Here is a 101,988-nt window from a genome sequence, read left to right as displayed (position 1 = left end):
TGCCCGGCGAGGCGCTACGTCCGGGGCCGCCGGACGGGCCCGATCGTGCCGACCGCGGTCCGTCATGTGCGCGGGGGCCGGTGGGAGTCGGGCCCCTCGTCCGGTACGACGGGGTGCCGGGCCGTGTCCTGGTCATCCGGTCCGGTCACCGGATGCGACGCCGTGTCCCGGTCCTCCGGTCCCGGGCGGCGGCCCGCCGCAGCGGGCCCCGTGTACAGGTCCGGCTCGGGCTCCGGCAACGTACTCGTCTGCACGGAGGGCCCCGGCTCCTGCGTGGGCGGCCACGTATCCGGATTCTCCGAGCCGGGCGCCGCATACGGCTGGTCACGGCCCCCGCGGGCAGGCCGGCGCCCACCGTGCCGCCCCGACATCACCACCGCACCCAGCAGCAACAGCACCCCGCCGCCCACCGCGTTCGCCACCCCCCACTGCAGCCCGGAACCGTCGCCCGCGACGGTCAGACTGCCCACCGACTCCCCCTGGCGCACCATCCACAGCACGGTGAACCCGAGCACCAACACACCCGCGGACGCCACCAGCAGACGCGACCGCAGCACCACACCGACCACCGTCAGCAGGGCGGCGAAGAGAAAGGCCAGGAAGATCGAGCCCAGCGTTCCGGGCCGGCTGCCGGTGAAACCCGTGAACAGCTCGTCGATCCGGTAATGACGCCCCAGACGGCCGTCGTACCAGTCACGGAAGGGGCTCAGCACGGCGGCCGCCGCTCCTGCGAGAGCCAGGACCGAGCCGAGGACGTTGCGGACCATCATCGGCCTCCTGCCTGTGCGCGGACCGGCGTCACGGATCTGCACCGCTCTCGGCCTCGACGCTACGCCCGGCCCCTGACCCCCGCACCTTGCGCTAGCGTGTCGCGCGGTCGTTCGACAGCAGCAACAGCACATTGGGCAGCAACAGCACGGACAACAGCACGGACAACAACACAAGGGGGGCTGCATCGATGATGCGGCAGCACATAAAGCTTTCCGCGGTACTGGTCGTGGTGGTACTCGCACTCACCGGCTTCTCGACCTCCAGCCACGGCGGCCGGAGCGGCAAGAGCAAGAGCGGGGGGTCGAGCAGCAGCGGCGGCGGCTGCTCCAACTCCAAGAAGAGCAACGGCAGCTACCACGACAGCGACTACGACGACAACGACTACGACTCGTCGAGCAGCTCCTCCGGCAACACCGGCTACGAGACGCCGACCCCGAGCGCCACCGCTTCGGACGCGCCCCAGGCGTACGTCTTCCGCTGCGCCCAGCCCCGCAAGGGCAAGCGCAAGGCCGTCACCACCTCCACCGTCCGGCTCACGGCGAACGCCGTCGGCTCGCACACCTACGAAGTCGATGTGACCTTCCTCGACGCCCGGGGCAACACCGTCGACACCGGTGAGGCGAGCGTGGACGTCGAGGGTGGCGAGACCAAGACCGTCTCCGTGCGGATGGACAGCCCGCGCAAGGTCTCCCGGGTGAAGAAGTGCCGGGTCGAGGCCGAGCTGAGCTACTGACCTCACCGCATCCGGAAGTCGGTGCCGCCCCGCCCCCGGAACAACTCGGCCTGCCGCTCCGGCGGCAGGTTCCCGAGTGCGATCAGGTGCGGGGCGTGGGCCATGGCCTGCGCCCTGGCCGCCTCCTTCGCGGACCACACCGCCCGTACGGTCCCCTGCACCGCCCGGGTCGGGTACGAGGCGATCGCTCCCGCCGCCCGCAGCGCCGCCGCCACCGCGCCGCCGGGTGCCGTCACCTCACTGACCAGCCCGGTCTCGTACGCCCGGCGGGCCGTGACTCGTTCGGCCGTACCCATCAGGGACATCCGGGCCACCTCGCCGAACGGCATCCGCTGCGCCATGGAGATCGCCTCGTACGCGCTGACCATGCCGTATGTCGTGTGCGGGTCGAAGAACGTCGCCTCCTCGGACGCGATGACGAACTCCGCCTCGCCCAGCAGATAGAACGCCCCGCCACAGGCCATCCCCTCCACGGCCGCGATCACCGGCTTCCACAGGTCGTTCGCCTTCGGCCCGATCGCGATCAGCGGATCGTCGATCGTGTACGGGGACGAGGGCTGCGGCACCTCCACGCCCCGGTCGATCCCCGTGCAGAAGGCCCGGCCGCCCGCACCGGTGACGACCACGGCCCGCACCCCGTCGTCGAAGCGGAACGCCCGCCAGGCGGCGGTCAGTTCGGCGGCGGTCGCCAGGTCGATCGCATTGAGCTTCCCGGGCCGGTCGAGGGTGACGAGCGCGACCCCGGTCTCCTTGTCCGTCTCCGTCCGCAGCGCCATCACCGATCACCTCTCCAGCAGCCAACGCACCAGGGTCACCCCGGAACCGGCCGGACAGAACACCGCCCGCACCGGCGCCCCGATCCGCAGTCGCCCCGGATCGACCGAGTCCAGCGGCGCGTCCGGACCGCTCACCACATTCCCGACCAGCCGGATGCCCGGGGCATCGGCCAGCTCGACCACGACGGCGTTGTACGGGGCCTGCGCGGCGTACGCGGGCAGCAGCGGCGGATGCGGCAGCACGTACGACCAGATACGGCCGCGTCCGCTCATCGGCCGCCACTCGCTCTCGAAGGACTGGCAGTGCGGGCAGCACGGCCGGGGCGGGAAGCGGAGCCTTCCGCACTCCGGGGCGGCACACGCCTGGACGCGGAGTTCGCCGCGGGCCGCGTACTCCCAGAAGGGGGCGCCGTCCTCGTCCACGACGGGCAGCAGCAGAGCATCCATCCCGGTCAACTCCTCAGCAGTACGGCAGATGTGGGCACGCCCTCACCGGCGGTGACCAGACAGGTCCCGGCGTCCGGGACCTGTGCGGTGGAGACGCCGCGCAACTGCTTCACGCCCTCGTTGATGAGGTTGAAGCCATGCACATATGCCTCACTGAGCCCGCCGCCCCCGGTGTTGATGGGCAGCCGCCCGCCGCTCTCCAGCGCCCCGCCCTCGGTGAACGCCGCGCCCTCGCCGCGCCCGCAGAAGCCGTAGCCCTCCAGGGAGAGCGGAATGAGCGGGGTGAACGCGTCGTAGATCTGCGCGACATCCACGTCGTCCGGGCCGAAGTCGGCCTGCTTCCACAGCTGCCGGGCGGCCGTCCAGGCAGGTCCGGTGAGCGGGTCGTCGTTCCAGTAATTGACCATGCCGTGGTGCTGGGCGGGCAGCCCCTGGGCGACGGAGTGGATGTAGACGGGCTTCTGCCGGCAGTCGCGGGCCCGCTCCGCCGAGACGATGACGCAGGCCAGCGCCCCGTCGGTCTCAAGACAGTTGTCGAAGAGGCAGAGCGGCTCACTGATCCAGCGCGAGGTCATATACATGTCGCGGGTCAGCGGCCGCTCGTACATCACCGCGTCCGGGTTCTGGTTGGCGCGGTTGCGGCAGGCGAGAGCGACGTTGAAGAGGTGGTCGCGGGTCGCCCCGTACTCGTGCATGTACCTCCGCGCCAGCATCCCGATCTCGTCGGCCGGCCGCAGCAGGCCGTACGGCCGGGTCCACTGGGCGGGGGTGGGCAGTTGCACGGCGGTGTTCCGCCAGGGCCGGGGCCCCGACCCCCTCTTCCGAGACCTCCAGGCGACACCGACGCTCGCCTGCCCGGTCGCCACGGCGGCGGCGAGATGCGCGATCGTCGCGCACGAGCCCCCGCCCCCGTAACCCACCTTGCTGAAGAAGGTGACATCGCCCGCCCCGATGGCCTTGGCGACCTCGACCTCGTCGGTCTCCTCCATCGTGTACGAGGCGAAGGCATCCACCTCCGAGGCGGCGATGCCCGCGTCGTCGAGCGCCGCGACGATGGCCCGGCAGGCCAATGTCCTCTCGGATTCGGGCAGTTGCTTCGCGAAGGCCGTCTGCCCTATGCCGGCTATCGCTGTCACGTCCTTGAGTGCCGCCACCGCCACCTCCGAGACCGTCATGACTGCTGACAGCGGCTGAGGCTACAGCTAATCTGACGGATAGTCAGCTACTGCGTCAGGGAGGGTGAGCGATGCGCGGCGACGAGGAGTGGGGCAGCATCCCGAGGCTGATACGGGCGGCGGCGTGGCGGTACGGGGACCGGGAGGCGGTCGTCGAGGGCCGGACCCGGATCTCGTACGCCGAACTCGGCGACCGCGTCGAACGGGCCGCCGCCGCGTGCATGGCCTCGGGCGTGGAGCCGGGAGACCGGGTCGCGGTCTGGGCCCCGAACACCCTGGACTGGATCGTCTCGGCACTTGGCGCGGTCACGGCGGGGGCGGTCCTCGTCCCCCTCAACACCCGCTTCAAGGGAACCGAGGCGGCGTACATCCTGGAACGCAGCCGGGCGAAACTGCTCTTCGTCACCGGCACCTTCCTCGGTACGTCGTACGTGGCGTCCCTGCGCCGGGCCGACGTGCAACTCCCGCACCTGGAACGGGTGGTGGTGCTGGCGGACAGCGCCCCCGACGACTACGTCACCTGGAAGGACTTCCTGGCGGCGGGGGAGGGGGTGTCCGGAGCGGAGGTGCGGTCCCGCGCCGACGCGATCGCCTCCTCGGCCCCCTCCGACATCATCTACACCTCGGGCACCACGGGCCGGCCCAAGGGCGCCGTCATCACCCACGCCCAGACCCTGCGCTGCTACGCGATCTGGAGCGAACTGGCCGATCTGCGCGAGGGCGACCGCTATCTGATCGTGAACCCCTTCTTCCACACCTTCGGCTACAAGGCGGGCATCATCGCGTGCCTGATGCGGGGCGCGACGATGGTTCCGCAACCGGTGTTCAACGTGGACACGGCCCTGGCCAACATCGCCGCCGAACGCATCTCGGTCCTGCCCGGCCCGCCCACCCTCCACCAGTCCCTCCTGGACCACCCGGCCCGGGGCACCCACGACCTCTCCGCCCTCCGCCTGGTGGTGACAGGCGCGGCGGTGGTCCCCCTGCGACTGGTGGAACGCCTGCGCACGGAGCTCGGCATAGCGACGGTCCTCACCGCGTACGGCCTCTCCGAGGCGAGCGGCATCGTCACCATGTGCCGCCGCGGCGACCCGGTGGAGACGATCGCCTCGACATCGGGCCGGGCGATCGACGACACGGAGATCCGTGTCCTGGCCGCCCCCGGCACGCCCGGCGAGGTCCTGGTCCGCGGGTTCAACGTGATGCAGGGCTACTTCGAGGACCCGGAGACCACGGCTGCCACGATCACCGCCGACGGCTGGCTCCGCACGGGCGACGTGGGCGTCCTCGACGAGGACGGCAACCTCCGGATCACCGACCGGATCAAGGACATGTTCATCGTCGGCGGCTTCAACGCGTACCCCGCCGAGATCGAACAGCTCCTCGGCCTGCACCCGGACGTGGCCGACGTGGCGGTGATCGGCATCCCGGACCCCCGACTGGGCGAGGTGGGCAAGGCCTACGCGGTACGCAGACCGGGTGCGACGGTGACGGCCGACGACCTGATCGCCTGGTCGAGGCGCGAGATGGCGAACTACAAGGTCCCGAGAGCGGTGGAGTTCGTGACCGAGCTGCCGCGCAATGCGAGCGGCAAGGTGGTGAAGGGGGAGCTGCGGGGCCAGAGGTAGAGGGGAGGGCTCAGAGCGACGGCCAGGCTGTCACCTGGATGATGTACACACATTGGTGGCGGATGACGGTCAGGTACAGAAACATCCCGCCGGGCACGTATGCCGTCTGCACTCCGTCGCCCGCACCCTGGAACGTCGTGCCGTCGAGGTGCAGGGCGGAGGCGGCCCGGACGAGTTCGTCGGCGCGATGCTCGACTTCGGCAACGAAGACCGGTGGGGGTGGGGTGTCGCCGCCGACAACGTAGGCCTCGCTGGGGTCGTACTCCCAGCGCCGGTCACTCATGGTCGAGCGACTCCCTGGCGGAGGCGTAGAGACCATGGACCACATCCATGGCTTTGCGCCATGAAGGATCGCCCTTGTCGAGGGTCTGAACTGTGTACTCGGCCGAGTGGAGGCGGGTGGCGAGCGACGGGAAGCGCGCGATCTCCACGGTGACCGCCCAGCTCTCCAGGAACTGGAGGATCGGCCCCAGGCTGCCGGTCTGCGCAGCCAGTGCAATCGCCTCGTCCTTCTGCTGCTCCAGTTCGCCCAGCCGATGCGGTGCCACCTGGGCGATGGCTACCCGGAGAGCGGCAGGAGTGCGTTGAGGGCGAGGGATGAGCGACTCGGAGGGGCCGATGTGCTGTGCGGTCATCCTGATCCTTCCTGGGGCATCACGACCACGGTACGGGAGAACGCGCGGGCGATGCATACCGTTCGCCGGACGGGGTGACCCGAGCTGCGTCACGGACCCGGCCCCATAGGTATGGTGATCGGTATGGCAACCAAGAAGTACACGGTCACGCTGCCGGAGGAACTCGCGGAGGGGATCCGCAGCGAGGTGGGTCCGGGGGCGTTCAGTGCGTATGTCACCCATGCCGTAGAGCGTCAGCGTGAGCATGACCGGCTGGGGGAGCTGGTGGCGTGGATGCAGGAGAAGGGCGGGCCTCCCACCGAGGAGGAGCAGGCGGCTGCGGCGTCGGAGCTGCGCGACATCGAGCGGTGGTTCGAGGAGCGGAAGTCCGACGAGCACGGTGGGGCGCCGGCTGCTTGATGACCGGTCTCTGTTTCGTGCTGGACAGCGAGGGTCTGTCGAGGGCGGTGCGTCGCGAGCGGGCCATGACGGCCATGCTCACGAAGGCCCATCAGGCAGGCGTCCGGGTCATGACCAGTTCCACGACCCTCATCGAGGCGTATCACAGCAGGATCCGGCGCTCGGAATGGAACTGGGCGATGTCCCGGATCGTTGTCGAGCCCGTGACCAGGGAGGTCGCGGACGAGGCGATCGGGCTGCTGGCGGACACCGGCCTGCACGGCCACAAGTACGCCACCGACGCGGCGCTCGCTGTGATCGCGGGGCGGCAACGGGGGCGGGTGATGGTGTTTACCTCGGACGAGGACGACATGCGGAAGCTGTGTCGGCCGGAGGTGCAGGTCAGGGGGGTGTGGGAGGTATGACAGAGGGGCCCGAGCCGTGTGGCTGGACCCCTCGCCGCAGACATACAGCGGCCGCGACGGCTCCCCCTCCGCGCCGCCGCGGCCGCTCCCCCGTACCCCGTCAATTGCAGCTTTAGTTGATGGGCTCGCTGGTCGCGTGGGTGTCCAGGGGCTTGATGTCGCCGCCTGTGGCGTGGGTGTCCGTGAGCTTGATGTCGCCGCCGGTGGCGTGGGTGTCCAGGGTCGTTACCGCTTCGGTTTCCGCGCCGGTGGCGTGCGTGTCCTGCGGCTTGACGATCGGGTCGATCTTCTTCGCTTCACCCATGGTGGTCATCTCCGTTGTGGCTGGCATGCTGCTTGGAGGGGCCCGCCCGGCTGTTCCCCCGTGGACTGCCGGACGGGCCTCTGTCAGGGCCGCTCACCTTAGTGGTGTGGCCGCTCGTCGCCCCGTCTGCCCCCCGACGCGACGGATCGACAGGCATGAGCTTGCCGTCCGGCGATAAACGAACGATGAACGCCGTGAGGGGGCGGGCTGCTACGCCTGCTCTGCGTTCACGCGCATGAGGAGCCGGCGAACATCGGCCGCCTCGTCGGAGCCGAGTTCCTCGTATATCGCCAGGGCTTCGCGCCAGCAGACCAAAGCCCGTCCCGACTGTCCGATTCCGCCGAGGGCGTGTCCGAGAACGGTAAGCACATTGCCCCGGCGCCATTCTCCGCCGATCCCGCGCAGGACGGTCAGCGCCATCTCTGCCTTGGAAGCAGCCTGAGCCGGACTGTCTCCCGCGAGGTCTGCTTCGGCAAGGCGAAAGAGCGTCATGCCTTCCCAGAGCCGCTGGCGGCTGTCGCGGAAGATTTCCAGAGCCTCCAGGAAACTGTTGGTCGCCTCTGCAAGTTCCCCGCTCCGGGTCAGCGCAATCCCCAGGGCGTATCTGGCGTTTGCTCCCCGCAGCGAGTGCCCCATGCTGTCGTAGATGTCGATTCCCTTCCGGGCAAGTGCGACAGCACTCGCCGTACGTCCCATGGCGAGGTGGACGCGCGACAGGTTGCACAGCGACGAGGCTTCTCCTGGGAGGTTCTCGCCGAGGCGGAAGTCTTCGATGGCCTGAGTCAGGTGCTTCTCGCCGTCCTCGTGGCGACTCTGGTAGATGGCAATGACCCCGCGGTGATTGGCTGCCCAGCAGTTGGGGAGCGGGTCTTGAGTGTCATGTGACAACTCCAGTACGTGGCTGGCCTCTTGGTCAGCTTGATCGAACCGGCCCGCGACGAGATGGGCGTTGCTCAATGTGACGAGAGCGCGCCGCTCGGCGCGGATATCGCCGCATGCGCGTGCGGCATCCAGCATGAGCGCGGCAGCTGTTTCGTACTGCTTGGAGTTGGCTCCCGACTCAGCCAGGTCCAATGCGGCCCATAGAAGGTCGATCGCTCGGCGGAGCGCGTCGGGACCGGAGGACTGGCATACGCAGGCCAACAATGTGCCTGCTTCTGCGTAGAGCCAGTCCTGTGCGTCGTGCCGGTTGGTGAACCGCAGCCCCGTGTGACGCGTGGGCTCCAGGTGATCCACCAGCCGATCCCCCGGCCGCTCCAGCGCGTAGACCCCCGCCGCCGTGGCCAGATAGAAGTCCAGCAGCCGCGACAGCGCAAACTCCCGCTCCTCCGGCGGCTGTTCGTCCCGTTCCGCGCAGGAACGCGCGTAGAGGCGTACCAGGTCGTGGTAGCGGTAGCGGCCCGGTGCCGCCGACTCCACGAGGCTGGTGTCGACCAGGGCCTCCAGCAGATCTTCCGCCGTGTGTACGTCCAGGTCGAGCAGGGCTGCTGCCGCCGCCAGGGAGATGTCGGGGCCGTCGGCCAGGCCCAGGAGGCGGAAGGCGCGGGCCTGGGCGGGTTCCAGTTGGCCGTAGCCGAGTTCGAAGGTGGCCTTCACCGCGAGGTCGCCGGCCTGGAGTTCGTCCAGGCGGCGGCGTTCGTCGGCGAGTTTGGCGGCCAGGACGGAGACCGTCCAGGTGCGGCGTGAGGCCAGGCGCGAGGCTGCGATGCGGATGGCCAGGGGGAGGAAGCCACAGGCGGCGACCACGTCGAGGGCGGCCTCGCGCTCGGAGTGGATGCGCTCCTCGCCCACGATGCGGGTGAAGAGCTGGAGCGCCTCGTCCGGGGACATCACGTCCAGGTCGACCAGGTGCGCGCCGGCCAGGTCGACCATGCGGACGCGGCTGGTGACCAGGGCCGCGCAGCCTGCGGTGCCGGGGAGGAGGGGACGGATCTGGGCCGCGTCATGGGCGTTGTCGAGGAGGATCAGTATGCGGCGGCCGTCGAGCGTGGAGCGGTAGAGCGCGGCGCGTTCGTCCAGGGAGTCGGGGATCGCCGAGTCCGCCGTGCCGAGGGCGCGCAGGAAGGCGCCGAGGACCGTCTCCGGTTCGGCGGCGCGTGCGCCGGCGCCCTGGAGGTCCACGTACAGCTGGCCGTCCGGGAAGTGCTGGCGCGCCTGGTGGGCGACGTGCACGGCGAGGGTCGTCTTGCCGACGCCGCCGATGCCGGCCAGTGCCGAGACGGCCATGACCGAACCCTCGGCGGTCGCCAGCCGGTCGCCCAGTTCGCGGACGAAGGAGGCGCGGCCCGTGAAGTCGGGAACGGTGGCCGGCAGTTGGGCGGGGCGCACCGGTGCGGGGGCCGGGGCCGGTTCGTCGGCCGGGCGGGCCAGTTCCTCGTCGGCCTGCAGGATGCGCTGCTGGAGCTGGGAGAGCTCGGGGCGCGGGTCGACGCCCAGTTCGTCGGCGAGCAGCCGACGGGTGTCGGCGTACACCGCGAGCGCCTCGGCCTGGCGGCCGCTGCGGTACAGGGCGACCATGAGGAGTTCGCGCAGCCGTTCACGCAGCGGGTGTGCGGCGGTGAGCGCGGTCAGTTCGGAGACCGCCTCCGCGTGGCAGCCGACCTCCAGGTCCAGGTCGAGGCGGGTCTCGGTGAGCTGGAGCCGCCATTCCTCCAGACGGGTGCGCTGATTCTCGGCGTACGGTCCGGGCACGGAGGCCAGGGCCTCGCCGTCCCACAGGCCGAGCGCCTTGTTGAAGAGGGCGCGGGCCTGGGTCCGGTCGCCGCCGGCCCGGGCCTTCTCCGCCTCGGCCGCCAGTTCCTGAGCCATGGTCAGGTCGACGGCGTCGTGCCTGGTCCGGATCGCGTATCCGCCGGCGTCGCTGACCAGCGTCTGCGGGTCGAGGAACTTGCGGAGCCGGGAGGCGTACGTGCGTACGGCGGCGAGCGCCTGCGAGGGCGGGTCCTCGCCCCAGATGGCGTCGATGAGTTCGGAGGCAGTGGCCGTGCGGCCGCCGCGCAGAAGCAGCGCGGTCAGCAGGGCGCGCTGCTGAGGCGAACCGGACGGCAGCGCCTCTCCGCCCCGCCATGCCCGTACCGGGCCGAGCACGGAAAAGCGCAGATCGGTGCCGTCGGCCGACCGCTGCCCAGGAGCGCGCTGCTCCGGAACATGCATGCGCGGCCCGTTGTCACGGTCCATTGCTGCCCCCTGCCCTGCTCGCCCCGCCGGTCCTGCCGATCGTGCTGGTGCTGTCTGTTTTGGATTGCCCGCCCATGTGCCGGTCCGGTGCGGGTGGATCCGGATTGCTCGGTACCGCTGGTATCGCGCTCAACAGTCTGCCTTGTTATGGGCGGACACGTCAGCAGTGGGTGTCTCTCTGCACAAGCCCTCGACAACGATTGCGGGACGGGGGCCGGTACAGATAGCTGACGGTTCGTCAGGTTAACGCTACCGTGGTAGACATGGAGACCTTCCCGAAGATCATCTCGGTGGACGACCACACGGTGGAGCCCGCTCATGTCTGGCGGGACCGGCTCCCGTCCAAGTACCTTGACCGAGGCCCGCGTATCGTCCGCGCACCGCTCAAGGAAATGACCTTCATGGGTGGCAAGTTCGCGCCTGTGATGGGTGCGAAGGGTGACGACGGGCCGATCGGCGACTGGTGGGTGTACGAGGATCTGCACCGCCCGCTCACCCGGCTCGACACCGCGGTCGGCTACGACCGGGACGAGATCAGGCTTGAGGTCATCACGTACGAGCAGATGCGCCCGGGTTCGTTCTCGGTCCCCGACCGGCTCGCCGACATGGACGTCAACCACGTCCAGTCCGCCCTCTGCTTCCCCACCTTCCCCCGTTTCTGCGGTCAGACCTTCACCGAAGCGAAGGATCGCGAGCTGGGGCTGCTCGGGGTGCGGGCGTACAACGACTGGATGGTGGAGGAGTGGTGCGGGCCCGAGGCGCGGGGCCGGCTCATCCCGCTCACCCTGATCCCGCTCTGGGACGCGCAGTTGGCCGCGGACGAGGTCCGGCGGAACGCGGCGCGCGGTGTGCGCGCGGTGGCGTTCTCCGAAATACCTCCGCATCTCGGGCTGCCGTCGATTCATACGGACGAGTGGGATCCGTTCCTGCGGGCCTGTGACGAGACGGGGACGGTGATCGCGATGCATATCGGCTCGTCCTCGAAGATGCCGTCCACCTCGGCGGACGCCCCGCCAGCCGTCGGTTCCACCATCACCTTCGCCAACTGCTGCTTCTCGATGGTCGACTGGCTGATGAGCGGCAAGTTCGAGCGGTTCCCGAACCTGCGGATCATGTACGCGGAGGGCCAGATCGGCTGGATTCCGTACATCCTGGAACGCGCCGACGTGGTCTGGGAGGAGAACCGGGCCTGGGGTGGCGTCGCCGACAAGGTCCACCGTCCGCCGTCGGAGCTGTTCGCCGAGCATGTCTACGGCTGCTTCTTCGACGATGCCTTCGGGCTGAAGAACCTCGACTCGATCGGCGTCGGGAACGTCCTGTACGAGACGGACTACCCGCACTCCGACTCCACCTGGCCCAAGTCGCGCGAGGTCGGCGAGGCGCAGATGGGGCATCTGGACGCCGATGTCGTGGACCGGATCGTGCGCCGCAACGCGATCGACCTGCTGGGGCTGACGGACGACGGGCTGTGGGCGGGGCCCGGAGGGCGGTAGGGGGTGCCAAGGAACGTGACACCCGGGGTGCGGGGTGTCACGTTCTTTTCGGCCTGTGGACGTCCGAGGGGGATCAGGCCCTGGTGACCGGCTCCTGGAGTTCCGTCACCCACTTGTCCCGGTCCTCGGGGCACTCCAGGCTGATCTCGCGGGCATATCCCGCGGACCGGTAGCCGTTGGCGTCGATCCAGCGGGCCAGGGTCTGGGCCGTCGGCAGTACGCCGTCCATCGAACCCCGGTGGACAATGGTCGCCGCCTCGAACGGGGGCAGTTCGACCACCGTGATCCCGGTGTCGCCGAGCGGGCCCACCGGGGCGGAGACCGTCACCCCGGCGTGGACGACGACCGCGCCGCCACCCTCCGGAGCATCCTCGTAGTGTGCGATCCCGGGGCCGCTCGGGCTGACGCCCACTGTGCCCAGCAGCGGGAAGAGCCGGTCGTACAGCGGGCCGATCACCGGAGTGATGTCCTTTGGTTCGTAGCCCGCCGCGGTGCCGGTCAGCTCGGCCACCCGTACCGCGGCAACACTCTTGACCACCACATCGTCCGCAGACATGCGTCCCTCGCTCTCGATCGACCGGAGCCTCGCCTCGACCTGCGCCAGCCGTGCGGCCGCAGCCGCCATGGCCTCCTCCAGCTCCGCCCGCCGCAGCCGCAGCATCCCGCGCAGCTCCTCCGATCCCACCTGCTCGTCGAGGATGGCCTGCACCTGCTGGAGCGTGAAGCCGAGATCCTTGAGGGCGATGATGCGGTTGAGGCGTGCGAGCTGGGCGGCCCCGTAGAAGCGGTAGCCGGTGGCGGGGTCGGTGCGGTCGGGGTGCAGGAGCCCGATGGCGTCGTAGTGGCGCAGCATCCGGGCCGACACCCGTCCGTACCGGGCGAAGTCTCCGATGGTGAACATGATGTCTCCGACTGCACTGCTTCACACGGTGTCAAGGTCAAGCATCGCAGCGCCCCGATGCCGCCGAGAAGGGAAGAGGCGGGAGGAAAGGCAGGAGCCCCGTTCCCCCGCCGAAGCGGAGGAGCGGGGCTCCTTGGGTACTACTAGCCGGCCGCGATCGGCCGACCCGGGCAACTAGGCCGGGGTGACGTTCTCAGCCTGCGGACCCTTGGGTCCCTGAGTGACGTCGAAGTTCACGACCTGGTTCTCCTCGAGGGAGCGGAACCCGGACGCGTTGATCGCGGAGTAGTGGACGAAGACATCCGGGCCGCCGCCGTCCTGGGCGATGAAGCCGAAGCCCTTTTCAGCGTTGAACCACTTGACGGTTCCGGTAGCCATAAGCCCTCCTTGGGCCAAAGGGTTGCCCTGCTCCAGAACCTGCAAAGAAGTCTGAAAACTACAAAAGCCTGCGGGTTACATGCTCCGCAGGCTCTGTACTGCAAGGGAAACCAAACTGCAACTTGCGTCGAGCCTAGCACGCAGTGTGTACGGAAGGGTAGAGGGAAAGATCACTTCACTCGGATGTTTGATAGCTGTGCCGATGAGCTGACGAAGTGGGTGTCCCGGAGGGTGTTGTGGAGGTGCGTTCAGGGGGTACGGGGAAGGCTTTGGCGCGCTCCCCGTATCGGTATCGGTGCGCCCCGGGAGTGGGATCGGGTGACGCCCCGCGCACCCGGTGCCGTCCGGGCGGCGCCACGGGTCTAGCCTCGCGATGTGGACAATTCAACCGTCTCAACCGTCGCAGGCGACGACCGTCGCAGCCGGCCGCGCGTCGGCCACATCCAGTTCCTGAACTGCCTCCCCCTGTACTGGGGACTGGCGAGAACCGGAACCCTGCTCGACCTGGAGCTCTCGAAGGACACCCCGGAGAAGCTCAGTGAGCAGCTGATCAGGGGCGATCTGGACATCGGCCCCGTCACGCTGGTGGAGTTCCTCCGCAACGCCGACGACCTGGTCGCCTTCCCGGACATCGCGGTGGGCTGCGACGGGTCCGTCATGTCGTGCGTGATCGTGTCGCAGGTGCCGCTGGACCAGCTGGACCGGGCCCGGGTGGCGCTCGGTTCGACCTCGCGCACCTCCGTGCGGCTGGCCCAACTGCTCCTCGCCGAGCGGTACGGGGTCAACCCGGACTACTACACCTGCCCGCCGGACCTCGGCGTGATGATGCAGGAGGCGGACGCCGCCGTGCTGATCGGCGACGCCGCGCTGCGCGCCAACCTGCACGACGCGCCCCGGCTCGGTCTCCAGGTCCACGACCTGGGCCAGATGTGGAAGGACTGGACCGGGCTGCCGTTCGTCTTCGCGGTCTGGGCGGCCCGCAAGGACTATCTGGCGGCCGAGCCCCACCACGTGAGCAAGGTGCACGAGGCCTTCCTGGCCTCGCGGGACGTCTCCCTGGAGGAAGTCACCAAGGTCGCGGAGCAGGCGGCGCGCTGGGAGGCCTTCGACGCGGAGGTGCTGGAGCGGTACTTCACGACCCTGGACTTCCGCTTCGGCCCGGACCAGCTGGCGGGTGTACAGGAGTTCGCGCGCCGGGTCGGTCCGACGACCGGCTTCCCGGCGGACGTGAAGGTCGAGCTGCTCGGCGGCTGACCGGGCGGCGGGGCGGGGCGGGACGCCGGACGCGCGCCGAGTACGCCGTGCGCGGGAATGGCTGGGGGTATAGGGGAATCCTGTACCTCTGCGGCGGATATCTCTTCCCGCCCCGCTCTCCCCTTCTCCCGGCACGGCTATCGATTCGGGTTAATACGCGTCGAATAGTCGATTCCCGGATGGTGTCCGGGGAGAGTCCCGGTCGTGTACCGGAATCGCTCGGGTGAACGACGCATTCACGCCTTTTGTTGTGTCGAAAGCCGTTGTTCGTTCCCTTGGGGGTGAAATCGGCGGATGGTTTCCTCTGTGACCCGATGACCTTCGCCCCCTAGGCTTCGGTCGGAGGTCCGGCCGGTCCACAGGGGGAGTCCATATGCAGCCGCTGGAAGCCGGCGAACCGCTGACCATCGGTGCCTACCGACTGCTCGGCAGGCTCGGTGCGGGCGGCATGGGCCGGGTCTATCTGGGGCGCAGCGCGGGCGGACGTACCGTCGCGGTCAAGGTCGTGCACCCCCACTTCGCTCTCGACGAGCAGTTCCGGGCCCGCTTCCGGCGGGAGGTGGACGCGGCGCGGCGGATCGGTGCGCAGTGGACGGCGCCCGTCCTGGACGCCGACCCGGACGCCCCCATTCCATGGGTCGCCACCGGCTATGTGGCCGGGCCCCCGCTGTCCACCGCGGTCGCCGAGCACGGGCCGCTGCCCGAGCACGCGGTGCGGACGCTGGGTGCCGGACTCGGGGAGGCGCTGGCCGCGGTGCACGAGCAGGGCCTCATCCACCGCGATGTGAAGCCGTCCAACGTGCTGCTCGCCCTCGACGGCCCCCGGTTGATCGACTTCGGGATCGCCCACGCCGTCGGTGCCACTGCCTCGCTCACCTCCACCGGAGTCTCCGTCGGCTCGCCGGGCTACATGGCACCGGAGCAGATCCGGGGCGTGGACATCTCGGGCGCGGCCGATGTCTTCTCGCTCGGCGCTGTGCTCGCCTACGCGGCGACCGGTACCGCCCCCTTCCTCGGCGACTCCTCGGCCGTACTGCTCTACAAGGTGGTGCACGAGGAGCCCGAGCTGGGGGAGCTGGAGGGGGAGTTGCGGGACGTCGTCGCCGGGTGTCTGGAGAAGTACCCGGAGGACCGGCCGACCCCCACGGAGCTGGCCCGGCAGCTGGCGCCGGGCGGGGCTGCGTCGCTGGTGGCGGCGGGCTGGCTGCCGGGTCCTCTGGTGCGCGAGGTCAGCCGGGCGGCGGTCGCACTGCTGGACCTGGAACCGCAGGACGCGCCGGTGCAGTCGGGGCCGGTGCCGTTCAGCAGTGCGGCGTGGGGCGCGAACGGCGCCAATGGCGGGGGTGGTGCGGGCGGTGGGTTCGGTCCGCCGATCGAGCCGTTCCCGACGCATGAACCGACTCGGCCGCCCCGGCCGAACGGGCCGCCCTCGTGGCCGGCGACCGCCGGTATGGCCGAGTCCGCCGGGACGTCGCGGCCGACCGGGGCGTCCGGGCTGCCCGGGCAACGTACGCCCGACCCCCGTTTCTCCGTCACCGTCAGCGTGGACTCCGCCCCGGCCCGCCCCGATGCGAACCGCGGCCGGAGGCTGAGCTGCACCGTCGCCCTCGCCGTGGCGGGCGCCCTCGCCGCCGTGACCGTGGGCAGTGCGTACATCTTCGATCTGATGCCGGGAGGCGATGGCAGCGACGCCGCCGAGAACGGCGGTGTCGGCCACACCCCGCCGGCCGCCACGTCCTCCGGGCGGCCGTCGCAGCCCTCCGACTCGGGTACGGGCGGCCCGGAGCAGATCAGCGAGCTCCCGAAGGCGTTCATCGGCACTTGGAAGGGCCCGGTAACCGAGAAGGCCTCCGGGCAGCCGCACGGCACGCTCACCGCCGTGTTCACCGCAGGGAAGAAGGGCACGGACGTGGTCCGTATGACCACGGAGGTCAGCGCTCTCGGACTGACCGTCCGCTGCAACAGCGTCGCCACCCTCTCCTCCGGCACCGACAAGGAACTGACGCTTCGGGAACGCGCCGATCCGGAGCGCCCCGGCGACCCGACCCTCTGCACCTCCACCACCACCGACGTCCACTTCACACGTGCCACCGACGGCACCCTCCGCTTCCGGTCCGAGGAGAGCGGCGCGGGCCGTCCGTACGGCACGCTCACCCGGTCCGGCAGCTGACCCCGGCAGGGGCTGGCGTAGGCTGAACCGGTCCGTAGATCCCTTGAAAAACCGCCGAAAGGTGACAGCCCGGTGACCGAGAAGGCCGACCTTCAGCCCATCCTCGACCGAGCCGCCGAGGGCGGTCGGATCACTCCGGAGGAGGCCCTCGACCTCTACCGGTCGGCACCGCTGCACGCACTGGGTGCGGCCGCCGATGCCGTACGCCGACGCCGTTACGCCGGTACGGAGCACATCGCGACGTACATCATCGAGCGCAACATCAACTACACGAACGTGTGTGTCACGGCCTGCAAGTTCTGCGCCTTCTACGCCGCGCCCAAGGACACTGCCAAGGGCTGGTCCCGCGACCTGGACGACATCCTGCGCCGCTGCGCGGAGACCGTCGAACTCGGCGGTACGCAGATCATGTTCCAGGGCGGGCACCACCCGGACTACGGCGTCGAGTACTACGAGGAGCACTTCTCCGCCATCAAGAAGGCGTTTCCGCAGCTCGTCATCCACTCGCTCGGCGCCTCCGAGGTCGAGCACATGGCCCGGATCTCCAAGGTCTCCGTCGAGGAGGCCATCCAGCGCATCCACGCCGCCGGTCTCGACTCCTTCGCGGGAGCGGGCGCCGAGCTGCTGCCGGCCAGGCCGCGCAAGGCGATCGCCCCGCTCAAGGAGTCCGGTGAGCGCTGGCTGGAGATCATGGAGGCCGCGCACCGCCTCGGTGTCGAGTCCACCTCCACCATACTGATGGGCACCGGCGAGACCAACGCCGAGCGCATCGAGCACCTGCGGATGATCCGCGACGTACAGGACCGGACGGGTGGCTTCCGCGCGTTCATCCCGTACACGTACCAGCCGGAGAACAACCACCTGAAGGGCCAGACGCAGGCGACGCTCTTCGAGTACCTGCGGATGATCGCCATCGCCCGGATCTTCCTCGACAACGTCGCGCACATCCAGGGCTCCTGGCTGACCACAGGCAAGGAGGTCGGCCAGTTGTCGCTGCACTACGGCGCCGACGACCTCGGCTCGATCATGCTGGAGGAGAACGTCGTCTCCTCGGCCGGTGCCAAGCACCGCTCCAACCGGCTGGAGATCATCGACCTGATCCGCAAGGCGGGCCGTGTACCGGCGCAGCGCGCCACGACGTACGAGCACCTCGTCGTCCACGACGACCCGGCGAACGACCCGGTCGACGAGCGCGTCGTCTCGCACATCTCGTCCACTGCGATCGAGGGCGGCACGGCGCATCCGGAGCTGAAGCTCCTGAACGCCAACTGAGGCCGCTTTGCTGACGGTTCATGCCGCCGACGCGGTGCAAGGCGCCCCGGACGGGGCGGACTCCGTGGCCGTGGACGGCGGTGTGGTCGTCGCCATCGGTACGTACGGGGAGCTGACCGCCGCCCGCCCGCAGGCCCGGATCCGGCGGTGGTCCGGGCTGATCACCCCGGGGCTGCTGAACGCGGGAGCACCGGCGCTGCTGGAGGCCGCCTACCATCCGGATCCGCGCGAGGCGGACGAGCTCGGCGGCGACCCGCTCACCGGTGACGCGCTCACCGCACTCGGCATGGACGACGCCCGCTGGGGCGCGAGTGCCCGGCGCGGGCTGCAACGGATGCTGCGGCACGGCACGACCGCCGTCCGGGGCCCCTTCACCCGCGCCGCCGTGCGCACCGCTGTCGCCCGCTCGGGACTGCGCGTCCATCCCCCGGGACCGGCACCCGAACCGGTCTCCCTCGACCCGTTGGCGTCCCTGCCGGAGCCGGCCGACGCGTTCGCGGTGACGCTGGCCGTCGGCGGGCCCGCGGATCTGGCGGTGTTCGGCGTACGGGACCTGGCGGCGCCGCGCACCGAGGGCGCCGGGAGCTGCACGGCGACGGTGCTCGGCGGACGGCTGGTCTTCCGCCGCAGCTGAGGTCTGTCCGGTGTTCCGGGGGCGGATCCGTCACGGTACCGGCGGGCCGCCCAGGTAGTGGCCCTTGGCGTCGTACGGCCAGGGGTTGGAGACGCACCCCTTCAGTCCGTAGATCTGCTGCATCATCGCGGGGGCGGGGCGGCCCTTGCCCGGGCAGGTCTCGTGGCCGTTGCCCAGCCAGTGTCCGACCTCGTGGTTGATGATGAGGGCCCGGTAGTCGGCGAGGGGGCCGTGGAATTCGGGTGATCCCTGCTGCCAGCGCTTGAGGTTGACCATGACGTCGGCGCCGACCCGGCAGTTGACCTCGCCGTGGGTGTCCAGGCCGCTCCGCCCGCAGATGGCGTCGGTGGTCCTGGGGGTGGCGATACGGATGACCAGTCCCGCCGGACCGTGGGTCACCTGGCGGAAAGTGTGCTCGCCATGGTGCGACCAGCCCCGTGGCGCAGTCAGGACGCGGGCGATCTCGGCGGCGGCACGGTCGGGGTCGACGCCCGAACCGTCCTCCACCTCGACCCGGTAGGCGTTGCCCTTGCCGGTGTCCGAGGCGCCTGCGCGGGCGACGGTGAACGTGCCGATGTCCGACGAGGTCCCGGAGGCGGACGGTGCGGCCGTCCTCCCCTCGGCGTCGGTGCTCCACCGGGGCCCCACCACGGCGGCGGCACAGATCAGCGCCGCCGGGACGACAGCAGCGACGAACAGCCGTTTCCGCCCGCGTTCCGGCCGCAGCCGCCGACGCGCCCCCTGTGCGGACATCTGGGCTCCCCCCTGGTTCCCGGTGGCTCTGCGTTCTGTGTTCCCTTCTGTACTGACTGCCGGTGGACCCAATTGGTTCAGTCCACCCGGGGCCGACTCGCGACCGGCGCGAAGCACCGCAGACCGGGCTGCTTGAATGGGTGGGTGACCCGAGCCTCCCTGGACAAGCAGCCGCACGAAGTCGCCACGATGTTCGACGACGTGGCGGCGAACTACGACCTCACCAACGATGTGCTGTCGCTCGGCCAGGCCCGGCTGTGGCGCAAGGAGGTCGCGAAGGCGGTGCACGCCCGGCCCGCGGAGAAGGTCCTCGACCTGGCCGCGGGCACGGCGACGTCCTCGCTGCCCTTCGCCGCGACGGGCGCGTACGTCGTGCCCTGCGACTTCTCCCTCGGCATGCTGCAGGAGGGCAAGAAGCGCAACTCCTGGCTCCCCTTCACCGCGGGCGACGCCACCAGGCTGCCGTTCCGCGACGAGACCTTCGACGCGGTGACGATCTCCTTCGGGCTGCGCAACGTCCAGGACACGGATGCGGCGCTGCGCGAGCTGTACCGGGTGACGAAGCCGGGCGGCCGGGTGGTGATCTGCGAGTTCTCGCAGCCGACCTGGACGCCGTTCCGCACGGTGTACACCGAGTACCTGATGCGGGCGCTGCCGCCGGTCGCGCGCGCGGTGTCGTCCAACCCCGACGCGTACGTCTATCTCGCCGAATCCATCCGCGCCTGGCCCGACCAGGCCGGGCTTGCGGCGAAGCTCCAGCGGGCCGGCTGGTCGAAGGTCGCCTGGCGCAATCTCACCGGTGGTGTGGTGGCGCTGCACCGGGGCGTACGTCCTTGAAGTAACGCTCTGGTGACTCCCGTTGACGGGAACCGGACGGTGGGGAAGATGTGTCCGTTGATACGCCACACGTCTTCCCCGCCCCCGTCCCTGCCGCCGGAGCTCTCATGCCGTCGTACTGCCCCTTCTGTGGAACACCGGCCCCGGACGAGGCGCGCTTCTGCATGAAGTGCGGGCGCGAACGGCCGACCGTGGAAGCGGCGCCGGCCGTCCCGCCGACGATGCCTGACGCGCCGCCACGGCCACCGCAGCTCCTGCCGCACCAGCCCGCACCGCACGAGCCGCCCCAGCCTCCGCCGCCCGGCTATGCGCCGATGCCGGCCGCCCCGCCGCTGCCGGGGCCCGCCGGGCCGTCACCCTTCGGCGCGTTCCTCGGCCGGGCCTTCCGCGGCGACTGGGTGGGTTCGGCGAAGGCGGCGGCCTGGCCCACCGGGCTGATCCTCGCCCTCGCCGTGGCGCTCGCCATCCCCTCGTACGGCCAGGGTGACGACGTCGTCGTCGGCTGGAGCGACCGGCTGCGGATCGCGCTGGCGATGCTGCTCCAGGCGTTCGGCGGCGGCTTCGAGGTGCGGTCCACCAGTCCGGGCGGCGGCCTGGACGGCGACGGCTTCGACGGCAGCGGGTACGACTTCGGAGGCGGCGTTTCGCAGGGCGGCGCCACGCTCTCCGTGGTCCCGCTCACGGTCACCGTGCTGTGGGTGGGTGCGCTGTTCCTGGGCGCCCGGTCGGCCCGCAGACAGGGCGGTGGCATGGAGGCGGCGGTACGGATCGGCCTGGTGGCCACCGCCGCCGTCCTGGTCATCGGGCTGTTCGCCCAGCCCGATGTCGCGGGTGTCTCGATCTCGTCCACACCGCTGCTCGCCGCGCTCGGGGCGCTGGTGATCTCGTTGCTGGTCACCGGCGGCGTACTGCAGCGCGACGCGTCGGCCCACTGGCTGGCCGCGCGGCCGGTCGCGCACACCGTGGTCCGGGCGGCGGGGACGGCGGTACGGGCGCTCGGCGTCGTACTGCTGCTCTGCACCCTGATCGGCTTCATCGCGTACGCCAATGCTGACGGTGTGGACGGCGAAGCCATGCTGATCGCGCTGCCGTTGCTGCCGAACATCGGTCTGATGGTGCTCGGGCTGAGCTGGGGCACCCCGGTCGAGTACGACATGCGGGGGCAGGTGAGCTACCTCGGCTCCAACCTGGAGCACGGCGGCTTCGGGCTGTCCGAACTGGGCAAGGAACTGAACGGCTGGGCGGTGGCCGGAGCGCTGGTGACCGGTGTCGTCTGCGCGCTGACGGTGGGGATCTCGGCCGCGCGGCGCTCGGCGGACCGGCGCGAACAGGCCACCGTGGGTGGGCTGTTCCTGGCGATGTTCCTGGTGCTGTGCGGGTTCAGCGGGGTGTCCACACAACTGTCGGGCGGCGTCGGGGACGTGGGCGGCCAGGGCACGGCGGAGCTCGCACCGAGCGTGCCGGACGCGCTGCTGTTCGGGCTGTTGTGGGTGGGCGGCGCGGTGTTCGCGGCGCCGCATCTGCTGCGGCTGCTGGGGCGGCGGACACCGATGCCGACGCAGCCCGGCGTGGCGCCGACAGCGCCGACTGTCCCGATGACCCCGGCCCCTTACGACCCGCACACCGTCCAACTCGCAGCCGCACCGGCACTCGCACCGGCACCGGCACTCGCACCCGCACCCGTCCCCGCGCCACCCACGCCTCCGGCCGGCGCCCGTAAGCGCACCGCCCTCATCTGGACCGGCACCCTCGTCGCGGCGCTCCTCGTCGGCGGCGGCGCGAGTGCCGGCGTACTGGCCCTGACGGACCGGGGATCCGACGGCACGGCCAAGGACGACAAGCCCGCCGCGTCCCCGAGCAGCCGGGCCCCGGCAGCCGACCCGTCGCAGGAGCAGGCCTCCTCCGACAGCCCGGCCCCGTCCGACAGCCCGATCCCGTCCGGGAGTTCCTCCGCCCCCACCGTCCCAGAGGGCTACCGGCTCGTCTCCGACACCGCGGGCTTCTCCTTCGCCGTCCCCACGCTCTGGGACCGGCAGAGCGAGAAGAACCACCAGATCACCTACGCGGGCTCCACCGGCCGGGCCGAACTCAAGGTCGGCGTCATCCGCAACGCCCCGTACAGCTCGTACGAGAACTTCCAGACGCTGGAGCGGACCGCCGACGCCAACCAGAAGAACTACCGACGGCTGCAGCTGTCGGCCAACACGTTCCAGGGACTGCAGGGCGCGATCTGGGAGTACACGTACGAGGACCGGGACAGCGGCGAGACGATCCACGCGATCGACCAGAGCTACATCGCGGACGACGGCACCGAGTACGCCATCTACACGACCGAGCGCGACACCGACTGGCCGCAGACGCGGCAGATCTTCGACACGGCCCTGGCCACCTGGATGCTCAACGACATCGACTGATCCGGCTCGTCACGCATTCAGCGCCAGCCGGAAGCACTGCACCACCTGTCCCGCCCGCTCAGCCGTGAAGCTCTCCGCCCGCTCCATCCCCAGCCGCCGGGCCACGGCGATCGACCGTTCGTTGCGCGCGTCGATCGTCGCCACCACCCGCTCCACCCCGGCCGCGCGCAGCCGGTCCAGAGTGAGGCGCGCGGCGGCGGTGGCGTAACCCCGGCCCCAGGCCGGCCGGGCCAGTCGCCAGCCGATCTCGATCTCGCCCACCGGGCCGTACGCGGTCTGCGGCCAGGGCTGGGCGCCGGTGAAACCGGCGACCTCGCCGTCCTCACCGAGCACGGTCCACAGGCAGTAGCCGAGTTCGGCGTCGTGTCTGCGCTGGCGGGCGGTCCACTCCTCGTACAGCGAAAGCTCCGCCGACGTACCGCCGAAGAACTCCATCACCTCGGGGTCGTCGAACGCCCGGTGCCAGGAGAGGGCGTCCTCGTCCGTGGGGACACGCAGCTGTACGGAGGGGGCGACGGGGGGCACGGTCGACATCGGGGAGCCCTTCGGAAGGTTGATCAGCAGGCCCCCATAGACTGCACGGGACATGTGCCGCGCGGCACGCGATTTCGAGTCTTCGGGAGATCCGACCGTGACCGAGCCCCTCTCCGAACACAGCGCGGATGTGATCGTCGTCGGGGCAGGCCCAGCCGGCTCCACGACCGCGTACTACCTCGCCAAGGCCGGACTCGACGTTCTCCTGCTGGAGAAGACCGCCTTCCCGCGCGAGAAGGTGTGCGGCGACGGCCTCACCCCGCGCGCCACCAAGCAGCTCGTCTCCATGGGCATCGACATCTCCGAAGAGGCCGGCTGGCTGCGCAACAAGGGTCTGCGCATCATCGGCGGCGGCGTCCGCCTCCAGCTGGACTGGCCGGATCTCGCCTCGTACCCGGACTACGGACTGGTCCGCAAGCGCGACGACTTCGACGAGCAGCTGGCCCGCCAGGCGCAGAAGGCGGGCGCGCGGCTTCACGAGCGCTGCAATGTCGGCGCCCCGATCGTCGACGACCGCACCGGCCGCATCACCGGCGTCAACGCCAAGCTCGGCGAGGAGAAGACCCCGGTCACCTTCCACGCCCCGCTCGTCGTCGCCGCCGACGGCAACTCCACCCGGCTGTCGCTCGCCATGGGCCTGCACCGCCGCGAGGACCGCCCGATGGGCGTGGCCGTGCGTACGTACTTCACCTCGCCCCGCCACGACGACGACTACCTGGAGTCCTGGCTGGAGCTGTGGGACCGCCGAGGCCCCCAGGACCGGCTCCTGCCCGGCTACGGCTGGATCTTCGGCATGGGCGACGGCACGTCCAACGTCGGCCTCGGCATCCTCAACTCCTCCTCCGCCTTCAAGGAGCTGGACTGGCGCGAGGTCCTCAAGGCGTGGTGCGCGTCCATGCCGCAGGACTGGGGCTACACCCCGGAGAACATGACGATGCCGATCCGCGGCGCCGCCCTCCCGATGGCCTTCAACCGCCAGCCGCACTACACCAAGGGCCTGCTGCTCGTCGGTGACGCGGGCGGCATGGTCAACCCGTTCAACGGCGAAGGCATCGCGTACGCCATGGAGTCGGGCCAGATCGCCGCGGACGTCATCGTCCAGGCCCACGCCCGCGCGACCCCGGCCCAACGCGAACTGGCGCTGAACAACTACCCGAAGGTGCTCAAGGAGACCTACGGCGGCTACTACACGATGGGTCGCGCCTTCGTGAAGCTGATCGGCAACCCGAAGGTCATGAAGATCGCCGCCCAGCGCGGTCTGACGCACCCGCTGCTGATGAAGTTCACGCTGAAGATGCTCGCCAACCTGACCGACCCGACGGGCGGCGACGCGATGGACCGGATCATCAACGGGCTGTCGAAGGTGGCCCCGAAGGCCTGAGCCGCCCCCCGGACCGGCCACGGCCGCTCAGTCGGTGAGCGCGGCCGTGGCCGGTCCTCTTGATGTACGCATGCCCACAAAGGAGCAGCGACCGGCTGCCGGTCGGCTGCGGCACGGGAAGACATCGCGGGTGGTGCACCGCGGTGGTACTGGGGGTGCCGGCCAGGAACGGTCCGGTGGCCGCCGCGGCCCCGATCGCCCCTGCCCCGGCCAGGAACCTCGCCCGGCTGATTCCTCCACTGCGCTCGTCGCGATGCACTCCGACTCCCCGGTTGGTCGGCGGTTCACGTGTCGCCGCCAGTCTGCCGAGCGGGTGCGGGGGCGGGCGTCCCCCGAAAGCCTGCGGGTGCGCGACCAAGGGATGAACCGGGCGCAGGGAGCGGCTGCTCAGGTCGCGGCGCCCGGTGAGCAGAGCACCGCGGTCACCTGGTCGGCACCCGGCGTTCCTCGTCGGCCTCGGTGCGCCTTCCGCCGGTGGCGACCACGCGGCCCCTGGGCCTGCGCGGCAGCAGGCGGCGGGTGAGGCCGGATTCGTAGCGGGGCTGGAGCAGCAGGATCAGGCCCACCACGCAGACGAACGCGACACCGAACAGCATCCAGGACTTGGCGCCCCGCGCCGAGTAGGCCACGATCCCGAACGAGAACAGCGCCGACCAGAAGTACATGAGCAGCACGGCCCGGCGGTGCGAGTGGCCGAGCTGGAGCAGGCGGTGGTGGAGGTGGCCCTTGTCGGCGGCGAAGGGGGACATTCCGTTCCACGTACGCCTGATGACGGCGAGCAGGAGATCCGCGACGGGCAGCGCGATGACGGACAGCGGCAGCATCAGCGGAATGTAGACCGGCACCATCGCGGCCGACCCGGACCTGCCGTCCAGCGACTGGTTGAGGAGGCTCGGGTCGACCTCGCCCGTCACCGAGACCGCGCACCCGGCGATGAGCAGGCCGAGCAGCATCGAGCCCGAGTCGCCCATGAAGATCCGGGCCGGATGCGAGTTGTGGATCAGGAAGCCCAGGCACATGCCCGCCAGGATCGCGGAGATCAGCGTGGTGGACGCGGCGGCCTCGATCCCGTAGCCGTACCAGAGCCGGTACGCGTACAGGAAGAACGCCGTCGCCGCGATGCCCACCGTGCCCGCGGCCAGCCCGTCGAGCCCGTCGACGAAGTTGACCGCGTTGATGGAGACGACGATCAGCCCCACGGTCAGCAGCGTGCCCTGCCAGTCGGAGAGGTAGATCCCGTCGGTGCCCGGCACTGGGAGCCAGAGGATCGTGAGCCCCTGGAAGGCCATCACTCCGGCGGCGAGCACCTGGCCGCCGAGCTTGACCAGCGAGTCGACGCCCCATTTGTCGTCCAGGACGCCCAGGAGCCAGATGAGCGCGGCGCCGGACAGCAGTGCCCGCGGCGTCGAGCTCTGGGTGAAGATGTCTTCCAGATGCGGCAGGTGGGAAGCGACCAGCAGCCCGGCCACCAGCCCGCCGAACATGGCCACGCCGCCCAGGCGCGGGGTGGGTTCGCGATGGACGTCGCGCGCCCGGATCTCGGGCATCGCGTCGACGGAGATCGCGAACTTCCGTACGGGGCCGGTCAGGAGGTGGGTCACGGCCGCCGTGATGAACAGCATGAGCAAGTAGTCCCGCACGGGCGGCCTCACATTCCGGCCCAGCGGGCCGATACCTGAGCCCGATCGATGCCCTCGCTGCGCCCAGGCGAGCCTAACTCATACGGATTTCTGTGCGACGGGGAGCGGGGCGGGACGGTGGTGGGTGCGGGCGTCGAGCGATACGTACGTCAGCGGGCGGACGTGCCATTCGATGTGCCGGCCGCCGCGCAGCATGAGCGTGAACCCGCAGGGTTCGCCGCGGTGGAGCGCCCCCAGGGCCTGCACCCAGCCGCCCTGGTCCGATCCGGACGCCGAGCCCCCCGACCCGCACTCAGGGCGCGAGGCCGTCATCCGCTGCCCTGCCGGGAGAGAACCCGGGCATCTTCATGGTGCACAGCCAACTGAACGGGCACGGTGCGAGCGCCTTGTACGGCAACGGCCTTCGGGGCGTTCTTCTCCCGTACGACGAGCAGCCCTGCCAGCACCAGCAGCACCCAGAGCACCGGACCGAGCGGGTTGCCGGGGGAAATGAACCCCTGTGCGGCAAGTCCGAGGAGGCCGCCGGCGGAAAGCATGGCCGCGAGAAGGACCTTGCCGAGGCTCATGTCCGATGCCGCACCGGAACGGCGACGGAATTCGAACCGGCCGAAAATTCTGGTGAAGCACACCAGGAAAACTCCCGAAACACCGACCCACAGCGGTGCCACCGCGAACCACACCGGGCTGCCGGGCTTCGGTGTCGCGAAGCCGAGTCCGACAATTGCGATTCCCGCCGTCATCACGAGCGCGGGCATGTGCCAGAGGTACAGGGTCATGAATCGGGTTCCGCACCACTGCAGAAAGGATGTGACCAGTGGACGTCCGGCGAACCGCGTCATGGCCGGCTTGAGCGTCAGCCAGAGTCCGAGCTGACCGATCGTCAGCGACATCATCACCGCGGTCGGAGGGCTCATGTTGGAGACCGGGGCCCCGGGCATTCCGATCATGGATGCCGGGTAGGGCCCGAAGAACACAGCGGCCGCGGTGAGTCCGAAGCCGACAGCGGCCAGACCCGCCGATGTCCACCTGCTCGGCATGCGCAGACCGCCGTCGGCGTAGTGGAAGCCGAACTGGTGGGCTGCCAACCAGACGAACAGGGCGTTCAGGAAACCGATCGCGGGGCTGACCTCGAAGCGCAGCACATCGACGACCAGGGCACAGACGGCGAGTACGCCGATCACACGCCATCCGTACCGGCGGTACCACCTGAACATCACCGGCGTGAGCGCGACCACGAGCACGTAGACGGCGAGGAACCAGAGCAGTTGCCCGGCTGTCCTGCCCGCCAGCAGCACGGGTTGCTGAGGCACCCCCGCGCCGATCAACGCGTGGGGCAGCAGCAGCCACACGGCTGCCAGGGGTATGACCGGCACCAGGAGACGCGCAATTCTGCTCCGGAGCCAGGTGTGCACCGATTTCGCCGATCGGAACGAGAAGAAATTGGCGGCTCCGCCGGCGAAGAACACCATGGGCATGACCTGCGTCAGCCATGTGACAATCCACCAGCCAGGACTTGCGAGAGCATTACCGGTGCTCAAATGCCCATTCTCATAAGCCAGTACGGGCATGAGCCAGTGCTGAGAAATCACGGCCAGCACGCATAGTGCTCTGATGACGTCTATGAATGGATCGCGACCGCGACCGGGCGAATGAGCGTGCGTTTGCTGCATGCAATCATCGTGCAGTCAGCAGGCGAGATGGACAGTGAAGCGGTCCACCGAATTCATTGGGGTGCCAGCACTGCGTGCCATGGTGGGGTTCTCCCCACCATGGCCGCGATCGCCAGGTCGGGCCGGCCGAGGCCGGTGTCGCATTCTCCATGCCCGGGGCGGCAGCCGGCCCTACGCTGGTGCGGTCCGACCGGGCAATTCCGTCAAATGGAGGATCATATGCGCGCACGCCTCGCCGCCGTCGTCGGAACGGTCGTCCTGGGCGCCGGCATGCTGGTCAACGCACCCAGCGCCCACGCGGCCGACCCTGTCACCGAGTTCGACGTAACTGTCGGGAACACCTACACCAGAGGCACGATCACCTGGCACAACCGGTCAGTCACCGTGGCAGGCGAACAGAAGTCGGTTTCCTCGTCGAACTGCCGGGGAACCACCGCTTTCACCCTCGATGCCAACAACAAGCAGTTGGGCCTCAACTACACCTCCCGAACTTGCGGCGCCAGTGAGACGTTCACCCCGTTCGTCGTGCCGGCGGACGTTCCTGGCGGAGCCGCAGTCGTGCGGATCTGCCTCGACGACGGCGCGCTCCCGGCGACCTACTTCAGCTGCAAGCGTTACGGGCGCCCGTCGAGTTGACCCGGGTCCTGAAGGACGAGGCTTGGGGGGACCGTCCGACCAACTGTTGGGCGGGTTCCTCCGTCCGGGCGCCCCTTGGAGGTCATCTCGATCGGTGAGCCCCCGCGACGCCGAGGCGCCCGGAGCATGGCCCCGCCACGACCACCATGAGAGCCGCGACCGCGCCGCCGAGCAGCATGACCGCCGACACGGACAGGTGGTCGAGGACGGCTCCGCCCGCCAGGGCGCCGAGGGCGAAGGTCGCCTGGAAGGACGCGGTGAACAGGACGGACGCCGCTTCGGGCGCATCGGGCGCGGCCTTGGCGAACCAGGTCTGCGAGCAGACCGGTACCGCACCGTAGGCGACCCCCCAGACGACCAGCAGCGCGACGGCTCCGGCCTCCCACCTGCCAAGGACCGGGAGCAGTGTGGTCGCGGCGGCGATCATTCCCGCGGCGAGGCAGATCGCGGTGCGCGGACGGCGCGACACAAGTGAGCCGCCGACGAAGTTGCCGATGATGCCGGCGGTGCCGTAGACGAGCAGGAACACCGTGATCAGCGCCGGGTCGGCGCGGGTGACCTGTTCCAGAAAGGGGGTTACGTAGGTATACGTGGAGAAGTGGGACAGGACGATGAAGAAGGTGAGGAGCAGTGCGAACCGGGTGCCGGTCCGGCCGAGCACGGTACGGAGCACGCTCACGCGAGTGACCTGCGTCGGGGGCAGGGCCGGAATCACCAGGAGCATCAGGGCCAGTACGCCCACGGCCAGCACCCCCATGACCACGAATGCGGTCCGCCAGCCGGCCAGGCCGCCGATGAACGTACCGGCGGGGACACCGAGCACAGAGCCCAGCGGGACCGCCGAGAAGATCACCGCTGTTGCCCGGCCGGCCGATGCCGGGGGGACCAGCCGCCCGGCCAGTCCGGCCCCGATGGACCAGAAGCCGCCGATGGTGATCCCGAGCATCACCCGGGAGACCAGGACGAGGCGGTAGTCCGTCGCGGCGGCGGTGAGAAAGTCGGCCAGGGCCAGCAGGAGCATGAAGGCGCAGAGCATCGCACGCCGGTCGGCGCGGGCCGTCGCCACGGTGACCAAGGGGGCCGAGACCGCTGCGAGGAGTCCGGGCATGGTCATCATCAGGCCCGCCGTGCCGTCCGAGACGGCGAAGTCGGACCCGATCGACGTCAGCAGACCGATGGGCAGGATCTCGGTGGTGACGATCGAGAAGATGCCCAGCATCACGGAGACGACGGCGAGCCGGCCGCGCAAGGGGGCGGGGGGTGGGGAGGTGGCTTGTTCGAAGGGAGTGGTGGCCGCGGTGGTCATGGCGGGCGCCGTCCTGTGCTCGGTGACGAATGGGCTGTTCAACCCAGTTCACAAGCGGCGGCGGACGGTGTCCGGCAGGTTCGCGACGTCAACGACGCCGGCCGGGGGTGATGTCGCATTTCAGCGGGTCCGGGGCGGTTCGGGGCGGTCCGGGGCGGGCCGGGGCCGGAAACGGCGAAGGGCCGTCGCTCCCGAGCGGGGGAGTGATGGCCCTTCGCCGCGCGCCGAGAAGGCGCTTGTGAATCCGTGAACTCGCCGGACCCGGTGGACTCGGCGGGTTCCGCGGAATCAGAGAACGCGGACCGCGCCCGACGGCGGGTCGTAGGAGAGCGGACGCTGCACCACACCGGTGCTGGAGTTCTGCGCGCCGACGAACTGGCCGCCGCCCACGTAGACCCCGACGTGGTACGCGCTGCCCGCGCCGCCCCAGTAAAGGATGTCGCCCGGCTGGAGGTTGCTCAGGGAGACCTGGGTGCCCGCGGTGGACTGGGCCTGCGAGACACGCGGCAGGTCGACGCCGACCGAACGGAACGCGGCCTGGACGAGGCCGGAGCAGTCCCACGAGTTGGGGCCGGTGCCGCCGGACACGTACGCGTCGCCGACCTGGGCCTTCACGAAGGCGATGACGGACGCGGCGGAGCCGGTCGCGCTCGACGAGGAGGAAGAGGAGGCCGAGGCCGCGGCGGTGCCGGCGGAGGAGCCGGAGGACGCGCCGAGGGTCGTACGGGCGGCGGAGCGGGAAGCGCGCTCGGCGGCCTCCGCCTTGGCCTTGGCGGCCGCCTCCGCCTTCTTCTTGGCCTCTGCCTTGCGGACTGCCTCGGCCTTGGCCTTCTTGGCGGTCTTGGCCGCGGTGGCGGCTGCGGCGTCCTCCTGGGCCTGCGTCTGCAGGTCCTGGGCGACCTGCTGCGTGGCCTGGGCGGACGCGGCGACGGTGGTGGAGAGCCCGGCGGTGATGGTGGGCATCTCGATGGTCTGGGTCACCGGCTCGGCCTGGGCCGGACCGGCAGCGCCTGCGACCGCGATGGTGCTGAGGACGCCACCGGCAACTCCGGCCCGCAGCGCCGTCTTCGGCGCGTTTCGGCGGGGCTTCCGGTGGCTGGGTATGTGAGCGGTGTGGGACATGGGTACTAGCGCTATCAGGGCCCCGGGGCTCCCATCAAGAAACGTGTGTTGCGACACAGTTACGTCCGGAATCTGTGAATCCGCTTTCCGGCGGCCCTTATTGACGCCGTAACGGGCAAACCGGGCATGCTTGATTACCGCTGTGATCACGGGCTTTCGGTAATACGCCCTAATTGCCCGTCGCTTACCATCCGTTCACACCGATGGCCAAGCCCGCTTTTGTTGAAGCCTGAATGGAGTGACGCAGGTCACAGTGTGACTGTGGTGTGGGGGGGTGTGGGTGCGCCGGGCATCCGAGGCGGCGTCGGATCCCGGGCGGCCGTCCATTCATCCGGAAGATCGTGAATGTGTGCACGCGTCCACTTCGCTCCCCCGAGACCCCTCGCGCGGGTGAGCCCAGAGTGGGGCAGACCCCCTTATCACTCTCGGGCCGTCCATTGCCAATTTGCCCGAGCGGGTATCTGATTGTTAGTGCAACACCTTTCTGACCAGCAAAGACAACATCGGATGTCACGTCTCGTGATCGCTCGGCCGCTTTGCGTACGAAGATCACCGCTCAGGCGGCTTCGTGACCCTTCGCCGGGTGGTGGAGATCACAAACTCGTTGTCGTACCCCGTGTCGCAGATCACAGGACGGCGGGCATAGGATGCGGGGCAGTCGGGCTTGTGAACTGCCTCACATGTGCACGATCTTGGTGGGGTGGCGAGCCGAATCGCCCGATGCGGTCCAACGGTCAAGGACGACTGGAAGGAGCGAGGAGCGTGAATGCCTACGCGCCCATCCTCGTGCTCGGCGCCCTCGGGGCAGGGTTTGCGATCTTCTCCGTGGTCATGGCCACGCTTATCGGCCCGAAGCGGTACAACCGAGCAAAGCTCGAAGCGTACGAGTGCGGTATCGAACCCACCCCCACTCCAGCCGGAGGCGGCCGCTTCCCCATCAAGTACTACCTGACGGCGATGCTCTTCATCGTCTTCGACATCGAGATCGTCTTCCTCTATCCCTGGGCGGTCACCTTCGACGCCCTGGGGATCTTCGGGCTCGTGGAGATGCTGCTCTTCGTGCTCACCGTCTTCGTCGCCTACGCGTATGTATGGCGTCGCGGCGGCCTGGAATGGGACTGAGGGGCTGAGGGGCACACCATGGGACTCGAAGAGAAGCTGCCCAGCGGCTTCGTGCTGACCACTGTCGAGCAGGCCGCCGGCTGGGTACGGAAGTCCTCCGTCTTCCCTGCCACCTTCGGCCTCGCCTGCTGCGCCATCGAGATGATGACGACCGGAGCCGGGCGCTACGACCTGGCCCGTTTCGGGATGGAGGTCTTCCGCGGATCGCCGCGACAGGCGGATCTGATGATCGTGGCGGGGCGGGTCAGCCAGAAGATGGCGCCCGTCCTGCGGCAGGTCTATGACCAGATGCCGAACCCCAAGTGGGTTATCTCCATGGGGGTTTGTGCATCATCGGGCGGGATGTTCAACAATTACGCCATTGTTCAGGGTGTTGATCACATTGTCCCGGTTGATATCTATTTGCCGGGCTGCCCGCCGCGGCCCGAGATGCTGATGGACGCGATCCTCAAGCTCCACCAGAAGATCCAGAGCTCCAAGCTCGGGGTCAACGCGGAGGAGGCCGCCCGCGAGGCGGAGGACGCGGCGCTCAAGGCACTGCCCCTGATCGAGATGAAGGGGCTCCTGCGGTGAGTGAGAACCAGAACCACGACGAGCAGAGCAACAACGGCGTGCCCGCACCGCGCGACGAGACCGGCGAGGTCATCGGCGTACGGAAGGGCATGTTCGGCGCCAACAACGGCGGCGACACCTCCGGCTACGGCGGCCTCGTCCGCACGGTGACGTTGCCGGGAGCCACGTCCCGCCCGTACGGCGGCTGGTTCGACGAGGTGGCCGACGAGCTCGAAGGGGCCCTGGAGGAGCAGGACCTGCTTCCCGGGAACGCCATCGAGAAGACCGTCGTCGACCGCGGCGAACTCACCTTCCACATCGCCCGGGAGCACCTCGTCCGGGTCGCCCAGACCCTGCGCGACGACCCGGCGCTGCGCTTCGAGCTCTGTACGGGGGTGAGCGGCGTCCACTACCTCGGCGACAAGGGCCGGGAGCTGCACGCCGTCTACCACCTGCGCTCGATCACGCACGGCCGGCTGATCCGCCTGGAGGTGTCGGCCCCGGACAGCGATCCGCACATCCCGTCCCTCGTCGAGGTCTACCCGACCAACGACTGGCACGAGCGTGAGGCATACGACTTCTTCGGGCTCATCTTCGACGGGCACCCGGCCCTCACCCGGATCATGATGCCGGACGACTGGCAGGGCTTCCCGCAGCGCAAGGACTATCCGCTCGGTGGCATCGCCGTCGAGTACAAGGGCGCCCAGATCCCGGCTCCGGACCAGCGGAGGTCGTACTCCTGATGACTACTCCCCATGCAACGCCCAGGGCCACGACCGAGGGGACTGTATATACAGTCACCGGCGGCGACTGGGACGAGGTCGTCGAGTCGGCGGTCAAGTCCGACGACGAGCGCATCATCGTCAACATGGGCCCCCAGCACCCGTCCACGCACGGGGTGCTGCGGCTGATCCTGGAGATCGACGGCGAGACCGTCACCGAGGCCCGCTGCGGCATCGGCTACCTCCACACCGGCATCGAGAAGAATCTCGAATTCCGGAACTGGACCCAGGGCACCACCTTCGTGACGCGCATGGATTACCTGACGCCGTTCTTCAACGAGGCGGCGTACTGCCTGGGCGTCGAGAAGCTCCTGGGCATCGAGGACCAGATCCCCGACCGGGCCAGCATCCTGCGCGTGCTCCTGATGGAGCTCAACCGGATCTCCTCGCACCTGGTGTGCATCGCCACCGGCGGCATGGAACTCGGCGCCACCACGATCATGATCTACGGCTTCCGTGATCGTGAACTCGTCCTCGATCTCTTCGAGCTGATCACCGGCCTGCGGATGAACCACGCGTTCATCCGGCCCGGCGGACTCGCCCAGGACCTGCCGCCCGGCGCGATCGACCAGCTCCGCGAGTTCGTGAAGACCATGAAGAAGAACCTGCCGGAGTACGACAAGCTCGCCACCGGCAACCCGATCTTCAAGGCCCGTATGCAGGACGTCGGCTATCTCGACCTGACCGGCTGCATGGCACTCGGCGCCACCGGCCCGATCCTGCGCTCCGCCGGACTCCCGCACGACCTGCGCAAGACGGACCCCTACTGCGGATACGAGAACTACGAGTTCGACGTCCCCACCGCCGACAGCTGCGACGCCTACGGCCGCTTCCTCATCCGGCTCGAGGAGATGCGCCAGTCGCTGCGGATCGTCGAGCAGTGCATCGACCGGCTCGCCCCCGGACCGGTGATGGTCGCCGACAAGAAGATCGCCTGGCCGGCGCAGCTCGCGCTCGGTCCGGACGGGCTCGGCAACTCGCTCGACCACATCAAGAAGATCATGGGCACCTCCATGGAGGCCCTGATCCACCACTTCAAGCTGGTGACCGAGGGCTTCCGCGTCCCGGCCGGACAGACGTACACCGCCGTCGAGTCGCCCAAGGGCGAGCTCGGCGTCCATGTCGTCTCGGACGGCGGCACCCGCCCCTACCGGGTCCACTTCCGCGACCCGTCCTTCACCAATCTGCAGGCCATGGCGGCGATGTGCGAGGGCGGCCAGGTCGCCGACGTCATCGTCGCCGTCGCGTCCATCGACCCCGTGATGGGAGGCGTCGACCGGTGACCGAAACACGTCAGGAAGTCAGTCTGGGGATGCCGCAGCTCCCCGCCCCCGCCTACCCGGCCGAGGTGCGCGCCAGGCTCGAAGCGGACGCGAAGGAGGTGATCGCCCGCTACCCCGGCAGCCGCTCCGCGCTGCTTCCGCTGCTGCACCTGGTGCAGTCCGAGGAGGGCTACGTCACCCGCACGGGCATGGCGTTCTGCGCCGAGCTGCTCGGCCTCACCACCGCCGAGGTCACCGCGGTCGCCACCTTCTACACGATGTACCGGCGCAAGCCGAGCGGTGACTACCAGGTCGGTGTCTGCACCAACACGCTGTGCGCGGTGATGGGCGGCGACGCCATCTTCGACCGGCTCAAGGAGCACCTGGGCGTCGGCAACGACGGGCCCGACATGACAACCGAGGACGGCAAGGTCACCCTCGAACACATCGAGTGCAACGCGGCCTGCGACTTCGCTCCCGTGGTGATGGTCAACTGGGAGTTCTTCGACAACCAGACGCCCGAGAGCGCGACGCGCCTGGTCGACGACCTGATCGCCGGGCGCACCGTCGAACCCACCCGTGGCGCGCCCCTTTGCTCGTACAAGGAGACGTCCCGGATTCTCGCCGGCTTCCCCGATGAGCGCCCCGGCGCCGTCGAGGCGTCCGGCGGCGCGGGCCCCGCCTCGCTGATCGGCCTCCGGCTCGCCAGGGGCGAGGACCCGCACCCGAGGGTCGTCGCCCCGCGGGGCGAGTCCGGGCACGCCGATGCCCCGCAGGACCCGGAGCACCCGTCCGGCCCGGCAGGCGAGGAGGGAGAGTGATGACGTTGGCAACCGAAATCAACGACAACGGCAGCGGGGGCAGCCCCGAGAAGCTGCTCGTCCCCGTCCTCTCCGCCTTCTGGGACCAGCCGGAATCCTGGACCCTGGAGACCTACCGGCGTCACGAGGGGTACGAGGGTCTGCGCAAGGCCCTCGCCATGTCGCCGGACGACCTCATCGCGTACGTCAAGGACTCCGGTCTGCGCGGCCGCGGCGGCGCGGGCTTCCCCACCGGCATGAAGTGGCAGTTCATCCCGCAGGGCGACGGCAAACCGCACTATCTGGTGGTCAACGCCGACGAGTCGGAGCCCGGGACCTGCAAGGACATCCCGCTCCTCTTCGCCAACCCGCACAGCCTCATCGAGGGGATCGTGATCGCCTGCTACGCGATCCGTTCCTCGCATGCGTTCATCTATCTGCGCGGTGAAGTCGTCCCCGTACTGCGGCGGTTGCACGAGGCCGTGCGCGAGGCGTACGAGGCGGGCTTCCTCGGGACGAACATCCTGGGCTCGGGACTCGACCTGGAACTCACCGTGCACGCGGGCGCGGGCGCATACATCTGCGGTGAGGAGACCGCACTGCTCGACTCGCTCGAAGGGCGACGCGGCCAGCCCCGGCTGCGACCTCCCTTCCCCGCGGTCGCCGGTCTGTACGCCTGCCCCACTGTGGTGAACAACGTCGAGTCCATCGCCTCGGTTCCCGCGATCCTGAACCGGGGCAAGGACTGGTTCAAGTCGATGGGCAGCGAGAAGTCCCCGGGCTTCACGCTGTATTCGCTCAGCGGGCATGTTGCGAGCCCCGGCCAGTACGAGGCCCCGCTCGGCATCACGCTGCGCCAGCTGCTCGACATGAGCGGCGGCATGCGCCCCGGCCACCGGCTGAAGTTCTGGACCCCGGGCGGCTCCTCGACCCCGATGTTCACCGATGAGCACCTCGATGTGCCGCTCGACTACGAGGGCGTCGGCGCCGCCGGTTCCATGCTCGGCACCAAGGCGCTCCAGTGCTTCGACGAGACGACCTGCGTGGTGCGGGCCGTCACCCGCTGGACCGAGTTCTACGCCCATGAGTCCTGCGGGAAGTGCACACCGTGCCGCGAAGGCACCTACTGGCTGGTCCAGTTGCTCCGCGACATCGAGGCGGGCAAGGGACAGATGGCCGACCTCGACAAGCTGAACGACATCGCCGACAACATCAACGGCAAGTCCTTCTGCGCCCTCGGCGACGGCGCCGCCTCGCCGATCTTCTCCTCGCTGAAGTACTTCCGCGAGGAGTACGAGCAGCACATCACGGGCAAGGGCTGCCCCTTCGATCCCGCCAGGTCGACCGCCTGGGCCGACGACAAGAACGCTCACCAGGGGGTGAACGCATGACAGTCACCACGAGTGCGCCCTCCGGGGGCGGCGAGGCGGCCCTTCCGCCCGAGGACCTCGTCACGCTGACGATCGACGGCATCGAGATCAGCGTGCCCAAGGGCACCCTGGTCATCCGGGCCGCCGAACTCCTCGGCATCGAGATCCCGCGCTTCTGCGACCACCCGCTCCTCGACCCGGCCGGCGCCTGCCGGCAGTGCATCGTCGAGGTCGAGGGTCAGCGCAAGCCGATGGCGTCCTGCACCATCACCTGCACCGACGGCATGGTGGTGAGGTCGCAGCTCACCTCGCCCGTTGCCGAGAAGGCGCAGAAGGGTGTGATGGAGCTGCTGCTCATCAACCACCCGCTGGACTGCCCGGTCTGCGACAAGGGCGGTGAGTGCCCGCTGCAGAACCAGGCGATGTCGCACGGCGGCGCCGACTCGCGCTTCGACGGCAAGAAGCGCACGTTCGAGAAGCCCGTCCCGATCTCCACCCAGGTGCTGCTGGACCGTGAGCGGTGTGTGCTCTGCGCGCGCTGCACCCGGTTCTCCAACCAGGTGGCGGGCGACCCGATGATCGAGCTCCTGGAGCGCGGTGCGCTCCAGCAGGTCGGCACGGGCGAGGGAGACCCCTTCGAGTCGTACTTCTCCGGGAACACCATCCAGATCTGCCCGGTCGGAGCGCTGACCTCGGCGGCGTACCGGTTCCGCTCCCGGCCCTTCGACCTGGTGTCGTCCCCGTCGGTGTGCGAGCACTGCGCGGGCGGCTGCGCGACCCGTACCGACCACCGGCGCGGCAAGGTCATGCGGCGGCTGGCCGCCAACGACCCCGAGGTCAACGAGGAGTGGGTCTGCGACAAGGGCCGCTTCGGCTTCCGTTACGCGCAACAGCCAGGCCGGCTCACCACTCCGCTGGTACGCAACGCGGACGGCGTCCTGGAACCGGCGAGCTGGCCCGAGGCGCTGGACGCCGCGGCCGCCGGACTCGCCGCCGCACGCGGCAGGACGGGTGTCCTCACGGGCGGCCGGCTGACCGTCGAGGACGCGTACGCGTACAGCAAGTTCGCCCGGGTCGCGCTGGACACGAACGACGTCGACTTCCGGGCCCGGGTGCACAGCAGCGAGGAGGCCGACTTCCTGGCCGCCCGCGTGGCCGGGCGCGGCCGGGACCTGGACGGCACAGGTGTCACGTACACCTCGCTGGAGAAGGCCCCGACGGTGCTGCTGGTCGGGTTCGAGTCGGAGGAGGAGGCGCCCGGCGTCTTCCTGCGGCTGCGCAAGGCGAACCGTAAGCACGGACAGCGCACGTTCGCCGTCGCCTCGCACGCCACGCGCGGCCTCACGAAGGCGGGCGGCACACTGCTTCCCGCCGCCCCCGGCACCGAGACCGAGTGGCTGGACGCGATCGCGGGCGGCGTCGGACTCGACGGCGACGGAGCCGAGGCGGCCGAGGCGCTGCGCGGCGGGGGCACCGTGATCGTGGTCGGTGAGCGGCTGGCGGCCGTGCCGGGCGGGCTCACCGCCGCGGTACGGACAGCCACCGCGACCGGGGCCACGCTGGTGTGGATTCCGCGCCGGGCCGGCGAGCGCGGTGCGGTGGAGGCGGGCGCGCTTCCGTCGCTGCTGCCCGGCGGCCGTCCGGCGACCGACCCGAGGGCCAGGGACGAGGTGGCGGCCGTCTGGGGCGTTGCCGAGCTCCCGTCCCGCTTCGGCCGTGACACCGGCCAGATCGTGGAGGCCGCGGCCACCGGTGAACTGGGCGCGCTGGTCGTCGCCGGGGTCGAGACCGTGGACCTGCCGGACCCGGCACGGGCCCTGGAGGCTCTGGACCAGGTCGGCTTCCTGGTCTCGCTGGAGCTGCGGCCCAGCGAGGTGACCGAGCGGGCCGATGTGGTCTTCCCGGTCGCCGCGGTGGCCGAGAAGTCCGGCACCTTCCTCAACTGGGAAGGCAGGGCGCGGATGTTCGAGGCGGCGCTGAAGCCCGAGCAGATGACGCGGACGCTCGCGCCGACCGATGCGCGGGTGCTGCACATGCTGGCCGATGCGCTGGCCCACGCCGGGGGCGCTGGTGGCGCCAGTCACTTCGCGCTGCCGGATCTGAAGTCCGTACGCCGTGAGCTGGACCGGCTCGGCGGCTGGACCGGTACGCACGCCACCGACCCGAACGAGCCGGCACAGCCTCTGCCCAGGCCCGGCGACGGCGAGGCGGTCCTCGCGGGCCACCGGATGCTGCTCGACCTGGGCCGGCTCCAGGAGGGCGACGACGCACTGGCCGGCACCCGGCACGCCTCGGTCGCCCGGCTCTCCGCCGTCACCGCGGCCGAGACGGGCGTGAAGGACGGCGATCTGCTGGCCGTCACCGGCCCGGCGGGCAGCGTCGAACTCCCGTTGAAGGTCACCGACATGCCGGACCGGGTGGTCTGGGTGCCGCTGAACTCCGTCGGGCAGGGTATCCCGGCCGACACCGGCGCCCAGCCCGGCGGCCCGGTCCGGATCGGCCCCGCCGCACCGGGCACTCCCGACGTAACACCGGAGGTGGGGGCGTGACTGCCTTCGCTCAACTGGCCGCGGCACCGCACAGTGCCGTACTCGCCGCCGAGGATCTGTCGATGTTCGGCTCCGACCCGTGGTGGCTCGTCGTCATCAAGGCGGTGTTCTGCTTCGCGTTCCTGATGGTGACCGTGCTCTTCTCCATCGTGTGGGAGCGCAAGGTCGTCGCCTGGATGCAGCTGCGCATCGGCCCCAACCGGCACGGCCCCTGGGGCATGCTCCAGTCGCTCGCCGACGGCATCAAGCTGATGCTGAAGGAAGACGTCGTCGTCAAGCGCGCCGACAAGGTCGTGTACGTGCTCGCGCCGATCGTCGCCGCCATCCCCGCGTTCATGGCGATCGCGGTGATTCCGTTCGGCCCGTCCGACAACGAGGTCTCGATCTTCGGGCACCGTACGGCGATGCAGCTCACCGACCTGCCGATCGCGATGCTCTACATCCTCGCGGTCGCCTCGGTCGGGATCTACGGCATCGTGCTGGCGGGCTGGTCGTCCGGATCGACGTACCCGCTCCTCGGCGGTCTGCGCTCGTGCGCACAGATGATCAGTTACGAGATCGCGATGGGCGCCGCGTTCGCCTCGGTCTTCCTCTACTCCGGGTCGATGTCGACCTCGAAGATCGTGGAGGCGCAGCAGGACCGCTGGTTCATCATCCTGCTGCCGGTCTCCTTCATCATCTACATCGTCACGATGGTCGGTGAGACCAACCGGGCCCCGTTCGACATGCCGGAGTCCGAGGGCGACCTGGTCGGCGGCTTCAACACCGAGTACTCATCGATCAAGTTCGCAATGTTCATGCTCGCCGAGTACGTCAACATGGTCACCGTCTCCGCGGTCTCCACCACTCTGTTCCTGGGCGGCTGGCGGGCCCCGTGGCCGATCAGCACCTTCTGGGAGGGCGCGAACCACGGCTGGTGGCCGATGCTCTGGTTCGTCATCAAGGTCCAGCTGCTGCTGTTCTTCTTCATCTGGCTGCGCGGCACGCTGCCCCGGGTCCGCTACGACCAGCTGATGAAGCTCGGCTGGAAGGTCCTGATCCCGGTCTCCGTGGTCTGGCTGATGCTGGTCGCGACGGTACGGGCGCTGCGCAACGAGGGGTACGACTTCTCGAAGATCGTGCTGTACGTGGCCGGGGCCGTGATCGCGATCCTGCTGATCTCCTTCGTCGCCGACATCTTCCGCGACAAGAAGGGGCGCGCCGCCGAGGCGGACGCGGGACCGGAGCCGGAGTTCGACCCGATGGCGGGCGGATTCCCGGTGCCGCCGCTGCCCGGACAGACCCTGCCGCCGGTGCCGCGCCGCAGGCCGCGCAGCGAGCGGGAGCTCGTTGTCAGTGGTGGGTCGGACACTGAGAGTGACGGAAATTCGAGTGACGGAAAGGAGGCTGACGGTGTCTGAGTCATCAGAGCCCTCGGGGGAGAAGTTCCAGAACCCTGTCGCCGGCTTCGGCGTGACCTTCAAGGCCATGTTCAAGAAGCGGCTGACCGAGCAGTATCCGGAAACGCAGAAGGTGACGGCGCCGCGCTTCCACGGCCGGCATCAGCTCAACCGTCACCCGGACGGTCTGGAGAAGTGCGTCGGCTGCGAGCTGTGCGCCTGGGCCTGTCCGGCGGACGCGATCTATGTGGAGGGCGCGGACAACACCGACGAGGAGCGCTACTCCCCGGGTGAGCGCTACGGCCGCGTCTACCAGATCAACTACGCGCGCTGCATTCTCTGCGGACTGTGCATCGAGGCATGCCCGACCCGGGCGCTGACGATGACCAATGAGTTCGAGCTCGCCAACACCACCCGCGAGAGCCTCATCTACACCAAGGACGAGCTGCTCGCGGGCCTGGAGGAGGGCATGGTCGACAGTCCGCACGCGATCTACCCCGGGATGGACGAGCAGGACTACTACCGGGGGCTGGTCACCGAGGCCGCTCCCGGTACGGAGCGCCAGGCCGCGGTCTCCAAGGGCGAGTCCGAGCAGGACAACGGACGCGGCTCGGCGCAGGAGGTGGGCGCATGACCGGCCTGGCCGCAGCGGCCTCCCAGACCTCGACCGGTGAGGCCTTCCAGTTCTGGGTGCTCGGCACCGTCGCCGTGATCGGCGCGCTGTCCACCGTACTGATGAAAAAGGCCGTGCACAGTGCTCTGAGCCTCGCCGGGACCATGATCGTCCTGGCGGTGTTCTACCTCGCCAACGGTGCCTACTTCCTGGGCGTCGTCCAGATCATCGTCTACACCGGCGCGATCATGATGCTGTTCCTCTTCGTGGTCATGCTCGTAGGTGTCACGGCGGCCGACTCGCTGAAGGAGACCCTCAAGGGCCAGCGCTGGCTGGCCGCGGGCTGCGGGATCGGCTTCGGCGTCCTGCTGATCGCGGGCATCGGCAACGCCTCGCTGAACAGCTTCAACGGGCTCGGCACCGCCAACGCCGCGCACGGCGGAAACGTCGAGGGGCTGGCCAGCCTCATCTTCACCAAGTACGTCTTCGCCTTCGAGATCACCGGCGCCCTGCTGATCACGGCGACGGTCGGCGCGATGGTGCTCACCCACCGGGAGCGCACCGAACGGGCCAAGACCCAGCGGGAGATGTCCGAGGAGCGCGTACGCGGCAAGCAACTGCCGCCGCTGCCCGCCCCCGGTGTCTACGCCCGGCACAACGCCGTCGACATCCCGGGTCTGCTCCCGGACGGCACACCGTCCGAGCTCACCGTCATGCAGACGCTGCGCAATCGCGGGCAGATCCGCGATGTGTCGAACGAGTCGCTGGACCAGCTCAAGGCGCTGGAGCAGCGCTCCGAGGAGCGGCTCGGCCGTGACAACGAAGATGAGGAGGTCGCCAAGTGAATCCGGTCAACTACCTCTATCTCGCCGCCCTGTTGTTCACCATCGGTGCGGCCGGGGTGCTGATCAGGCGGAACGCGATCGTGGTGTTCATGTGCGTGGAGCTGATGCTCAACGCCTGCAACCTCGCGTTCGTGACCTTCTCCCGGATGCACGGCAATCTCGACGGGCAGATCATCGCCTTCTTCACGATGGTCGTCGCCGCCGCCGAGGTCGTGGTCGGGCTCGCGATCATCGTGTCGGTGTTCCGTTCCCGCCACTCGGCCTCGGTCGACGACGCCAGCCTGATGAAGCTGTAAGGGGACGTTGAATCGTGGAGAACCTGATTGCGCTGCTCGTCGCGGCGCCTCTGCTCGGAGCTGCGGTCCTGCTCTGCGGCGGCCGACGGCTGGACCGTGCCGGACACTGGGTCGGCACCCTGCTCGCCGCCGTGTCGTTCGTCATCGGTGTCGTGCTCTTCCTCGACATGCTGGGGAAGGGCGCGGAGGACCGGGCGCTGCACCAGAAGCTGTTCAGCTGGATTCCGGTCGAGGGCTTCCAGGCCGATGTGGCCTTCCAGCTCGACCAGTTGTCGATGACGTTCGTGCTGCTGATCACCGGTGTGGGCACGCTGATCCACATCTACTCGATCGGCTACATGGCGCACGACGAGCGCCGGCGCCGCTTCTTCGGCTATCTGAACCTCTTCCTCGCGGCGATGCTGATCCTGGTCATCGCCGACAACTACCTGCTGCTGTACGTAGGGTGGGAGGGCGTCGGTCTGGCGTCGTACCTGCTGATCGGCTTCTGGCAGCACAAGCCCAGCGCGGCGACGGCCGCCAAGAAGGCATTCCTGGTCAACCGGGTCGGCGACATGGGCCTGTCGATCGCGATCATGCTGATGTTCACCACATTCGGCACCTTCGCCTTCGGGCCCGTCCTGGGGGCGACCGGTCAGACGAGCGAGGGCAAGCTGACGGCGATCGGCCTGATGCTGCTGCTCGCGGCCTGCGGCAAGTCGGCCCAGGTGCCGCTGCAGTCCTGGCTCGGTGACGCGATGGAGGGCCCGACCCCGGTCTCGGCCCTCATCCACGCCGCGACCATGGTGACCGCGGGTGTCTACCTCATCGTCCGGTCCGGCGCGATCTTCAACGCGGCGCCGGACGCACAGCTGGCCGTCGTGGTCGTCGGCGCGGTCACGCTGCTCTTCGGTGCGATCGTCGGTTGTGCGAAGGACGACATCAAGAAGGCCCTCGCCGGGTCGACGATGTCGCAGATCGGCTACATGATCCTGGCCGCCGGGCTCGGTCCGATCGGCTACGTCTTCGCGATCATGCACCTGGTGACGCACGGCTTCTTCAAGGCCGGGCTCTTCCTCGGCGCCGGTTCGGTCATGCACGGCATGAACGACGAGGTCGACATGCGGAAGTTCGGCGGCCTCAGGAAGTACATGCCGGTCACCTTCATCACCTTCGGCCTCGGCTATCTGGCGATCATCGGGTTCCCCGGTCTGTCCGGCTTCTTCTCCAAGGACAAGATCATCGAGGCGGCCTTCGCCAAGGGCGGCACCGAGGGCTGGATCCTCGGCTCGGTAGCCCTGCTGGGCGCCGCGATCACCGCGTTCTACATGACGCGCGTGATGCTGCTGACATTCTTCGGCGAGAAGCGCTGGCAGCCCGACGCGGAGGGTCATGAGCCGCATCCGCACGAGTCCCCGAAGTCGATGACCATCCCCATGATCATCCTGGCGTTCGGGTCGGTCTTCGCCGGAGGCTTCTTCTCCATCGGTGACCGCTTCCTGAACTGGCTGGAGCCGGTCACCAAACACAGCCACGGAGACTCCCCGGTCGGCGCCACGACCGTCACCGCCGCCACCATGGTGGTGCTCGTCATCGGCGTCGCCATCGCCTGGGCGATGTACGGGCGCCGGCCGGTACCGGTCGTCGCCCCGCGCGGCTCGCTGCTCACCCGGGCCGCCCGCCGCGATCTCCTCCAGGACGACTTCAACCATGTGGTCCTGGTCCGCGGCGGCGAGCACCTCACCCGCTCCCTGGTGTACGTCGACCACACCCTGGTCGACGGCGTCGTCAACGGCACGGCTGCCTCGATGGGTGGGCTCTCCGGCCGGCTGCGCAAGCTGCAGAACGGCTACGCCCGCTCCTACGCGGTCTCGATGTTCGGCGGTACGGCGGTCGTCATCGCCGCGACCCTGCTGATGAGGGCGGTCTGATCACATGTCCTTTCCCCTCCTGACAGCGACGGCGGCGCTCCCGGCGATCGGTGCGATCGCCACCGCCGCCGTCCCGGCCGCCCGGCGCACCACCGCCAAATGGGTGGCGCTGCTCTTCTCACTGGCCACGCTCGTACTGGCGGGCATCGCGCTCGCCCGCTTCGAGCCCGGCGGCGCCCGCTACCAGCTCACCGAATCGCACGCCTGGATCAAGGACTTCGGCGTCCGGTACGAACTGGGCGTGGACGGCATCGGGCTGGCGCTCATGGCGCTCACCGCCCTGCTGATCCCCTTCGTCATCCTGGCCGGCTGGCACGACGCCGACCCCCTGGAGACCAAGTCCTCGCGCTGGCGGCCGACTCAGGGCTTCTTCGCCCTGATCCTGATGGTCGAAGCGATGGTGATCCTCTCCTTCGAGGCCACCGACGTCTTCCTCTTCTACATCCTCTTCGAAGCCATGCTCATCCCGATGTACTTCCTCATCGGCGGCTTCGGGGACCGGGCACACGCCGGCAGCGACGAGAACGCGGCGGCGCAACGCTCCTACGCCGCCGTCAAGTTCCTCCTCTACAACCTGGTCGGCGGCCTCATCATGCTGGCCGCCGTGATCGGCCTGTACGTGGTCGCGGGGACGTTCTCGCTCTCCGAGATCGCCGAGGCCCGGGCGAGCGGCTCGCTCTCCATGGCGACCGGCACGGAGCGCTGGCTCTTCCTCGGGTTCTTCTTCGCCTTCGCGGTGAAGGCCCCGCTGTGGCCGCTGCACACCTGGCTGCCCAACGCCATGGGTGAGGCGACCTCCCCGGTCGCCGTTCTGATCACCGCGGTCGTGGACAAGGTCGGCACATTCGCGATGCTCCGCTTCTGCCTCCAGCTCTTCCCGGAGGCCAGCAAGTGGGCGACGCCGGTGATCGTCGTCCTGGCGCTGATCAGCATCGTGTACGGGGCGCTGCTCGCCGTCGGCCAGCGCGACATCAAGCGGCTGATCGCCTATGCGTCGATCTCGCACTTCGGCTTCATCATCCTGGGCATCTTCGCGATGACCAGCCAGGGCCAGTCGGGCGCCACGCTCTACATGGTCAACCACGGGATCTCGACCGCCGCGCTGATGCTGGTGGCGGGCTTCCTGATCACCCGGCGCGGTTCACGGCTCATCGCCGACTACGGCGGGGTGCAGAAGGTGGCGCCGGTCCTGGCCGGCACCTTCCTGATCGGCGGTCTGGCCACCCTTTCGCTGCCCGGGCTCGCCCCGTTCGTCAGCGAGTTCCTGGTCCTCGTCGGCGCGTTCAGCGCGTATCCGGCGGCGGGCATCATCGCCACGACCGGCATCGTGCTCGCCGCGCTGTACGTCCTCGTCCTCTACCAGCGGACGATGACCGGCCCGGTGAAGGCCGAAGTCCAGGGCATGGCGGACCTCAAGGTCCGAGAGCTGGCGGTGGCCCTCCCGCTGATCGCGCTGCTGCTCTTCCTGGGTGTCTATCCGAAGCCGCTGACGGAGATCGTCAACCCGGCGGTGCAGCACACCATGTCGGACGTCCAGAAGAAGGACCCCCAGCCTGAGGTGGAGGCCGCCAAGTGAGCGCAACAGCTGTCCACAGCCTGTGGACAATGGCGGGCGGGGTGACATCGGCCGCCCCGGCCGAGAAGTTCAAGGCACCGGTCATCGAGTACGCCCAGCTGGCCCCGGTCCTCATTGTGATCGGTGTCGCCGTCGTGGGCGTACTCGTCGAGGCCTTCGTGCCGCGCCGGGCCCGCTACTACACGCAGGTCTTCCTGACGGTCGTCGCCCTCGCCGCCGCGTTCGCCGCGGTCATCGGCCTGGCGGCCGGGGGGTACGGCACGACGAAGGCGCACATCGCCGCGATGGGCGCCATCGCGATCGACGGGCCGACACTCTTCCTGCAGGGCACCATCCTGCTGACCTCACTGGTCGCCGTCTTCACCTTCGCCGAGCGGCGGCTCGACCCCGCCGCGCACGGCAACCACGTCGACTCGTTCGCCGCACAGGCCGCGTCGGTCCCCGGCAGTGACAGTGAGAAGGCCGCAGTCAGGGCCGGATTCACCACCACCGAGGTCTTCCCGCTGGTTCTCTTCTCGGTGGCCGGCATGCTGGTCTTCCCGGCGGCCAACGATCTGCTGACGCTCTTCGTGGCCCTGGAGGTCTTCTCCCTCCCGCTCTACCTCCTGTGCGCCGTCGCCCGCCGCAAGCGGCTGATGTCGCAGGAGGCCGCGGTGAAGTACTTCCTGCTCGGCGCCTTCTCGTCGGCGTTCCTGCTCTTCGGGATCGCCCTGCTGTACGGGTACGCGGGCTCCGTCTCGTACGCCACCATCGCGAACGTGGTCGACGGCTCCGTCACCCAGATCGACCCGGCGCTCGCCGACACCATGGGCAACGACGCGCTGCTCCTGATCGGCGGGGCGATGATCCTGACCGGTCTGCTCTTCAAGGTCGGCGCCGTCCCGTTCCACATGTGGACGCCGGACGTCTACCAGGGCGCCCCGACCCCGGTCACCGGGTTCATGGCCGCGGCCACCAAGGTCGCCGCCTTCGGTGCGCTGCTGCGTCTGCTCTACGTGGTGCTGCCGGGCCTCGCCTGGGACTGGCGCCCTGTCATGTGGGCCGTCGCGATCGTCACGATGCTGGGCGGTGCGATCGTCGCCATCACCCAGACCGACATCAAGCGGCTGCTCGCATACTCCTCGATCGCACACGCCGGCTTCATCCTCGCCGGTGTCATCGCGACCACCCCGGACGGCATCTCGTCGGTCCTCTTCTACCTGGGCGCGTACTCCTTCGTGACGGTCGGCGCGTTCGCCGTCGTCACCCTGGTGCGCGACGCGGGCGGCGAGGCGACGCATCTGTCGAAGTGGGCCGGGCTCGGCCGGCGCTCGCCGCTGGTCGCCGCGGTCTTCGCGGTGTTCCTGCTGGCCTTCGCCGGTATCCCGCTCACCTCAGGGTTCTCCGGAAAGTTCGCCGTCTTCAAGGCTGCGGCGGACGGCGGTGCGGGCGGCCTGGTCGTGGTCGGTGTGATCTCGTCGGCGATCGCCGCGTTCTTCTACATCCGGGTCATCGTGCTGATGTTCTTCAGCGAGCCGAAGGCGGACGGCCCGACGGTCGCCGTCCCGTCCCCGCTGACGATGACGACGATCGGGGTCGGGGTCGCGGTCACGCTGGTGCTGGGCCTGGCCCCGCAGTACTTCCTGGACCTGGCGAGCCAGGCGGGAGTGTTCGTGAGGTAGCACACACGCACACAGCTGGGACAACGCCGGACGGGCCCGAGAAGTCAAGCCCGTCCGGCGTTGTCGTAGGCGGCGCCTATCGTGGCAGGGGACGGCGGCAGGACAGAACGGCACGACTTCGGGGGACAGGGCAATGGGCGCGACGGGCGGGACCATGGATGTGACCGAGAACGACGCGCGGCAGACGCTGCACAGGGTGTTCGGGTACGAGGCGTTCCGCGGCGAGCAGGAAGCGATCGTCGATCATGTGGTGGCGGGCGGGGACGCCGTCGTGCTCATGCCGACCGGTGGCGGAAAGTCCCTCTGCTACCAGATCCCCGCCCTGGTCAGAGCCGGTACAGGCATCGTCATCTCACCCCTGATCGCCCTGATGCAGGACCAGGTGGACGCGCTGCGGGCGCTCGGTGTGCGGGCCGGCTTCATCAACTCCACGCAGGATTTCGACGAGCGCCGCTCGATGGAGGCCCAGTTCGTCGCCGGCGAGCTCGACCTGCTCTATCTGGCCCCGGAGCGGCTCCGCCTGGACACCACGCTCGGCCTGCTCTCCCGTGGCGAGATCTCCGTCTTCGCGATCGACGAGGCGCACTGCGTGGCCCAGTGGGGCCACGACTTCCGCCCGGACTATCTGGCCCTCTCCGTCCTCGGCGAGCGCTGGCCCGACGTACCGCGCATCGCCCTGACGGCCACCGCGACCAACGCCACGCACCAGGAGATCACGCAGCGCCTGGGCATGCCCGACGCGAAGCACTTCGTCGCCAGCTTCGACCGGCCCAACATCCAGTACCGGATCGTGCCGAAGGCCGACCCGAAGAAGCAGCTGCTCTCCTTCCTGAAGGAGGAGCACGCCGGGGACGCGGGCATCGTCTACTGCCTGTCACGCAACTCGACCGAGAAGACCGCCGAGTATCTCTGCCGCAACGGCATCGAGGCCGTCCCGTACCACGCCGGTCTGGACGCGGGCACACGCGCCGTCCACCAGTCCCGCTTCCTGCGTGAGGAGGGCCTGGTCGTCGTCGCGACCATCGCCTTCGGCATGGGCATCGACAAGCCGGACGTACGCTTCGTCGCCCACCTGGACCTGCCGAAATCGGTCGAGGGCTACTACCAGGAGACCGGCCGCGCCGGGCGTGACGGGCTGTCGTCCACGGCCTGGATGGCGTACGGACTCCAGGACGTGGTCCAGCAGCGCAAGCTCATCCAGGGCGGCGAGGGCGACGAGGCGTTCCGCCGTCGCGCGGCCTCCCACCTCGACTCGATGCTGGCCCTGTGCGAGACGGTCCAGTGCCGCCGCGCCCAGCTCCTGACGTACTTCGGCCAGGAGCCCACCGCGGCGACCTGCGGCAACTGCGACACCTGCCTCACCCCGCCCGAGACCTGGGACGGCACGGTGGTCGCGCAGAAGCTGTTGTCGACCGTCGTGCGGCTGAAGCGGGAGCGAGGGCAGAAGTTCGGTGCGGGCCAGATCATCGACATCCTGCTCGGCCGCAAGACGGCGAAGGTCATCCAGTTCGATCATGACCAGCTATCGGTCTTCGGTATCGGCGAGGAGCTGGCCGAGGCCGAATGGCGCGGAGTGGTACGGCAGTTGCTCGCCCAGGGGCTGATCGCGGTCGAGGGCGAGTACGGCACGCTGGTGCTGACTCAGGAGAGCGGCTCGGTGCTCGGCCGGGAGCGCGAGGTGCTGCTGCGCAAGGAGGCGCCGAAGCCCGCGTCGCGCTCTACGAAGGGCGAACGCAAGGCGAAGTCCCAGGCGGCCGCCGTCGAGCTGGCGCCCGGGGCTGTCCCGGTGTTTGAAGCGCTGCGGGCCTGGCGCGGCGCCCAGGCGAAGGAACAGGGCGTCCCGGCGTACGTCATCTTTCACGACGCGACGCTGCGCGAGATCGCCACGGTGCGGCCGGACTCGGTGGCAGGGCTGGGCGGCATCAGCGGCCTGGGCGAGAAGAAGCTGGCGACGTACGGGGAGGGGGTGCTGGAGGTGCTCGCGTCGTTCGGAGAGGCGGAGGCGGAGGCGGCGGCACCGGAAGCCGGATCGGTCCCGGCACCGGGCCCCGTACTGGGCCCGGCTGCTGCCCCCGCGCCGGTGTCCTTCGGCGACGACTCGGAGTTCGGCTGGGACGAGGAGCCGCCGGAGTACGAGTGAGTGCCGGGTCCGGCGGCGGTCGCCGGTCTACTCCGGGGCCGCCGCCCGGCGCCGCGAGACGATCGCGGTGAGATCGAGATCGACGGGGAAGGGGACGGAGACCTTCATCCGGTCGTGGAAGATGCCGGTGGAGGTGTAGGCGCCGGTCGATGGCTCCAGCTCGAAGACGTAGACCACCGCCCGGCCGTCCTGGTTCTCCACCCGCCAGTAGTGGGGGATCCGCGCCCGCGCGTACTTCACGGGCTTGGTTTCCCGGTCCCGGGTCAGGGATTCTTCGGACACGACCTCGACCGCCAACAGCACCGTCTCGGCGGGGAACCGTGTCTGCCGCAGACTCTCGACCGCGTCCGCCCGCACGACGACCACATCGGGTTCGGGCCGGTTCTGCCAGTCGACATCGATGGTGAATTCGCGAAAGACTTCCAAGTCGAGCGGTGCGAGTGACTGCAGTTGCCACTTGAGATAGTCGATCGCACGCTCGTGGAATACGGTCTGCGGACTCACGAAAACAAGGCTCCCGTCGATCAGCTCCGTGTGCGGAGGCAGATTCGGGAGTGTGTCCAGGTCATCGGCGGTCCAGCCGCCCACGGGCGGAACCGCCCACCTCGGCTTGTTGGCCTCGGGGCCGACGCTCATCAGTGCTCCCATGTGCGGAAGTCTCGCGGGTCTGTCCAGCGTATCCGCCGGGAACCGGTTCCGAATCGCGCGAACAGGTGAACCAATCGAGCGCCATTGACGGCCGCGCTCCGGCAGGGGCGCGGCCGTCGACGGGCAGGTGTCATGCGGACGGCACGATCCGTCCCGTGACCTCGCCGAGGCCGACCCGTGTGCCGTCCGGGCCCGGTGCCCAGGCCGTCATCGTCACCGTGTCGCCGTCCTCCAGGAACGTCCGCTTGCCGTCCGGGAGGTCCAGCGGGTCGCGGCCGTTCCAGGTCAGCTCCAGGAGCGAGCCGCGCTGTCCGGGCTCGGCGCCGCTGACCGTGCCGGAGCCGTACAGATCACCGGTGCGCAGCGACGCGCCGTTCACCGTCATCTGGGCCAGCATCTGGGCCGCCGTCCAGTACATGGTGGCGAACGGCGGTTCGGCGACCGGCTGTCCGTTGATCGCGACGGAGATCCGCAGATCGAGGCCGCCGGCCTCCTCCTCGCCCGCGTCCTCCAGGTAGGGGAGCAACGGGAAGTCGCGGGCCGGGGGTGCGATCCGGGCCGCCTCCAGGGCTTCGAGCGGGGTCACCCATGCGGATACGGACGTGGCGAAGGACTTGCCGAGGAACGGGCCGAGCGGGACGTACTCCCAGGCCTGGATGTCCCGTGCCGACCAGTCGTTGAGCAGCGAGAGTCCGAAGACATGGTCGCGGAAGTCGCCGAGCGGGACCGGACGGCCCTGCTCGGAGCCGACTCCGACGACGAAGCCGACCTCGGCCTCGATGTCGAGCTTGATGGAAGGACCGAAGACGGGGGCCGCGTCGGCGGGCGTCTTGCGCTGGCCGGACGGGCGCACCACATCCGTGCCGGAGACGACGACGGTGCCGGACCTGCCGTGGTAGCCGATCGGGAGGTGCTTCCAGTTGGGCGTCAGCGCGTCACCGTTCGGCCGGAAGATCTTTCCGACGTTGGTGGCGTGGTTCTCGCTCGCGTAGAAGTCGACGTAGTCCGCGACCTCGTACGGCAGATGGAGCGTCACGGACTCGACCGGGTGCAGCAGCGGTTCGATGTCCGCGCGGTGTGCCGGGACCGTCAGCCACGCGGTCAGCGCCCGTCGGACGTCCCGCCAGGCGGTGCGGCCGGCGGCCAGCAGCGCGGTCAGGTCCGGCTGGGCGAGAAGCTGCGCGTAGGGCGATCCGAGTGCGTGCGCCGCCGCTCCGGCGTCCAGTACGTGGCTGCCGATGCGGACGCCGACCCGGCGGTCCTCGGGGTGGTCGGGGGTGGAGAACACACCGTACGGAAGGTTGTGCGGACCGAAGGGGTCGCCCTCGGCCAGATCGAGCGGGCTGCTCTGCTCGGGCATGTGTTGCTGCCTCGCTTTCCAGGTCGCTTGGGGGACACGTTACGTCGGTGTTGCTACCCCGCGGGAGTGTCCCAACTGCTCCTGATGCCCGGAAAGTTCCGCCGTGCCCCCTGCTGTACAGGGGGCACGGCGGTGGGTTCACCCGGCCGTGCGCGGGATCCGCTTCTCCCAGGTCCGGTGGAAGACGACCTCGCCGCCGTCCTTGCACAGCACTTCGTCGGACGTGATGAAGTCGGTGTCGTCCGCACTGATTTCGGACCGGGTCTCGATCCGTACGTCCCACGCCATGTCCGGCCGGTGCAGCCGGATCGACCAGTCGGAGCGGGTGCGTGCGGAGAGCGGGTCGTTCTCCTGGATCGTGTACGTCTCCACGGCGTCCTCGGTGAATTCCAGGCCGTCCGGGTAGACGCGGGTGCCGCCGTAGCGCGGGTCGACCTCCAGCCGCCATTCGCCCTTGGCGACATCGCGGACCACCAGGCGCTCGGGGCGCTGTTCGTCGAGCATCACCGGGTGGACGACGCCGAGCGGCTCCGACTGCTCCGGCTCCTCGAACCGGATCGCGGGGTCCTCGGTGTGCCGGCGCACCGGCAGTTCGACGAAGCTGCCGTCGGCGTCCAGGGTGAAGCCGACCGACTCGGCCTGCGGCCAGATCCATGGCCAGTACGAGGAGGAGACCGCGAGCCTGATCCGGTGGCCGGGCGGGAAGGTGTGCCCGATGCCGTTCAGGTCGAAGGTCACGTCCTCGGTCCCGCCCACCGGCCAGTCGTCCGCACGGTCGCGGCCGTGCCGTGCGGAGAGGTTGAGCGCGCCGCGGGTCACCAGGGTGGAGGAGCCGTCCGGTGCGACGTCGCAGAGCCGGGCGATCGCCTGGCCGCGTGGCACGTCCATCCGGATGCGCAGCTTCACCCGGGGGCGGCCCAGGATCTCGATCGGGGCGTCCTCGACCGGGAACTCGAAGCAGACCGACTTGGCGTCCTCGTCGCGCTGGTCGGGCGGCAGGTCGGCGTCGTTGCCGAACGGGAAGAAGCGCCCGGCGTCCAGCCCGGTCTGCTGGGGCGAGTCGACGATCTGCGGACCGCCCTGGAGGGCGTACGCGACCGGTGCGATGTTCTCCGAGGGCCAGCTGGTCTCACCGACCCAGCGGCCGGGCAGTGTCTCGTACACCGTGGCGGGCCGGTGGGACTCGCTGATCCAGGACCGCAGCAAGGGCTCGGCCATGATGCCGGTGTCCTTGTCCTTCAGGTGCTGGTCCCACCAGCGCAGCGTCTCCTGGAGGAAGCCGATCGCCGGACCGGGCGGCAGACCCCGGTCGGGGTACTGGTGCGACCAGGGCCCGATCAGCCCGCGGACCTTGTCCGGGCCGAGGTTTTCGACGAGCCGCAGGACGGTGTCGCGGTACGGGTCGTGCCAGCCGCCCACCGCGAGGACGTTCGCTGTGATCGCGGAGTAGTCCTCACAGACGCTGCCGTGCTTCCAGTAGTCGTCGCGGGTCTGGTGCGCCAGCCAGGTGTGGATGAATGGTTCGACCGTTTCCAGCCGCTTCAGCCACATGTCCTTCCAGCCCTCGCCGACCTGTGCCGGATCCGGCGGCCGGGCGACGAAGGCCAGCATGGTGGCCGCCCAGGCGTGCATGTCGACGGCGAGGACCGAGCCGCCCATGTAGTGGACGTCGTTGTCGTAGCGGTCGTCGGTCGAGCAGACGGTGACGACGGCCTTCAGCGGCTCGGGGGCCAGCGCCGCGATCTGGAGCGAGTTGAAGCCGCCCCAGGAGATGCCGAACATGCCGACCCGGCCGGAGCACCATTCCTGCTCGGCCAGCCAGTGGATGACGGCGACCCCGTCGGCCAGCTCCGTCGCGTCGTACTCGTCGCCCGGCATCCCCTCGCTGTTGCCGTGTCCCCGTACGTCCACCCGGACGGAGGCGTAGCCGTGTCCCGCGTACCAGGGGTGGCGCTGCCAGTCGCGCGGCGCCGTCCAGTCGCTCAGCCGGTACGGCAGATACTCGAGGAGTGCGGGGACGGGTTCGTCGGTGACGGGCCGCCAGATCCGGGCGTAGAGCCGGGTGCCGTCCGGCAGCGGAATGTAGACGTCCTCACGGGTGGTGTCATACGGATACGTGGTGCGGATGTGCATGGCGGTACCTCAGTGGACGGGGTGCATGGTGCGCTTGAGCCAGGGTGCGGCGGCGATGACGGCCACACCGGCCACCACCGCGATTGCGCCATTGACACCGAAGTAGGCGGGGTTGGAGACCTCGCCGTACAGCTTCACGACTTGGGCCTGGATGCCGTTGGCGAGGGCCAGCGAGAGGAACCAGAGCGCCATGGTCTGGCTGGCGAACGCCTTGGGCGCGAGCTTCGTGGTCGCGGACATGCCGGAGGTCTCCAGCAGGATGTCGCCGAGACCGAGCAGCAGATACGAGCCGACGATCCACCAGGCGGCCATCTTGTAGGTGTCGCCCGAGTGCCCGGAGGTCGGCAGCACCATCAGCAGGAACGACAGTCCGCCGAGGATCACCCCGATCGCGATCTTGTTGGAGGCGTGCGGCTGACGCGGGCCCATCCGGGCCCAGACGGCGGCGACCACCGGGGCGAGCGCGACCTCGAAGGCGCCGAGCGCGGAGGCGTACCAGCTCGCCGGGAAGTGGAAGCCGAGGATCTCGGTGCGGGCGTTGGTCGACGCGAGCAGAATCATCGTCGAGTACGCCTGGAAGAGGATGAAGTTGAAGACGACGGAGGCCAGGAACAGCACCACGTACGGGCGCAGCCTGCCGCGTTCCTCGCTGGTGACCCGCCGGCTGCGGAACATCACCACGAAGTACACGACCGGTGCGATCACCGAGATGAGGGTGAGCAGGTCGACGAAACGGTCCATGGTCAGCCACCCCGCAAGGGCCAGCGCGGTGGCGACGGCGGCGACCACGACGGCACCGGCCACGATCAGCCGGACGGCGCGGCGCATCGGCTCCGGAGCCAGCGCGAATTCGGCGCTGTGCTTTCGCCCGGCCAGGTGACGCCGGCCCAGTACGTACTGGATCAGACCGAGCGTCATACCGAAGGCGGCGGCCGAGAAGCCCCAGTGCCAGCTCGCATGGTCCCCGAGCCAGCCGGTGACCAGCGGGCCGAGGAACGCCCCGATGTTGATGCCCATGTAGTAGAGCGCGAAGCCGGCGTCGCGGCGCTCGTCGTCGGTGCGGTAGAGCTTGCCGACCATGGTCGCCACATTGGGCTTGAGCAGACCGGTTCCGGCGCTGATCAGACCGAGGCCGGTCCAGGTCATGGCGTCGGTGGGCACCGCCATGGCGTAATGCCCGCACGCGATGAGAATTCCGCCGTACAGGACGGCGCGGTACGAGCCGAGGATCCGGTCGGCCAGCCAGCCGCCGGCCACGGAGACCAGGTAGACCAGGGTGCCGTAGGCGGCCGAGACCGACGCCGCGGTGCCCACATCCATGCCCATGCCGCCGTGGGCGACGGTGTCGGCGAAGTAGAGGACCAGGATCGCCTGCATGCCGAGGAACGAGAACCGTTCCCAGACCTCCAGGCCGGACAGGGTCATCAGGCCCCGTGGCTGGCCGAAAAAGGCATGGTCGTCGCTGGGTGGCGGCTGAGTCGGTTCGGTGTCGGTTGCCGTGAAGGACAAAGGGAGAACTCCTGATCGTATGAGCTGATCCCGAACATACCGGCGGTGGCGGGAAGGCGCCCACGGTGATCGAAAGGGGACCGGATACGCTGACTTGAGTGAGGACAGCGACACATCGACATTCCGTGTGATCGTCAGCAGACAGGAGATCCCCTCGTGACCGTCGTCGGGCCGTTCGGACTGAGCGTGCGGGACCACGCTCTTGAAGCCGATGTCCAGGCCGGTTTGGCTGCTGTCGAGTCGGGGCTGCTCGATGCCACCAAGAGCGGCGTGCCCTTCATCACGGAGGCCGCGCAGCATCTCGTGCGCGCCGGGGGCAAGCGATTCCGGCCGCTGCTGGCCATGCTGGCCGCCCGGTTCGGCGATCCCGACGCGCCGGGTGTCGTGCCCGCCGCCGTCGTCGTCGAGCTGACCCATCTCGCGACGCTCTACCACGACGACGTGATGGACGAGGCGGACGTACGCCGCGGTGTGGACAGCGCCAACACCCGCTGGGGCAACTCGGTGGCCGTCCTGACCGGCGACTTCCTCTTCGCCCGCGCCTCGCACATACTGGCCGACCTCGGTCCGGAGGCCGTACGCATCCAGGCGGAGGCGTTCGAGCGGCTGGTCACCGGCCAGATCCTGGAGACCGCGGGCCCGGGCGACGGGCGCGACCCGGTCGAGCACTACCTCGAAGTGATGCGCGGCAAGACCGGCTCGCTGATCGCCGTGGCATGCCGGTTCGGCGCGATGATGGCCGGCGCGGACGAGTCGGCCGTCGACATCCTCACCCAGTACGGGGAGCGGCTCGGCGTGGCCTTCCAGCTCGCCGACGACGTGCTCGACATCGCCTCCGACTCCCATGAGTCCGGCAAGACCCCGGGCACCGACCTGCGCGAAGGCATCCCGACGCTCCCCGTGCTCCATCTGCGGGCCCGGGCCGCGGCCGAGGGAAAGCCGGACGACCTGGAACTCGTCGAGCTGCTCGACGGCGACCTGAGCGACGACTCCCGGCATGCCGAGGCGCTGCACAGGCTGCGCGTGCACCCGGCGCTGGAGCAGGCCCGACGGGACGCCATCCGGTACGCCCAGGAGGCGCGCACGACGCTGGCGCCGCTGCCCGAGGGCTACGCGAAGGCCGCGCTGGAGGAGCTGTGCGACACGGTGGTGCACCGGGCGGGCTGAGCCCGTTCGGGTGGCCACCCCCTACGGGACGGCGGGCACCCAGGCGTGTGGCGTCATACCGAAGAGGTAGGCGGAGTTGCTCCCCGGGAGTGACGATTTCGCACCGCCGTTTTGGTCAGATGGAGAACAACCACTCCTGAACAAATCGGTGAGAATGGCGGCACGGAGTGGACGAGTGCATCCGGACGGAAGCCGCCGACCACGGAGGTAGGGCACACATGGCACCGAACGACAGCGTAGAGATCAACGGTGGGACCAGGGGCACCGCCGTCGGCCGTCGAAAGGCGGCGCGCTACATCGTCCCGGTCGCGGTGGCGGGAGTGGCGGCCGCGACGATCGGGCTCGTCCCGGCGCTCGCGAGCACCGGTGACCCCGATCTGCCGAAGATCACCGCACAGCAGCTCATCGAGAAGATCGCAGCTTCGGACACCCAGCAGCTCTCCGGCACGGTGAAGATCAGCACGGACCTCGGCATCCCGTCGCTCGGCGGTCTGGCCGGCTCCTTCGCCCCGGGCGGCAGCCAAGGCGACGCCGGCAGCGCCAAGGGTGATTCGACCGCCGACCCGCAGACGAAGATGACGGAGCTGGCGTCCGGCACGCACACCCTGCGGGTGGCCGCCGACGGCCCCGACAAGCAGCGGTTGTCGATCCTGGAGAACGCGGCGGAGTACAGCCTGATCCACAACGGTGATCAGGTCTGGGCGTACGACAGCGGGACCAACCAGGCCTACCACGCCACCGAGGACCGGAGCGGGAAGAAGTCCGGGCACCCGGCCCAGGCTCCCGAGGGCGTGCCGACCACGCCGAAGGCGCTCGCCGAACAGGTCCTGAAGACTGCGGGCCCCACCACATCGGTGACGGTCGACGGCACGGCGCAGGTCGCCGGACGTGACGCGTACAAGCTGCTCATCAAGCCCAGGCAGAGCGGCTCCACGATCGGCTCGGTCACGGTCGCGGTCGACGCGAAGAACGGTGTGCCGCTGAAGTTCACGCTGCTTCCGAGCAGCGGTGGCAAGGCCGTCGTCGATGCCGGATTCACCAAGGTCGATTTCGCGAAGCCGGCCGCCTCCTCGTTCACGTTCACCCCGCCCAAGGGCGCCGAGGTGACCGAGGCCGACGACGCGAAGGCGGAGCAGAAGGCCGACGGGGCAGGGGGCCTGGGCATGTTCCCGGGCGCCGAGGAACTGGGCGCCGGGGGCCAGGGCTCCAAGGACACGAGGGTCATCGGCGAGGGCTGGAACGCGATCGCCGAGATCAGGACCCCGGGCGGCACCGGACTCCCCACGAAGGCGTCGGGTGACGTACCGGCCGAGGCGCAGCAGTTCCTGGACTCGCTGGGCGACAAGGTCTCCGGCAAGTTCGGCTCGGGCACGGTCTTCAAGACCCGCCTGGTCAACGCGCTGATGACGGACGACGGCAAGGTGTACGTCGGCGCGGTCACGTCGGACGCGCTGGTCAAGGCGGCTGACAACGCCGCCTGACGCCGGGGCGCGTCGCGCTTCCTGCGACCCGGCCGACCGCCCCGCCGTACTCTCCGTGCGGCGGGGCGGTCCGCTCGGGCGCTGTCCGGCTCCGGTACGCCGGACAGGCCCTACCCGACCCATGGGGAGTACGCATGACAGAGCCTGGGACCGTGACCGAGCCGAGGGCGGTGACAGACCCCGGGGCCGTCATCGAGACACGGGGCCTCACCAAGCGGTACCGCGGCGGCCAACTCGCCGTCGACGGCCTCGACCTCAGTGTTCCCGGCGGCAGTGTCTTCGGATTCCTCGGCCCCAACGGCTCAGGGAAGACCACGACCATCCGGATGCTGATGGGTCTGATCGACCCGACCTCCGGCACCGCGCAGGTCCTCGGCCACCCCATGCCGGGCGCGTCCCGCGCCGTGCTCCCGCAGGTCGGAGCCTTGATCGAGGGGCCCGCGCTGTACGGCTTCCTGAGCGGCCGGGACAATCTGCTGCGCTACGACTCCGCCGACCCCACCGCCGATCCGCGCACCCGCCGGGCCCGGGTCGGGCAGGCCCTGGACCGGGTCGGGCTGTCCGCGGCGGCCGGCAAGAAGGCCAAGGCGTACTCGCTCGGCATGAAGCAGCGCCTCGGTCTCGCCGCCGCCCTGCTCCAGCCGCGCCGCCTGCTCGTCCTGGACGAGCCGACCAACGGCCTGGACCCGCAGGGCATGCGCGAGATCCGCGCCCTGGTCAGGGAACTGGCGGCGGAGGGCACCACCGTCTTCCTCTCCTCCCACCTCCTCGACGAGATCGAGCAGGTCTGCACACATGCCGCGGTGATGGCCAGGGGCCGGCTGATCACCCAGGGCCCGGTCGCGGATCTGGCGGCCGGGACGCGCGGCCGGCTGGCCGTCACCACCCCCGACCCGGGTGAAGCCGCCCGCGTGCTCAAGGAACTGGGCGTCACCGGTATCACGGTCGACGGCGACCGGGTGAGCGCCGAGGCCCCGCCGGTCGGCATCGAACTCGCGGACCTCAGCGCGGCGCTGGTGCACGCCGACGTACGCCTGCGGTCCTTCGGCGTCGAACGGGCCTCGTTGGAGGACGCCTTTGTCGCACTCACCGGAGAGGGTTTCGATGTCGCAGGCTGAAGCCGGAATCGTAGGGGCGCGCAGGGTGCGCAATCCGCTGTGGACCTTCGGAATCCTCCGCTCCGAACTGACCACCACACTCCGCCGCTGGCGCACCCTCGCGCTGCTCGGGGTGCTGGCCGCCGTTCCCGTGCTGATCGGGATCGCGGTGAAGATGGAGACGAACCATGGTTCCTCGCCCGGACCGGGCGGTGGAGGAGGAGGCCCCGCTTTCCTCTCCCAGGTCACCAACAACGGCCTGTTCCTGGTCTTCGCGGCCCTTGCCGTGACGCTCCCGGTCTTCCTCCCGATGGCCGTCGGGGTCGTCGCGGGCGACTCGATCGCGGGCGAGGCCAACGCCGGCACCCTGCGCTATCTGCTGGTCGCCCCGGCGGGCCGGACCCGGCTGCTGCTGACGAAGTACGCCTCAGTCCTCACGTTCTGCCTGGTCGCGACCCTGGTCGTGGCCCTCTCGGCGCTCGCCGTCGGCGCGCTGCTGTTCCCGGTGGGTGAGGTCACCACCATCTCGGGCACCCGGATCGGGTTCGGCGAAGGGCTGCTGCGGGCCGGACTGATCGCGGTGGTGGTCGCGGCGTCACTGATCGGATTCGCGGCGATCGGCCTGTTCATCTCGACCCTCACCAGCAGCGGGATCGCGGCCATGGCCGCCACTGTCGGGATGCTGATCACCGTGCAGATCGTGGACACGATTCCGCAGCTGAGCGGTATCCATCCGTATCTCTTCCCGCACTACTGGATGTCGTACGCGGACCTGCTGCGCGACCCCGTGTACTGGGACGAGGTGGTCAAGAACCTGGGACTGCAGGGCTTGTACGCGGCGGTGTTCGGGTCGGCGGCCTGGGCCCGCTTCACGGCGAAGGACATCACTGCCTGACGCACGGCGCTTCGCACTCGTGCCGTCGGCCGGGCGAGCCGTCCCCCGATCGGCTCGTCGCGGCACGAACGGCACGAACGGTGCGAACAGCAGGAACGATACGACACGGCACGTTCCGTTTCCGCCTCAGTATTGTTCGACTTCTGGCGACGGGCTGTCAACAAGGATTGGCTCAAATACACCTATGCTCACCGAATGATCACATCGCCGAGTTCGCTGCGTCGCAGCGAGAGGTCACGACGGGCGATCCTGGAAGCCGCCCTCGAACTGTGTACGGAGAAGGGGTACGGCCGGGTCACGGTCGAGGCCATCGCGGCCAGAGCGGGTGTCAGCAAGAAGACGATCTACCGTTGGTGGCCGTCAAAGAGCGCGGTGATGCTGGAGGCGTTCACCGACGCGCTGGTCGGCACGACACCGTTCGTCGACACCGGCGACATCGCCGCCGATCTGCGCGCCAATGTGATGGGCGCGGTGAAGCTGCTCTCCACACCGCCCTACGGCCCCGCGTACGCCGGGATTCTCTCCGAGGTCCACCACGACGACGCACTCGCGGAAACAGTCAGAACGAAGCTGATCGACCCCCGCTTCAACGAGGCGGTCGCCCGCCTGCGCCGGGCCCAGGAGCAGGGCCAGATCCCACCGGGCGCCGATCTTCCGCTGGCGGTGGAGATGCTGTACGGGCCGGTGTACTACCGCCATGTGCTGCGCAAGCCGGTGCAGGACGAGGAGACGATCGCGGCACTGGTCGCGCATGTGCTGCGGGCGCTGGGGGTGCCGGATGTGCCGGAGGTGCACCCGCCGGAGGGCGGGAACGGCTGAGAAACAACGATCAACGAGATCCGTACACCCGCTCCAGCACCTCCGCCACCCCGTCGCGCTCGTTCGACGACGTCACCTCGTCCGCCGCGGCCCGAAGGTCCGGATGGGCGTTGGCCATGGCGACGCCGTGACCGGCCGTGCGGAACATCGGCAGGTCGTTGGGCATGTCCCCGAAGGCGATCGTGGTGCGCGCGTCCACGCCCAGGAACTCGGCCGCCAGCGCGAGCCCGCTGCCCTTGTCGACGCCGTACGGCTGCAGTTCGACGGTGCCGGGGCCGGAGAGCGTGACGGAGGCGAGATCGCCGACTGCCGTACGGGCCGCCTCGGCCAGCGCGTCGTCCGTGAGCTCCGGATGCCGGATGAGGACCTTGATGACGGGTGCGGACCACAACTCGTGGCGATGGCGCGTCCGTTGGGCGGGAAGCGTGGGGTGGGGCATCAGATACCCCGGCTCGATCAGTGTCCGGCCCTCGGCCCCGTCCTGGTCCACGGCCGCGTGGACCGGTCCCACCTGAGCCTCGATCTTGCCGAGTGCGGTGTCGGCCGCCTCCCGGTCCAGGGGGAGCGTGCGTACCATCCGCCCGGACCCGGCGTCGTACAGCTGAGTCCCCTGCCCGCAGACCACCGGCCCCCGGTAGCCCAGCTCGTCGAGCAGCCCCCGTATGCCGGGCACGGGCCGCCCGGTGACCACGAGATGCCGCGCCCCGGCCCGTGCGGCCAGGGCGAGCGCGGCGCGGGTGCGGGGGCTCACGGTGTCGTCGCGGCGCAGCAGAGTGCCGTCCAGGTCCGTGGCGACGAGGGCATATGCGGGTGGGATGGGCATGGATCAAGCCTAAGGTCCGCCCGGGTGCGCGCACTTCGGCGTTGACAGGCGATGGCCGACTGCGTGTAATGAGACCGGTGTCGCGTGACGCCGGCCAAGGAGCAGTGGGCCGGCCGGTGGTCGGGCGAACACCCTTCTTCCAAGGGGTCCGTGATGAGTTCATACTCCGCGCCCTGCATCTGACGTAGCGACAGCGCGACATCCGCGCGCCCTCGTCCGCCTTTCACACCTTCCGGCGCTGCGCACCGTCCTGCGTGCCGTTCGCACCGCGCTGCGCGAAACCGGCGCCCGGATGCGCACCGCGATCACTCATTCCCTCAGCTCAACGCGGCTACGGCCGCGCCTGCGACCTACGGAGACACAGACCCGTATGCCCACGTCCTTCAACCGATCGGTCATCGAGGAGTTCCGCGCCAACGGAGGAAAGGTCGGTGGCCCCTTCGAGGGCGGCGACCTCCTCCTGCTGACGACCACCGGCGCGAAGTCGGGGAAGGAGACCACCACCCCTCTCGGTTACGTCCGCCACGGCGACTCGCTGCTGATCGTCGGCTCCAACCTCGGTGCTCCGACCCACCCCGACTGGTACCACAACCTGCTCGCCCACCCCGTGGTACGGGTGGAGCTCGGCACTCGTACGTTCCAGGCCCTCGCGGTCCCCACCGAAGGGGCGCGGCGCGAGGAACTGTTCGAGCACGCCGTGAAAGCGGCCCCCGGTTACGGCGATTACCAGGCACGGACCGTCCGGCCCCTGCCGGTCGTGGTCCTGGAGCGCGCCGAGCCCGACGGCTGGGAGGCTCCCGGCGAGGTCAACAGCCTTGCCGACAAGCTCATGGAGGTCCACACCTGGTTGCGGGGCCAGTTGCGCCAGGTGAAGGCGGAGGCCGATGCCCACTTCACCGCACGGGCGGCCCACCGGGGCCCCGGTGAACCACCGGCCCCGGGTCTGGGACTCCAGATCAGGCAGCGCTGCCTGGCGTTCTGCAACGCGCTGGAATTCCACCACACCAGCGAGGACGCGCACCTGTTCCCCGGAATCGCCCGCCACCACCCGCACTTGACCGACACCTTCGCCCGGCTCGCCGACGAACACCGCACGGTCGCGCGCATCCAGGGCGAGTTGGCGGCCCTGCTGGCGGGCATCGGCATCACCGATCCCGAGCGCTTCCGCGCCGAGTTGGCCCGGATGTCGACGGAGCTGAACGCGCACCTCGACTACGAGGAGGAGCAGATCCTTCCCTTGCTGGCCGACGTTCCATGGCCGCCGGTTCCTCCGGTTCCTCGCGAGTAGGGATCAAGGATCCCCCATGCCCTTCGTGCCGGCGTGATGATCTCCGGGCTCGTATCGGTCAGCGGGCGGCGGTCGGCCGCGGGATCCACGCCGCACAGCCGCCCGCCGTGCCCGGCCTCCCGCGCCCGGTCAAGGAGCGATCCCGGCGCCCGGCAGCAATGAGGAGCCCCGCACCGGCAGTACCGGCCGAGGCTATTGCACGCAGAACTCATTGCCCTCGGGATCGGCGAGGACGGTCCACGTGCCGCCCGGTTCCTCGACCCTGCGGAGCACCGTCGCGCCCAGCCCCTCCAGCCGTGTCACTTCTGCCTCGCGTCGCTCCGGCCCTGCGTGCACGTCCAGGTGGAGCCGGTTCTTGACGGTCTTGGCCTCCGGTACGCGCTGGAACAGGAGCCGTCGCCCGAGGCCGATTCCGCTCTCCTTGTCGTAGGGATCGTCCGGGTGCCGGACGGCCACGAGGTCGCGCCAGGCGCGGCGGCCGTCGACCAGGACCGTCGCCTCTTCCGGTGCCGCGCCGAGGCCGAGAACCCGCTCGACCAGCGCGCTGTTGTCCTCGGCCAGGTAGCCGAGGGCCTCGCCCCAGAAGGCGGCCTGGGCGTGCGGGTCGGCCGAGTCGATGACGAGTTTCCAGTCCAGAGTCATGGAAACCGTTTATAGTGGTTACATGACCGAGTCGGCAATGGGCGCGCCGGGGCTGACCCTCCGCCCGCGGGAAGGCCGTCCCTATCGCTTCGATCCAGGCGCCCTGTGCCTGGAGTTGCTGCCCACCGGCGGATACGCGCGCTACGCGGCGTACGAGGTGCTGCACACCCCCGCCGACCTGGTGCGATGGGCAGGCGAGAGCCGGCTGCCGGACGGCCTGTCCCTTTCGGTGAGTACACAGGAGCTGCGGCGGGCCCACGAGTTGCGCGCCGCCCTCTGGAACCTGGCCACCGCCCGTGCGCAAGGGCGCCCCCTGGCCCCGGCCGACCTCACCACGGTGAACACCGCGGCGGCCGAGCCCCCGCTCGTCCCTCGTATCGCCGTGGACTCCGGCACCTTCGCCTGGGCCCCGGACGCCACCGGAAGTGCCCTTCTGTCGACCGTCGCCCGAGACGCGGTGGAGCTGTTCACCGGCCCGTACGCCGACCGCATCCGCGAATGCGGCTCCGACAGCTGCAAGTTGCTCTTCGTGGACACCTCGCGGCCGGGCAGACGGCGTTGGTGCGCGATGGAGCGCTGCGGAAACCTCCACAAGGTACGGGCCCACCGCGCCCGGCACACCACGACCGCCTGAGGACTCATGTCGTGCCTCGGCTGTCCTGCGGCCGTTCAGCCGGACCTCAGAGGCACCCCGCACCGTGTGCGAACGCGGCGGTCGCTCCGTCGCCAGGGATGACCTCGTCCGGGAGAGTCACCGGCAGGCCCGCGATGTGCTCAACCTCGTGTGCGGGCGGGGCGGTCGGCTGTCCGCAATGGGCAACCGGTGCCGACGCGCGTGGTGAGTTCGGTTCGCAGGGTGGCGAGTTCGGTCATGCGTGCGTCGATGACCTGGATCTTCTCCTCGAACAGCGCGGACAGTGCTTCCGCGGTGTCCGGTGCTTCGCGTAGTTCCTCGCCGTGCCGCGCGATCTCCGCCAGTGAGAATCCGAGTGTCTGCGCGGTGCGGACGTAGTGCAGCCAGGCCACTGTCTCGGGCGGGAAGTCACGGTAGCCATTGGCCAGCCGCCGGCCGGTGACGAGGCCGACCTTCTCATAGAACCGGATGGCGTCCCTGGTCATGCCCGCCTGCGCGGCCAACTCTCCGATACGCATGACCCTCCGTCGGACGTTGGGCTTGACCTTGGAGCGTACTCCACTGTTTACCGTGAGGCGCATCGCTGCCCCGAGACCAGCAGGAGCCTCGAAGTGATCCGTATCCCAGCCCCCTCACGTCCCGTCTATCTTCGCGTCGTACGCGCGAGCGCCTGGTACGACCTCGTCGTCACGGCGGGATTCGCGACACCGTGGACGTATGCGCTGGTGCACGATGCGCTGTCTTCGGCGGGTCACGCATGGGGGCTGGGCGTCCTGCCCGAACTCGACCCGGTGCAGACCCTGTACGCGAATCTGATGGGCTCGGTCGTGGTCGTCTGGGCCGTCCTGCGCATCGTCAGGCCGCTGTCGGTGCACGGACTGCTCGACGGCATCGCGCGCACACTGTTTGCGGCGTGGCAGGCGTACGCGCTCGCCCACGGCGCCACGCAGCTGTTGTGGTTGTTCCTCGGTGTCGAGGTGGCATTCGGAATCGTTCAGCTCGTGCCGTGGTGGCGGAACCGGCGCACCGAGGCGGCGGACGGGCATGGGGAGTTCATCACCGGCCCGGCGGGCGTACGCCTCTGACTCGGCCCGGACGCCGAGCCATGTGCGGAGAAGGGAGCTCCGTACCGTAGGGCCGACGGCGTCGAGGGCGAGACCCGCAGCCACCGCCCCAGTGGCCCAGGTCGTTGGCCACTGCACCGACACTGTCGGCCGTGAGGTACCTTCGCGCAGGTCAGCCAGCGGTGACAACAACACCCACCGCCCCGCCGTTCAGAACAGGCGCCCTGTGACCAACCCGCCCGGCCTCGGCCAGTCCATACCTTCCGCCAAGACCTCCACGGCCCGGATCCGTGTGGGCCCGGCCCTCGCCGCCGTCCTCCTGGCCGCCCTGCTCAGCGCCTGCGGCAGCCCCGCCGCGCCCAGCGATTCGGCCGCACCCGTCGGCGCCGGCAGCCCCGCCGACTCGGGGCTGCGCGACGGAACCGTATCGAGCCCGCCCGACCGCACCGTCTCAGGGCTGCGCGACGACGTCCGACACATCACGCGGAAGACCGCCACGGGTACCCGGCCACGCATGGTCGAGCGCTGCACCACGCGCGTCAGGAAGGTCAAGCACACCTCCAGCACCGGCAAGGGCCGCACCAGGAAAACCCGGACCTGGTACACCGATGACTCCTACAAGGACTGCAAGAAGGTCCAGCAGGGCACCAGGAGCTACACCCGCGTCGTGCGCCCGGCACGCTGGTGCGTCGAACTCGACAATGTCGGGGGCAACTCCGCCAAGGACGATGTCTGGTACGAGGTCGAATCGGCCGTCTACCACAAGGCCACGCAGATCGAGGAAGGCAGCAAGCTGTCCTTCACCCCGCTGCGCAGGGGCTGCTGACTCACCCCGCCGTTGTCCGGGTGGACGACAGGCGGGTGAGGGCCACCGCGTTCGACCGGTAGCCGCCCGCGTTGCGGTCGCACGGGCCTTCAGGCGAGCAGGCGGAGCCGGGCGTCCTTGGCGGGGCCGTGGACGTGGCTGCTGGGGAAGTGTTTCTCCAGGTACTCCTCGATGGCGTGGACACGGTACGTGGCGATCGTGCGATCGGTGCGGCGGACGTCGACCGTCGCACCGGAGCGCGGGGAATCGAGGCCGGACGGGTAGACCTGCTCCACGCTGTCGTCCGCGTGCGTGGTGGGCGAGGTTCCGCAGACGAGGAAGGACAGTGTGGACAGGGCCGCGGTGGCGGTGCGCAGGAGCACGCGGGAGTTCCCGGACGTGCGCGTAAATCGGCTCATAACATGTCAGAAAAATATAAGCATGTGATAGTTCCTGGATTGCCCACTGTGACGCGCTCAAAGCCGCCTGAATGCCGTACCGCTCAGGTGGTCCAGATAGTCCATGACGGCCCGCCCGTCGTCGGCCGGCGCGATCAGCCCCACGTGGTTGTCCGGGCGGACCAGGACGAGGGTGTCGGAGCCCGTTTCGATGCCGTACGCCGAGCGGGCGTGGCCTGCGTCGTCGGTCAGGCCGTGCCGTGCTTCCGCGTCCACCCCGTACGCCCGCACCGCGTCGCCGTACATCGTTTCCGTCGCCCGCAGCGCGTCAGCCGTGGCCGGGCCGAAGCCCAGCAGGGTGAAGTGCGGTCCGGCGAATGCCTCGAACAGCCGGGTCGGTGCGCCCGTTCCGGCGTCGCGGCAGGGGGCGTCCGGGGCGCGGTCGCCCGCTCGCAGGCGGGCGGTGGAGCCTGTGGGGGAAAGTGAGCTCCAGCGGTAGTCCAGGCCGAGGCCCGTGGTCTCCCCGGTGACCGCCGAGTCCAGGCCGCCGCCCGGCTTCCTGATCGCATCGAGCGTGACCCGCAGCCGCTCGGAGCTGATGTCCAGCGCCCAGGCGGCCACGGGCAGCCGCTCCTCCTCGTAGGTGTCCAGCAGGCCGGGATCGGCCTGGCCGGCGACGACCCGGGCGAGCTTCCAGCCCAGGTTGAACGCGTCCTGGATCCCGGTGTTCATGCCCAGTCCGCCCGCGATGGAGTGCACATGCGCGGCGTCCCCGGCCAGCAGTACGCGACCCACCCGGTAGCGGTCGGCCATGCGCTCGTTGACCCGGTACGTGGACAGCAGGGTGGCCTGCGTCAGGCGGGTGCCCGGCAGTCCGGTGTGCTTGGCGAAGAGCCTCCGGAAGCTCTCCAGCGAGGGCGGTACGGGGTCTCCCGCCCGGTCCCGCTCCGGCCCCGCCTGGAACCACCAGCCCGAGCGCGTACCCGGGATCGGGCACAGCATCACGGCGCCGTCCTCGTCGAACCACTGGTGCCAGTAGCCGCGGTCGAGGCCGTCCGCCTCCACGTCCCCGCAGACCATCATCTGCTCCTCGGTCGTCTTCCCCTCGAAGCGGACGCCGAGCAGCTTGCGCACCGGGCTGTGGCCGCCGTCGCAGCCCACCACGTACCGCGCCCCGATGCTCCGGCCGTCTGCGAGCCCGACGGTCACGGAGTCGGATCCCGCCGTCAACCGATCGGCTTCGGCGCCGAGTTCGACGTGTACGCCGTACTCCGCCAGGCGGTCCCGCAGGATCTCCTCCAGCCGCCACTGGGCGATCAGGCACCCCCGGTCGTACGGGATGTCCGGCGTCGGGCGCGATGCCCCGAACGGGTCGGTGTCGGCGATCGGCAGCCCGTTCCGGTACTTGCGCATGAGCAGCGGCGCCGAGCCCGCGGCCAGGACCCTGTCCACGACGCCGAGGTCCTCCAGGACCTCCAGGGAACGGGAGTTGGGGCCCTTGGCCCGTGAACTGCGCGGAAATTCGGGGGACCTGTCGATGATCCGTACGTCGATGGAGCGCCGGGCCAGATCGCAGGCCAGGGTCAGGCCGGTCGGACCCGAGCCGACGATCAGCACGTGGGTGGTGGGTGCGGATGCGGGCATGGAGGCTCCTCGGTTGCGGTTCCGTGGGCCTCCAGGGAATCGCAACCGAGTCAATAAAGCAACTCGGTAACTAAATCTGTGCGTCCACGGCCTCGCGGGCGTCGTGGGCGGCGCGCGCGGGTGAAGCGGAGCTTGCGCCGGTCCAGCAGGGCGATGACGAGCAGCGATCGCTTGTCGGCGCCCCGGACGCCCCGGACGTTCCGGACGTTCCGGACACCATGACCGCCCGCGCCCGCGTCCTGCTGCTCGTCCTGGTGGCGGCGGGGGCGCTGGTCACTTCGCCGGGGTTGCGGCGGAGGATGACGGAGCGGAATCCCCGGCCGTCGGTGGTGTCTGCTGCGCCGTCAGGTGCGCCGCACGGGTCTGCGCCTGCGCCCTCGTCCGCCGCGCCGTCCGGAACGCGTCCCACGTCAGCAGGGTGAGCGCCAGCCACACCAGGGCGAACCCGGCCCACCGCTCCGGCGGCATCTCCTCGTGGAAGTACAGGATGCCGAGGATGAACTGGAAGACCGGCGCCAGATACTGCAGCAGGCCGAGCGTGGAGAGCGGTACGCGGATGGCCGCCGCCCCGAAGAGGACGAGCGGCGTGGCTGTGACGACACCCGTCGCGGCCAGCAGCGCCGAATGACCGAGGCCCTCGGAGGTGAATGTCGCATCGCCCTGCGCGCCCAGCCACAGCAGATAGCCGAGCGCGGGCATGAACAGTACGGCGGTCTCGGCGGTGAGCGACTCCAGGCCGCCCATGTTGACCTTCTTCTTCACCAGGCCGTATGTCGCGAAGGAGAACGCCAGCGTCAACGAGATCCACGGCGGCTGTCCGTAACCGATCGCCAGCACGAGCACCGCCGCGACACCGGTGCCGACCGCCACCCACTGTGCGGGGCGCAGCCGTTCACCGAGGAGCAGAACGCCCATGGCGATGGTGACCAGCGGATTGATGAAGTAGCCGAGCGAGGCCTCGACGACATGGCCGTTGTTCACCGACCAGATGTACAGACCCCAGTTGACCGTGATCACGGCCGCGGCGACCGATATCAGGCCGAGCTTCTTCGGCTGCCGTATCAGCTCACCGATCCAGGACCAGCGGCGCAGCACCAGCAGTGCGATGCCGACGACCCCGAGGGACCAGACCATGCGGTGGGCGAGGATCTCGATCGCGCCGGCGGGCTTCAGCAGCGGCCAGAACAGCGGGACGATGCCCCACAGGCCGTAGGCACCGATACCGGACAGCAGCCCGGCCCGTTGTTCATTTGTTCCCTTCACGGGCCCTCCCAGCATGTCTGTGTCAACTGCTCCGCCGACTGCACGACGGTAGCGCCGGGAGGGCCCCATGTCATAGCCGTATCGCCATACGGTCATGACATGGGGCCCGCGGGATGTGGGAGAGCGGAGTTGCGTCGCGTCCGCCGTCTCGGTGACGGGGCGGAGTTACGCCGCGGCCACCGCCGCCGCCACCGTCTCGGCGAGCGGCGTCGTCGGCCGGCCGATCAGCCGGGCCAGGTCGCCGCTCGTGCCGGCGAGCAGTCCGCGCTCGATCGCGGCGTCGACGTCGACCAGGATCGCCGCGAAACCCTCGGGCAGGCCGGCGCCGACCAGGATCTCCTGGTGCACGGCGGCCGGGACGTTCTTGTGCACGATCTCCTTGCCGGTGGCCTTGGCGACCTCGGCCGCGTAGTCCGCGAACGACCAGGCGACATCGCCGCTCAGCTCGTAGACCGCGCCGATGTGACCCTCGCCGGTCAGCACGGCGGCTGCCGCGGCGGCGTAGTCGGCGCGGGTGGCGGAGGCGACCCGTCCGTCGCCCGCGTTGGCGACGACGGCGCCGTGCTCCAGGACGGGGGCGAGGTTGGCGGTGTAGTTCTCGGTGTACCAGCCGTTGCGCAGGAAGGTGTGCGGCAGGCCGGAGTCGAGGATCAGCTGCTCGGTGACCTTGTGCTCGTCGGCCAGCTTGAAGTCGGCGTCGGGGCCGCCCAGCACACCGGTGTACGCGAGCTGCGCGACGCCCGCCGCCTTGGCCGCGTCGATGACGGCGGTGTGCTGCGGTATGCGCCTGCCGACCTCGCTGCCGGAGATGAGCAGGACGCGGTCACCGGCCCGGAAGACGTCCTTGAGGGACTCGGGGCGGTCGTAGTCGGCGACGCGGAGCTCGACGCCGCGCGCGGCGAGCGGAGCGGCCTTCTCCTCGTTGCGGACGACGGCGGCGATCTCGTTCGCGGGCACGGCGGTGAGCAACTGGTCGATGACGAGACGGCCGAGCTCTCCGGTGGCTCCGGTGACAACGATGCTCATGGGGGGTTTCTCCTCTTTGGGGGCACTGGTCCTTGTTTGGGCTCGCAGATTCACTGTACGGGGTGCACTAACCAATCGAAAGTACCCACTTTGAAGTAAGGTACTGGCATGAGCGTGAGTGACCTGAGCAGGAAGCCCGATGTGAACCGGCAGATGTGCCCCTCCCGGCTGGTGCTCGAACATGTCACCAGCCGCTGGGGCGTCCTGGTCCTCGCCGCCCTGCTGGAGCGCTCGTACCGCTTCAGCGAACTGCGCCGCGAGGTCGACGGCGTTAGCGAGAAGATGCTGGCCCAGACCCTCCAGACGCTGGAACGCGACGGCTTCGTGCACCGGGACGCGAAGCCGGTGATCCCGCCGCGGGTGGACTATTCGCTCACCGGACTGGGCCGGGAGGCCGCCGAGCAGGTGTGGGCGCTGGCCCGCTGGACGGAGCGGCGCCTGGACGCCGTGCACGCGGCGCGCGAGACGTACGACAGGCAGAAGACGCAGAGCCGGTCCGGCTGATTCGGTCCGGCTGATTCAGTCCGGCTGGGGCGCGCCCCCCTCCTCCAGCGTCCGCAGCGCCCGCGAGACGTCGAACGGCAGGATCGTCACCGCCACATGCGGCAGCTGTGCCAGCGTCTTCGCCATCTGCTCCCCCGTGCCCCGGTGCAACAGCTTCCCGAGTGCGTTGCTGTAGAGCCGCCGGGGCACCAGCACCGTCAGCCAGGTTTCCCCGTCCTCCGTGGTGCGGGACACGAGCTCCTTCATCGCATGGCGCAGCCGCCGGTCCGGGCACTGCACCAGCTCCAGGGACACGGACGTGGCGGCCGTCGCCTCCCACCGGGCGGCCAGCCGTCTGGCGTACGCCTCGTCGATCGCGAAGTGCACCGCCCGGATCTCGTCCGGGTGCAGCTCATGGGCGTACCGCAGGGCCTTCAGCGTCGCCAGGTCGAGCGTCTCGACGAGGACGAAGACCAGGTGGCGGCGGAACCGCGACCGGTCGGCACCCGGAGCCTGGATGCTCTGCAGCACGGCGGCCTCGCGCCGGTACTCGCGGTTGATCCGCATCAGCGCCCACACCCCGAGCGGGAAGACCACCACGACCAGCCAGGCGCCCTCGGTGAACTTGGTGACGGCGAAGATCAGCACCACGGCGGCGGAGATGACCGCGGCGGTCCCATTGACCGCGATCTTGAGCCGGCGGTACGGCTCACGACGCCGCAGGTGGTACGCGGTGAGGCCGGCCCCGGCCATGGTGAAGGCGGTGAACACGCCGATCGCGTACAGCGCCACCAGCTTGTCCACGCTGGCGCCGGTCACCAGCAGCAGCGCCAGGGAGACGACGGCCAGCGAGATGATGCCGTTCGAGAACGCCAGCCGGTGCCCGCGCCGGGTCAGCACCCGCGGCAGGAACCGGTCCTCGGCGACGAAACTCGCGAGGTACGGAAAGCCGGTGAACGGGGTGTTGGCACCGGTGTAGAGGACCAGCGCGGTCGCCAGCTGCACGAAGACCAGCCCGGCGGTACCGAGCGGACCGCCGCCGAACGCGAGATGGGCCTCCTGCGCGATGACGGTGGGTGTGCCGTCGGTGTACGGGACGGCATGGGTGAAGTGCGCCAGCGTGGAGACGCCGAGGACCAGGACACCGAGCACGCAGCTCATCGTGATGAGGGTGCGGCGGGCGTTGCGGCCCTGGGGTTCACGGAACGCGGAGATGCCGTTGGAGATCGCTTCGAGCCCGGTGAGGGACGACCCGCCGTTGGCGAACGAGCGCAGCACGATGAAGAGCGAGGCGCCGTAGAGCCAGCCGTTGCCCGGAGTGCCGAGCGGCACGACCCCGGCGGCGTGCAGATCGGCGCGCGGCAGCTCGCCCGTGAGCCCGCGCAGCGCGGCGACGAGAAGGACGAGACCGACGGCGGTCATGAAGAGATAGGCGGGCAGCGCGAAGGCCCGGCCCGCCTCGCGGACCCCGCGCAGATTTCCGTACGCGAGCAGCACGATGACGGCGACGGAGACCGGGAGCTGGAGATGGTCCAGGCCGGTGAAGTTGTTGCCGGCCAGATGGGCGAGCGAGATCAGGGCGTTGGTACCGGCCGAGACCTGGACGGCGACGGTGACGATGTAGTCGACGAGCAGCGCCACGGCGGCGATCTGCGCGACGTTGGGCCCGAAGTTCTCCCGGGCGACGACGTACGACCCGCCCGCCCGGGTGTAGATCATCACGACATCGCTGTAGCAGAGCGTGAGAAGCAGCAGTACGAGCAGGATCGCGCCGGTCACCGGCATGAGCAGAGTGAACGCGGCGGCGCCGACGACGGGTACGAGGACCCGGAGCATCTCCTCGGAGCCGTACGCGGACGAACTGATGCAGTCGGAGGCCAGCACCCCGAGCGCTGTCCGGTTGTTCAGTTTCTCCTCGCTGATGCGCTCGGTGGTGAGCGCTCTGCCGAGCAGACGCCGCTTGATGCGGTACGCGGGGCGGTCCGGGGTCATGGCCACATGGTGCGCGGTGGCCGGTCGCCTCCCTGACCGCAATCGCCGGACGGGTCGAAATTCAGCCCGTCCGGCGATTGGAAGCACCCCTGAGGGTGCCGTCGGCCGATGTACCCCTGGGGGTGCCCGCTAGCCGACGACCGTCCAGTTGTCGTTGCCCGCGAGCAGTGCGGCCAGGTCGCCCTTGCCGTCCGACTCGACCGCGGTGTCGAGCTGGTCGGCCATCTGCGTGTCGTAGACCGGCCGGTCGACGCTGCGCAGTACCCCGATGGGGGTCTGGTGCAGGGTGTCGGGGTCGGCGAGCCGGGACAGCGCGAAGGCCGTGGTGGGGCTGGCGGCGTGGGCGTCGTGGACGAGGATCTGCGACCGGTTCTCCTCGGTGACCGCGACGACCTTGAGGTCACCCGTGGCCGGGTCGCGCACGACACCCTTGTCGTCGTCCGCGCCGAAGAGGATCGGCTGCCCGTGCTCCAGCCGGATGACGGCGTTCTGCGCCTGGTCCTTGTCCTTGAGGACCTCGAAGGCGCCGTCGTTGAAGATGTTGCAGTTCTGGTAGATCTCCACCAGCGCCGTGCCCGGGTGGTCGGCCGCCGCGCGCAGCACGCTTGTGAGGTGCTTGCGGTCGGAGTCGATCGTCCGGGCGACGAAGGACGCCTCCGCGCCGATGGCCAGGGACACCGGGTTGAAGGGGGCGTCGAGCGAGCCCATCGGAGTCGACTTGGTGATCTTGCCGACCTCGGAGGTGGGGGAGTACTGCCCCTTGGTGAGCCCGTAGATCCGGTTGTTGAAGAGCAGGATCTTCAGGTTCACATTGCGGCGCAGCGCGTGGATGAGGTGGTTGCCCCCGATGGACAGTGCGTCGCCGTCGCCCGTGACGACCCAGACGGACAGGTCGCGGCGGGAGGAGGCGAGACCGGTGGCGATGGCCGGGGCGCGGCCGTGGATCGAGTGCATCCCGTAGGTGTTCATGTAGTACGGGAAGCGGGAGCTGCAGCCGATGCCGGAGACGAAGACGACGTTCTCCTTCGCCAGCCCGAGCTCGGGCATGAAGCCCTGCACGGCGGCGAGGACCGCATAGTCACCGCAGCCGGGGCACCAGCGCACTTCCTGGTCGGACTTGAAGTCCTTCATGGACTGCTTGGCCTCGGCCTTGGGCACCAGCTGCAGGAGTTCATTGGTGTCAGGCATCGATGGCCTCCTTGAGAGCCGTCGCAAGCTGCTCGGCCTTGAACGGCATACCGTTGACCTGGTTGTAACTGCGCGCGTCGATCAGGTACTTGGCCCGGATGAGCGTGGCCAGCTGGCCGAGGTTCATCTCCGGCACCACCACCTTCTCGTAACGCTTCAGCACCTCGCCGAGATTCCTCGGGAAGGGGTTGAGGTTGCGCAGGTGGGCCTGGGCGATGGGCTGTCCGGCGGCGCGCAGCCGGCGGACGGCGGCGGTGATGGGGCCGTAGGTGGAACCCCAGCCGAGGACGAGCGTCCGCGCCTCGCCCGGATCGTCGACTTCGAGGTCGGGGACCTCGATGCCGTCGACCTTGGCCTGACGGGTGCGGACCATGAAGTCGTGGTTCGCGGGGTCGTACGAGATGTTGCCGCTGCCGTCCTGCTTCTCGATGCCGCCGATGCGGTGTTCGAGACCGGGGGTGCCGGGGACGGCCCACGGGCGGGCCAGGGTCTGCGGGTCGCGCTTGTACGGCCAGAAGACCTCGGTGCCGTCGGCCAGTTCATGGTTCGTACCGGTGGCGAACTGGACGCGCAGGTCGGGGAGTTCGTCGATCTCGGGGATCTTCCACGGCTCGGAGCCGTTGGCGAGATAGCCGTCCGAGAGCAGGAACACCGGGGTGCGGTACGTCAGCGCGATCCGGGCGGCGTCGAGCGCGGCGTCGAAGCAGTCCGCCGGGGTCTTCGGGGCCACGATCGGGACCGGGGCCTCGCCGTTGCGCCCGTACATCGCCTGGAGCAGATCGGCCTGCTCGGTCTTGGTGGGCAGACCGGTGGACGGGCCGCCGCGCTGGATGTCGATGACGATCAGTGGCAGTTCGAGGGAGACGGCGAGCCCGATGGTCTCCGACTTCAGGGCCACCCCGGGCCCGGACGTCGTCGTCACCGCAAGCGATCCGCCGAACGCGGCGCCCAGCGCGGCACCGATGCCCGCGATCTCGTCCTCGGCCTGGAAGGTGCGTACACCGAAGTTCTTGTGTTTGCTGAGCTCGTGCAGGATGTCGGAGGCCGGGGTGATCGGGTACGAGCCCAGGTAGAGCGGCAGATCCGCCTGCCGGCCCGCGGCGACCAGCCCGTAGGACAGCGCCAGGTTCCCGGAGATGTTGCGGTACGTACCCGGCGGGAAGGCCTGCGAGGCGGGTGCCACCTCGTAGCTGACCGCGAAGTCCTCCGTCGTCTCCCCGAAGTTCCACCCGGCGCGGAACGCGGTCACGTTCGCCTCGGCGATCTGCGGCTTCTTCGCGAACTTGGCGCGAAGGAACGCCTCGGTTCCCTCGGTCGGCCGGTGGTACATCCAGGAGAGCAGCCCGAGCGCGAACATGTTCTTCGAGCGCTCTGCCTCCTTGCGGGAGAGCCCGAACTCCTTCAGCGCCTCGATCGTGAGGGTGGTCAGCGGTACCGGGTGGACGTTGTACGCCTCCAGCGAGCCGTCCTCCAGGGGACTGGTCTCGTAGCCGACCTTCGCCATCGGGCGCTTGGTGAACTCATCGGTGTTGACGATGATTTCGGCGCCGCGCGGCACATCGCCGATGTTGGCCTTGAGGGCGGCCGGGTTCATCGCGACCAGGACGTTCGGCGCGTCGCCGGGCGTCAGGATGTCGTGGTCGGCGAAATGCAGCTGGAACGACGAAACCCCCGGCAGGGTGCCTGCGGGGGCGCGGATCTCGGCGGGGAAGTTCGGCAGCGTGGAGAGGTCGTTCCCGAAGGATGCGGTCTCCGAGGTGAACCGGTCACCGGTGAGCTGCATACCGTCTCCGGAGTCACCCGCGAAACGGATGATCACCCGGTCCAGGCGGCGGATCTCCTTCTCGCCGGCGCCCGTGTGATCGGGATGGGGGGCACGCTGCCCCCCGACGAGCGCCTCGCTGGCCTCATCGGCCTGTTCGGCTGGGCTACTGACCTGGCTGGTCACTGAACTGGACCTCCCTCGGGGCGGCGGCTCGGGACCGGCCGGCCCGCCGGCGGTCCCAAAGCCCACCCTACGTCGGTAAGGGTCGCCTTCCCTGGACCGATCATATGGTGGACGTGGTTTTGAGACGCGATTTGATACCGATTTGTCATGCTTCGCAAGCCCCCCAGCCGTTCGGTGAAGACGCTGTGCACTCATTCTTTGGTTCTAGGACCCCGATCGGCCCTGGTCCGGGGCGCAGGTCACCGCGACGGCCGCATCCGACCCCCGCGGTGACCTTCACCAGGTATCTGACAGGGTGTCAGCTCGTCAGGAGTTCAGGTAGGTCAGCACCGCCAGCACCCGGCGGTGATCCCCGTCACTGGGGGACAGCCCCAGCTTCAGGAAGATATTGCTGACGTGCTTCTCCACGGCCCCGTCGCTCACCACCAGCTGCCTGGCCACCGCGGAGTTCGTCCGGCCCTCCGCCATCAGGCTGAGCACCTCGCGCTCGCGCGGCGTCAGCCCGGCCAGGACGTCCTGTTTACGGCTTCGCCCCAGCAGCTGCGCCACCACTTCCGGGTCCAGTGCCGTCCCGCCCTGCGCCACCCGGACCACCGCGTCCACGAACTCCCGGACCTCGGCGACCCGGTCCTTCAGCAGGTACCCCACACCTCGGCTGGATCCGGCCAGCAGCTCGGTCGCGTACTGCTCCTCGACGTACTGCGAAAGGACCAGTACCCCGATCCCGGGATAGTCCTTGCGCAGCCGCACCGCCGCCCGCACACCCTCGTCGGTGTGGGTGGGTGGCATCCGCACATCGGCGACCACCACATCGGGCAGCGCATCCTGCCCGGCGAGGTCGCGCACCGTCTTGATCAGCGCCTCGGCGTCCCCCACCCCGGCGACGACGTCATGTCCGAGATCGGTCAGCAGCCGGGTGAGCCCCTCCCGAAGCAGTACCGAATCCTCGGCGATGACTACTCGCACCCTGTCCTCCACCATGACGCTGTATCCCCCACTGCTCGCTGGTCCCGCCTGCATGACGTCCAGCATCCCAGTTTCGGCAGTGCCGTGTCCTCGGCCGCCGGGCCGGCTTGAAATCAAGCCCGTCCGGCGGCCGAGGACGAGGGGAGGGGGAGCAGTGGGGGTGGGGGGTTCCTGTCACGGCTCCGTGGGTGTGTGCGGGTGTGCTCAGCCGCGCCACGGCAGCTCGGCCGTGATCCGTGTCGGGCCGCCCTGCGGGGAATCCACGACGAGTACGCCGTCCACCGCGTCCAGCCGCTCGGTCAGCCCGGCCAGCCCGCTGCCCGAGGACACGTCGGCGCCGCCGCGCCCGTTGTCCGTGACCTGGAGCATCAGCCGGTCCGCCGTCCGCCACACATCGACCGACGCACGGGTCGCACGTGCATGCTTGCTCACGTTCTGCAACAGCTCGGAGACCGTGAAGTAGGCGATTCCCTCGATGGCCTGGGCGGGCCTGGACGCCAGGTCCACCTCGACCGTCACGGGGACGGTGCAGCGGGAGGCGATGGCGGAGAGTGCGGCGTCGAGGCCTCGGTCGGTGAGGACGGCGGGGTGGATGCCGCGGGCGAGGTCGCGGAGTTCCTGGAGGGCGACCTTCACCTCTCCGTGGGCCTCGTCGACCATGCGGGCGGCGGCCTCGGGGTCGTCCGTCAGCTTCTCCTTCGCCAGGCCCAGATCCATGGCGAGGGCGACGAGCCGGGCCTGTGCCCCGTCGTGCAGGTCCCGTTCGATGCGGCGCAGGTCGGCGGCGGCCGTGTCGACGACCACCCCGCGATCCGACTCCAGCTCCAAGACGCGTGTCGCCAGCCGGGACGGACCGAGCAGCCCGGCCACCATCACCCGGTCCACGCCCGCCAGACCACGGATGATCCAAGGCGTGACGAGGACGAGTATCAGGCCGCACACGCTGGTCGCAGACAGCTCGAAGGGGGAGTTGAGGTAGACGTCATGGGTGCCGTCGCTGTACAGCTGAAGGCCGCCGGCCCCCACGTATGTCGGGAAGATCCAGTGCCACAGGGGGTAGGTCAGGGTGGCCCACCCGCACGACCAGAGCGTCAGCGAAACGGTGAAGGCGAAGATCGCCCACGGGAGGTGCAGCAGCGCGTAGAGCAGATGCCGCCAGGACACCCCGCTCTTGAGGACTGCGCCCACCCAGGACAACAGGCCGCCGGTTTTGCCGCGCACCGGCGCCGGGTCCGCCACGTCCAGCTTCAGCAGCCCGCGCGCCCGGGCCCGCTCCATCGCGCCGAAACCGCGGCACATGGCCAGCGCGCCGGCCAGGATCGGAACCCCGAGGAAGGTGATCAGCATGCCGATACCCAGCGTCGTCAGGGTGATCGAGAGGCTGAACAGGACCACGCTGATCGGCAGGCTCAGCAGCAGATAGCCGAACTCGCGCCAGGTCCTGCCCTCGAAAGGCGCGCGCAGCGCGGCCGGGAAGAAGTGCTTCACCGGGGGATGGTCCCCGAAACCGGCTCCGGACCGCTGGTGGTCCCGAGTGTCCGGTCCGTATGCCGTGGCCATGGGTGCAGTCCGTTTCTTCTCATGGAGCCGGTTTTTCCGGTTGGTTTCGGGGTTCCGGCCGGTACATCAAGGGTGCTGGGTCGCGGGTCGGCGCACCATGAGGGCGGTATCCCTCTTCGACCGGGGGTTTTCCCCACCCTCTCAGGCGGCTCAGGGGGCTGGGCGCAGGCGTGCCGGCCTTCCGGGGTCGCCGGGCCTCTAGGGGTGCTTGGCCGCCCCCGTACGATTCGGCTCCCTCTCCCGGTCCCGCCAGGGCAGCTCCGCGGTGACCGTCGTAGGACCGCCGGCCGGCGAGTCGAGGACGAACAGCCCATCCACGGCGCCCAGCCGTTCGGCCAGCCCGGCCATACCCGTACCGCCGTCCATCCGGGCCCCGCCCTGCCCGTCGTCGGTGACCTGGAGCATCAGCCGGTCCGCCGTCCGCCACACATCGACCGACGCACGGGTCGCACGTGCATGCTTGCTCACGTTCTGCAACAGCTCCGAGACCGTGAAGTAGGCGATTCCCTCGATCGCCTCCGCGGGACGCGCCGGCAGATCCACTCCCACCGTCACGGGGACGGTGCAGCGGGAGGCGATGGCGGAGAGCGCGGCGTCGAGGCCTCGGTCGGTGAGGACGGCGGGGTGGATGCCGCGGGCGAGGTCGCGGAGTTCCTGGAGGGCGACCTTCACCTCTCCGTGGGCCTCGTCGACCATGCGGGCGGCGGCCTCGGGGTCGTCCGTCAGCTTCTCCTTCGCCAGACCGAGGCCCATGGCGAGGGCGACGAGCCGGGCCTGTGCCCCGTCGTGCAGGTCCCGTTCGATGCGGCGCAGGTCGGCGGCGGCCGTGTCGACGACCACCCCGCGGTCCGACTCCAGCTCGGCGATCCTGCGCTCCAGCTCGTCGGAGGGCGAGAGCAGCCCGCGCGCCATCGCCCGGTCGGCATTGGTGAGGAGCCGCGCGATGTAGGGGAGCACCGGCCACAGCACGACGAGGCTCACGAGCGTCACGGCGAAAGTGAGTACGCCCCAGGGAAGCCGTATGAAGGAGTACAGCACCGCCCGCCAGCCCACCGGGTCCGTGAGGCTCGACCACAGCCAGGGGAAGAACCCCTGTTCCCGGCGGGACAGAACCATCGGGCTCGGCTCGTCGATCCGCACCCCGAGCATCGCCCGCGCCCGGCCCCGCTCGGCCCTCCCGATCAGCCGCGCCCCTTGCAGTCCGGCGGCGAGCAGAGGCAGACCGATCACCGTGACCGCAAGCCCCACGCCGATACCGATCATGAACACTGTGTAAACAAACCCGGCGATGGTCATGGGGAGGTTGGCCAGGAGATAGGCGATCTCCTTCCATGTCCACCGGTCGAGGACGGAGCGGGTGGGCGGTGGCCGGTCGTTGTCGGGCACCAGGGGGCTCATGGTCATACGCCCCAGCCTGCCGGGCGGGGCCCGCGCACGCCATGGGGCTCGTGGGTGGGGTGAAGTAGGGATAACCCCACCCGTTGTCCGATGCGACTGCTTACCCTCTCTTTAACAGGGCCTAGACTCCCGTGCGTACAGATCGTCGAACAAGTTTGAGGGAGCGAGGGGCGGACGTGGCGGACCTGCCGGAATCGACCGTTCTCGCGTCGGACTACTTCCACAGCTATTCAGTGGTCGGACTGCTCGCTGTGATCGGCGTGATGTTCGTCGCCGTCGCCTTCGGTGCCGGCCGACTGCTGCGCCCCGTGGTTCCCACGCCGGAGAAGCTCCTGACGTACGAGTGCGGCGTGGACCCGGTGGGTGAAGGATGGGCACATACCCAGGTCCGTTATTACGTCTATGCCTTCCTGTACGTGATCTTCGCCGTCGACTCGATCTTCCTGTTTCCGTGGGCGACCGTATTCGCCGCACCCGGATATGGGGCGACGACTCTGGTGGAAATGTTCATCTTCCTCGGTTTCCTGGCCGTAGGACTGCTCTACGCATGGAAGAAGGGCGTCCTCGAATGGACGTGACGAGCCCGCCGCCCCCCGAGCACCGGCCCGCAGTGCAATCGGGACCGGAGCCGACGCCCGAGGTGGGGTCCGAACCGCAGCCCGTTCCGACGTTCCTGCCGGAGCCCAAGCGGCTCGGTGTGCTGTCGCGCCTGGCTCCCGAACCGATGAAGGTGGTCCTGAACTGGGGCCGCCGCTACAGCCTCTGGGTCTTCAACTTCGGGCTCGCCTGCTGCGCGATCGAATTCATCGCCGCCTCCATGGCCCGGCACGACTTCATCCGGCTCGGCGTGATCCCGTTCGCTCCCGGCCCGCGTCAGGCCGACCTCATGATCGTGTCCGGCACGGTGACGGACAAGATGGCTCCGGCCGTGAAGCGGCTGTACGAGCAGATGCCCGAGCCCAAGTACGTCATCTCCTTCGGCGCCTGCTCCAACTGCGGCGGCCCGTACTGGGACTCGTACTCCGTGACGAAGGGCGTCGACCAGATCATTCCGGTCGATGTCTATGTCCCCGGCTGCCCGCCCCGGCCCGAGGCGCTCCTCCAGGGCATCCTCAAGCTGCAGGAGAAGATCGCCCGCGAGTCGCTGGGCGAGCGGTACGCGACGGGCGGCGGCAGCCGTCCTTCCACCGCCGCACTGCGCAGCGGCCTGGTCGCCGCTCCGCCGACACCGGGGGAGGGGCAGAAGTGACCGGTACCGAAAGCCATGACCGGGAAAGCTACGACCGGCTTCCGGACGCCGCCGCCGAGCTCTTCGGCGAGGACGCGACGGCCGAGTACGCCTACGACCTGCTGACCGTCGATGTACCGGCCTCCTCCTGGATCGCCGCTCTCGAAACGGCCCGCGACCGGCTGGGGTGCACCTATTTCGACTGGCTGAGCGCTGTCGACGAACCGGGCACCGGCTTCCGGGTCTGCGCCCATGTCGCCTCCCTGGCCGAGGGCAGGGTCCGTCGGCTCTTGATCCGTACGACCGTTCCGCACGAGGCGGCGGTCCTTCCCACCGCCATCGACATCTACGCGGGCGCCGCCTGGCACGAGCGCGAGACACACGAGATGTTCGGCATCGGCTTCGAGGGCCACCCGCACCTGGTGCCGCTGCTGCTGCCCGAGGGCTTCGAGGGCCACCCGCTGCGCAAGGACTTCGTGCTGGCGGCACGCGTCGCGAAGGCCTGGCCGGGCGCGAAGGAGCCGGGCGAGTCGGAGCACGGCGGCCCGAAGCGGCGCACGATGCTGCCGCCCGGCGTCCCCGACCCGAACGAATGGGGCCCCCTCAAGGGCCAGCTCCCGCCCGCCCCGTCCCGACCGGCCCGTGCCCCTCGCGCGGCGGGCGACCGCCCGGTACGCCGTGCCCGCAGCGTGAGCGAGGGCTCGGCCGGCCAGCAGCCGGAGACGGCAGCACCGGCCACCGAGCCCACACCTCCCGCGACCCCGCGCCGTACCCGCAGCGCGTCCCAGGGCTCGGCCGGCCAGCAGCGCGAGGCGGCGAAGCCGGGGACGGCCGGGGCCGAGGCACGGGAACAGGCGGGACCGAACGCGTCGGGGACGGGGACGGCAGAGCCGAACCCCGGAGGCGGCGACGCTCCCTGGCACCACGCCCGCCCGGCCTTCGACACGACCGGGGGCCCGGGGGCGGCGCCCCCGGTTCGGGAAGGGGCGGGCGGGGGAGAGGCCCCGCGCAGCGGCACCCCCATCCCGGAGGCCACGCCCACCCCCGGCACCACAGCCCCCACGGACACCCCCGACCAGCCCGAGCCCCCGGCCCAGGACCCCGCATCCGAGCCGGCCCCCGACCGCCCCGCCGGAGGCGATACCGCGTGAACGACGCACTGGACGTCGCCCTCCGGCTCGTCATCGTCTTCGCCGTGTTCATGGTCCTCCCCCTCGTCGTGGGGCAGACCGAGCACAAGGTGATGGCCCATATGCAGGGCCGCCTCGGACCCATGTACGCGGGCGGCTTCCACGGCTGGGCCCAGCTCGTCGCGGACGGCGTGAAGTTCGCGCAGAAGGAAGACATCGTCCCGGCCGAGGCCGACCGCCGTATCTTCCAGCTCGCGCCGGCCGTCGCACTGCTCCCGTACCTCCTCGTGCTCGTCGCCATCCCGATCGGCCCCGGCGAGGGCGCGGTCGGACAGCTCGTCGACGCGGGCATCTTCTTCGTGCTCGCCGTGATGGGTGTCGGAGTGCTCGGCTCGCTGATGGCGGGCTGGGCCTCGGCCAACAAGTTCTCCCTTCTCGGGGGCCTGCGCACCGCCGCCCAGCTGCTCGCGTACGAACTGCCGATGCTGCTCGCCGCGGCGTCCGTCGCGATGGCGGCAGGCACCGTCTCCCTCCCGGGCATCCTCAACGCCTTCGAGTGGTGGTGGCTGCCCTGGCAGATCGTCGGCGCCCTGGTCTTCTTCGTGGCCGGACTCGCCGAACTGCAGCGCCCGCCGTTCGACATGCCGGTCGCCGACTCGGAGATCATCTTCGGCGCGTACACCGAGTACACCGGCCTCCGTTTCGCACTGTTCCTGCTCGCCGAGTACGCGGGCATCGTCGTCCTGTGCGGACTGACCACCGTCCTCTTCCTCGGCGGCTGGCACGGCCCGTTCGGCGCCGACGGACTCGGCTGGGTCTGGACGCTCCTCAAGACCGCGGTCCTCGCCTTCGTCGTCATCTGGCTGCGCGTGAGCTACCCCCGGCTCCGGGAGGACCAGCTGCAGAAGCTCGCCTGGACGACCCTCATCCCGCTCGCTCTCGCGCAGATCGCGCTCACCGGCATCGTGAAGGTGGCGATCAACTGATGGCTGCATCGCTCCCGCCCTCGCGGCCCCGGATCCCCGGCTCGGGCCTGGCCAAGGGCCTGGCCGTCACCCTGCGGACGATGACGAAGAAGACGGTCACCGCGCAGTACCCGGATGTCCAGCCCGAGCTCCCGCCCCGCTCCCGCGGTGTCATCGCACTGTTCGAGGAGAACTGCACGGTCTGCATGCTCTGCGCCCGTGAGTGCCCGGACTGGTGCATCTACATCGACTCCCACAAGGAGACGGTGCCCGCCGCCACCCCGGGCGGGCGTGAGCGCAGCCGCAACGTCCTCGACCGCTTCGCGATCGACTTCTCGCTCTGTATGTACTGCGGTATCTGTATCGAGGTGTGTCCCTTCGACGCACTGTTCTGGTCGCCGGAGTTCGAGTACGCGGAGACGGACATCCTCGAACTCACCCATGAGCGCGACAAGCTCCGCGAATGGATGTGGACGGTGCCGGAACCGCCCGCACTCGACCCTGGCGCCGAGGAGCCGAAGGAGATCGCCGCCGCCCGCAAGACGGCGGAGAAACTCGAAGCCCAGCGCGCCAAGGAGGCGCAGGAAGCCCAGCAGGCCCAAGAGACCCAGCAGGTTCAGAGAGAAGAAGAGGGGGAGGAGTGACACTCGCAGCCGCCGCGGCCCACTCCGGCTTCCTCTCCCCGACCGGCATCGAGATCGCTTTCGTCCTCGTCGGCATTGCCACCCTCGGCGCAGCCCTCGTCACGGTCACGACCAAGCAACTGGTGCATGCCGCCCTCTGGCTGGTCGTGGCGCTCGGCGGTCTCGCCGTCGAGTACCTCCTGCTCACCGCGGAGTTCATCGCCTGGGTGCAGGTACTGATCTACGTCGGTTCCGTGGTTGTCCTCCTTCTCTTCGGGCTGATGCTCACCAAGGCCCCCATCGGCCGCTCCCCGGACGCCGACTCGGGTAACCGCTGGGCGGCCCTCGGTGTGGCGGTCGCCGCCGCCGGCGCGCTCGTCTGGGTCGTCGTCGACGCCTTCCGCACCACTTGGATCGACCTGGACGGACCGGCCCAGGGCTCCACCGAGGTGACCGGCGCCTTCCTCTTCCGGCACTGGGTGCTGCCGTTCGAAGCGCTCTCCGTCCTGCTGCTCGCCGCCCTCGTCGGCGCGATCGTCCTGTCCCGCAAGCGCAGTAAGGAGCAGAGCTGATGCACCTCGCCTATCCCGCCGTGCTCGCCGCCCTCCTCTTCTGCACCGGGCTGTACGGAGTGCTCGCCCGCCGCAACGCGATCCTGGTCCTGATGTCCGTCGAGCTGATGCTCAACGCCGTCAACCTCAACCTGGTCGCCTTCGACGTCTGGCTCCGCGACACCCTGCACTCCGGCCAGGCCCTCACCCTCTTCACCATCGCCATCGCGGCGGCGGAGATCGGGATCGGCCTGGCGATCGTCCTCGCCGTCCACCGCAACCGCGGCAGCTCGGACATCGACCGCCTCCGCGACACCGCCGAGACCGACGCCGCCGAAACCCTCCCCGGCGATGAGGCCGACGAGACCCACGGCACCGAAGACCAGGCCACTGCTCCGGCAGGGAAGGCAAAGAAGGCAGAGGCCACCGCGTGACCACCACGACCCTCGCCGTCCTCGTCCCCCTTCTTCCGTTCCTGGGCGCCGCGGCCGGTCTCCTTCTCGGACGCACCGCCCCCGGATATGTACGCCCCCTCGCCGTACTGCCCACCCTCGCCGCCTTCGTGCTCGCCGTCGTCGTCGCCTCGGACCAGGGCGGCGGCCGGGCCATCGACGCTGCGACCCGACTCACCCCCACCGGCTCGGTCCCGATCGACCTCGCCCTGCACCTCGACGGTTTCGCGGTCCTCGTCGCCGTCCTGGTCGGGCTCGTCGCGACCTGTGTGCAGATCTACTCGACCGCCTATCTGCGCGACGACCCCCGCTACCCCTCGTACACGGCTCTCGTCTCACTCTTCACCGCCGCGATGCTGCTCGTCGTCTACTCCGGCGACCTGATGGTGCTCCTGGTCGGCTGGGAGATCATGGGCATCTGCTCGTACTTCCTCGTCGGCCACTACTGGGAGACGCCCGAAGCCCGAGCCGCCTCCCTCAAGGCCTTCCTGGTGACCAAGCTCGGCGACGTCCCCTTCCTGATCGGCCTGTTCGCGCTCGCCGCCGACACCGGCACATTCCGTATCACCGGCATCCTGGGCGCCGTCGCGAACGGCGGCCTGGACCACCCCACCGTCGTCGCCCTGCTGCTCCTCGCGGGCGTCGCCGGCAAGTCCGCGCAGTTCCCCCTGCACACCTGGCTGCCCGACGCGATGGCCGGCCCCACCCCCGTCTCCGCGCTGATCCACGCCGCGACGATGGTCGCCGCCGGTATCTACTTCGTGGCCCGACTCCTCCCCGTCTTCGCCCAGTCCGGCGCGGCCCTCGTCGTCCTCGCCGTGATGGCGGCGATCACGATGATCGGCTCGGGACTCGCCGCCCTCGCCCAGGACGACATCAAACGGGTCCTCGCCTACTCGACGATCGGTCAGCTCGGCTACATGTCCGGCGCCCTGGCCGTCGGCGACCGAGGTGCCGCCGTCTTCCACCTCCTCTCCCACGGTGCGTTCAAGGCCGTCCTCTTCCTCGCGGCGGGCGTCGTCATCCACGCCGCCGGGACCAACTCGCTGGCCGCCATGTCCCGTATGGGCGGCCTGACGAAGCGCATTCCGGATGCCTACTGGACGATGACCGTCGCCCTCCTCGCGCTGGCCGCCATCCCGCCGTTCGCCGGCTTCTTCTCCAAGGAAGCCGTCCTCGTCGCCGCCGAGCACACCGCACTCGGGGACCGGCACGTCGCCCCGGCCGCCGCCGGCTGGACCGTCCTCGTCGCCGGACTGCTCGCCGCCGTCCTCACCGCCGCGTACGCCACCCGCCTCTGGCTCCTCGCCTTCCGGGGCCGCGGTGCCGAGACCCCCGACCACGGCAGGCAGCCCGTCGCGATGACCGCCGTCCTCTGGGTGCTCGCCGTACCCACCATCGCCTTCGGACTGACCGTCGGCTCGATCACCGACTGGTTCGACGGCCACAGCCTCACCCCGTCCCTGACCACCGCCGTCCTCTCCACGGGCGTCGGCCTCGTCGGAGGCCTCGTCACCTACGGCGCCTGGCGCCACACATCGGCACTCGCCGCCCGCACCCCCGTCGGCACCGTCGTCGCCCACCCCGACGCCGAACCCGCCCTTGTCGAGGCCCAGGCCATGTCGGCGCACACCGCCGCCTACGGCACCGACGGGGACGCCCCCGACCCGGCCGACCCCGGCCGCCTGCTGCTCGGCCCGCTCCACCGGCACGCCGCCGCCGGCTTCCACCTCGACGCCCTGTACACGACCCTGTTCGTCCGCCCCGTCCAGGCCGCGGCGAGCCTCGTCCGCTTCCTGGACCGCGAGGTCGTCGACACCTACGTACGAGGCTCCGGCACCGGCGCACGCTGGCTCGGCATCGCCGTCCGCCGCGCCCAGACCGGCAATGTGCAGACCTACCTCAGCGCACTGCTCGCCGGTTCCCTAGTCCTGGCGATCGCCGCCGTCGTTTTTGCCAACGTCAACGCCGGGTCGTGAGCCGTGATCGATATCAGCGAATCCGTGATGCAGTTCCTTCTCGCGTTCATCGTCGTCGTCCCGCTCATCGGCGCCGTGGCCGCTCTGTTGCCGGCCCCGCCCGGGCTGAAGGGGAACAGCCCCGACCAGGCAGTGCTCCGCCACGGCGTGACCGTCACCGGTGCGATCCTCATCGCCGCGATCGTGCTCGCCGCCGGCTTCGACCACGACCACCCGTCGAAGATGCAGGCCACCACCGACATCAGCTGGATCCCGGCGCTCGACGTCCGCATCCACCTCGGCATCGACGGCATCTCGCTCCCCCTTCTCGTACTGACCGCGCTGCTGACCTTCCTCTGCGCGCTCTACAGCTACTTCAAAATGCCTGAGGGCCCCTCCCCGAAGGCCTTCGTCGCGCTCATCCTCGTCCTGGAGTCCGGCACTCTCGCGACCTTCGCCGTCCTCGATCTGCTGCTGTTCTTCCTGGCGTTCGAGATGGTGCTCATCCCGATGTACTTCCTCATCGCCCGCTGGGGCGGTGCGCAGAAGCAGGCCGCCGCCTGGAAGTTCATCCTCTACACCCTGCTCGGCTCGGTGATCATGTTGCTGGGCCTGCTCCTCATCGGACTGAAGAGCGGCACCTTCGACATGGTGGCACTCGCCACTGACAACGGCCGTGGGCTCACCTCGTCCGTGCAGGTCATCGCCGTTCTGGCGATCGGCATCGGGCTCGCCGTGAAGACCCCGATGTGGCCGCTGCACAGCTGGCTCCCGGACGCCCACACCGCCGCCCCGACCGTCGGCTCGGTCCTGCTCGCGGGCGTCCTGCTGAAGATGGGTACGTACGGATTCGTCCGCATCCTGCTCCCCGTCACCCCCGACGGAATGCACACCTTCGCGCCCTACCTCGCCGCCTTCGCGGTCGTCGGAATCATCTACGGATCGCTCGCCTGCCTGGCGCTGGCCCGCCCCGGCTCCAAGGGCGACCTCAAACGTCTGATCGCGTACTCCTCCGTCGGGCACATGGGCTTCGTACTCCTCGGCATCGCGAGCATGACCCCCACCGGAGTCAACGGCGCGCTCTTCGCCAACATCGCCCACGGCCTCATCACCGGCCTGCTGTTCTTCCTGGTCGGCGCGGTCAAGGACCGGTACGGCACCGCCGACCTCGACACCCTCTCCGGCGCCACCGGGGCCGCGCTCTACGGCCGGGCCCCCCGCCTCGGCGGCCTCCTCGCCTTCGCTGCCGTCGCCTCCCTGGGCCTGCCCGGGCTCGCCGGGTTCTGGGGCGAGATGCTCGCCCTGTTCGGCTCCTTCGACCCCGCCGACGGCCTCAGCCGCCCCGCCTTCCTCACCTTCATGTCGATCGCCGCGTTCGGCACCCTGCTCACCGCCGCGTACATGCTGATCGTCGTACGCCGGGTCTGCATGGGTGAGAAGCGGGAAGAGCCGCACCCGCTGGCCGATGTCCAGACGTACGAGTTCGCCGCCTGGACCCCGCTCGTCGCCCTCACCGTCCTCGCCGGTCTGTGGCCCGCCGTCCTCCTCGGCCTCACCGACCCGGCCGTGCAGAAGCTCCTCGCAGGAGGCAAGTCGTGACCACAGCCGTCGTCACCCCGGGCGTCGTCACCACAGTGGCCGAGAGCACCACCAGCCTCGTCCAGTCCATCGACTGGCTCGCGATCGCGCCCCCGGTCGTCGTCGCGGCCGTCGCCCTGATCGTCCTGGTCGCCGACCTCTTCCTGCCCGAGGAACGCAAGCCGCTCCTCGGCCGGGTCACGATCGCCGGACTCGTGGCCGCACTCGCCCTCCTCGTCCCGCTGCGCGATGGCGACCGCTCCACCTTCTGCCTCACCGCGGCAACCACCGGCACCGGTGGCACCGGGGCCTGCAGCTACACCGCCGACCACTTCGCCCTCGTCATCCAGGCCCTCGTACTCGGCGGTGCCCTGCTGACCGCCCTGCTCTCCCTCGGCGACACACGCAAACTCCCCGCGGGCGAGTTCTGGTTCCTCCTGCTGTCCTCCGCGTCGGGCGCCGCACTCCTGCCCGCCGCGCGCGACCTCGCCACCCTCGTCGTCGCCCTCGAAGTCGCCTCGCTGCCCGCCTTCGCCCTTGTCGGCATCAAGCTCGGCGACCGGCGCTCCTCCGAGGCCGCGCTGAAGTTCTTCCTCTCCTCCGTCGTCGCGACCGCCGTCATGCTGCTCGGCGTCAGCTTCGTGTACGCCACCACCGGCACCCTGCACCTCACGGAGATCGCCGCCCGGCTCGACGACGTACCCGGTCAGCTCGACACCCTCGCCGAGGCGGGTGTCGTCCTCACCCTGGTCGGCTTCGCCTTCAAGACGGCCGCCGCGCCCTTCCACTTCTGGGTTCCCGACACCTACGTCGGCGCACCCCTGCCGGTCGCCGCCTACCTTTCGGTCGTCGGCAAGGCGGTCGGCTTCTCCGGCCTCATCCTCGTCACCGTGATCGCGTTCCCGGCGTACGCCGACGTCTGGGGACCGGCCCTCGCCGTCCTCGCCGCGCTCACCATGACGACCGGCAACGTCGCCGCCCTGCGCCAGAACGCCACCCGCGTCCGCAGCGCCGTACGCCTGCTCGCCTGGTCGTCCGTCGCCCAGGCCGGCTACCTCCTGGTGCCGATCGCCGCCGCCGCGTACTCCAGCGACGAGCACATCGGCTCCACCGTCGCGTACGCCCTCATGTACGCCGTCGTGAACCTCGGCGCATTCGCGGTCGCGGCCCTCGTCGCGCGTACGAACCCCGGAAACCGGATCTCCGACTACCGCGGTCTGTACGCCACCCGCCCCCTGACCGCCCTCGCGATGGCCTTCTTCCTGCTCTGCCTGGCCGGCCTGCCGCCCGGCATCGTCGGCCTCTTCGCCAAGGTCACGGTCTTCTCAGCGGCCGTCGACGCGGGACTCGGCTGGCTCGCCGTCGTCATGGCCGTCAACGTCGTGATCGCGCTCTACTACTACCTGCAGTGGACCGCGGCGCTCTTCCGCGCTCCGGAAGAGACCCCGGCGGACGAGGCCGCACCCGCCCCCACCAGGCACCGCGCCCCGGCCTCCCTCACCGCCGCGATCGCCCTCACCGCCGTCGTCGGTGTCGTGCTCTCCGGTGCCCCGCAGACGGTCCTCAGGTTCGCCGCCGTCAATCTCTTCTGATGTACGCAAGATCGGTTTGCCCGGGACGGCCCGTACAGGGCAAGGTCATGCCCGCACATCCCCACGAACGTACGCATGTCCCAGAGGAGCAAGAGCAGTGCTGAACGGGTTCAAGGACTTCATCCTGCGCGGAAACGTCATCTCCATGGCCATCGGGCTGGCCGTCGGAGCCGCGTTCACCGCAGTCGTCACCGGATTCAGCACCGCCTTCATCACCCCGCTGATCGGCCTCGCAACCGGTTCCGTCGGAGACTTCAGCGCGGCGGAGTTCTCGATCGAGGGCGCCATCTTCCCGTACGGGAAGTTCCTCGCCGCCGCCATCGCCTTCCTGATCACCGCGGCGGTGCTCTACTTCTGCGTCGTCGTCCCCATGACGAAGGTCCAGAGCCGCTTCTCCAAGGCGGACGAGAAGAAGGTCGACATCAAGGCCGCCGTGCGCGACTGCCCCCGCTGCTACACCGAGATCCCGGCCATCGCCTCCCGCTGCGCCCACTGCACCAGCGAGATCAAGCCGGACCCCGAGGCCCTCGCACTCGCCGGCCTCCCCGCCCAGCGCTGAGCCGCCCGGCGCCGACCGGCACACGCCGATCCCTTCCACCCGTACGGCCCAGGGCCTGTCCGGCAGTCGATGCCGGACAGGCCCTGTTCCCGCGGCCGCGCGCACAAGGGAACTAGCTCTCCTCGCCTGGCGTTGACCAGTACGGGAGGCTCCACTGGGGGAGTGGAGACCACCAAGCAAAGGGTTCCCCTGCCGCACCACTTGGAGGGCGTACCGTGCACCGCCGGCACAACGGGCTGAGAACCGCCGTACTCCTCGGGGGCCTGTCCGCACTCATCATCGTCATCGGAAGCTTCTTCGGACGTACAGGCCTGATCGTCGCGCTCCTCGTAGCCGTCGGCACCAACGCCTACGCGTACTGGAACAGCGACAAGCTGGCGCTCAGGGCCATGCGCGCCCGCCCCGTCAGCGAATTCGAGGCGCCACAGCTCTACCGCATGGTCCGCGAGCTCTCAACAGCAGCCCGCCAGCCCATGCCCCGGCTCTACATCTCCCCGACACAGGCACCCAACGCCTTCGCCACCGGCCGCAATCCGCGCAACGCGGCGGTCTGTTGCACCGAGGGCATCCTGCAGATTCTGGACGAGCGAGAGCTGCGCGGAGTCCTCGGCCACGAGCTGAGCCATGTCTACAACCGCGACATCCTGATCTCGTCCGTCGCCGGAGCGCTCGCCTCCGTCGTCATGTTCCTGGTCAACTTCGCCTGGCTGATCCCGGTGGGCCGGTCCGACGACGACGAGGGCCCCGGCATCCTCGGCATGCTGCTGATCATGATCCTCGGCCCGCTGGCCGCCTCCGTCATCCAACTGGCCGTAAGCCGCTCCCGCGAATACGAGGCGGATGCCTCGGGCGCCCAGCTGACCGGCGACCCACTGGCCCTCGCCAGCGCCCTGCGGAAGCTCGAAGCCGGTACGAAACAGCTCCCTCTGCCCCCCGAGCCGAGGATCGAGACCGCGAGCCACATGATGATCGCGAATCCCTTCCGCCCCGGCCAGGGCATCTCCAAGATGTTCTCGACACACCCGCCGATGGCGGAGCGCATCGCACGCCTGGAACAGATGGCAGGTCGTCGTCCGTGAGGACGATCCGTGCGGACGGCCTCAGTGGAAGTCGGAGAAGAGCAGACCGAAGAAGATCCACAGAGGGATGCCGAGCACAGCGAGCACGGCCATCGCCAGCCCGGCCAGGCAGCCGCACCCCGTCAGTCGGTTGCTGGTTCTCGCGTACTCATCGTTGTCCCCCATGCCGCCATTGAACCGCGTCCCCTGTCAGGGGACGACGACAGCCCCTAGCGGGCTCCGAACGCCTCGTCGGTCGTGACCACCTCTCGGCCCAGCGGCATGAGCGAGATGGGGATCATCTTCAGGTTTGCCCAGCCGAAGGGGATTCCGATGATCGACACGAACAGCGGAATGCTCGTGATCAGGTGCCCCAGCGCGAGCCACCACCCGGCGAAGACGAGCCAGATCACGTTACCGACGCACGAGGGCGCACCCGCGTCGGGCCGCTCCACGGTGGTCCGTCCGAATGGCCACAGCACATAGCCGGCGATTCTCAGCGAGGCGATGCCGAACGGGATCGTCACGATCAGGACGAAGCAGATGATCGCAGCGAGCAGGTAGCCAAGGGCCATCCAGAACCCACAGAACACCACCCACAAGACGTTCAGGATCAGCTGTACAAGCTTCATGATCACTAGCCTTTCGCAAGTTTCGCCTGTCAGGGCTGTTCAAAGCCAGTATCGGTCCCGGAACGGAAGAGGGCTCGCCTGACTGTCAGTGCCGTCGTCCACCATGAACCCATGAACGACACCGAGCAGTTGCTGGCAGCCGCGGAGAAGACCGCACGCACCGCCCCGCGCCGGGAGAAGTACCCCCTCCCGGCGCCCCTGCCCGCCGAGGGCGTCGTGCGTGCCGAAGCCGCCCTCGGCTTTGCCCTGCCGCCGCTGCTCACCGCCCTGTACACCCGGATCGCCAACGGCGGCTTCGGGCCGGAGTACGGTCTGATGCCGCTGATCGGCGACCGGGCTCCGGACGGGGAGGAGTCCGTGGTCGCGCAGTATCTCGCCCACCGCCGGAGCGCGACCGAGGAGGGCGAGTGGCCGTGGCCGGAGGGCGTGCTGCCGATATGCAGCCTGGGCTGCGGGATGTACTCCTGCGTGGACTGCCGCAGCGAACACACCACGGTGCTGCTCTTCGAGCCGAATGCCGACGAGCCCGAGCACGCCTGGTACGTGGACCAGCCCGACCTCGCACAGTGGCTGCGCAACTGGCTGGACGGCACCGCGTGGTACTCCGAGGAGTCCGAGGACGATGGGGCCGACATGGCGCCCTGGCCGGATTTCAGCGCCCGCGCATGACCCATGAACGGGTGGGTGTGGCCGGTTCGCGGACCGCGCACTGCAACCGCCCGACCGGCAGGAACGTCTTGGATTCCAAGACCGAGTGACGGGTAGGTTCGCACGCATGAGCATCATTGGTTGGATCATTCTCGGACTGCTTGCCGGCGCCATCGCCAAGGTCCTGCTCCCCGGCCGCGACCCGGGCGGCCTGGTCGGCACCACCCTCATAGGGATCATCGGTGCCTTCCTCGGCGGCTGGATGTCGTCGCGCTTCCTCGACCGGCCGATCTCCAACGACTTCTACGACACGGCCACTTGGGTCGCGGCCATCGGTGGTTCACTGGTCCTGCTGATCGTCTACCGGCTGCTCTTCGGGAACTCCCGCGAACGCCGCTGACGCCCGTCAGCACCTGGGGTGCCCAACCCGGTCTCGCGCAGGGTCAGATTGAGCCGGCCACGGCTCATCCCCGCCGCAGGATCGGCCGTCCCCGGGGAGACCTTCGGTACACCGTGGAACGCGAAGCGTGAGGGCCCGCCGAAGACGAACAGGTCGCCGGAGGCCAACTCCACATCTGTGTAGGGCTTTCCGCGGTTCTCCGTGTTCCCGAAGCGGAAGACACAGGTGTCGCCGATGCTGAGTGACACCACCGGAGCACCGGACCGCTCCTCCTTGTCCTGATGCATGCCCATCCGCGCCGCGCCGTCGTAGAAGTTGATGAGGGCGGCGTCCGGCGCGTACGTCCGGGCCGGGCTCTCGTCCCCGTACGCCTCTGCCAGTGCCTCCCGTCCCAACTCCGCCAGCCAGTCGGGGAATGCGGCGACCCGCGCACCGTTCACATCGTCGGCCGTGCGTGAATACCGGTACGGCTGCCAGTGCCACCCCAGACAGACCGTCTGCACGGACATCACCCCGCCACCCGGCACCACCGTGTGCCGCAACGGCACAGGCCCGCGCGCCCATTCCCGGCAGGCCGCCACCAACTCCCGTTGGCGCTCCGGCGGCAGCCAATCGGGCACATGCACGGCCCCCGGTGCGACGACGGCCCGCGGCCTCGGAAAGAGCCCGGCCATGTCAGCGCACCGCCAGGGCGCCTTCCAGCCCCAGAAGCTGTTCCTTGCGCTCCAGGCCACCCGCGTACCCCCGCAAGGCCCCGTCCGCGCCGATCACTCGATGGCACGGCCGTACGACCAGCAGGGGATTGCGCCCGATCGCCGTACCCACGGCCCGCACGCCCGCCCCGGGCGTACCGATCCGTTCGGCGATCTGCCCGTACGACACGGTCTCCCCGTACGGGACAGTGTCCAGCGCAGCCCAGACCCGGCGCTGGAAGTCGGTGCCCAGGCCGTCCGCGTACGCGATGTCGAAGCGGGTCAGTCGCCCCTCGAAGTACTCCCGCAGCTGTGCGGCGATCCCCGCGAAGGCTTCCGGCGCGTGGACCCACCCGTCCTGGACGACTGCGGCGCCCTTCTGGCCGGGCAGCGAGAGCGAGGCGAGCGCGACCTCGCCGTCCGTGCCGGTGGCCTCCTCGCCGACCAGCAGCAGCTCACCCAGCGGGCTGTCGACCGTTGCGTACATGGTCATGACTCGTCCCTCTCCTTGCCCGTCATGCCGGAAATCGACAGAATCGTCGTTCGACATGGACAAGTCTGCGTCCTCCGCTCCGTCGCGACCGGCGGTATTCGGACATCGCATCCCGGGTGCGGGGCGGAGCGGCGCATCCCGCTCCGCGCCACCCCGCGCCCGGAAGGCGCACGGCGTGCCGGAGGCCTACCGGTAGTTCACGAACTGCACGGCGAAGTCGAAGTCCTGGCCCTTCAGCAGCGCCTGCACGGCCTGCAGATCGTCCCGGCTCTTCGAGCTGACCCGCAGCTCATCGCCCTGGACCTGCGCCTTGACGCCCTTCGGGCCCTCGTCGCGAATGATCTTCGCCACCTTCTTGGCGTTCTCCTGGGAGATGCCTTCCTCGATCGTGGCGAAGATCTTGTACTCCTTGCCGGACAGTTGCGGCTCGCCCGCGTCCAGAGACTTCAGCGAGATGCCGCGCTTGATCAGCTTGGACTGGAAGATGTCGAGGATCGCCTTGACCCGCTCCTCGCCGTTCGCCTCCATCAGGATCTTCTCGCCGGACCAGGAGATCGAGGCGCCCGTGCCCTTGAAGTCGTAACGCTGCGAGATCTCCTTGGCGGCCTGGTTGAGGGCGTTGTCGACCTCCTGCCGCTCGACCTTCGAGACGATGTCGAAACTGGAGTCGGCCATGACGTGTGGCTCCTTGTATCGGGGGTGCTGGGAAACGGGGTGCATACGGGCGGCTGCGGGCCTGTCGGCCCCGCGTCGCCGATCAAAGCCTAGCCACCCACGCCCGATCGGGCCGCTGATCAATCCAGTGGCGTAGCACCCCCGGGCATCGGGTATCGTTTACGTCGTTGCCACGGAGCGCCGCCGAAAAGCGGTTCTCACGGCAGCAATCCCCGGCGGTGTGCCCGAGTGGCCAAAGGGAGCAGACTGTAAATCTGCCGGCTCAGCCTACCCAGGTTCGAACCCTGGCGCCGCCACATAGCAAGGCCCCTGTCCCAGGACAGGGGCCTTCTTTGTTTCTGCTGCGAGGGGTCGTGAAGAGGCACGTGAACGTGGAACCTGTGCTGGTCAGCGCTTGTCTGCACGGAGTGCCCTGCCGCTTCGACGGCCGTGGCAAGGCCTCCGCCGCAGTGGCCGAGGCCATCGGGGACCGCCGCCCCGTCGTCTTCTGTCCCGAGGTCGCGGCCGGACTGCCCACCCCCCGCCGCCCCGCCGAGATCGTCGGCGGCGACGGCCACGACGTGCTGGACGGTCGCGCCCGCGTCGTCGATGACACCGGGCACGATGTGACGGAGGAGTTCGCGGACGGCGCCCGGCGGGCACTGGAGGCCGCGCGCAGGGCCGGGTGCGCCGAGGCGCTGCTGATGGCGCGCAGCCCTTCCTGCGGGCGCGGCACGGTCTATGACGGTACGTTCACGGGCGCGCTGCGCGAGGGTGACGGCGTCACCGCCGCCCTGCTGGAGCGCCACGGCATCACGGTCCGCCCGGCGCCGGGCGGCTGAACCGGGGCGGCGCGCCGCTGCCCCGGACCGGGCGTGCAGTCGTCGGAAAGCCGAACCAGCGGCTCAGTTTCCCGCCACGTCCTTCACGGCGACCGACACCGGCATGTTCCCCGAGATGAGTTCCAGGGTCAGCCCCGCCGTCGCCGGGGTCTCCAGCAGTTCCAGCAGCGCCACCGCCACATCGTCGCGCGGCACCGGTCCGCGGCCGGTCGATGCGGTGAGGAGGACCATCCCGGTGCCCGCGTCGTTCGTCAGCATTCCGGGGCGCAGGATCGTCCAGTCGAGTGCGGTCCTGGAGCGCACGTACGCGTCGGCGGCGCCCTTCGCCCGCAGGTAGGCGTCGAAGACCTCGTCGCCCGGGTGGTCGGGGTCGGCGCCCATCGACGAGACCACTACGTATCGCCGTACGCCCGCCCGTTCCGCCGCGTCCGCGAACAGCACCGCCGCGCCGCGATCCACCGTCTCCTTGCGTTCCGAGCCGCTGTCCGGGCCCGCACCGGCCGCGAAGACCGCCGCGTCGGCGCCGCGCAGCACCTCCGCCGTCTGGTCCACGGTGGCCGATTCGAGGTCCAGGACTACCGGCTCGGCGCCTGCCGCCCGGAGGTCCTCGCTCTGTTCCGGATTCCGGATGACGCCTACGGCCTCGTCCCCGCGCGCGGCGAGCAGTCGCTCCAGCCGCAGCGCGATCTGACCATGTCCACCTGCGATGACAATGCGCATGCTCACGACCGTACGCCGCGGCGGGCCCACGCGCTCAGGGACCGCCGCAGGGACCGGAATCCGGCCGGGTCTGGCGGGGCAGACCGAGGGCGACGACGGTCTCCGAGTCGCAGTACTCGCGCACCGCGCTCGTCCGCGTCACGACCCGGCCGCGATGCACCACGACCCGGCTGTAGGCGAGCGACAGCACGCCCGAGAGCTGCTCCCCGCGTACGGCGAGCAGCTCGGCCGGGAAGCCGGCCTCGACCCTGACCTCGGGCAGCCCCATCGCCTTCCTCGCGACCGAGGAGACCGCCTCGTACGCCTCGTCGGCCCGCATCCCGCTCTGCGAGGCCAGCAGGTAGGCGGCCTCCAGCGGATCCCCGCGGCCCACAGGGTTTGCGACGTCCCGCAGCGCTCCGCTGCCCGCCGCGACCCGCACTCCGGCCGCACGCAGCAGCCGTACGGGGGCGGTGCCCCGGCCTTCCACCCCGCAGCAGCCGCCCTGGGGGAGGCAGATCACCGTCACTTCGGCCGCGGCGAGCTGGTCGGCGGCGCGGGCCGCGGCCTGAGAGGGAAGCCGCGAGAGGCCGGCGCACGGGCCGATGGAGACGCCGGGCCGCAGCCCGGCCGCCATGGCGGCCAGTCGGCCGAGCCGGGCCGGATCGCCACCGTCCGTGTGCAGATCGACGGGGCAGCCCTGTTCGGCGGCGATCTCCAGGACGGCTTCCGTGTACCCCGCCGGATCCGGGTCGAGGTCGGGGCAGCCGCCGACCGCGCCGGCCCCCATCTTCACGGCGTCACGCAGCATGGCCAGGTTGTCGGCGCCCGCGACGCCGGTGAGCAGTCGGGGTACGGCGACGGGGGTCAGCTCGGCGAGTCCGCACAGCGAGCGGCGCGCCTGCAGTACGGCTTCGAGGGAGGTGAGGCCCTGGACGTCCCCGATCCGCACGTGTGCGCGCAGCGCGGTGGCGCCGTGGCCGAGCTGCAGCAGGGAAGCCTCGGTGGCGCGGCGCTGGATGTCCTCCCGGCGTTGCGACACGGGGCCGGGACCGTCGGGGCCCGCACCGTGGGCGGTGAGCGCGGTGTCGCTGTGGGCGTGGGGCTCGGCGGGGGCGGGGAGCAGCAGATAGCCGCGCAGGTCCACCCGCGGACCCGGTGCGGTCAGGCTGCCCGCGGTCCCGACAGCCTCGATGCGGCTGCCGCCGAGCCGTACGTCCACGATGCGGCCGTCGGTGAGACGGGCGCCGCAGAGCACCAGGGTGCCGGTCTCGGCGGTGTCGGGGCTGCTGGTTGCATCGGCCGCGTCGGCGGCGTCGTCGTCCGGCCGCCGCGGCTGGCTGTCGGGCATCGCGCTCCTGGGAAGGGGTACAAGATCACGCAGAGTGAGTCGAGCCTAGGGGCGTGTTCGGTCCGGTTCGAGGAGGAGCGAAATAGTCGTACCGGCGTGGCCCTGAGGGGTATCCGGGGCACGGGTGTACGGCTGTGGTCGCGGTGGCTCAAGCGGTGGCCGAGGCGCCGTTCAAGCGGCTGGTGAGCGGGCCGGAAGGCCGCCGGCCGGGGGATCGGCAGGGGCTCGATCAAGGGCGCAGGTCGGGGCTTCGAAACGGATTTGGGCGATCGGCGACCAACCGTGTAATGTCTTCATCGCTCGCCCCAATAGCTCAGTCGGTAGAGCGTCTCCATGGTAAGGAGAAGGTCTGCGGTTCGATTCCGCATTGGGGCTCTGGTGATCGGGAAACCCCGCTTCGGCGGGGGGACTCGTCATCAAAGCGGTGTAGCTCAGTCGGTAGAGCAAGCGGCTCATAATCGCTGTGTCACCGGTTCAAGTCCGGTCACCGCTACTTACGGTAGCCGATTGTGGGGTCGGTCCTTCGATCGGCTACTCTTTTTTGCGTTCATCCGTCCATCGTCCGTCCAAGGAGCACTCACGTGGCTGCCACCGACGTCCGCCCGAAGATCACGCTGGCCTGCGTGGAGTGCAAGGAGCGGAACTACATCACCAAGAAGAACCGGCGTAACAACCCGGACCGTCTTGAGATGAAGAAGCACTGCCCGCGCTGCAACTCACACACTGCGCACCGCGAAACGCGCTGAAACAGGCTCGTACACGAGGCCGTCCCCACTGGGGGCGGCCTCGTGTCGTTGTATGAGGGCTGTCCTTCGGCCTTTTCATCTTTCATCAGGAGGTAGCGAGCTCATGGCGCTCGACCAGTCCTTCGTGGGGCGGATCTATCCGCCCACTCCGCCGTACGAGGTCGGCCGGGAGAAGATTCGCGAGTTCGCCGAGGCGGTGGGCGACACGAATCCGGTGTACGTCGACCCCGAGGCCGCCAAGGCGCTCGGCCACAGCGATGTGATCGCGCCGCCGACGTTCGTCTTCTCGATCACCTTCAAGGCCGCGGGGCAGGTGATTCAGGACCCGCAGCTGGGCCTGGATTACAGCCGCGTGGTGCACGGTGACCAGAAGTTCGCCTATGTGCGCCCCGTGCGGGCGGGGGACCGGCTGACGGTCACCTCGACGATCGAGGGCATCAAGTCCATGGCGGGCAACGACATCCTGGACATCCGTGGCGAGGTCCACGACGAATCCGGTGAGCACGTCGTGACCGCGTGGACGAAGCTGGTGGCTCGCGCCGCCGAGGAGGCGTGATGACGGCGAAGGTTGCTTACGAGTCGGTCGAGGTCGGTACGGAGCTGCCGGCGCAGTCCTTCCCGGTGAGCCGGGCGACGCTGGTGCAGTACGCGGGCGCTTCCGGTGACTTCAACCCGATCCACTGGAACGAGAAGTTCGCCCGCGAGGTCGGACTGCCGGACGTGATCGCGCACGGCATGTTCACCATGGCCGAGGCGATCCGGGTGGTCACGGACTGGGTCGGCGACCCGGGTGCGGTCGTCGAGTACGGGGTGCGGTTCACCAAGCCGGTTGTCGTGCCGAACGACGACAAGGGCGCCTTGATCGAGGTCAGCGCCAAGGTGGCCGCCCTGCTGGACGACAGGCAGGTGCGGGTGGACCTGACGGCCATGAGCGAGGGCAAGAAGGTGCTGGGCATGTCCCGTGCGGTGGTGCAGCTCGGCTGAGGCCGTTGACTGCGGGTGAGGGGCACTGTCCTTGGGCGGTGCCCCTCATGCATGCGTCCGCCCCGATGCGACGTTCGACGATCGAGAGGTCGTTGACTAAGTTAGTGATTGAGTACTAACTTAGTTGTATGGCAAGGATGAGTGCAGAAGAGCGGCGCGAGAGCGTCATCCGTGCGGCGGTCACCGAGTTCGCCCGCGGCGGTTACGACGCCACCTCCACCGAGGCGATCGCCAGGCGTGTGGGGGTCTCGCAGCCGTACCTCTTCCGTCTCTTCCCCAATAAGCAGGCCATGTTCCTCGCCGCCGCCGAGCGCTGCCTCGTGGACACCCGGAAGGTCTTCTCCGACGCGGCCGAAGGCCTTGAGGGTGACGAGGCGCTGCATGCCATGGCCGCGGCGTATCAGCGCCTGATCGTCGGTGACCCGGACAAGCTGCTCATGCAGATGCAGGTGTACGCGGCCGTCGCGGCGGCCGAAGCCTCGGGGGATCACGGGTTCGGCGAGTCGGTTCGCGCCGGCTGGCTGCAGATGTGGGACGAGGTCCATCTCGCGCTCGGTGCCGATCTCGGTGAGACGACGACGTTCCTCGCGTACGGCATGCTCGTCAACACCCTGGCCTCGCTGGGTTTCCCGGCCGGGCACCGGATCTGGTCGGGGTTCTACGACTCGGCCAGGCCGATCGCCTGAACGGCGCGGCCCGGGTTCCGCCCGGCTTTCTGCCCAGAGAAGTTAGTCATTGATAACTAACCCCCAGGGGGAGCAGTGAACCAGCACACAGCAGGCCGCTCAGGAGCGGTCTGGGCCCTTGTCATCACCAGCGTCGCCGGATTCATGGCGGCCCTCGACAACCTCGTCGTCACCACCGCCCTGCCCTCCATCCGCAAGAGCCTCGGCGGCGAACTGCCGGAGCTCGAATGGACGGTGAACGCCTACACCCTCACCTTCGCCGTCCTGCTGATGCTCGGGGCTGCCCTCGGCGACCGGTTCGGCCGGCGCCGGCTCTTCCTCGCCGGGCTCACCGTCTTCACCGGCGCCTCCGCCGCGGCGGCACTCTCGCCCGGGATCAACGAACTGATCGCCTTCCGGGCCGTCCAGGGCGTGGGTGCGGCGATCATGATGCCGCTGACGCTCACACTGCTCACGGCCGCCGTGCCGCCCGCACGCCGCGGTGCCGCGCTCGGCATCTTCAGCGCCGTCACCGGACTGGCCGTGGCCAGCGGACCGCTGATCGGCGGCAGCCTCACCGAGCACCTGTCCTGGCAGTGGATCTTCTGGCTGAACGTCCCGATCGGTCTGGTCCTGCTGCCGCTGGCGCGGCTGCGCCTGACGGAGTCGCACGCGCCGGACTCACGGCTCGACATACCCGGCACGCTCCTGGGCAGCGCCGGACTCTTCGGCATCGTCTACGGCCTGGTCAACGCCGACTCCGAAGGCTGGACCAGCCCCACCGTCCTCACGGCCCTGCTCGCCGGCGCCGCGCTCATCGGCGGGTTCATCCACCACGGCTTCCACGCGAAGAACCCGATGCTGCCCATGCGGCTCTTCCGCAGCCGTGCGTTCTTCGGGATCAACATGGCCAGCCTGCTGATGTTCTTCGGGATGTTCGGGTCGATCTTCCTGCTCAGCCAGTACTTCCAGGGCGTGCTGGGCTACTCGCCCGCCGAGGCCGGCCTGCGGATGCTGCCCTGGACCGGGATGCCGATGCTGGTCGCACCCATCGCGGGCACGCTCTCCGACCGGTTCGGCGGCCGCCCGGTGGTCGTGGCCGGGCTCGTTCTCCAGGCGGTCGGTCTTGCACTCTTCGCGATGGTCATCGGGCCCGATGCCTCGTACTCCTCGCAGCTGCCCGGCCTGATCGTCGGCGGCGTCGGCATGGCTCTGTACTTCGCACCCGCCGCCAGCCTCGTGATGTCCAGCGTCCGCCCCGCCGAACAGGGCATCGCCTCCGGTGCCAACAACGCCCTGCGCGAGGTCGGCGGAGCTCTCGGGGTCGCCGTGCTCGCCACTGTCTTCTCCTCGCAGGGCGGCTACGACTCCGCGCAGTCGTTCACGGACGGGACCGTTCCGGCGGTGTGGATAGGTGCCGGTGTGGTGGCGCTGGCCGCGCTCGTCGCCCTGCTCATCCCGGGCCGCCGCGACGCCTCGGCCCCGGAGCCCGCGGCGGCCGAGGGGCGCGTCCCCGTCGCCGCCTGAGCCACGGCTCCGCGCGTACGGTCCGTGGC

The 101,988-nt window shown here is 69.6% G+C and carries 99 protein-coding genes and 3 tRNA genes; 61 read left to right on the top strand and 41 right to left on the bottom strand.

Going from position 1 to position 101,988, the window contains the following annotated elements; all coding sequences use genetic code 11:
- Positions 1–62: 62 nt before the first annotated feature.
- Positions 63–767, bottom strand: a complete 705-nt coding sequence (locus ACFVYE_RS30650; RefSeq protein ID WP_383970532.1) for a hypothetical protein — start codon at positions 765–767, stop codon at positions 63–65.
- Positions 768–958: 191 nt separating this feature from the next.
- Between ACFVYE_RS30650 and ACFVYE_RS30645 the strand changes: the two genes are divergently transcribed.
- Positions 959–1,504, top strand: coding sequence for a hypothetical protein (locus ACFVYE_RS30645; RefSeq protein ID WP_383970483.1), 546 nt, complete (start codon positions 959–961; stop codon positions 1,502–1,504).
- Between the two features lie 2 nt (positions 1,505–1,506).
- On the opposite strand, the gene ACFVYE_RS30640 is transcribed toward ACFVYE_RS30645, so the two are convergent.
- From ACFVYE_RS30640 to ACFVYE_RS30630, 3 genes are read right to left on the bottom strand one after another with little or no spacing between them, the layout of a single operon-like run.
- Positions 1,507–2,280: an enoyl-CoA hydratase/isomerase family protein gene (locus ACFVYE_RS30640; protein ID WP_383970486.1), complete on the bottom strand. Its 774-nt coding sequence runs from the start codon at positions 2,278–2,280 to the stop codon at positions 1,507–1,509.
- A 6-nt stretch (positions 2,281–2,286) separates the two neighbouring features.
- Entirely contained in the window at positions 2,287–2,727 is a 441-nt protein-coding gene (locus ACFVYE_RS30635) for a Zn-ribbon domain-containing OB-fold protein (protein ID WP_383970489.1), read from the bottom strand.
- Positions 2,728–2,732: 5 nt separating this feature from the next.
- Positions 2,733–3,881 (bottom strand): lipid-transfer protein, encoded by a 1,149-nt coding sequence (locus ACFVYE_RS30630; protein WP_383970535.1) that lies wholly within the window; start codon positions 3,879–3,881, stop codon positions 2,733–2,735.
- Positions 3,882–3,973: 92 nt separating this feature from the next.
- Here ACFVYE_RS30630 and ACFVYE_RS30625 point away from each other — a divergent pair, with 92 nt between their 5' ends.
- Positions 3,974–5,530 carry a FadD3 family acyl-CoA ligase gene (locus ACFVYE_RS30625; RefSeq protein ID WP_383970492.1) on the top strand — a complete coding sequence of 519 codons (1,557 nt, stop codon included), beginning with the start codon at positions 3,974–3,976 and terminating at the stop codon, positions 5,528–5,530.
- A gap of 10 nt (positions 5,531–5,540) precedes the next feature.
- Here the strand turns inward: ACFVYE_RS30625 and ACFVYE_RS30620 are convergent, their stop codons facing one another.
- Both ACFVYE_RS30620 and ACFVYE_RS30615 read right to left on the bottom strand, forming a co-directional pair.
- Positions 5,541–5,813 carry a hypothetical protein gene (locus ACFVYE_RS30620; RefSeq protein WP_383970495.1) on the bottom strand — a complete coding sequence of 91 codons (273 nt, stop codon included), beginning with the start codon at positions 5,811–5,813 and terminating at the stop codon, positions 5,541–5,543.
- Positions 5,806–6,165 (bottom strand): hypothetical protein, encoded by a 360-nt coding sequence (locus ACFVYE_RS30615; protein ID WP_389607765.1) that lies wholly within the window; start codon positions 6,163–6,165, stop codon positions 5,806–5,808. The genes ACFVYE_RS30620 and ACFVYE_RS30615 overlap by 8 nt, the downstream gene beginning before the upstream one ends.
- Positions 6,166–6,288: 123 nt before the next feature.
- Here ACFVYE_RS30615 and ACFVYE_RS30610 point away from each other — a divergent pair, with 123 nt between their 5' ends.
- Together ACFVYE_RS30610 and ACFVYE_RS30605 are read left to right on the top strand one after the other, a co-directional pair.
- Entirely contained in the window at positions 6,289–6,564 is a 276-nt protein-coding gene (locus ACFVYE_RS30610; protein WP_383970500.1) for a hypothetical protein, read from the top strand.
- On the top strand, positions 6,564–6,968 hold the full coding sequence (locus ACFVYE_RS30605; RefSeq protein ID WP_383970503.1) for a hypothetical protein: 405 nt from the start codon (positions 6,564–6,566) through the stop codon (positions 6,966–6,968). The genes ACFVYE_RS30610 and ACFVYE_RS30605 overlap by 1 nt, the downstream gene beginning before the upstream one ends.
- 112 nt (positions 6,969–7,080) lie before the next feature.
- On the opposite strand, the gene ACFVYE_RS30600 is transcribed toward ACFVYE_RS30605, so the two are convergent.
- Both ACFVYE_RS30600 and ACFVYE_RS30595 read right to left on the bottom strand, forming a co-directional pair.
- On the bottom strand, positions 7,081–7,299 hold the full coding sequence (locus ACFVYE_RS30600) for a hypothetical protein (RefSeq protein ID WP_383970505.1): 219 nt from the start codon (positions 7,297–7,299) through the stop codon (positions 7,081–7,083).
- Positions 7,300–7,482: 183 nt separating this feature from the next.
- On the bottom strand, positions 7,483–10,449 hold the full coding sequence (locus tag ACFVYE_RS30595; protein WP_383970508.1) for a BTAD domain-containing putative transcriptional regulator: 2,967 nt from the start codon (positions 10,447–10,449) through the stop codon (positions 7,483–7,485).
- 263 nt (positions 10,450–10,712) lie between these two features.
- Between ACFVYE_RS30595 and ACFVYE_RS30590 the strand changes: the two genes are divergently transcribed.
- Complete coding sequence (locus tag ACFVYE_RS30590) at positions 10,713–11,942, top strand: amidohydrolase family protein (RefSeq protein ID WP_093894620.1); 1,230 nt, start codon at positions 10,713–10,715, stop codon at positions 11,940–11,942.
- Between the two features lie 73 nt (positions 11,943–12,015).
- On the opposite strand, the gene ACFVYE_RS30585 is transcribed toward ACFVYE_RS30590, so the two are convergent.
- Positions 12,016–12,843 carry a MerR family transcriptional regulator gene (locus tag ACFVYE_RS30585; protein WP_383970511.1) on the bottom strand — a complete coding sequence of 276 codons (828 nt, stop codon included), beginning with the start codon at positions 12,841–12,843 and terminating at the stop codon, positions 12,016–12,018.
- Positions 12,844–13,017: 174 nt separating this feature from the next.
- Positions 13,018–13,221: a cold-shock protein gene (locus ACFVYE_RS30580; protein ID WP_003967102.1), complete on the bottom strand. Its 204-nt coding sequence runs from the start codon at positions 13,219–13,221 to the stop codon at positions 13,018–13,020.
- A 375-nt stretch (positions 13,222–13,596) separates the two neighbouring features.
- Between ACFVYE_RS30580 and ACFVYE_RS30575 the strand changes: the two genes are divergently transcribed.
- The 4 genes from ACFVYE_RS30575 to ACFVYE_RS30560 all read left to right on the top strand — a co-directional run bounded on the left by ACFVYE_RS30575 (position 13,597) and on the right by ACFVYE_RS30560 (position 18,551).
- Positions 13,597–14,475, top strand: a complete 879-nt coding sequence (locus ACFVYE_RS30575; RefSeq protein ID WP_383970514.1) for a menaquinone biosynthetic enzyme MqnA/MqnD family protein — start codon at positions 13,597–13,599, stop codon at positions 14,473–14,475.
- Positions 14,476–14,848: 373 nt separating this feature from the next.
- Complete coding sequence (locus tag ACFVYE_RS30570) at positions 14,849–16,645, top strand: protein kinase (RefSeq protein ID WP_389607764.1); 1,797 nt, start codon at positions 14,849–14,851, stop codon at positions 16,643–16,645.
- Between the two features lie 72 nt (positions 16,646–16,717).
- Entirely contained in the window at positions 16,718–17,917 is a 1,200-nt protein-coding gene (mqnC, locus tag ACFVYE_RS30565; RefSeq protein WP_389607763.1) for a cyclic dehypoxanthinyl futalosine synthase, read from the top strand.
- Positions 17,918–17,924: 7 nt separating this feature from the next.
- Positions 17,925–18,551 (top strand): hypothetical protein, encoded by a 627-nt coding sequence (locus ACFVYE_RS30560; protein WP_389607762.1) that lies wholly within the window; start codon positions 17,925–17,927, stop codon positions 18,549–18,551.
- A gap of 30 nt (positions 18,552–18,581) precedes the next feature.
- On the opposite strand, the gene ACFVYE_RS30555 is transcribed toward ACFVYE_RS30560, so the two are convergent.
- Positions 18,582–19,202: a DUF3152 domain-containing protein gene (locus ACFVYE_RS30555; protein ID WP_383970538.1), complete on the bottom strand. Its 621-nt coding sequence runs from the start codon at positions 19,200–19,202 to the stop codon at positions 18,582–18,584.
- Between the two features lie 246 nt (positions 19,203–19,448).
- On the opposite strand from ACFVYE_RS30555, the gene ACFVYE_RS30550 reads away from it, so the two are divergent.
- Both ACFVYE_RS30550 and ACFVYE_RS30545 read left to right on the top strand, forming a co-directional pair.
- Entirely contained in the window at positions 19,449–20,141 is a 693-nt protein-coding gene (locus ACFVYE_RS30550) for a demethylmenaquinone methyltransferase (RefSeq protein WP_383073457.1), read from the top strand.
- Positions 20,142–20,248: 107 nt separating this feature from the next.
- Positions 20,249–22,555 carry a zinc-ribbon domain-containing protein gene (locus tag ACFVYE_RS30545; protein WP_389607761.1) on the top strand — a complete coding sequence of 769 codons (2,307 nt, stop codon included), beginning with the start codon at positions 20,249–20,251 and terminating at the stop codon, positions 22,553–22,555.
- Between the two features lie 9 nt (positions 22,556–22,564).
- On the opposite strand, the gene ACFVYE_RS30540 is transcribed toward ACFVYE_RS30545, so the two are convergent.
- A complete protein-coding gene (locus ACFVYE_RS30540) occupies positions 22,565–23,089 on the bottom strand; it encodes a GNAT family N-acetyltransferase (RefSeq protein ID WP_383970541.1) in 525 nt (174 codons plus the stop codon).
- A 97-nt stretch (positions 23,090–23,186) separates the two neighbouring features.
- Here ACFVYE_RS30540 and ACFVYE_RS30535 point away from each other — a divergent pair, with 97 nt between their 5' ends.
- On the top strand, positions 23,187–24,470 hold the full coding sequence (locus ACFVYE_RS30535; RefSeq protein WP_383970529.1) for a geranylgeranyl reductase family protein: 1,284 nt from the start codon (positions 23,187–23,189) through the stop codon (positions 24,468–24,470).
- 422 nt (positions 24,471–24,892) lie between these two features.
- On the opposite strand, the gene ACFVYE_RS30530 is transcribed toward ACFVYE_RS30535, so the two are convergent.
- The 3 genes from ACFVYE_RS30530 to ACFVYE_RS30520 form a co-directional block, all read right to left on the bottom strand.
- On the bottom strand, positions 24,893–26,122 hold the full coding sequence (locus ACFVYE_RS30530) for an MraY family glycosyltransferase (RefSeq protein WP_389607760.1): 1,230 nt from the start codon (positions 26,120–26,122) through the stop codon (positions 24,893–24,895).
- A gap of 66 nt (positions 26,123–26,188) precedes the next feature.
- On the bottom strand, positions 26,189–26,422 hold the full coding sequence (locus tag ACFVYE_RS30525) for a hypothetical protein (protein WP_383968355.1): 234 nt from the start codon (positions 26,420–26,422) through the stop codon (positions 26,189–26,191).
- On the bottom strand, positions 26,419–27,780 hold the full coding sequence (locus ACFVYE_RS30520) for an acyltransferase (RefSeq protein WP_389607759.1): 1,362 nt from the start codon (positions 27,778–27,780) through the stop codon (positions 26,419–26,421). The genes ACFVYE_RS30525 and ACFVYE_RS30520 overlap by 4 nt, the downstream gene beginning before the upstream one ends.
- Positions 27,781–27,999: 219 nt before the next feature.
- Here ACFVYE_RS30520 and ACFVYE_RS30515 point away from each other — a divergent pair, with 219 nt between their 5' ends.
- Positions 28,000–28,416: a hypothetical protein gene (locus tag ACFVYE_RS30515; RefSeq protein WP_383968360.1), complete on the top strand. Its 417-nt coding sequence runs from the start codon at positions 28,000–28,002 to the stop codon at positions 28,414–28,416.
- An 82-nt stretch (positions 28,417–28,498) separates the two neighbouring features.
- Here ACFVYE_RS30515 and ACFVYE_RS30510 read toward each other — a convergent pair whose 3' ends face one another.
- Together ACFVYE_RS30510 and ACFVYE_RS30505 are read right to left on the bottom strand one after the other, a co-directional pair.
- Positions 28,499–29,722, bottom strand: coding sequence for an MFS transporter (locus tag ACFVYE_RS30510; protein ID WP_383968362.1), 1,224 nt, complete (start codon positions 29,720–29,722; stop codon positions 28,499–28,501).
- Between the two features lie 288 nt (positions 29,723–30,010).
- Positions 30,011–30,844, bottom strand: a complete 834-nt coding sequence (locus ACFVYE_RS30505; RefSeq protein WP_383968365.1) for a C40 family peptidase — start codon at positions 30,842–30,844, stop codon at positions 30,011–30,013.
- Between the two features lie 762 nt (positions 30,845–31,606).
- Here ACFVYE_RS30505 and ACFVYE_RS30500 point away from each other — a divergent pair.
- The 15 genes from ACFVYE_RS30500 (at position 31,607) to recQ (ending at position 49,701) form a co-directional block, all read left to right on the top strand.
- Positions 31,607–31,966, top strand: coding sequence for an NADH-quinone oxidoreductase subunit A (locus ACFVYE_RS30500; protein WP_003992243.1), 360 nt, complete (start codon positions 31,607–31,609; stop codon positions 31,964–31,966).
- 18 nt (positions 31,967–31,984) lie between these two features.
- Complete coding sequence (locus tag ACFVYE_RS30495; RefSeq protein WP_030975705.1) at positions 31,985–32,539, top strand: NADH-quinone oxidoreductase subunit B family protein; 555 nt, start codon at positions 31,985–31,987, stop codon at positions 32,537–32,539.
- Positions 32,536–33,261 (top strand): NADH-quinone oxidoreductase subunit C, encoded by a 726-nt coding sequence (locus ACFVYE_RS30490; protein WP_383968368.1) that lies wholly within the window; start codon positions 32,536–32,538, stop codon positions 33,259–33,261. Before ACFVYE_RS30495 ends, ACFVYE_RS30490 begins: the two co-directional genes overlap by 4 nt.
- A complete protein-coding gene (locus tag ACFVYE_RS30485; RefSeq protein ID WP_093894603.1) occupies positions 33,261–34,583 on the top strand; it encodes an NADH-quinone oxidoreductase subunit D in 1,323 nt (440 codons plus the stop codon). Before ACFVYE_RS30490 ends, ACFVYE_RS30485 begins: the two co-directional genes overlap by 1 nt.
- A 29-nt stretch (positions 34,584–34,612) precedes the next feature.
- Positions 34,613–35,383 (top strand): NADH-quinone oxidoreductase subunit NuoE, encoded by a 771-nt coding sequence (gene nuoE, locus ACFVYE_RS30480; RefSeq protein WP_383968423.1) that lies wholly within the window; start codon positions 34,613–34,615, stop codon positions 35,381–35,383.
- A complete protein-coding gene (gene nuoF, locus ACFVYE_RS30475; protein ID WP_383968371.1) occupies positions 35,383–36,753 on the top strand; it encodes an NADH-quinone oxidoreductase subunit NuoF in 1,371 nt (456 codons plus the stop codon). Before nuoE ends, nuoF begins: the two co-directional genes overlap by 1 nt.
- On the top strand, positions 36,750–39,281 hold the full coding sequence (locus ACFVYE_RS30470; protein WP_383968374.1) for an NADH-quinone oxidoreductase subunit G: 2,532 nt from the start codon (positions 36,750–36,752) through the stop codon (positions 39,279–39,281). Before nuoF ends, ACFVYE_RS30470 begins: the two co-directional genes overlap by 4 nt.
- Positions 39,278–40,681, top strand: a complete 1,404-nt coding sequence (nuoH, locus tag ACFVYE_RS30465; protein ID WP_383968377.1) for an NADH-quinone oxidoreductase subunit NuoH — start codon at positions 39,278–39,280, stop codon at positions 40,679–40,681. The genes ACFVYE_RS30470 and nuoH overlap by 4 nt, the downstream gene beginning before the upstream one ends.
- Positions 40,674–41,294 (top strand): NADH-quinone oxidoreductase subunit NuoI, encoded by a 621-nt coding sequence (gene nuoI, locus ACFVYE_RS30460; RefSeq protein WP_383968380.1) that lies wholly within the window; start codon positions 40,674–40,676, stop codon positions 41,292–41,294. The genes nuoH and nuoI overlap by 8 nt, the downstream gene beginning before the upstream one ends.
- A complete protein-coding gene (locus ACFVYE_RS30455) occupies positions 41,291–42,118 on the top strand; it encodes an NADH-quinone oxidoreductase subunit J (protein ID WP_383968382.1) in 828 nt (275 codons plus the stop codon). Before nuoI ends, ACFVYE_RS30455 begins: the two co-directional genes overlap by 4 nt.
- Positions 42,115–42,414, top strand: coding sequence for an NADH-quinone oxidoreductase subunit NuoK (gene nuoK, locus ACFVYE_RS30450; protein ID WP_093543641.1), 300 nt, complete (start codon positions 42,115–42,117; stop codon positions 42,412–42,414). Before ACFVYE_RS30455 ends, nuoK (ACFVYE_RS30450) begins: the two co-directional genes overlap by 4 nt.
- A 14-nt stretch (positions 42,415–42,428) precedes the next feature.
- The gene (gene nuoL, locus ACFVYE_RS30445; RefSeq protein ID WP_383968385.1) at positions 42,429–44,324 is read left to right on the top strand and encodes an NADH-quinone oxidoreductase subunit L; all 1,896 of its coding nucleotides are present in this window, start codon (positions 42,429–42,431) and stop codon (positions 44,322–44,324) included.
- Positions 44,325–44,328: 4 nt separating this feature from the next.
- The gene (locus tag ACFVYE_RS30440; RefSeq protein WP_383968388.1) at positions 44,329–45,900 is read left to right on the top strand and encodes an NADH-quinone oxidoreductase subunit M; all 1,572 of its coding nucleotides are present in this window, start codon (positions 44,329–44,331) and stop codon (positions 45,898–45,900) included.
- Complete coding sequence (gene nuoN / locus ACFVYE_RS30435; RefSeq protein WP_389607758.1) at positions 45,897–47,561, top strand: NADH-quinone oxidoreductase subunit NuoN; 1,665 nt, start codon at positions 45,897–45,899, stop codon at positions 47,559–47,561. Before ACFVYE_RS30440 ends, nuoN begins: the two co-directional genes overlap by 4 nt.
- Positions 47,562–47,694: 133 nt before the next feature.
- Positions 47,695–49,701 (top strand): DNA helicase RecQ, encoded by a 2,007-nt coding sequence (gene recQ, locus ACFVYE_RS30430; protein WP_389607757.1) that lies wholly within the window; start codon positions 47,695–47,697, stop codon positions 49,699–49,701.
- 27 nt (positions 49,702–49,728) lie between these two features.
- On the opposite strand, the gene ACFVYE_RS30425 is transcribed toward recQ, so the two are convergent.
- From ACFVYE_RS30425 to ACFVYE_RS30410, 4 genes are all read right to left on the bottom strand, one after another.
- Entirely contained in the window at positions 49,729–50,337 is a 609-nt protein-coding gene (locus ACFVYE_RS30425) for a Uma2 family endonuclease (protein WP_383968426.1), read from the bottom strand.
- A 142-nt stretch (positions 50,338–50,479) separates the two neighbouring features.
- Entirely contained in the window at positions 50,480–51,709 is a 1,230-nt protein-coding gene (gene fahA, locus ACFVYE_RS30420) for a fumarylacetoacetase (protein WP_383968397.1), read from the bottom strand.
- A 138-nt stretch (positions 51,710–51,847) separates the two neighbouring features.
- Positions 51,848–53,842 carry a CocE/NonD family hydrolase gene (locus ACFVYE_RS30415; RefSeq protein WP_383968400.1) on the bottom strand — a complete coding sequence of 665 codons (1,995 nt, stop codon included), beginning with the start codon at positions 53,840–53,842 and terminating at the stop codon, positions 51,848–51,850.
- A 9-nt stretch (positions 53,843–53,851) separates the two neighbouring features.
- Positions 53,852–55,351, bottom strand: a complete 1,500-nt coding sequence (locus ACFVYE_RS30410; protein ID WP_383968403.1) for a peptide MFS transporter — start codon at positions 55,349–55,351, stop codon at positions 53,852–53,854.
- A 156-nt stretch (positions 55,352–55,507) separates the two neighbouring features.
- Between ACFVYE_RS30410 and ACFVYE_RS30405 the strand changes: the two genes are divergently transcribed.
- From ACFVYE_RS30405 to ACFVYE_RS30385, 5 genes are all read left to right on the top strand, one after another.
- On the top strand, positions 55,508–56,518 hold the full coding sequence (locus ACFVYE_RS30405; RefSeq protein WP_383968406.1) for a polyprenyl synthetase family protein: 1,011 nt from the start codon (positions 55,508–55,510) through the stop codon (positions 56,516–56,518).
- Positions 56,519–56,736: 218 nt separating this feature from the next.
- Positions 56,737–57,999, top strand: coding sequence for an outer membrane lipoprotein carrier protein LolA (locus ACFVYE_RS30400; RefSeq protein ID WP_389607756.1), 1,263 nt, complete (start codon positions 56,737–56,739; stop codon positions 57,997–57,999).
- Between the two features lie 134 nt (positions 58,000–58,133).
- Positions 58,134–59,117 (top strand): ATP-binding cassette domain-containing protein, encoded by a 984-nt coding sequence (locus ACFVYE_RS30395; RefSeq protein ID WP_383968411.1) that lies wholly within the window; start codon positions 58,134–58,136, stop codon positions 59,115–59,117.
- Positions 59,104–59,991, top strand: coding sequence for an ABC transporter permease (locus ACFVYE_RS30390; protein WP_383968414.1), 888 nt, complete (start codon positions 59,104–59,106; stop codon positions 59,989–59,991). Before ACFVYE_RS30395 ends, ACFVYE_RS30390 begins: the two co-directional genes overlap by 14 nt.
- A gap of 195 nt (positions 59,992–60,186) precedes the next feature.
- The gene (locus ACFVYE_RS30385) at positions 60,187–60,810 is read left to right on the top strand and encodes a TetR/AcrR family transcriptional regulator (protein ID WP_383968416.1); all 624 of its coding nucleotides are present in this window, start codon (positions 60,187–60,189) and stop codon (positions 60,808–60,810) included.
- A 10-nt stretch (positions 60,811–60,820) separates the two neighbouring features.
- On the opposite strand, the gene ACFVYE_RS30380 is transcribed toward ACFVYE_RS30385, so the two are convergent.
- On the bottom strand, positions 60,821–61,633 hold the full coding sequence (locus tag ACFVYE_RS30380) for an HAD family hydrolase (RefSeq protein WP_383968419.1): 813 nt from the start codon (positions 61,631–61,633) through the stop codon (positions 60,821–60,823).
- A gap of 370 nt (positions 61,634–62,003) precedes the next feature.
- Here ACFVYE_RS30380 and ACFVYE_RS30375 point away from each other — a divergent pair, with 370 nt between their 5' ends.
- Complete coding sequence (locus ACFVYE_RS30375) at positions 62,004–62,921, top strand: nitroreductase/quinone reductase family protein (protein ID WP_389607755.1); 918 nt, start codon at positions 62,004–62,006, stop codon at positions 62,919–62,921.
- Positions 62,922–63,113: 192 nt separating this feature from the next.
- On the opposite strand, the gene ACFVYE_RS30370 is transcribed toward ACFVYE_RS30375, so the two are convergent.
- The gene (locus ACFVYE_RS30370) at positions 63,114–63,563 is read right to left on the bottom strand and encodes a VOC family protein (RefSeq protein WP_383975745.1); all 450 of its coding nucleotides are present in this window, start codon (positions 63,561–63,563) and stop codon (positions 63,114–63,116) included.
- A gap of 22 nt (positions 63,564–63,585) precedes the next feature.
- On the opposite strand from ACFVYE_RS30370, the gene ACFVYE_RS30365 reads away from it, so the two are divergent.
- Positions 63,586–64,197, top strand: a complete 612-nt coding sequence (locus ACFVYE_RS30365; RefSeq protein ID WP_383975747.1) for a CGNR zinc finger domain-containing protein — start codon at positions 63,586–63,588, stop codon at positions 64,195–64,197.
- Positions 64,198–64,337: 140 nt separating this feature from the next.
- On the opposite strand, the gene ACFVYE_RS30360 is transcribed toward ACFVYE_RS30365, so the two are convergent.
- Positions 64,338–64,715: a MerR family transcriptional regulator gene (locus ACFVYE_RS30360; RefSeq protein WP_389607754.1), complete on the bottom strand. Its 378-nt coding sequence runs from the start codon at positions 64,713–64,715 to the stop codon at positions 64,338–64,340.
- A 93-nt stretch (positions 64,716–64,808) separates the two neighbouring features.
- On the opposite strand from ACFVYE_RS30360, the gene ACFVYE_RS30355 reads away from it, so the two are divergent.
- Both ACFVYE_RS30355 and ACFVYE_RS30350 read left to right on the top strand, forming a co-directional pair.
- Complete coding sequence (locus tag ACFVYE_RS30355; RefSeq protein WP_389607753.1) at positions 64,809–65,282, top strand: hypothetical protein; 474 nt, start codon at positions 64,809–64,811, stop codon at positions 65,280–65,282.
- 205 nt (positions 65,283–65,487) lie between these two features.
- Positions 65,488–66,087, top strand: coding sequence for a hypothetical protein (locus ACFVYE_RS30350; RefSeq protein WP_389607752.1), 600 nt, complete (start codon positions 65,488–65,490; stop codon positions 66,085–66,087).
- A gap of 89 nt (positions 66,088–66,176) precedes the next feature.
- On the opposite strand, the gene ACFVYE_RS30345 is transcribed toward ACFVYE_RS30350, so the two are convergent.
- From ACFVYE_RS30345 to ACFVYE_RS30330, 4 genes are all read right to left on the bottom strand, one after another.
- On the bottom strand, positions 66,177–66,449 hold the full coding sequence (locus ACFVYE_RS30345) for a hypothetical protein (RefSeq protein ID WP_383975754.1): 273 nt from the start codon (positions 66,447–66,449) through the stop codon (positions 66,177–66,179).
- A gap of 93 nt (positions 66,450–66,542) precedes the next feature.
- Positions 66,543–68,108 (bottom strand): FAD-dependent monooxygenase, encoded by a 1,566-nt coding sequence (locus ACFVYE_RS30340; RefSeq protein WP_389607751.1) that lies wholly within the window; start codon positions 68,106–68,108, stop codon positions 66,543–66,545.
- A gap of 273 nt (positions 68,109–68,381) precedes the next feature.
- Positions 68,382–69,371 carry an EamA family transporter RarD gene (gene rarD, locus ACFVYE_RS30335; RefSeq protein WP_383975758.1) on the bottom strand — a complete coding sequence of 330 codons (990 nt, stop codon included), beginning with the start codon at positions 69,369–69,371 and terminating at the stop codon, positions 68,382–68,384.
- Between the two features lie 165 nt (positions 69,372–69,536).
- Positions 69,537–70,397 carry an SDR family oxidoreductase gene (locus ACFVYE_RS30330; RefSeq protein ID WP_383975759.1) on the bottom strand — a complete coding sequence of 287 codons (861 nt, stop codon included), beginning with the start codon at positions 70,395–70,397 and terminating at the stop codon, positions 69,537–69,539.
- Positions 70,398–70,505: 108 nt separating this feature from the next.
- Between ACFVYE_RS30330 and ACFVYE_RS30325 the strand changes: the two genes are divergently transcribed.
- A complete protein-coding gene (locus ACFVYE_RS30325) occupies positions 70,506–70,901 on the top strand; it encodes a winged helix-turn-helix transcriptional regulator (RefSeq protein WP_383975761.1) in 396 nt (131 codons plus the stop codon).
- A 15-nt stretch (positions 70,902–70,916) separates the two neighbouring features.
- Here ACFVYE_RS30325 and ACFVYE_RS30320 read toward each other — a convergent pair whose 3' ends face one another.
- From ACFVYE_RS30320 to ACFVYE_RS30295, 6 genes are all read right to left on the bottom strand, one after another.
- Positions 70,917–72,872, bottom strand: coding sequence for an APC family permease (locus ACFVYE_RS30320; protein WP_383975763.1), 1,956 nt, complete (start codon positions 72,870–72,872; stop codon positions 70,917–70,919).
- A gap of 129 nt (positions 72,873–73,001) precedes the next feature.
- Entirely contained in the window at positions 73,002–74,060 is a 1,059-nt protein-coding gene (locus tag ACFVYE_RS30315; protein ID WP_383975765.1) for a 2-oxoacid:ferredoxin oxidoreductase subunit beta, read from the bottom strand.
- Positions 74,053–76,008 (bottom strand): 2-oxoacid:acceptor oxidoreductase subunit alpha, encoded by a 1,956-nt coding sequence (locus ACFVYE_RS30310; RefSeq protein WP_383975767.1) that lies wholly within the window; start codon positions 76,006–76,008, stop codon positions 74,053–74,055. The genes ACFVYE_RS30315 and ACFVYE_RS30310 overlap by 8 nt, the downstream gene beginning before the upstream one ends.
- A gap of 306 nt (positions 76,009–76,314) precedes the next feature.
- Positions 76,315–76,989, bottom strand: a complete 675-nt coding sequence (locus tag ACFVYE_RS30305) for a response regulator transcription factor (RefSeq protein ID WP_308427387.1) — start codon at positions 76,987–76,989, stop codon at positions 76,315–76,317.
- Positions 76,990–77,178: 189 nt separating this feature from the next.
- On the bottom strand, positions 77,179–78,534 hold the full coding sequence (locus ACFVYE_RS30300) for a sensor histidine kinase (protein WP_389607750.1): 1,356 nt from the start codon (positions 78,532–78,534) through the stop codon (positions 77,179–77,181).
- 198 nt (positions 78,535–78,732) lie between these two features.
- The gene (locus ACFVYE_RS30295; protein ID WP_389607749.1) at positions 78,733–79,938 is read right to left on the bottom strand and encodes a sensor histidine kinase; all 1,206 of its coding nucleotides are present in this window, start codon (positions 79,936–79,938) and stop codon (positions 78,733–78,735) included.
- A gap of 170 nt (positions 79,939–80,108) precedes the next feature.
- Between ACFVYE_RS30295 and ACFVYE_RS30290 the strand changes: the two genes are divergently transcribed.
- The 12 genes from ACFVYE_RS30290 (at position 80,109) to htpX (ending at position 91,647) form a co-directional block, all read left to right on the top strand.
- Positions 80,109–80,510 carry an NADH-quinone oxidoreductase subunit A gene (locus tag ACFVYE_RS30290; protein WP_389607748.1) on the top strand — a complete coding sequence of 134 codons (402 nt, stop codon included), beginning with the start codon at positions 80,109–80,111 and terminating at the stop codon, positions 80,508–80,510.
- Positions 80,501–81,181 (top strand): NADH-quinone oxidoreductase subunit B, encoded by a 681-nt coding sequence (locus ACFVYE_RS30285; protein WP_389607747.1) that lies wholly within the window; start codon positions 80,501–80,503, stop codon positions 81,179–81,181. The genes ACFVYE_RS30290 and ACFVYE_RS30285 overlap by 10 nt, the downstream gene beginning before the upstream one ends.
- Entirely contained in the window at positions 81,178–82,311 is a 1,134-nt protein-coding gene (locus ACFVYE_RS30280) for an NADH-quinone oxidoreductase subunit C (protein ID WP_389607746.1), read from the top strand. The genes ACFVYE_RS30285 and ACFVYE_RS30280 overlap by 4 nt, the downstream gene beginning before the upstream one ends.
- Positions 82,308–83,276 carry an NADH-quinone oxidoreductase subunit H gene (locus tag ACFVYE_RS30275; RefSeq protein ID WP_383972066.1) on the top strand — a complete coding sequence of 323 codons (969 nt, stop codon included), beginning with the start codon at positions 82,308–82,310 and terminating at the stop codon, positions 83,274–83,276. Before ACFVYE_RS30280 ends, ACFVYE_RS30275 begins: the two co-directional genes overlap by 4 nt.
- Entirely contained in the window at positions 83,276–83,899 is a 624-nt protein-coding gene (locus tag ACFVYE_RS30270) for a NuoI/complex I 23 kDa subunit family protein (RefSeq protein ID WP_383972069.1), read from the top strand. Before ACFVYE_RS30275 ends, ACFVYE_RS30270 begins: the two co-directional genes overlap by 1 nt.
- Positions 83,896–84,450 carry an NADH-quinone oxidoreductase subunit J gene (locus ACFVYE_RS30265; RefSeq protein WP_383972072.1) on the top strand — a complete coding sequence of 185 codons (555 nt, stop codon included), beginning with the start codon at positions 83,896–83,898 and terminating at the stop codon, positions 84,448–84,450. Before ACFVYE_RS30270 ends, ACFVYE_RS30265 begins: the two co-directional genes overlap by 4 nt.
- Positions 84,450–84,863, top strand: a complete 414-nt coding sequence (nuoK, locus tag ACFVYE_RS30260; RefSeq protein ID WP_383972075.1) for an NADH-quinone oxidoreductase subunit NuoK — start codon at positions 84,450–84,452, stop codon at positions 84,861–84,863. Before ACFVYE_RS30265 ends, nuoK (ACFVYE_RS30260) begins: the two co-directional genes overlap by 1 nt.
- Positions 84,860–86,860 carry an NADH-quinone oxidoreductase subunit L gene (locus ACFVYE_RS30255; protein ID WP_383972078.1) on the top strand — a complete coding sequence of 667 codons (2,001 nt, stop codon included), beginning with the start codon at positions 84,860–84,862 and terminating at the stop codon, positions 86,858–86,860. The genes nuoK (ACFVYE_RS30260) and ACFVYE_RS30255 overlap by 4 nt, the downstream gene beginning before the upstream one ends.
- A gap of 27 nt (positions 86,861–86,887) precedes the next feature.
- Complete coding sequence (locus ACFVYE_RS30250; protein WP_383972114.1) at positions 86,888–88,438, top strand: NuoM family protein; 1,551 nt, start codon at positions 86,888–86,890, stop codon at positions 88,436–88,438.
- Positions 88,435–90,009 carry an NADH-quinone oxidoreductase subunit N gene (locus ACFVYE_RS30245; protein WP_389607745.1) on the top strand — a complete coding sequence of 525 codons (1,575 nt, stop codon included), beginning with the start codon at positions 88,435–88,437 and terminating at the stop codon, positions 90,007–90,009. The genes ACFVYE_RS30250 and ACFVYE_RS30245 overlap by 4 nt, the downstream gene beginning before the upstream one ends.
- Positions 90,010–90,106: 97 nt before the next feature.
- Positions 90,107–90,568, top strand: a complete 462-nt coding sequence (gene mscL, locus ACFVYE_RS30240) for a large conductance mechanosensitive channel protein MscL (RefSeq protein ID WP_383972084.1) — start codon at positions 90,107–90,109, stop codon at positions 90,566–90,568.
- Positions 90,569–90,783: 215 nt separating this feature from the next.
- Positions 90,784–91,647 (top strand): zinc metalloprotease HtpX, encoded by an 864-nt coding sequence (gene htpX / locus ACFVYE_RS30235; RefSeq protein ID WP_266358763.1) that lies wholly within the window; start codon positions 90,784–90,786, stop codon positions 91,645–91,647.
- 21 nt (positions 91,648–91,668) lie between these two features.
- Here htpX and ACFVYE_RS30230 read toward each other — a convergent pair whose 3' ends face one another.
- Both ACFVYE_RS30230 and ACFVYE_RS30225 read right to left on the bottom strand, forming a co-directional pair.
- Positions 91,669–91,812, bottom strand: coding sequence for a hypothetical protein (locus ACFVYE_RS30230; RefSeq protein WP_389607744.1), 144 nt, complete (start codon positions 91,810–91,812; stop codon positions 91,669–91,671).
- 44 nt (positions 91,813–91,856) lie between these two features.
- Positions 91,857–92,258, bottom strand: coding sequence for a YccF domain-containing protein (locus tag ACFVYE_RS30225; RefSeq protein ID WP_266365332.1), 402 nt, complete (start codon positions 92,256–92,258; stop codon positions 91,857–91,859).
- 111 nt (positions 92,259–92,369) lie between these two features.
- Between ACFVYE_RS30225 and ACFVYE_RS30220 the strand changes: the two genes are divergently transcribed.
- Positions 92,370–92,927, top strand: a complete 558-nt coding sequence (locus ACFVYE_RS30220) for an SMI1/KNR4 family protein (RefSeq protein WP_383972091.1) — start codon at positions 92,370–92,372, stop codon at positions 92,925–92,927.
- A gap of 106 nt (positions 92,928–93,033) precedes the next feature.
- On the top strand, positions 93,034–93,306 hold the full coding sequence (locus tag ACFVYE_RS30215) for a GlsB/YeaQ/YmgE family stress response membrane protein (RefSeq protein ID WP_389607743.1): 273 nt from the start codon (positions 93,034–93,036) through the stop codon (positions 93,304–93,306).
- On the opposite strand, the gene ACFVYE_RS30210 is transcribed toward ACFVYE_RS30215, so the two are convergent.
- The 3 genes from ACFVYE_RS30210 to ACFVYE_RS30200 all read right to left on the bottom strand — a co-directional run bounded on the left by ACFVYE_RS30210 (position 93,267) and on the right by ACFVYE_RS30200 (position 95,166).
- Complete coding sequence (locus tag ACFVYE_RS30210) at positions 93,267–93,980, bottom strand: alpha-ketoglutarate-dependent dioxygenase AlkB family protein (protein ID WP_383972094.1); 714 nt, start codon at positions 93,978–93,980, stop codon at positions 93,267–93,269. The genes ACFVYE_RS30215 and ACFVYE_RS30210 overlap by 40 nt on opposite strands.
- A 1-nt stretch (position 93,981) precedes the next feature.
- The gene (locus tag ACFVYE_RS30205; RefSeq protein WP_383972097.1) at positions 93,982–94,491 is read right to left on the bottom strand and encodes a methylated-DNA--[protein]-cysteine S-methyltransferase; all 510 of its coding nucleotides are present in this window, start codon (positions 94,489–94,491) and stop codon (positions 93,982–93,984) included.
- A gap of 186 nt (positions 94,492–94,677) precedes the next feature.
- Entirely contained in the window at positions 94,678–95,166 is a 489-nt protein-coding gene (locus ACFVYE_RS30200) for a YajQ family cyclic di-GMP-binding protein (protein WP_030926258.1), read from the bottom strand.
- Between the two features lie 214 nt (positions 95,167–95,380).
- On the opposite strand from ACFVYE_RS30200, the gene ACFVYE_RS30195 reads away from it, so the two are divergent.
- Both ACFVYE_RS30195 and ACFVYE_RS30190 read left to right on the top strand, forming a co-directional pair.
- A tRNA-Tyr gene (locus ACFVYE_RS30195) sits at positions 95,381–95,462 on the top strand.
- A gap of 75 nt (positions 95,463–95,537) precedes the next feature.
- The gene (locus ACFVYE_RS30190) at positions 95,538–95,987 is read left to right on the top strand and encodes a DUF523 domain-containing protein (protein ID WP_389607766.1); all 450 of its coding nucleotides are present in this window, start codon (positions 95,538–95,540) and stop codon (positions 95,985–95,987) included.
- 63 nt (positions 95,988–96,050) lie between these two features.
- On the opposite strand, the gene ACFVYE_RS30185 is transcribed toward ACFVYE_RS30190, so the two are convergent.
- On the bottom strand, positions 96,051–96,707 hold the full coding sequence (locus tag ACFVYE_RS30185) for an SDR family oxidoreductase (protein WP_383972100.1): 657 nt from the start codon (positions 96,705–96,707) through the stop codon (positions 96,051–96,053).
- 34 nt (positions 96,708–96,741) lie between these two features.
- Entirely contained in the window at positions 96,742–98,037 is a 1,296-nt protein-coding gene (locus ACFVYE_RS30180) for an amidohydrolase family protein (RefSeq protein WP_383972103.1), read from the bottom strand.
- Between the two features lie 302 nt (positions 98,038–98,339).
- Here ACFVYE_RS30180 and ACFVYE_RS30175 point away from each other — a divergent pair.
- The 7 genes from ACFVYE_RS30175 (at position 98,340) to ACFVYE_RS30145 (ending at position 101,959) form a co-directional block, all read left to right on the top strand.
- Positions 98,340–98,412: transfer RNA gene (locus ACFVYE_RS30175), tRNA-Thr, on the top strand.
- Between the two features lie 45 nt (positions 98,413–98,457).
- Positions 98,458–98,530 (top strand) — tRNA-Met (locus ACFVYE_RS30170).
- A gap of 88 nt (positions 98,531–98,618) precedes the next feature.
- Positions 98,619–98,783 (top strand): 50S ribosomal protein L33, encoded by a 165-nt coding sequence (gene rpmG, locus ACFVYE_RS30165; RefSeq protein ID WP_003956487.1) that lies wholly within the window; start codon positions 98,619–98,621, stop codon positions 98,781–98,783.
- Between the two features lie 103 nt (positions 98,784–98,886).
- A complete protein-coding gene (locus tag ACFVYE_RS30160; RefSeq protein ID WP_383972106.1) occupies positions 98,887–99,339 on the top strand; it encodes a MaoC family dehydratase N-terminal domain-containing protein in 453 nt (150 codons plus the stop codon).
- Positions 99,339–99,767: a MaoC family dehydratase gene (locus tag ACFVYE_RS30155; protein ID WP_383847055.1), complete on the top strand. Its 429-nt coding sequence runs from the start codon at positions 99,339–99,341 to the stop codon at positions 99,765–99,767. Before ACFVYE_RS30160 ends, ACFVYE_RS30155 begins: the two co-directional genes overlap by 1 nt.
- A gap of 137 nt (positions 99,768–99,904) precedes the next feature.
- Positions 99,905–100,453 (top strand): TetR/AcrR family transcriptional regulator, encoded by a 549-nt coding sequence (locus tag ACFVYE_RS30150; protein ID WP_383972109.1) that lies wholly within the window; start codon positions 99,905–99,907, stop codon positions 100,451–100,453.
- Positions 100,454–100,528: 75 nt separating this feature from the next.
- The gene (locus ACFVYE_RS30145; protein ID WP_383972112.1) at positions 100,529–101,959 is read left to right on the top strand and encodes an MFS transporter; all 1,431 of its coding nucleotides are present in this window, start codon (positions 100,529–100,531) and stop codon (positions 101,957–101,959) included.
- Positions 101,960–101,988: the final 29 nt, after the last annotated feature.

The sequence above is a fragment of the Streptomyces sp. NPDC058239 genome (assembly GCF_042882185.1).
Lineage (GTDB): Bacteria > Actinomycetota > Actinomycetes > Streptomycetales > Streptomycetaceae > Streptomyces.
The sequence above is the reverse complement of the archived record's forward strand: the minus strand, read 5'-3'. Positions and strand labels throughout refer to the sequence as shown.

Bases quoted from the DNA above. Each gene is read 5' to 3' on its own strand.
- ACFVYE_RS30365 (WP_383975747.1), top strand. From the start codon at position 63,586: ATGACCGAGTCGGCAATGGGCGCGCCGGGGCTGACCCTCCGCCCGCGG.
- ACFVYE_RS30200 (WP_030926258.1), bottom strand. From the start codon at position 95,166: ATGGCCGACTCCAGTTTCGACATCGTCTCGAAGGTCGAGCGGCAGGAG.
- ACFVYE_RS30625 (WP_383970492.1), top strand. From the start codon at position 3,974: ATGCGCGGCGACGAGGAGTGGGGCAGCATCCCGAGGCTGATACGGGCG.
- ACFVYE_RS30380 (WP_383968419.1), bottom strand. From the start codon at position 61,633: ATGCCCATCCCACCCGCATATGCCCTCGTCGCCACGGACCTGGACGGC.
- ACFVYE_RS30595 (WP_383970508.1), bottom strand. From the start codon at position 10,449: ATGGACCGTGACAACGGGCCGCGCATGCATGTTCCGGAGCAGCGCGCT.
- ACFVYE_RS30330 (WP_383975759.1), bottom strand. From the start codon at position 70,397: ATGAGCATCGTTGTCACCGGAGCCACCGGAGAGCTCGGCCGTCTCGTC.
- nuoK (WP_383972075.1), top strand. From the start codon at position 84,450: ATGCACCTCGCCTATCCCGCCGTGCTCGCCGCCCTCCTCTTCTGCACC.
- ACFVYE_RS30400 (WP_389607756.1), top strand. From the start codon at position 56,737: ATGGCACCGAACGACAGCGTAGAGATCAACGGTGGGACCAGGGGCACC.
- ACFVYE_RS30605 (WP_383970503.1), top strand. From the start codon at position 6,564: ATGACCGGTCTCTGTTTCGTGCTGGACAGCGAGGGTCTGTCGAGGGCG.
- ACFVYE_RS30215 (WP_389607743.1), top strand. From the start codon at position 93,034: ATGAGCATCATTGGTTGGATCATTCTCGGACTGCTTGCCGGCGCCATC.
- fahA (WP_383968397.1), bottom strand. From the start codon at position 51,709: ATGCCCGAGCAGAGCAGCCCGCTCGATCTGGCCGAGGGCGACCCCTTC.
- ACFVYE_RS30395 (WP_383968411.1), top strand. From the start codon at position 58,134: ATGACAGAGCCTGGGACCGTGACCGAGCCGAGGGCGGTGACAGACCCC.
- ACFVYE_RS30180 (WP_383972103.1), bottom strand. From the start codon at position 98,037: ATGCCCGACAGCCAGCCGCGGCGGCCGGACGACGACGCCGCCGACGCG.
- ACFVYE_RS30155 (WP_383847055.1), top strand. From the start codon at position 99,339: ATGACGGCGAAGGTTGCTTACGAGTCGGTCGAGGTCGGTACGGAGCTG.
- ACFVYE_RS30375 (WP_389607755.1), top strand. From the start codon at position 62,004: ATGCCCACGTCCTTCAACCGATCGGTCATCGAGGAGTTCCGCGCCAAC.
- ACFVYE_RS30650 (WP_383970532.1), bottom strand. From the start codon at position 767: ATGGTCCGCAACGTCCTCGGCTCGGTCCTGGCTCTCGCAGGAGCGGCG.
- ACFVYE_RS30210 (WP_383972094.1), bottom strand. From the start codon at position 93,980: ATGGCCGGGCTCTTTCCGAGGCCGCGGGCCGTCGTCGCACCGGGGGCC.
- ACFVYE_RS30525 (WP_383968355.1), bottom strand. From the start codon at position 26,422: ATGACGGCCTCGCGCCCTGAGTGCGGGTCGGGGGGCTCGGCGTCCGGA.
- ACFVYE_RS30485 (WP_093894603.1), top strand. From the start codon at position 33,261: ATGACTACTCCCCATGCAACGCCCAGGGCCACGACCGAGGGGACTGTA.
- ACFVYE_RS30590 (WP_093894620.1), top strand. From the start codon at position 10,713: ATGGAGACCTTCCCGAAGATCATCTCGGTGGACGACCACACGGTGGAG.
- ACFVYE_RS30620 (WP_383970495.1), bottom strand. From the start codon at position 5,813: ATGAGTGACCGGCGCTGGGAGTACGACCCCAGCGAGGCCTACGTTGTC.
- recQ (WP_389607757.1), top strand. From the start codon at position 47,695: ATGGGCGCGACGGGCGGGACCATGGATGTGACCGAGAACGACGCGCGG.
- ACFVYE_RS30370 (WP_383975745.1), bottom strand. From the start codon at position 63,563: ATGACTCTGGACTGGAAACTCGTCATCGACTCGGCCGACCCGCACGCC.
- ACFVYE_RS30495 (WP_030975705.1), top strand. From the start codon at position 31,985: ATGGGACTCGAAGAGAAGCTGCCCAGCGGCTTCGTGCTGACCACTGTC.
- ACFVYE_RS30230 (WP_389607744.1), bottom strand. From the start codon at position 91,812: ATGGGGGACAACGATGAGTACGCGAGAACCAGCAACCGACTGACGGGG.
- ACFVYE_RS30615 (WP_389607765.1), bottom strand. From the start codon at position 6,165: ATGACCGCACAGCACATCGGCCCCTCCGAGTCGCTCATCCCTCGCCCT.
- ACFVYE_RS30505 (WP_383968365.1), bottom strand. From the start codon at position 30,844: ATGTCCCACACCGCTCACATACCCAGCCACCGGAAGCCCCGCCGAAAC.
- ACFVYE_RS30470 (WP_383968374.1), top strand. From the start codon at position 36,750: ATGACAGTCACCACGAGTGCGCCCTCCGGGGGCGGCGAGGCGGCCCTT.
- ACFVYE_RS30285 (WP_389607747.1), top strand. From the start codon at position 80,501: ATGGACGTGACGAGCCCGCCGCCCCCCGAGCACCGGCCCGCAGTGCAA.
- ACFVYE_RS30580 (WP_003967102.1), bottom strand. From the start codon at position 13,221: ATGGCTACCGGAACCGTCAAGTGGTTCAACGCTGAAAAGGGCTTCGGC.
- ACFVYE_RS30360 (WP_389607754.1), bottom strand. From the start codon at position 64,715: ATGCGTATCGGAGAGTTGGCCGCGCAGGCGGGCATGACCAGGGACGCC.
- ACFVYE_RS30600 (WP_383970505.1), bottom strand. From the start codon at position 7,299: ATGCCAGCCACAACGGAGATGACCACCATGGGTGAAGCGAAGAAGATC.
- ACFVYE_RS30150 (WP_383972109.1), top strand. From the start codon at position 99,905: ATGAGTGCAGAAGAGCGGCGCGAGAGCGTCATCCGTGCGGCGGTCACC.
- ACFVYE_RS30645 (WP_383970483.1), top strand. From the start codon at position 959: ATGATGCGGCAGCACATAAAGCTTTCCGCGGTACTGGTCGTGGTGGTA.
- ACFVYE_RS30325 (WP_383975761.1), top strand. From the start codon at position 70,506: ATGAGCGTGAGTGACCTGAGCAGGAAGCCCGATGTGAACCGGCAGATG.
- ACFVYE_RS30585 (WP_383970511.1), bottom strand. From the start codon at position 12,843: ATGTTCACCATCGGAGACTTCGCCCGGTACGGACGGGTGTCGGCCCGG.
- ACFVYE_RS30305 (WP_308427387.1), bottom strand. From the start codon at position 76,989: ATGGTGGAGGACAGGGTGCGAGTAGTCATCGCCGAGGATTCGGTACTG.
- ACFVYE_RS30220 (WP_383972091.1), top strand. From the start codon at position 92,370: ATGAACGACACCGAGCAGTTGCTGGCAGCCGCGGAGAAGACCGCACGC.
- ACFVYE_RS30415 (WP_383968400.1), bottom strand. From the start codon at position 53,842: ATGCACATCCGCACCACGTATCCGTATGACACCACCCGTGAGGACGTC.
- nuoF (WP_383968371.1), top strand. From the start codon at position 35,383: ATGACGTTGGCAACCGAAATCAACGACAACGGCAGCGGGGGCAGCCCC.
- ACFVYE_RS30295 (WP_389607749.1), bottom strand. From the start codon at position 79,938: ATGACCATGAGCCCCCTGGTGCCCGACAACGACCGGCCACCGCCCACC.
- ACFVYE_RS30225 (WP_266365332.1), bottom strand. From the start codon at position 92,258: ATGAAGCTTGTACAGCTGATCCTGAACGTCTTGTGGGTGGTGTTCTGT.
- ACFVYE_RS30250 (WP_383972114.1), top strand. From the start codon at position 86,888: ATGCAGTTCCTTCTCGCGTTCATCGTCGTCGTCCCGCTCATCGGCGCC.
- ACFVYE_RS30510 (WP_383968362.1), bottom strand. From the start codon at position 29,722: ATGACCACCGCGGCCACCACTCCCTTCGAACAAGCCACCTCCCCACCC.
- ACFVYE_RS30455 (WP_383968382.1), top strand. From the start codon at position 41,291: ATGACCGGCCTGGCCGCAGCGGCCTCCCAGACCTCGACCGGTGAGGCC.
- ACFVYE_RS30205 (WP_383972097.1), bottom strand. From the start codon at position 94,491: ATGACCATGTACGCAACGGTCGACAGCCCGCTGGGTGAGCTGCTGCTG.
- ACFVYE_RS30390 (WP_383968414.1), top strand. From the start codon at position 59,104: ATGTCGCAGGCTGAAGCCGGAATCGTAGGGGCGCGCAGGGTGCGCAAT.
- ACFVYE_RS30440 (WP_383968388.1), top strand. From the start codon at position 44,329: ATGTCCTTTCCCCTCCTGACAGCGACGGCGGCGCTCCCGGCGATCGGT.
- ACFVYE_RS30185 (WP_383972100.1), bottom strand. From the start codon at position 96,707: ATGCGCATTGTCATCGCAGGTGGACATGGTCAGATCGCGCTGCGGCTG.
- ACFVYE_RS30160 (WP_383972106.1), top strand. From the start codon at position 98,887: ATGGCGCTCGACCAGTCCTTCGTGGGGCGGATCTATCCGCCCACTCCG.
- ACFVYE_RS30270 (WP_383972069.1), top strand. From the start codon at position 83,276: ATGGCTGCATCGCTCCCGCCCTCGCGGCCCCGGATCCCCGGCTCGGGC.
- ACFVYE_RS30640 (WP_383970486.1), bottom strand. From the start codon at position 2,280: ATGGCGCTGCGGACGGAGACGGACAAGGAGACCGGGGTCGCGCTCGTC.
- ACFVYE_RS30385 (WP_383968416.1), top strand. From the start codon at position 60,187: ATGATCACATCGCCGAGTTCGCTGCGTCGCAGCGAGAGGTCACGACGG.
- ACFVYE_RS30635 (WP_383970489.1), bottom strand. From the start codon at position 2,727: ATGGATGCTCTGCTGCTGCCCGTCGTGGACGAGGACGGCGCCCCCTTC.
- ACFVYE_RS30540 (WP_383970541.1), bottom strand. From the start codon at position 23,089: ATGTCGACCGTGCCCCCCGTCGCCCCCTCCGTACAGCTGCGTGTCCCC.
- ACFVYE_RS30315 (WP_383975765.1), bottom strand. From the start codon at position 74,060: ATGCCTGACACCAATGAACTCCTGCAGCTGGTGCCCAAGGCCGAGGCC.
- ACFVYE_RS30320 (WP_383975763.1), bottom strand. From the start codon at position 72,872: ATGACCCCGGACCGCCCCGCGTACCGCATCAAGCGGCGTCTGCTCGGC.
- ACFVYE_RS30515 (WP_383968360.1), top strand. From the start codon at position 28,000: ATGCGCGCACGCCTCGCCGCCGTCGTCGGAACGGTCGTCCTGGGCGCC.
- ACFVYE_RS30520 (WP_389607759.1), bottom strand. From the start codon at position 27,780: ATGCAGCAAACGCACGCTCATTCGCCCGGTCGCGGTCGCGATCCATTC.
- ACFVYE_RS30570 (WP_389607764.1), top strand. From the start codon at position 14,849: ATGCAGCCGCTGGAAGCCGGCGAACCGCTGACCATCGGTGCCTACCGA.
- ACFVYE_RS30545 (WP_389607761.1), top strand. From the start codon at position 20,249: ATGCCGTCGTACTGCCCCTTCTGTGGAACACCGGCCCCGGACGAGGCG.
- nuoE (WP_383968423.1), top strand. From the start codon at position 34,613: ATGCCGCAGCTCCCCGCCCCCGCCTACCCGGCCGAGGTGCGCGCCAGG.
- ACFVYE_RS30300 (WP_389607750.1), bottom strand. From the start codon at position 78,534: ATGGCCACGGCATACGGACCGGACACTCGGGACCACCAGCGGTCCGGA.
- ACFVYE_RS30610 (WP_383970500.1), top strand. From the start codon at position 6,289: ATGGCAACCAAGAAGTACACGGTCACGCTGCCGGAGGAACTCGCGGAG.
- ACFVYE_RS30340 (WP_389607751.1), bottom strand. From the start codon at position 68,108: ATGCCCGCATCCGCACCCACCACCCACGTGCTGATCGTCGGCTCGGGT.
- ACFVYE_RS30425 (WP_383968426.1), bottom strand. From the start codon at position 50,337: ATGAGCGTCGGCCCCGAGGCCAACAAGCCGAGGTGGGCGGTTCCGCCC.